The organism is Cupriavidus sp. 96C5-1 (assembly GCF_057798855.1).
Genome location: NZ_JBYOJU010000023.1, coordinates 1 through 115,343, shown reverse-complemented (window position 1 = coordinate 115,343; position 115,343 = coordinate 1). Strand labels below are relative to the sequence as shown.

83 protein-coding genes and 1 tRNA gene (1 of these 84 running past the window's edge) are annotated in these 115,343 nt (G+C 68.0%); 37 read left to right on the top strand and 47 right to left on the bottom strand.

Annotated features, from left to right (window positions below; translation table 11 throughout):
* The 16 genes from AC3FOF_RS23670 to AC3FOF_RS23595 form a co-directional block, all read right to left on the bottom strand.
* On the bottom strand, positions 1–11,270 hold the 5' portion of the coding sequence (locus AC3FOF_RS23670) for a filamentous hemagglutinin family protein (RefSeq protein ID WP_488727935.1). The gene continues 2,284 nt to the left of window position 1, outside the view; the window shows 11,270 of its 13,554 coding nt (coding positions 1–11,270); its start codon is at positions 11,268–11,270; its stop codon lies off the left edge, out of view.
* 207 nt (positions 11,271–11,477) lie between these two features.
* Entirely contained in the window at positions 11,478–11,606 is a 129-nt protein-coding gene (locus AC3FOF_RS23665) for a hypothetical protein (RefSeq protein WP_276269155.1), read from the bottom strand.
* A gap of 6 nt (positions 11,607–11,612) precedes the next feature.
* Complete coding sequence (locus AC3FOF_RS23660) at positions 11,613–12,605, bottom strand: FecR family protein (protein ID WP_488727934.1); 993 nt, start codon at positions 12,603–12,605, stop codon at positions 11,613–11,615.
* A gap of 88 nt (positions 12,606–12,693) precedes the next feature.
* Entirely contained in the window at positions 12,694–13,215 is a 522-nt protein-coding gene (locus tag AC3FOF_RS23655; RefSeq protein WP_488727933.1) for an RNA polymerase sigma factor, read from the bottom strand.
* Positions 13,216–13,932 carry a secretin and TonB N-terminal domain-containing protein gene (locus AC3FOF_RS23650; RefSeq protein ID WP_488727932.1) on the bottom strand — a complete coding sequence of 239 codons (717 nt, stop codon included), beginning with the start codon at positions 13,930–13,932 and terminating at the stop codon, positions 13,216–13,218.
* 154 nt (positions 13,933–14,086) lie between these two features.
* Positions 14,087–15,586, bottom strand: a complete 1,500-nt coding sequence (locus AC3FOF_RS23645; RefSeq protein ID WP_276266583.1) for a trypsin-like peptidase domain-containing protein — start codon at positions 15,584–15,586, stop codon at positions 14,087–14,089.
* A gap of 227 nt (positions 15,587–15,813) precedes the next feature.
* On the bottom strand, positions 15,814–16,338 hold the full coding sequence (locus AC3FOF_RS23640; RefSeq protein ID WP_488727931.1) for a YbaB/EbfC family DNA-binding protein: 525 nt from the start codon (positions 16,336–16,338) through the stop codon (positions 15,814–15,816).
* A gap of 139 nt (positions 16,339–16,477) precedes the next feature.
* Positions 16,478–16,981: a YbjN domain-containing protein gene (locus AC3FOF_RS23635; RefSeq protein ID WP_017225344.1), complete on the bottom strand. Its 504-nt coding sequence runs from the start codon at positions 16,979–16,981 to the stop codon at positions 16,478–16,480.
* Positions 16,982–17,060: 79 nt separating this feature from the next.
* Positions 17,061–17,615 carry a YbjN domain-containing protein gene (locus AC3FOF_RS23630; protein ID WP_488727930.1) on the bottom strand — a complete coding sequence of 185 codons (555 nt, stop codon included), beginning with the start codon at positions 17,613–17,615 and terminating at the stop codon, positions 17,061–17,063.
* 72 nt (positions 17,616–17,687) lie between these two features.
* A complete protein-coding gene (locus AC3FOF_RS23625; RefSeq protein ID WP_488727929.1) occupies positions 17,688–18,626 on the bottom strand; it encodes a peptidylprolyl isomerase in 939 nt (312 codons plus the stop codon).
* A gap of 191 nt (positions 18,627–18,817) precedes the next feature.
* A complete protein-coding gene (locus AC3FOF_RS23620) occupies positions 18,818–19,591 on the bottom strand; it encodes a hypothetical protein (protein ID WP_488727928.1) in 774 nt (257 codons plus the stop codon).
* Between the two features lie 9 nt (positions 19,592–19,600).
* Complete coding sequence (locus AC3FOF_RS23615; RefSeq protein WP_488727927.1) at positions 19,601–21,403, bottom strand: putative porin; 1,803 nt, start codon at positions 21,401–21,403, stop codon at positions 19,601–19,603.
* Positions 21,404–21,458: 55 nt separating this feature from the next.
* Positions 21,459–22,178, bottom strand: coding sequence for an energy transducer TonB (locus AC3FOF_RS23610; protein ID WP_488727926.1), 720 nt, complete (start codon positions 22,176–22,178; stop codon positions 21,459–21,461).
* A 10-nt stretch (positions 22,179–22,188) separates the two neighbouring features.
* Complete coding sequence (locus AC3FOF_RS23605) at positions 22,189–22,599, bottom strand: ExbD/TolR family protein (protein ID WP_017225559.1); 411 nt, start codon at positions 22,597–22,599, stop codon at positions 22,189–22,191.
* Positions 22,600–22,613: 14 nt separating this feature from the next.
* A complete protein-coding gene (locus tag AC3FOF_RS23600) occupies positions 22,614–24,395 on the bottom strand; it encodes a DUF2341 domain-containing protein (protein ID WP_488727925.1) in 1,782 nt (593 codons plus the stop codon).
* 61 nt (positions 24,396–24,456) lie between these two features.
* On the bottom strand, positions 24,457–26,091 hold the full coding sequence (locus tag AC3FOF_RS23595) for a ShlB/FhaC/HecB family hemolysin secretion/activation protein (protein ID WP_035808724.1): 1,635 nt from the start codon (positions 26,089–26,091) through the stop codon (positions 24,457–24,459).
* Positions 26,092–26,479: 388 nt separating this feature from the next.
* Between AC3FOF_RS23595 and AC3FOF_RS23590 the strand changes: the two genes are divergently transcribed.
* Complete coding sequence (locus AC3FOF_RS23590) at positions 26,480–26,866, top strand: hypothetical protein (protein ID WP_017225562.1); 387 nt, start codon at positions 26,480–26,482, stop codon at positions 26,864–26,866.
* A 179-nt stretch (positions 26,867–27,045) separates the two neighbouring features.
* Here AC3FOF_RS23590 and AC3FOF_RS23585 read toward each other — a convergent pair whose 3' ends face one another.
* On the bottom strand, positions 27,046–27,249 hold the full coding sequence (locus tag AC3FOF_RS23585; protein ID WP_488727924.1) for a hypothetical protein: 204 nt from the start codon (positions 27,247–27,249) through the stop codon (positions 27,046–27,048).
* Positions 27,250–28,027: 778 nt separating this feature from the next.
* Here AC3FOF_RS23585 and AC3FOF_RS23580 point away from each other — a divergent pair.
* The 4 genes from AC3FOF_RS23580 (at position 28,028) to AC3FOF_RS23565 (ending at position 32,069) form a co-directional block, all read left to right on the top strand.
* Complete coding sequence (locus AC3FOF_RS23580; protein WP_276266656.1) at positions 28,028–29,086, top strand: AbrB family transcriptional regulator; 1,059 nt, start codon at positions 28,028–28,030, stop codon at positions 29,084–29,086.
* A 40-nt stretch (positions 29,087–29,126) separates the two neighbouring features.
* Positions 29,127–29,543 carry a PaaI family thioesterase gene (locus AC3FOF_RS23575; RefSeq protein WP_276266655.1) on the top strand — a complete coding sequence of 139 codons (417 nt, stop codon included), beginning with the start codon at positions 29,127–29,129 and terminating at the stop codon, positions 29,541–29,543.
* A gap of 31 nt (positions 29,544–29,574) precedes the next feature.
* Positions 29,575–30,519, top strand: coding sequence for a patatin-like phospholipase family protein (locus AC3FOF_RS23570; RefSeq protein WP_488727923.1), 945 nt, complete (start codon positions 29,575–29,577; stop codon positions 30,517–30,519).
* An 83-nt stretch (positions 30,520–30,602) separates the two neighbouring features.
* Positions 30,603–32,069 (top strand): dihydrolipoyl dehydrogenase family protein, encoded by a 1,467-nt coding sequence (locus tag AC3FOF_RS23565; protein ID WP_488727922.1) that lies wholly within the window; start codon positions 30,603–30,605, stop codon positions 32,067–32,069.
* Between the two features lie 9 nt (positions 32,070–32,078).
* Here AC3FOF_RS23565 and AC3FOF_RS23560 read toward each other — a convergent pair whose 3' ends face one another.
* From AC3FOF_RS23560 to AC3FOF_RS23540, 5 genes are all read right to left on the bottom strand, one after another.
* Positions 32,079–32,960, bottom strand: coding sequence for a ChaN family lipoprotein (locus AC3FOF_RS23560; RefSeq protein WP_276266657.1), 882 nt, complete (start codon positions 32,958–32,960; stop codon positions 32,079–32,081).
* A gap of 89 nt (positions 32,961–33,049) precedes the next feature.
* Positions 33,050–33,370 carry a DUF2149 domain-containing protein gene (locus AC3FOF_RS23555; protein WP_017225148.1) on the bottom strand — a complete coding sequence of 107 codons (321 nt, stop codon included), beginning with the start codon at positions 33,368–33,370 and terminating at the stop codon, positions 33,050–33,052.
* Complete coding sequence (locus AC3FOF_RS23550) at positions 33,367–33,876, bottom strand: MotA/TolQ/ExbB proton channel family protein (protein WP_035807707.1); 510 nt, start codon at positions 33,874–33,876, stop codon at positions 33,367–33,369. Before AC3FOF_RS23550 ends, AC3FOF_RS23555 begins: the two co-directional genes overlap by 4 nt.
* A 6-nt stretch (positions 33,877–33,882) precedes the next feature.
* Positions 33,883–37,935: a cobaltochelatase subunit CobN gene (gene cobN / locus AC3FOF_RS23545; RefSeq protein WP_488727921.1), complete on the bottom strand. Its 4,053-nt coding sequence runs from the start codon at positions 37,933–37,935 to the stop codon at positions 33,883–33,885.
* A gap of 18 nt (positions 37,936–37,953) precedes the next feature.
* Positions 37,954–40,146 (bottom strand): TonB-dependent hemoglobin/transferrin/lactoferrin family receptor, encoded by a 2,193-nt coding sequence (locus tag AC3FOF_RS23540; protein ID WP_488727920.1) that lies wholly within the window; start codon positions 40,144–40,146, stop codon positions 37,954–37,956.
* 495 nt (positions 40,147–40,641) lie between these two features.
* Between AC3FOF_RS23540 and AC3FOF_RS23535 the strand changes: the two genes are divergently transcribed.
* Positions 40,642–42,159, top strand: coding sequence for a S41 family peptidase (locus AC3FOF_RS23535; RefSeq protein ID WP_276269418.1), 1,518 nt, complete (start codon positions 40,642–40,644; stop codon positions 42,157–42,159).
* Positions 42,160–42,293: 134 nt separating this feature from the next.
* Here the strand turns inward: AC3FOF_RS23535 and AC3FOF_RS23530 are convergent, their stop codons facing one another.
* From AC3FOF_RS23530 to AC3FOF_RS23515, 4 genes are all read right to left on the bottom strand, one after another.
* A complete protein-coding gene (locus tag AC3FOF_RS23530; RefSeq protein WP_488727919.1) occupies positions 42,294–45,497 on the bottom strand; it encodes an efflux RND transporter permease subunit in 3,204 nt (1,067 codons plus the stop codon).
* 29 nt (positions 45,498–45,526) lie between these two features.
* A complete protein-coding gene (locus AC3FOF_RS23525; protein WP_488727918.1) occupies positions 45,527–46,777 on the bottom strand; it encodes an efflux RND transporter periplasmic adaptor subunit in 1,251 nt (416 codons plus the stop codon).
* Between the two features lie 197 nt (positions 46,778–46,974).
* Positions 46,975–47,604: an MOSC domain-containing protein gene (locus AC3FOF_RS23520; RefSeq protein ID WP_488727917.1), complete on the bottom strand. Its 630-nt coding sequence runs from the start codon at positions 47,602–47,604 to the stop codon at positions 46,975–46,977.
* Positions 47,605–47,734: 130 nt separating this feature from the next.
* Positions 47,735–48,904, bottom strand: a complete 1,170-nt coding sequence (locus AC3FOF_RS23515) for an MFS transporter (protein ID WP_276265784.1) — start codon at positions 48,902–48,904, stop codon at positions 47,735–47,737.
* 185 nt (positions 48,905–49,089) lie between these two features.
* Between AC3FOF_RS23515 and AC3FOF_RS23510 the strand changes: the two genes are divergently transcribed.
* The gene (locus tag AC3FOF_RS23510; protein ID WP_017229760.1) at positions 49,090–49,482 is read left to right on the top strand and encodes a GtrA family protein; all 393 of its coding nucleotides are present in this window, start codon (positions 49,090–49,092) and stop codon (positions 49,480–49,482) included.
* Positions 49,483–49,516: 34 nt separating this feature from the next.
* On the opposite strand, the gene AC3FOF_RS23505 is transcribed toward AC3FOF_RS23510, so the two are convergent.
* A complete protein-coding gene (locus AC3FOF_RS23505) occupies positions 49,517–50,530 on the bottom strand; it encodes a D-2-hydroxyacid dehydrogenase family protein (RefSeq protein WP_017229761.1) in 1,014 nt (337 codons plus the stop codon).
* Between the two features lie 570 nt (positions 50,531–51,100).
* On the opposite strand from AC3FOF_RS23505, the gene AC3FOF_RS23500 reads away from it, so the two are divergent.
* Complete coding sequence (locus AC3FOF_RS23500) at positions 51,101–52,957, top strand: phosphoenolpyruvate carboxykinase (GTP) (protein WP_017229762.1); 1,857 nt, start codon at positions 51,101–51,103, stop codon at positions 52,955–52,957.
* Between the two features lie 143 nt (positions 52,958–53,100).
* Here the strand turns inward: AC3FOF_RS23500 and AC3FOF_RS23495 are convergent, their stop codons facing one another.
* Together AC3FOF_RS23495 and AC3FOF_RS23490 are read right to left on the bottom strand one after the other, a co-directional pair.
* Complete coding sequence (locus tag AC3FOF_RS23495) at positions 53,101–53,766, bottom strand: response regulator (protein WP_276264453.1); 666 nt, start codon at positions 53,764–53,766, stop codon at positions 53,101–53,103.
* Positions 53,763–55,208: a cache domain-containing protein gene (locus AC3FOF_RS23490; protein ID WP_488727916.1), complete on the bottom strand. Its 1,446-nt coding sequence runs from the start codon at positions 55,206–55,208 to the stop codon at positions 53,763–53,765. The genes AC3FOF_RS23495 and AC3FOF_RS23490 overlap by 4 nt, the downstream gene beginning before the upstream one ends.
* Before the next feature lie 414 nt (positions 55,209–55,622).
* Between AC3FOF_RS23490 and AC3FOF_RS23485 the strand changes: the two genes are divergently transcribed.
* The 3 genes from AC3FOF_RS23485 to AC3FOF_RS23475 all read left to right on the top strand — a co-directional run bounded on the left by AC3FOF_RS23485 (position 55,623) and on the right by AC3FOF_RS23475 (position 58,560).
* Positions 55,623–57,695, top strand: coding sequence for a carbon starvation CstA family protein (locus AC3FOF_RS23485; protein WP_017225452.1), 2,073 nt, complete (start codon positions 55,623–55,625; stop codon positions 57,693–57,695).
* A 43-nt stretch (positions 57,696–57,738) separates the two neighbouring features.
* The gene (locus AC3FOF_RS23480) at positions 57,739–57,933 is read left to right on the top strand and encodes a YbdD/YjiX family protein (protein WP_017225451.1); all 195 of its coding nucleotides are present in this window, start codon (positions 57,739–57,741) and stop codon (positions 57,931–57,933) included.
* A 159-nt stretch (positions 57,934–58,092) separates the two neighbouring features.
* On the top strand, positions 58,093–58,560 hold the full coding sequence (locus tag AC3FOF_RS23475) for a hypothetical protein (protein WP_276264451.1): 468 nt from the start codon (positions 58,093–58,095) through the stop codon (positions 58,558–58,560).
* Positions 58,561–58,981: 421 nt separating this feature from the next.
* Here the strand turns inward: AC3FOF_RS23475 and AC3FOF_RS23470 are convergent, their stop codons facing one another.
* Positions 58,982–59,290, bottom strand: coding sequence for a hypothetical protein (locus AC3FOF_RS23470; RefSeq protein ID WP_017225401.1), 309 nt, complete (start codon positions 59,288–59,290; stop codon positions 58,982–58,984).
* Positions 59,291–59,478: 188 nt separating this feature from the next.
* Here AC3FOF_RS23470 and AC3FOF_RS23465 point away from each other — a divergent pair, with 188 nt between their 5' ends.
* A complete protein-coding gene (locus AC3FOF_RS23465) occupies positions 59,479–60,384 on the top strand; it encodes a LysR family transcriptional regulator (protein ID WP_276264450.1) in 906 nt (301 codons plus the stop codon).
* A gap of 43 nt (positions 60,385–60,427) precedes the next feature.
* On the opposite strand, the gene AC3FOF_RS23460 is transcribed toward AC3FOF_RS23465, so the two are convergent.
* The 4 genes from AC3FOF_RS23460 to AC3FOF_RS23445 all read right to left on the bottom strand — a co-directional run bounded on the left by AC3FOF_RS23460 (position 60,428) and on the right by AC3FOF_RS23445 (position 66,137).
* Positions 60,428–63,130, bottom strand: a complete 2,703-nt coding sequence (locus tag AC3FOF_RS23460) for a DNA topoisomerase III (protein WP_488727915.1) — start codon at positions 63,128–63,130, stop codon at positions 60,428–60,430.
* A 204-nt stretch (positions 63,131–63,334) separates the two neighbouring features.
* Positions 63,335–63,739 (bottom strand): thioredoxin family protein, encoded by a 405-nt coding sequence (locus tag AC3FOF_RS23455; RefSeq protein ID WP_017225404.1) that lies wholly within the window; start codon positions 63,737–63,739, stop codon positions 63,335–63,337.
* A 95-nt stretch (positions 63,740–63,834) separates the two neighbouring features.
* The gene (gene dprA / locus AC3FOF_RS23450; RefSeq protein WP_488727914.1) at positions 63,835–64,968 is read right to left on the bottom strand and encodes a DNA-processing protein DprA; all 1,134 of its coding nucleotides are present in this window, start codon (positions 64,966–64,968) and stop codon (positions 63,835–63,837) included.
* The gene (locus tag AC3FOF_RS23445) at positions 64,965–66,137 is read right to left on the bottom strand and encodes a LysM peptidoglycan-binding domain-containing protein (RefSeq protein ID WP_488727913.1); all 1,173 of its coding nucleotides are present in this window, start codon (positions 66,135–66,137) and stop codon (positions 64,965–64,967) included. The genes dprA and AC3FOF_RS23445 overlap by 4 nt, the downstream gene beginning before the upstream one ends.
* A gap of 160 nt (positions 66,138–66,297) precedes the next feature.
* Here AC3FOF_RS23445 and def point away from each other — a divergent pair, with 160 nt between their 5' ends.
* The 10 genes from def (at position 66,298) to AC3FOF_RS23395 (ending at position 77,167) form a co-directional block, all read left to right on the top strand.
* Complete coding sequence (gene def, locus AC3FOF_RS23440; RefSeq protein ID WP_035819274.1) at positions 66,298–66,813, top strand: peptide deformylase; 516 nt, start codon at positions 66,298–66,300, stop codon at positions 66,811–66,813.
* Positions 66,814–66,946: 133 nt separating this feature from the next.
* Entirely contained in the window at positions 66,947–67,960 is a 1,014-nt protein-coding gene (fmt, locus tag AC3FOF_RS23435; protein WP_488727912.1) for a methionyl-tRNA formyltransferase, read from the top strand.
* 63 nt (positions 67,961–68,023) lie between these two features.
* Positions 68,024–68,665 (top strand): LysE family translocator, encoded by a 642-nt coding sequence (locus AC3FOF_RS23430; protein ID WP_488727911.1) that lies wholly within the window; start codon positions 68,024–68,026, stop codon positions 68,663–68,665.
* Between the two features lie 159 nt (positions 68,666–68,824).
* Positions 68,825–69,685, top strand: a complete 861-nt coding sequence (htpX, locus tag AC3FOF_RS23425; protein ID WP_017224344.1) for a zinc metalloprotease HtpX — start codon at positions 68,825–68,827, stop codon at positions 69,683–69,685.
* A gap of 203 nt (positions 69,686–69,888) precedes the next feature.
* A complete protein-coding gene (gene rsmB, locus AC3FOF_RS23420; RefSeq protein WP_276265656.1) occupies positions 69,889–71,241 on the top strand; it encodes a 16S rRNA (cytosine(967)-C(5))-methyltransferase RsmB in 1,353 nt (450 codons plus the stop codon).
* A 19-nt stretch (positions 71,242–71,260) separates the two neighbouring features.
* Positions 71,261–72,106 (top strand): DUF4390 domain-containing protein, encoded by an 846-nt coding sequence (locus AC3FOF_RS23415; RefSeq protein ID WP_488727910.1) that lies wholly within the window; start codon positions 71,261–71,263, stop codon positions 72,104–72,106.
* The gene (locus AC3FOF_RS23410; RefSeq protein ID WP_488727909.1) at positions 72,103–74,568 is read left to right on the top strand and encodes a sensor histidine kinase; all 2,466 of its coding nucleotides are present in this window, start codon (positions 72,103–72,105) and stop codon (positions 74,566–74,568) included. Before AC3FOF_RS23415 ends, AC3FOF_RS23410 begins: the two co-directional genes overlap by 4 nt.
* Before the next feature lie 53 nt (positions 74,569–74,621).
* Positions 74,622–75,326, top strand: a complete 705-nt coding sequence (locus AC3FOF_RS23405) for a response regulator (RefSeq protein WP_276269297.1) — start codon at positions 74,622–74,624, stop codon at positions 75,324–75,326.
* 60 nt (positions 75,327–75,386) lie between these two features.
* A tRNA-Phe gene (locus tag AC3FOF_RS23400) sits at positions 75,387–75,462 on the top strand.
* A gap of 895 nt (positions 75,463–76,357) precedes the next feature.
* A complete protein-coding gene (locus AC3FOF_RS23395; protein ID WP_488727908.1) occupies positions 76,358–77,167 on the top strand; it encodes an aquaporin in 810 nt (269 codons plus the stop codon).
* Here the strand turns inward: AC3FOF_RS23395 and AC3FOF_RS23390 are convergent.
* The gene (locus AC3FOF_RS23390) at positions 77,151–78,926 is read right to left on the bottom strand and encodes a carbohydrate porin (protein ID WP_488727907.1); all 1,776 of its coding nucleotides are present in this window, start codon (positions 78,924–78,926) and stop codon (positions 77,151–77,153) included. The genes AC3FOF_RS23395 and AC3FOF_RS23390 overlap by 17 nt on opposite strands.
* A gap of 476 nt (positions 78,927–79,402) precedes the next feature.
* On the opposite strand from AC3FOF_RS23390, the gene AC3FOF_RS23385 reads away from it, so the two are divergent.
* Positions 79,403–80,536 (top strand): TRAP transporter substrate-binding protein, encoded by a 1,134-nt coding sequence (locus tag AC3FOF_RS23385; protein ID WP_017230718.1) that lies wholly within the window; start codon positions 79,403–79,405, stop codon positions 80,534–80,536.
* Positions 80,537–80,639: 103 nt separating this feature from the next.
* The gene (rarD, locus tag AC3FOF_RS23380) at positions 80,640–81,530 is read left to right on the top strand and encodes an EamA family transporter RarD (protein ID WP_488727906.1); all 891 of its coding nucleotides are present in this window, start codon (positions 80,640–80,642) and stop codon (positions 81,528–81,530) included.
* 335 nt (positions 81,531–81,865) lie between these two features.
* Here rarD and AC3FOF_RS23375 read toward each other — a convergent pair whose 3' ends face one another.
* The 4 genes from AC3FOF_RS23375 to AC3FOF_RS23360 all read right to left on the bottom strand — a co-directional run bounded on the left by AC3FOF_RS23375 (position 81,866) and on the right by AC3FOF_RS23360 (position 85,348).
* Positions 81,866–82,849, bottom strand: coding sequence for a 2-dehydropantoate 2-reductase (locus tag AC3FOF_RS23375; RefSeq protein WP_488727905.1), 984 nt, complete (start codon positions 82,847–82,849; stop codon positions 81,866–81,868).
* Between the two features lie 61 nt (positions 82,850–82,910).
* Positions 82,911–83,669: a class II aldolase/adducin family protein gene (locus AC3FOF_RS23370; RefSeq protein ID WP_276265817.1), complete on the bottom strand. Its 759-nt coding sequence runs from the start codon at positions 83,667–83,669 to the stop codon at positions 82,911–82,913.
* A 181-nt stretch (positions 83,670–83,850) separates the two neighbouring features.
* Positions 83,851–84,831, bottom strand: coding sequence for a DUF2272 domain-containing protein (locus AC3FOF_RS23365; protein WP_276265818.1), 981 nt, complete (start codon positions 84,829–84,831; stop codon positions 83,851–83,853).
* Positions 84,832–85,069: 238 nt separating this feature from the next.
* Positions 85,070–85,348 (bottom strand): HU family DNA-binding protein, encoded by a 279-nt coding sequence (locus tag AC3FOF_RS23360; protein ID WP_017227089.1) that lies wholly within the window; start codon positions 85,346–85,348, stop codon positions 85,070–85,072.
* Positions 85,349–86,791: 1,443 nt separating this feature from the next.
* Here AC3FOF_RS23360 and AC3FOF_RS23355 point away from each other — a divergent pair.
* Positions 86,792–87,313 carry an SET domain-containing protein gene (locus AC3FOF_RS23355; protein WP_035811915.1) on the top strand — a complete coding sequence of 174 codons (522 nt, stop codon included), beginning with the start codon at positions 86,792–86,794 and terminating at the stop codon, positions 87,311–87,313.
* 46 nt (positions 87,314–87,359) lie between these two features.
* Here the strand turns inward: AC3FOF_RS23355 and AC3FOF_RS23350 are convergent, their stop codons facing one another.
* The 4 genes from AC3FOF_RS23350 to phhA all read right to left on the bottom strand — a co-directional run bounded on the left by AC3FOF_RS23350 (position 87,360) and on the right by phhA (position 91,323).
* Complete coding sequence (locus AC3FOF_RS23350; protein ID WP_488727904.1) at positions 87,360–88,988, bottom strand: sensor histidine kinase; 1,629 nt, start codon at positions 88,986–88,988, stop codon at positions 87,360–87,362.
* Between the two features lie 24 nt (positions 88,989–89,012).
* Positions 89,013–89,717, bottom strand: coding sequence for a response regulator transcription factor (locus AC3FOF_RS23345; protein ID WP_035865653.1), 705 nt, complete (start codon positions 89,715–89,717; stop codon positions 89,013–89,015).
* 151 nt (positions 89,718–89,868) lie between these two features.
* The gene (locus tag AC3FOF_RS23340) at positions 89,869–90,186 is read right to left on the bottom strand and encodes a 4a-hydroxytetrahydrobiopterin dehydratase (protein WP_017225857.1); all 318 of its coding nucleotides are present in this window, start codon (positions 90,184–90,186) and stop codon (positions 89,869–89,871) included.
* Positions 90,187–90,378: 192 nt separating this feature from the next.
* Positions 90,379–91,323: a phenylalanine 4-monooxygenase gene (gene phhA / locus AC3FOF_RS23335; protein ID WP_276265820.1), complete on the bottom strand. Its 945-nt coding sequence runs from the start codon at positions 91,321–91,323 to the stop codon at positions 90,379–90,381.
* Between the two features lie 211 nt (positions 91,324–91,534).
* Here phhA and AC3FOF_RS23330 point away from each other — a divergent pair, with 211 nt between their 5' ends.
* From AC3FOF_RS23330 to pbpC, 4 genes are all read left to right on the top strand, one after another.
* Entirely contained in the window at positions 91,535–92,008 is a 474-nt protein-coding gene (locus tag AC3FOF_RS23330) for an Lrp/AsnC family transcriptional regulator (protein ID WP_017224496.1), read from the top strand.
* An 87-nt stretch (positions 92,009–92,095) separates the two neighbouring features.
* The gene (locus AC3FOF_RS23325; RefSeq protein ID WP_488727903.1) at positions 92,096–98,194 is read left to right on the top strand and encodes an alpha-2-macroglobulin family protein; all 6,099 of its coding nucleotides are present in this window, start codon (positions 92,096–92,098) and stop codon (positions 98,192–98,194) included.
* A complete protein-coding gene (locus AC3FOF_RS23320) occupies positions 98,191–98,892 on the top strand; it encodes a lysoplasmalogenase (RefSeq protein ID WP_017224339.1) in 702 nt (233 codons plus the stop codon). Before AC3FOF_RS23325 ends, AC3FOF_RS23320 begins: the two co-directional genes overlap by 4 nt.
* Positions 98,889–101,123 carry a penicillin-binding protein 1C gene (pbpC, locus tag AC3FOF_RS23315; RefSeq protein WP_488727902.1) on the top strand — a complete coding sequence of 745 codons (2,235 nt, stop codon included), beginning with the start codon at positions 98,889–98,891 and terminating at the stop codon, positions 101,121–101,123. The genes AC3FOF_RS23320 and pbpC overlap by 4 nt, the downstream gene beginning before the upstream one ends.
* Here the strand turns inward: pbpC and AC3FOF_RS23310 are convergent.
* Together AC3FOF_RS23310 and AC3FOF_RS23305 are read right to left on the bottom strand one after the other, a co-directional pair.
* Positions 101,120–102,052: a LysR family transcriptional regulator gene (locus AC3FOF_RS23310; protein WP_488727901.1), complete on the bottom strand. Its 933-nt coding sequence runs from the start codon at positions 102,050–102,052 to the stop codon at positions 101,120–101,122. The genes pbpC and AC3FOF_RS23310 overlap by 4 nt on opposite strands.
* A gap of 70 nt (positions 102,053–102,122) precedes the next feature.
* Complete coding sequence (locus AC3FOF_RS23305; RefSeq protein WP_488727900.1) at positions 102,123–103,628, bottom strand: MFS transporter; 1,506 nt, start codon at positions 103,626–103,628, stop codon at positions 102,123–102,125.
* Between the two features lie 219 nt (positions 103,629–103,847).
* Between AC3FOF_RS23305 and AC3FOF_RS23300 the strand changes: the two genes are divergently transcribed.
* From AC3FOF_RS23300 to AC3FOF_RS23285, 4 genes are all read left to right on the top strand, one after another.
* Positions 103,848–104,738 carry a LysR family transcriptional regulator gene (locus AC3FOF_RS23300; RefSeq protein WP_488727899.1) on the top strand — a complete coding sequence of 297 codons (891 nt, stop codon included), beginning with the start codon at positions 103,848–103,850 and terminating at the stop codon, positions 104,736–104,738.
* 126 nt (positions 104,739–104,864) lie between these two features.
* Positions 104,865–105,869, top strand: coding sequence for an aldo/keto reductase (locus tag AC3FOF_RS23295; RefSeq protein WP_017226436.1), 1,005 nt, complete (start codon positions 104,865–104,867; stop codon positions 105,867–105,869).
* 292 nt (positions 105,870–106,161) lie between these two features.
* Entirely contained in the window at positions 106,162–107,133 is a 972-nt protein-coding gene (locus tag AC3FOF_RS23290; RefSeq protein WP_276265826.1) for a delta(1)-pyrroline-2-carboxylate reductase family protein, read from the top strand.
* A gap of 283 nt (positions 107,134–107,416) precedes the next feature.
* Positions 107,417–108,145, top strand: coding sequence for an OmpW/AlkL family protein (locus tag AC3FOF_RS23285; RefSeq protein ID WP_017230008.1), 729 nt, complete (start codon positions 107,417–107,419; stop codon positions 108,143–108,145).
* Positions 108,146–108,199: 54 nt separating this feature from the next.
* On the opposite strand, the gene AC3FOF_RS23280 is transcribed toward AC3FOF_RS23285, so the two are convergent.
* Positions 108,200–108,400, bottom strand: a complete 201-nt coding sequence (locus AC3FOF_RS23280; RefSeq protein ID WP_017230007.1) for a heavy-metal-associated domain-containing protein — start codon at positions 108,398–108,400, stop codon at positions 108,200–108,202.
* A gap of 290 nt (positions 108,401–108,690) precedes the next feature.
* On the opposite strand from AC3FOF_RS23280, the gene AC3FOF_RS23275 reads away from it, so the two are divergent.
* From AC3FOF_RS23275 to AC3FOF_RS23265, 3 genes are all read left to right on the top strand, one after another.
* The gene (locus AC3FOF_RS23275) at positions 108,691–111,150 is read left to right on the top strand and encodes a heavy metal translocating P-type ATPase (RefSeq protein WP_488727898.1); all 2,460 of its coding nucleotides are present in this window, start codon (positions 108,691–108,693) and stop codon (positions 111,148–111,150) included.
* Positions 111,147–111,647 carry a Cu(I)-responsive transcriptional regulator gene (gene cueR / locus AC3FOF_RS23270; protein WP_488727897.1) on the top strand — a complete coding sequence of 167 codons (501 nt, stop codon included), beginning with the start codon at positions 111,147–111,149 and terminating at the stop codon, positions 111,645–111,647. The genes AC3FOF_RS23275 and cueR overlap by 4 nt, the downstream gene beginning before the upstream one ends.
* Before the next feature lie 61 nt (positions 111,648–111,708).
* Positions 111,709–112,677: an alpha/beta hydrolase gene (locus AC3FOF_RS23265; RefSeq protein WP_488727896.1), complete on the top strand. Its 969-nt coding sequence runs from the start codon at positions 111,709–111,711 to the stop codon at positions 112,675–112,677.
* A 16-nt stretch (positions 112,678–112,693) separates the two neighbouring features.
* Here the strand turns inward: AC3FOF_RS23265 and AC3FOF_RS23260 are convergent, their stop codons facing one another.
* Positions 112,694–113,572, bottom strand: a complete 879-nt coding sequence (locus AC3FOF_RS23260) for a LysR family transcriptional regulator (protein WP_276268371.1) — start codon at positions 113,570–113,572, stop codon at positions 112,694–112,696.
* A gap of 278 nt (positions 113,573–113,850) precedes the next feature.
* Between AC3FOF_RS23260 and AC3FOF_RS23255 the strand changes: the two genes are divergently transcribed.
* Positions 113,851–115,343, top strand: a 1,493-nt coding sequence (locus tag AC3FOF_RS23255; RefSeq protein WP_488727961.1) for a CoA-acylating methylmalonate-semialdehyde dehydrogenase, incomplete at its 3' end; no start/stop codon positions are given.

Genomic DNA, 115,343 nt, shown 5'->3' with positions numbered 1-115,343 from the left:
AATGCAGTGGGATCGGCGCCCGACTGCGTGACCGCGTAGCCGCCGGCATAGATCGAATCGGCCGCCAGCAGTTCCAGCTGGCCGGCGCCGGCATGCGCATACTGCGTGCCCACCGGCGACGGCGCCAGCATCAGCCCGATGATGGACTGCATCGGCTTGTTGCTGGAATCCAGGCTGCCTTGGCTGGAATTGCCATAGTAGAAACTGCCGCTGGCCGCTACCGCGCGCAGCACCGACGGCATCAGGAAGCGGCCATCGGTTGCGGACTGGTTGAGGCGGTTGCGCGCATCCGTCCATGCATTGGATGGCGTCAGGTTGCCGCCCGCGCTGAACAGGTCGATGGCCGTGGCCGGCGTCCACAGCGAGAACCAGCTCCAGCCGCCGCCGCCGTAGTTGACGCCATTGGCGGTAAAAGGCGTGCCGTTGCTGAACAGCGCCACGCGTCCCGGATCGCCCACGCCGCCCAACACCAGGTCGCCGCGCGCATCGATGCGCACGCCGGCATCGCCCGGCACCAGCGTTGGGCCGCCGCCAGCGATCGACGAGGTCGCCTTGTACACGTCATAGGCACGCGACTCTTCAGGGTCGGCACTGTCGAAGCGCAGCTCGATGCCCCCCACCGCACCGGTTTGCATGCGCAGCGCGCCGCGCAGGTTGACAAAGGTGCTGTTGAGCTCGCCGCGGCTGCCCCGGAAGGCGGTCAGCGGCGTGATCTCGCCGCTACCGCTGGGAAAGGAGCGCACTTCCGCGACGGGATTCAGGCCACCGCCGATGCGGATATCCAGGTCACCGCCGCCGGTCAGCGTCAGTTGCTTGCCGTCCGCCGACACCCTGCCCGTGCTGGCCACGGCCAGATTCAGCCCCTGGCTGCGCGATACGGCGCTGCCTGCCGCATCCATGCGCGACGCCAGCATGCCGGCGTCGCCACCGGCTTCGAACACCAGATTGCCTCCGCCCAGCGTACCGATGCCGGTGAAACCGACCAGGAACGGCGCGGAAGCGAACAGGTCTTCGCCCTGGCCCCCGGTCACATAAGTGCCGAAGTTGACCCACCAGGCGGTGGGCACGCCCTCGTTGCCCGCCACCGCGCTGCCCGTGCCCTGGCGCCACAGCCAGTTGCCCACCGCGCTATTGTCGTTGTGCACGCGCAGGTAACCGAGCGCGTCCTTGCGGCGGCCGGAGCTGCTGCCGATGAGATCGCCCTTCACGTCGCCCTGGGCCCGCAGCAGCACGTTGCCGCCATGCTCGGGATACCAGGCGCGGTACAGACTCTGGGCGCCGCCATCGATGAAGGGCGTGAATGCCGTCCAGTCCGCGCCCAGCAAGGTGCCGTCCTCGCCCTTGGCACGCGGCAGGTTGTAGGCGGCACCCGCCCGCGCGGACTGGGTACCGGCGGTGTAGACCCCGAACGGCGAAGTCATGGTGAAATCGCCGCCGGAGATCAGGTCCAGGTCGCCGGTGCCGGTGCGCAGCACGCTGAACAGTTGCTGGCGTGCCGGCTGCATCTCCGTCCTGTACTCCGCAGGGGTGCCTGGCTTGACCTGGACGACCAGGATGCCCAGGCCCCAGTTGTTGATGTCCTTGACGGCGTCCTCGCCGCCCCACTCGTCCAGGTTGACGGGCGTGCCCGGTGCGTTGCCGGTCTGGGTCAGGGAATCCCCCGCCCACACATATTCCCCCGGCAAGCCCGTGCCCGGGATCACGGCATTGACCGATACCAGTCCGTAGTGCGTGTCCGCAAGCAGCATGCCGGCATGCCTGCTGCGCGTCTGCAAGGCCCGCGAATCCGCAGCCGCGGTGTCCGCGCCGCTCACCAGCCGCGTCGACCATGACTGCGAGCCTTCGGCCAGCATCGGGGCCAGCGCCCAGTTGCGGCCCTGGTTGCCGCTCGCATCCGCTGGACGCAACGACACCGTCATCGCATCCTCGGGCAGTTTCACCACCGTTTCGCTGGGGATCACGGCGCCCTTGGGCAGCTTGAGCGCGCTCGCCAGGTAGACGCCCTGGTTGTCCGAGGCATCGTTGCCGGCGAACGGCAGCGGCACCCCGGCGGGCCACATCATGGCAGCCGCGCCGATCGCCGCGGGCAGGCGGGTGCCGGCATCGAGCTGCATGCCGCTGGCCAGGGTCACGTCCTGCGACAGTACCGTGCCCGCCGCATGGATCACGTTGCCGGCCGCGTCGCGCACGGCGCCGCCCAGCACGCTGCCCGCCGGCAGCACCAGGTTCGAGGTCAGCGTGGTACGCGCCGCCAGCAAGGTGCCGGCCCTGATCGTCATCGCCTTGAGCGGCACGGCGTAGTTGAGCGTGCGGCCGGACTGGAAGAAAGTGTCTTCGGCCAGCGTGACCATCCCGCCGTGCGGAATCACCACGTCGCCGCCCCAGGGGACGCGGCCCTTGACCAGCACCCAGCCCTGGTCGTCCGGCGTGACCGGCAGCGCCGAGGCGTCGAAACCATCGGTCAGGCTGCCGTAAATGTTCAGGTTGCCACCCGCGCGCACCACCAGCGTGCCGGGTTCGCCGGAGCCGTAGATGCCGGTCTGCGGGGTGTGCGGATTGACGCTGGCGTAGCGATAGCGCGACAGGTCGATATCGCCGTCGATATGCAGGTCGCCGTCCGGCGTGGCGCTGACGATCTCCACGCCGGGGCGCAGGTGGAAGGCGTCCGTATAGCCGCGCAGGCCGGCGAGCTTGCGATTCATCAGGTCGGCGTTGGCCAGCGCGTTGTCCATGAAGACCAGGCTCTGCGCGTGCCTGGCATCCAGGTAGGCCTGGTTGATGACCTGGTAAGGACGGCCATCGGCCGCCGGGTCGGTACCCCAGGCCGCGTCCTTGTATGACCAGAAGCCGTTGACCGCGATGGACCTGGCGCCGTCGATGCGCAGCGCGCCGCTGGCGTCGATGTCGATATCGTTGCCGGTCGCGCCGCCCAGTCGCGGGACGTTCAGGTCGACCGTGCCGAGCGACTGCGCCGTGGTGCCGGTGCCTGCGCGCAGGTCCATGCGCGCGCCGCTCTCCAGCGTCAGCCGGCCCGTGCCGGCATTGATCTCGATGGTGGCGCGGTTGGGCGCCTCGATGACCTGGCCGTAGCTGTCGACGCGCAGCACCGTGCCGTGGGCATCGAGTACCGCGCCCTTGGCGATGGTCACGCCATGGCGCCCCGCCAGGCGGATGCTGCCGACCTGCTCGCCGCTGGCGTCGATGGTGCCGGCCACGGTGAGCCTGCCGCCGTCCACCGACACGCTGACCTCGCGGGCCTTGATCTCGTCGCCCACGGTCAGGTCGCCCTGCTTGAGCTGGAAACTGCGGATGCCCGAGAGCTTGCCGTCGTTGAGGCGCTGGTTGAGGCCGGCGAAATCGGCAATGTGCTGGCCGCGGATGTCGGCGCCACCGGCCGCGAACGGCACCAGGGTGCCGCCGGCATCGTAGTGCCCGCTGCTGCCGCCCGCGATGCCGCCGCGCAGGTCGATGGTGCCCGCGCCCTCGCCCAGCGCAAGGGCGGTGAGCTTGCCGGCGCGGTTTTCCCTGGCCGAGAGGTCTATGCGGGAGCCGGCCGACTGGCGTACATCGCCGGCTCGGCTCTCCAGCACCACGTCGCCGCCCCAGCTGTACTTGCTGACATCGTAGAAATCGAGCTTGCGGCCGGCCAGGTCGAGTTGCGCCCCATCGCCCAGCAGCACGTCGCGCTCGGCCGACAGGGTGAGCTTGCCGCTGGGCAGGATCACGGCGCTGTCGACCGTCACGCCGCGGCCATTGAGTGCGATCTCCGCACCCAGCGCCTCGGCCAGGGCCTTGCCCGACAGGCTCGGCGCGGCCGCGCCGGCGGGCGCTGTCAGGCGGATGTCGCCACCGGCGGTGATCTTGTTCACCGATCCGGCATGACCGGTCAGCAGCGGCGTGTTGAGATCGAGGTTGCCGCCGCCATACGCATAGCCCTTGATGCCGTCATCCCAGGCACCTTGCGACTGGTAGACAGCCAGCGTGCCCTTCTGGTTGGCCGTGATGCGCTCGCTGGCGTTCAGCTCGACCTGGCCGAATCCCAGCACCAGGCGATCCATGCTGTGGATGGTGTCCGGGCGGCTGCCCGGGCCAAAGCCGAACTCGATCTGCTTCGCGTCGACCCGCAGGTGTCCGCTGCCGGTGCCGGCGCCGCCGGTTGCCACCAGGCCTGGCGCGTCGATCGAGCCGTTCCACACCAGGATGTCGGTATGGATACGCGCCAGCGCGTCCGCGTTGCCATAGCCGTAGATGGCCGGCGTGCCCAGCACCAGCCGTTCCAGCGACGACTTGCCGGTGGCCGGGTCGATGGTGGACAGCTCGACCGTATCGTAGAAGCGCAGCGCGTCGCGCGCGGCCAGCACCAGGTTCTCCAGCGCCGGCGCGCCGGCACTGGTGTCGCCCCGCAGGAGCCGGTCCAGGATGCCCTGGTTGAGCGTCAGGCCCGCCGGCAGCGCGTTGCGCGCGGCGAGCGCCGTCAGCGTGGCTTCGCTGCCCGCATTGATGCCGCCGACCGACAACACCAGGTTGCGCGTGCCATAGCGTGCCGCGTCGCGCAGATTGAAGCTCTGGTCGGTGGCAGCAGCGATGGTGCCTTCGGAATAAAGCTGCGTGGTGCCGCCGCAGGCAGCGCCCGGGCTGCAGGCGCCGATGTCGATGCGGCCCGCGCCTTGCGAGGCATCGGTGCTGTGGCCCGGCGCCAGCATGTCCAGCCGGCCGTTGGACACCGCCAGCACGCTGACGACGCCCGGCTCGTAGACATAGCCGTTGGTGGAATCCCAGGCGGCCTTGCCCTGCCCCAGCGTGTTGATGCTGGCGCCTTGCTCGACGATAATGCCGCCCGCCTTGGCATTGGTCACCAGGAACACCTCGGGCGCCTTCAGCACTGCGCCCTGGCGCAGGAAGATGTTCTGGGCGCCGCGATCGAAGGTGGCGATATTGGCGCGCTGCCTGCTGCCGTAGTAGTCGGTGTAGCGCGCCGCAGGCAGGCCGCCGATGCCGATGCGCGAGGCACCGATGGCATTGATATCCGCCGCGTACAGCGAGATGCCACTGAAGCCAGGCGTCGCCACCGCCCCGGTGGCCAGGATTTCGTAGTTGACGCCGTACCCGCCCATCATCAGCGCGCTGCCGCCGTAGCCGTCCCCGGCCGGCGCATACAAGGTGCGGCCGGCGAAATGCAGGGCAGGCCCATCGCCAAGCGCGCCCGGCACGACGGGCAGCGCGAAGTTGAAGCGCAGCGCCTTGGCGTCGCGCTCCAGCAATGCGCGCGGCACGCCTTCGCGCAGCGCCTGGGCCAGTGCGAACTCGGCATAACTCGTTTCGTTGTACTGGGAATACGTGCGCAGAACATCGGCAGGCGTCAGGAAAACCTGGGTGGGCACCGCACTCTGGATAGCGGTATTGGCGATACCCAGCTGCGCGGCGGTGGCATAAGAGCCGTTGCGCATCGCCGTGGTGCTGCCTGCCGGCATCGCGCCCTTGGCCAAGCCGTTGAGTTCGACGCGAAACGCGCCGGGCAGCAGCGCAAAGGTCGAAGGCAGCAGCGTGTAGGTGCCGGCGGGCAGACCGGGCACGCCGGCGCCCACGGTGATCTGGCGGCCGACGACCGGATCGCTGGCGCCCTTCTCGGCCACGACCGGTGCATAGCCGGCCTGCACGCCGGGTACGATCGCATACACCGGATTGCTCGACAGGCCCGGCAGGACGAAGCCGCCCTGGGCGCCAACCTGCACCAGCGGATTCATGCGCGCATCCGCGGAACCGCCGCGGCCGGCCAGGAATGCCGCGCCGGTCAACGTGCCGCCACCGGTCATGTCCAGCAGCGCGCCTTGCCGCACGTCCACCGCATGGCCGGCCAGCGTGATGGCCGGGCCGTTGCCCACGCCGTCGAACGCCACGTCCTTGCCGTCATGCAGGTAGCTCAGCCCGTCGAGCGAGCCGCCATAGGGCACGACCAGACCGTTGGCACTGACGGAAGTCACGCTGCCCGGCAGGAGGTTGACCTGCCCGGTCACGGCGCCGTCGACTGTGGACCCCACTTCGATGGCGCCCATCGGCGCCCGCAGCACGCCGCCCTGATTGATGGTCGGGGCGGCCAGGCTGAGCCGGCCGAAGACCGAGTACGGCATCGCCGGCAGCGCATCGCCCACGCGCTCGATATCCAGGTGGCGCGCCGGATCGAACTCGCGCCGGATGATGCCGTACTGGTCCGTATAGTTGCGCTGGCCGACCATCACCGTGCCGCTGTCGCCCAGGCCCGGATAGATCTGCGCGGCCGCCAGCGTGAGGTTGCCAGGCGCGGACAGCGCCGCCGCGCGATACATGCGGATGTCGCCGCTGCTGCGCAAGGCCATCTCGTCGAAGGCGTTGCGCACGACCATCAGCGGCTGGTCCGCGTTGAGCTTGATGGGACCGCGCACGCCGATGCTGACCGCCCCGGCAATGTCCAGCAGATCGGCCTTGACGCTTAGCGCGGAACCCTGCGTCACCAGCGGAACCGTCGCGGCGAACGAAACCGGGTTGGGCATGATGTGATTGTCGAGCCCTTGGCGGGTCGTGCCGCCCAGGCGGACATAGGGCGCGGCCAGGCTGACCTGGCTGCCGGCGGCGGCATGTTCCGACAGCGCGAGGGCGCTGGCGGTCAGGCGCAGGCTCTGCTCCAGGGCCAGGTTCACATTGCCGTCGAAGGAGATCACCCCGTTGGCGAGCAGCGCCACGTTGCCGAAGCCACCAGTCCCGATGCGGTCCACGCCGATACGCGCGCTGCCATACACCAGGGCCGCGTCGCGGTCGCCGGGCCGCAGTCCGGCAGCCAGGCCGCTCTCGCCCTGGGCTTGCGCCAGCACCAGTTCGCGCGCCGCGCGCACCGCGTCTTCGACGCTGGGGCTCTTCTGGGAGATCTTGTCCACCATCCCATAGTTCGGGCTCTCCAGGTTCAGCGCCAGCGTACCGCCAGCGGCGCCCCGGCCGCCGGCCGCCGCACGCAGGCCGCCATCCAGGAACAGGCCGCGATAGGAACTTAGCGCGATGACGCCGCCGTCGCTCGCCACCGGCGTGGCGCCCAGGCCGGGCAGGTCGAGCAAGGCCGAGGCACCGGACGCATCCAGCCGCGCGCCGGGGCGCACGACGACGAAGGCGTCCGCCGCGTCGACCTGGGTGGCATCGAGGCTGTGGCGCGCGCCGACCTCGATGGTGCCGCCGCGGCCGACGTTGCCGTACACATGGCCACGCGCATCGACGGCAGTGGCGGCGCGGCCCGCTGCATCGAGCACGGCCCCGTTGCCGATCCAGATCGACATGGCGCTGGCGGCGCCACTGGGCCGGCCTGCGCTGTCGCCCGTGCCCAGCGCTCCGGGCAGCACGGCGATATTGCCGCCCCAGGCGTTGATGCTGCCGTCGATCGTGATCTGGCCATTGCCCTGCAGGGTCACCGCACGGCCGGGATCGACCGAGACGGTTGCATCCTGGCCAATGACCAGCGGCGCCTGGCTGAAGACGGACCCGGCCGCCAGCGCGATGTCGGCCCCCCCGCGCTGCGTCAGCTGCGCCTTGACCGGATCCTCCTGCCAGAGCGGCGGCAGCCAGCGATCCAGCGCTTGCGCCGGGTCGGCACCGGTAGCCACGGTGTGTCCCGCGGGGGCGTCGAAGCGCAGTACCGGCATCGACACATCGACCGTGACGCCCCTGGCCACCTGCACGCCCTGCTGGCTGCCCACGGCGTAGCGCGAGAAGCCGCTCTGGAACAGTTCGGTGCCGATCACCAGCAGCGGCTTGACCGCCACCGCATCCGGCAGCTTGGTGCCGGCCAGCAGCCTGGCGCCTTCGGCCAGCACCACGTCCTTCGGCAACGGCATGCCGGCTCTCAGCGTCGTATTGAAATCCGCCACCGGGATGCCCTTGGGGAATATGGCGGCGGGGACCACGTAGCCCGGCGCCAGATCGCCCACGCTGCCTACCAGCACGGTGCCGGCGGGAACCACGTTGCCGTTGGCCCAGTAGCGGCCCGTATCATCGATGACGGCAAAGTTGTAGGTCGTGCCGAACGGCACCAGCCACGCCCCCTGCAGCTTGACCGAACGCGCGGCGCTGAACTGCGGATTGCCCGCCATTGCCTCGCCGGGCAAGACGGTGTCGGCGGAAAAGGTGAAATCGCTGGCAAGCACTGTCCCGGCGCGCAGGGTGACGGTCTGGGCCAGGGTCAGGTTGACCGCCACCGACTGGCCCGCCGGCAACACGCCGCTGTCGGCCAGCAAGCCGCCGCCGATGGCGACGCCAACGCCGGTGTCGATGGTCAGCGTGCCGCCGCCCTTGACGCCATAAGCGCGCAACTCGCCATCCATGCGCAGGCTGCCGGAACCCTTGCTGTCAGTGTCGTTCTGGTTGGACAGCAGGGTGATATTGCCGCCCCGCCCGCCCTGGAGCTTGTTGCCAGACAGCAAGGCGGCGCCCGAGGACACATCCAGTACGCTGCCCGCGCCGAGGGACACGTCGCCGCTGCTGCTGATCTTGACGGTGCCGCCGTTGATATAGGGCAGCCCGCTGATATCGGCGGGATCCTGCTTGAGGTTGGACCACAGGCCACGCGCATCCAGCATGACGCCCTGCCCGACCGAGACGCCGGGGGTATAGCCCTTGGCCGGTATCGCGGCCACCGGCACGTCCAGCCACGTGCCGCCGGCGCTGCCGGTGTACTGGTTGACCATATTGCCGAGCGCGATGCTGCCGCCCCGCGCAGCAAGATCCGCCTTCACATCCACCTGCGTGGCGTGCAGTGCGATATCGCCGCCCGCCGCCACGCGCGCATCGGCGCTGACGTCGATACCGTCGCTGGCGTAGACCTTCAAGGCGCCCAGGCCGAGCCCGTTGAGCCAGCCGGCATCCAGGCGCACCTTGCCCTTGCGTTCATCCGGCAGTGCATCGGTCAGGGCCAGGCCATCGGCAATGCCTTGCACGATGCCGATGTCGACCTGTTTCGCCATGGCCTGCGGGCTGTCGCGCAGCATGCCGGTCTTGCTGTCATAGACCGGCACGGCCTGGCCGACGATCAATTGCCCGGCGCGCGGCGCGGCATTCTGCGATTGCCTGTAGCCGTCAAGGCCATTGTCGCGCGCATCGCGCTGGCGTTCGCCCTGGAACACGGTGGTGTCGATATTGCCTTCCAGCACAGCCGAGCGCGTGGCGACGATCATCCGGCCGGCATCGCGCCCGACCGTGTAACCGTTCTCCAGCCGCGAGCCTGGTGCGATCAGCGGGCTGTAGAAATACTCGGTGGTGTTCTTGCCCCAGCGCGCATGCGTGTCCTCGAAGCCGCGATACAGCCCGGTGTAGAGGTTGTCGGCGGGCGCGGTCGCCAGGTTGTACAGGCGGCCGTCCGCCCCCCTGAGCCAGGTCTGCCTGATGCTGCCGCTCTGCACGTTCAGCGAGCCGCCGGAGATGTTGATGCCCGAACCGTTCTGCGTGACCAGTTCGCCGCCGCTGAAACCGACGGTGCCGCCCTGCGCGGCCCATTCGCCGATGCCGTGGCCAGCGGTGCTGAGATAGCCGCTCACTTCCAGCAGGCCGCCGCCCGTGTACATGCGCTCGGTGGCGTAGCCATTGGTGCCTGCCGCAACGCGCACCAGGGTGCGGCGGTCGATCCAGATATTGGCATTGTTGAGCAGCTTGCTGTCGCGGTTGAGCGGCGCGTCCCGCTGCTCGTTGCCCTGCACGTTGATCATGACGTTGTTGGATTCCATCGCCACGCTGACGCCCACGGCGCCGGCCACGTCGATCGCGGCGCGGTCCGCCATGCGGGTGCGGCGCGCGGCGTCGACCATCACCTGGCCGCCGGTGGCGAGCGTCATGGAGTCGGACTGGAAGTCCACGTCGCCGCTGGAATCGATCTTCACCAGGGACTGGTCGCGCCGGTTGTAGGCGGTGCCGTCGCTGAGCCTGCCGGAGTCCTTGATCAGCGTGTCGCGCTGCGCATCCAGCGCGGTGGCGTTGCTATCGTCGAGCAGGATGGCGCTGACACTGCCGGGCGACAAGGTCACCCGGCTGTCGGCATCGCCAACGGCTTTCAGGTGCAGCGTGCCGCGCGTGTTGACCGAGGTGCTGGACAGGATGACGCCGCCCTGCTCCACCTTGCGGCCGACCAGTGTGATATCGCCGGTGGCGGCCTGGATCAGGCCGCTGTTGCTGACCTGGCCGGCCAGGCTGTTGGCGTTGCGTTGCGCGACGACTTCGTTGCCGCGCGTGCTCGAGTCCTGGTTGGCGTCGGTGCCCACGCCCTTGCGGATGATGAAGCTGTCGCCGGCCGCCAGCGTGGTCTGGCCGCTGGGGGTGCTGATGCTGCCGCGGTTATGCGCTTCCCGGCCCGCCAGCAGGACGTAGCCGCCGCCTTCCGTGACCGATTGCGGCTTGCGGGTCTCGATGCGCGCGCCGGGCTGGACGATCACGTCGCCGGTAGCATTGCCGCTGGCGGCGCTGCTCCCGCTCACCACGAGGTCATTGGCAAAGGTCGGCACGTAGCCGGCGCCCAGCGCATCGCTGTAGATGCCCTTGCGGAACTGCGAATCGGTCATGCCGGCAGCGGCGGCCACCAGGTTGCGCGTGTCGATCTGGCTGCTGCCCGTGAACACGATGCCGTTGCGGTTGACGATCATCACCGTGCCGTCGGCCTTGATCTGGCCCTGGATCCGGCTGGGGCGCGCCTGCGGGTCATTGACGCGGTTGAGCACCGCCCAGTTGGACTGCTGATCGAACCGCACGGTGGTGTTCTTGCCGACGTTGAAGGTCTCCCAGTTCAGGATGGCCTTGTCGGCGGTCTGCTCGATGGACACCACCGTCCTGCCGTCGGCCACCTTCTGCCCGGTCTCCTTGTTCAGCGGCCTGGCGTTGAGCCAGCCCGCGGTGAGGCTGTTGGTGTCGACCTTCAGGCCGCCTTCGGCCAGGCCATCCGGCACGGACGGATCGTTCTGCGCGGCCTGGCGCGCCGCCGCCTGCGCGGCCTGCATGGCGGCAATGCCGCGCGCGGCCACATTCAGGTTGTCGAGAGAGCGCTGCAGTTGTTCATTGGCGCGCTGCTGCTGCGCCAGCGGATTGGTCAGCGAGGCGGCCGGCTGGCCGTTGGGCAGCCGGCCGGTGGCCGCCGCCGTGTCCTGCATCATATTCTTCTGGGCCATCCAGGCCCGGCTGAAGGCCTGTTGCGCATGCGCGCCTTCCATGGCCCCGCCCGCCGCCACCAGCAATGCAATCGCCTGGGCCAGGGGCCTGAGCGTGAGTGCCGACATGCCGAATCGCTGTCTCTGTCGCGTTGGCATTGTCTTGTAGTGAAAGCGCTTATTCATAGTGGCCTTAATCCCCGTCAAGCTGATTCAGCGGCTCCGGCGCACTCGCAACACTTCAGCGAACCGGCCCTGCGTTCATGTCCATCGACGGCAGCCGCCGTCGATGCTCCTGGGACCTAGACCGTTGGGCGCGGTGGAATCGGCAAGCTTTTATTTGAAGATTTCGTGACAAGGAATGGCGACGCGAGCAGCGGCTGCATGGCGCAGCAAAAACGCCGTGCGAAGACGGCGTTTGAGGGAGGCGAATGCAAGGCAAGCCATGCCGGTGCCGACGTCCATGCTTGATCAGCTGAGCAGCACGATACCGCCTGGCAACGACCGCACCTCGAGCCCCAGCGAGCGCTGCATCTGCAGGATCGCCTTGTCGAGCGACCGGATCTGGAAGCGGCCGGTCACATGCCTGGCCGCCACCTGCTTGTCCAGCAGCACCACCCTGCCCGGACGATAGCGATTGATCTCCTCGACGACCTGCCACAACGGCGCTTCGCTGAAGCGCAGATAGCCTTGGCGCCATGCCGGCATTCCCATCGCATCGACGCTCACGACAGGCCCGAGGGATTGGCTGTCGTAGCTCAGTTGCTGCCTGCCATTCAGGATCGCGGTGCCCGCGGCATGCGTCACCTGCACCTGGCCCTCGATGCAGGTCACGCACGCACCCGCCGGCGTCACCCGCACCTCGAAGCGTGCGTTCTGCGTCAGCGCGCGCCCGGGTCCGGCAACCACCGCGAAGGGACGGGGCGCGTCCATCGTATCGATGGCGGCCTCGCCCGCGATCAGGTCGATGCCCTGCACGCTGCCCTGGCCGGAACGCACGGCGATGCTGGTGCGGGTATTCAGCTCCACGGTCACGTCCTGCGCCAGCGCCAGCCGGCGCTGCTCGCCCGTCGTCGTCCGGTAGTCCGCGCGCAGTTCGCCAACCGAAGGCCACAGGCCCAGCGGCGGATGAACGAATGCCACCGCCGCCGCCGCCGTGGCACACAAGGCGCCCCCCAGGAACGCGCGCCGCCCCCGGATCGGCGCGCGTGCGCGCTGGGCGCCGGCGGCGCGCGAAGCGCCCGGGTTGCGCGCCATCGCCAGCTCGCCGGCCTGGCCCAGTTGCTCCCAGCCGCGCTGCGCCGAGGCAAGGGCTGCCTTGTGTGCCGGGTCTGCCTGGCACCAGCGCCTGAGCGCCACGCCATCGGCGTGCGTCATCTCGCCCGCCGCGATGCGCCGCACCCAGGCCAGTGCCTGCCGCTCGACCGCGTCCAGCGCCCGTTCCCGTTGTAGCGGATGAATCATCGTTCGTATCATGGGGTCAAGCGAGCCACCGCCGCAGGTTGCCTGTAGACATGGACAAGACGGTTGAGAAGCCGTGGATCGGCATGTTTTATTTCATCCGTGCCCGGGGCATGTGGGCCATGCAGTACTCATGCGCCCGCTTGAGTTCGAGCCCGATCAGGCGCGGCGACACGCCGAAGCGGACCGCCGCCTCCTGGTTGGACAGATCATCCACCCGCACCGCCAGGAAGATGGCCCGCCGCCTCGGCGGCATGCTCTCGATGAGGCGGGCAACGGCTTCGACCTCGTCGCGCGCAGCCACCGTCTGCGCCGGCCCCGGCGCCGGGTCGACGAGCTCGGCCATCAGGGTCTCCATCTCCTCGGCGCTCATGTAGCGGCGGTCCCGCTGCAGGCGGTCCAGCGCCAGGTTGGTGGCCATGCGCATCAGGTAGGCGGCGGGACTCTTGACCGGCTCGGCCTGCTCGTTGCGCTCCTCCAGGTGCACCCAGGTATCGTGCAACGCATCGCTGGCCAGTTCGGCCGAGCCCAGGCGCCACGTCAGGCGCCGCTTCAAGTCCTGGTAGCGATGGGCGAGCAGGTCTCGCAATGCCGATCGGCTGGATTCGCTCATTTATCGGTTCGCCTGCCGGCCGCAGGGAAGCCTGCACGCATCGGTCTGCCCCGCCCCGGCCGCACAGCGCACGGGCTTGACCAGAAGCACGAAAGCCCTGGCCGGTTCGCTGGGGGGCTGGCCTAGATCGACGCGCTCCACGGTTTCCACAATGGCGGCGTCGCGTGCCTTGTTGCCGGTCGTGTCCAGGAGCCGGGCCTCCTGCACGTGGCCGGAAGGCGCCAGTTGCACATGGAGCGCGAGACGGTAATCCCCGAGTGCCAGGGACTTGCGCTCGCACAGCGCCTGGTAGACCCGCGACTGCACCAGGCCATCGTACTGCCGTGGCATCGCGGGGATGGCGGGGGCTGCTGCCGGATGCGAGCCCTGCGGCGCTGGCACCAGCACGAAGGCGTCGGCGGCGGCGGCCCGCACATTCAGACCCGTGCCTTCCAGCAGCCGGCGCAGCGCGGCCTCCGGGCTGAAGCTGCCGTGCACGGCGGTCGAGGTGCGGCCGTCCGCGAGTTCGGAAGGAAAGAAGACGGACAGGTTGGTCTGCGCGTCATATTGGGCCAAGGCTTGCTTCAGGGGCTGCGACGGCAGGTCGAACGTGATCTCTGCCGCCTGCCGTGTATCCGCCTGTTGCGCGAGGATTTGCCGGCAGGCAAGGCACAGGGCCAGGACCGCCATATAGCCGACCAGTGCGCGCGCACCGGTGGATGCGACCAAGCTTGCCATAGCGATCAGATGAGCTGTTTGTCGAGGAGTTCATGCCAGGCCGGACGGGTTGCCCGGTCGCATGCGTGGCTGCATGCCGGGCCACATCCTAGGCAGCCAATATGACGTCGCCATGAAGCCTGTACGCCATCGAAGTCAAAGACAGCGGCTTGGCTCACTCCTCCTGTCCTTCGCCGCGCAAGGCCCGCACCTCGATCGGGATAAACAGCCGCGCCGCGCCGCGCTGAACCAGCAAGGCCACCGCGCCGTCCGCGGCGCCCACCTCTTCGGCCAACCCTTCCACGCTATCGACCGGCTGGCCGTTGAGTGCGAGGATCACGTCGCCCGCGGCCACGCCCGCGCGCAATGCGGCCGCGTTGACGCGCTGCACCAGCAAGCCGCCGTCTATACGCAGCGCCTGCCGCTCTCGCGGCAACAGCGGCCTGACGATCATGCCCAGCGGCGCGGGCCCGGGCTGCGCCGCCTGCGCTATGCGGGGCGCGTCGAAGCGCTCCGGCGCCACCGCCAGCACCACCGGCGCGCGCTCCCGCCAGAGCCTGAACGGCACGGCCACGCCGGGCGGCAGATCGGCAATGAAGATGAGCGCATCGGCGGACTGCTCCACCTCGCGCCCCGCAACCTGCAGGATGACATCGCCCGCCTTCACGCCCGCCCGGTCGGCCGCGCCGCCGGGCTGGACATAGCTCACCAGCGCACCCGCCGGCCGGGGCAGGCGAAAGGAGGCGGCCAGGGCCTGGCTGACCTCCTGCACCGCCACGCCAATGCGTCCCCGCGTCACGGCGCCCTTGTGCTGCAGCTGTTCCTTGATGCGCATCGCCACATCGATCGGAATGGCGAACGACAGGCCCTGGTAGCCGCCGCTGCGGCTGTAGATGCGCGAGTTGACGCCGATCACCTCCCCCCGCAGGTTGAACAGCGGGCCGCCGGAGTTGCCGGGGTTGACCGGCACATCGGTCTGCAGGAATGGCATGTATTCGGCGCCCGGCAGCACCCGTCCCTTGGCGCTGACGATGCCGGCCGAGACCGAATTGCTGAAGCCGAAGGGCGACCCGATGGCGAGCGCCCAGTTGCCCACCTCGACACTGGCTGGATCGCCAATCTTCACTGTCGGCAGGCCGGTGGCGTCGATCTTGAGCAGGGCTACGTCGGCAACGGTATCGAGGCCGATCAGCCGCGCCTTGAACTCCCGCCGGTCGGTCAGCTTCACGCTGATCTGCGTGCCGCGCGCAACCACGTGCGCGTTGGTGAGGATAAAACCGTCGTCGCTGAGGATGAAGCCCGATCCCAGGCTGGTCTCATCGACATTGTCCTGGCCCGGCGCCATGCCGCGCAGCGGATCGGCATACAGGCGTGCGGGCGGCGCCTCGCGCGCCACGCCGATGTTCACCACGGCCGGCCCGTTCTCCCGGACCAGCCGGGAAAAATCGGGCGCCGCCCGCCACGATGCCGCCGCCTGCAGCGGCGCGCATCCGGCGGTGCCCGTCGCCAGCGAGAACAGCAGCGCGGTCGAGGCGATGGCCAGCAGGCAGCGGGCGAACCGGCTGCGGCTGGCGCGAGCGGGATTGTCCGCCGCGTCGGCCACCCGCCCGACACGGCCGCTCACGGCGAGCCACACGGGATTCGCCTGCCGGCCTGGATCCATCGGGGATTGCATCAGAATTCCTGCCTTTCCTCATTGCGCGTGCGGTCACGACATGCCGCAACGCCGTCCTGGATAGACGGAAGTCGCCTGCCGGGCCTGTCGATTGTCACGAAAAGTTCATGCGCGCGCCGCCGGGCATGCGAACAGGTTGCACGGGCAGGAAACCGCTGCGGCAAGCCCGTGCCTGCGCTGGCGCCAGCCGATGGCCCTCCACGGCGGCCGGCGGCAGCGCCACCGCGTCAACCGGCCACCGGGAATTCCAGCGCAAGTTCCAGCACGATCGGCTGGCGCATGTCCGGCGGGGGCGGCTCGGACAACGGCCGCATCGCCAGCAACGCACGCAGGTCGGCATCGGCCTGCGGATCGCCCAGCGAGGCAAACTCTACCCGCTCCACGCGGCCGGTCGGGGCGAACCAGACGCGCATCGTCAACGGCGGCGGCGGGTACTGGTGCGAAGCATGCAGCATGCGGTCCTGCATCCAGCCCTGCAAGCGCAGTACCGTCTCGTCGGTCTGGTCGCCCAGCCGCGCCTGGAACTGCGTGCTGGCCAGTTGGGCATAGCGGATCCAGTGCTGCGGGACCGGCTGCGCGGGCGTCTGCGTGGCGGCCTGGGCGGATGCCGGAGTGGCCGGCGATACTGCCGCCGTCAGCCCCAGGCCCGCCGCGCCAAGCGCCTTGAGCAGGCCACGCCAGCCGCGCCGGATGGCGGCACGCTGGCCGGCCAGGGTCAGGGACTGCGGGATGGATTCGGTTGGGGAGGGCATCGGGAGTCTTTTCTGTCGTCGTGATAGTAAGACGGAGTTCGTCGGGCCTGCGTGCGGTTTGTCACGGAAGCTTCATGCACCGCGCCGGGTGGGCGGCCTGTGCCGGGACACATCGCTACCCGGCCGATGCGCCGATGCGTCAGTGCAGCAGTTCGGCGCCGGCCGGCACCGCGCTCACGCACCGGGCCGACCTGACGATGAAGTCCAGCAGGTCCTGCACCGCCCGCTCCCAGCGCTCGATGGCGTTCAGGACGAAGCCTGGCGTCACGCCGCCCGCCAGGCTGATATCCATCTCCAGCATCAGGATGCCGTGCGCTTCGTACAGGCGCGTAAAGCGCCGGGTGCGATTCCAGTGGGCGATGCTCGCCGCGGGAACCACGCCGTCGGCGGGCAGGCCGGCGCAAAAACTGTAGTCGCGGTAGCGGTTCTCCCAGCCGGGGAACCGCTCGTCCCCCCGGATCGCGACTTCCGACCCGAGCTTTGCCACAAGGGCGCCGTTGCCGGCCACGCCGTCGATCCTGACCATGGGATAGCCGAAGTCATGCAGCATCCGCGCCAGCTCCACCGGCGACATATCGGTAATGAGAAGGGGCTCGTCATCCGGCGAGCCCATGCTCCAGCGCGGCTCAAGGTGGTCGCTCATGCGCTTGCTTTCCACTTCCAACGTTCGTCAGGTCACGCGCCCGGGGAAACGCCGTGCGCGTACGGCCGGCATCGAGGCTTCATGCGGTGGCGGCCGCCACCCCGGCTTCGGCATCCGCCTGCGTTGCGGCAGCGTCCTGCGCCGCGACAACTTCCGTTTCTGCCGGCGTTTCGGCAGCGGCAGGCTGGAAATTGCGCAGGTGAAGGAAGAACTGCCCCATCATCTGCGTCCATAGTTGCATCGCCACCGTGAGATAGTCGGGGCCCACGCCGCCGGATACCACCACGTCCATCTCCAGTACGAGGAATTCGCCATGCTGCGCGACGCGGGCAAAGCGCTTGCCACGGTGCCAATCGCCGAGAACGGCTTCCGGCACCGATCCGCCTTGCACCCGCAGCGGGCAGCTCAGCGTGAAATCCAGGTATGCGTCCGGCGCGATGGCATTGCCCCAGAGTACCTGGTAGCCAACGCCGTGGCTGGCGCTGTGCAGACGCACTACGCCATCCTGCTCGATGAGCGTGACAGCGCAGCCGGCCGCCTTGATGGCGCCGGAGACCTGGTCAGGCGTGACTGCCATCAGCAGCACCGGCTTTGCGTCTGCTGCGGTGTCGATGGGGGTTGCGATTGTGTTCATGGAAATTCCTGAGAGGAGAAAGCTTGCGCTAGGTTGCGTCGACGGCGCGGCGTTCGCCGCGCCGGAGCCGGTTCAGTTCGTTTTCTGCAGCACCGCGTCCAGTGCGGCGGTGTCGATATTCACGGAGGCCGCCGGGCCGAGATTGGCAAGATAGGCCTGCACGAGTTGCTGCTGGCGCTGCTGGCGCATCGCCGTCAGCAACTGCGGCTTGATCTCGTCCAGGGTGGCGGTGCGGCCGGCCTGCGAGTCCAGCAGCTTCACCACGTGAAAGCCCGCCGCCGATTGCACCGGCTCGCTCACCTGGCCAGCCTTGAGTCTGGCCACCACGTCGCGTACCTCGGGCAGCATCTGCGCCAGCGGCAGCGTGCCGACTTCCCCGCCACGCTCCGCGCCGCGCGGATCCTGCGATCTGGTTTTGGCAAGCGCGGCAAAATCGCCCTGCCGCGCCTGCGCTGCCAGCTTGCGCGCTTCGTCGCGAACCTTGGCGATGGCGGCGGCATCCGTACCCTGGGCAGCCAGGAAGATCTGCGCAACCCGGTAAGTCGCCGGCACCTGGAAGTTCGCCTTGCCTTCTTCGTAGGCCGCCTTGACCTCGGCCTCGGACGGATAGCCGGCAGGCACCTGGGTGACCGACTCCAGGTAGGTGGAGGAGACGATGCGGGCGGTGACTTCACGCACAGCGGCATCGACGCGCGCCTTGATCTCCGGCCGCTCCGCCCAGCCCTTGCCCTGGGCCTCGCGCAGCAACGCTTCGGCGGCCAGGCGCTGGCGCAGCCAGTTCTCGATGCCCGCGCGGTTGCTCCTGGCCGCGGCCCGCTCGGCCTCCGGCAAGCCTTGCAGCAAGCGCTCGACCTCTTCCTGGCCAACCGTGACCGCCCCGAGGCGCGCCACCACCGGGCCCGCTGCGGCCGGCTCCGCCGCCTGCACCGGCGCCGCGCTCAGCCATGAAGCCAACAGGATGCCGATGGCCGTGCGTGCGGGCGACACCATCGAGCGGACGCTCAAGTTCATTCGTTTCATCTGTATCAATACCCTGTCTTCGCGGAGCACGGGTGAATGCCGGCGGGCATCGGCGCAATCGCCCGGCCCGCGCAAAGCGCCCCGCTCCTGATTACAACCCAGCAACATGACAAAACACTCGCGCCCTAGCAACAAAAGGCTGGGCGACAACGCTGTGTATGGCCAATTGCCGGCGCTACGGCTCATGGGCGCGGCGCCTCCGCGGCGCCGCCAGCCGCCTGCGCGTCGGCCGGCGTGGCCGCTGCCGGGGCGGCCTGGGCCGCGCCGGCAGCGGTGAAGCGCCCTTCGTAGAGTTTGTCGCCATAGGCCTGCGCGATCTGCTCGAACTTGACGCGGCTCTGCGCGGCGAAGGGCTGGCGGGCAATCATCACCGTGCCGACATCCACCGTCTCATAGGCGCGCAGGATCTCCTGCCCGACCGCGTACAACTGCGCATTCTTGGCTTCGCACTGGGCCATCGCCCCTTGCTGCGCCTTGGTCTCGAGGGCCAGCCGCTGACGTTCGGCTTCCGCCGCGCGCGCCAGCTTCAGCAACTCGTCGTAGGCATTGCGGTATTGGGCGATCTGCGTGCCCGCCTTTTCCACTACCGCCTGGGCCTGTACCTGCGCCTGCTGATTCCTGTCGCTCAGCTTCTCGCGTTCCTGGCGTTCGGCGGCCAGTTGCGCGCGGGCGCGCTCGAGGTCTTTCCTGAGCGCTTCCGCGTCGGCCCCCGACGGCGCTGCGCCGGCATGCGGACCGCCTGCCTTGAGGATGGCCAGTTCGTTCTGCGCCTGCTGCAACTGCGTCGTCGTCACGCGCAACTGGGCGCGCAGGCGCTCTTCCATGGACTGGGCCTGCTGGGCATGGCCCGGCGCCGCGGCCATCGCGAGCATGGCGCACAGCGCCAGCGGCCGCCAGCCCTTGGCCGCGCGGGAAGGCGTGGCCTGGGCGGCGACGTGGAGGAATGATGTGGACACGGGATCCTCCTAGAAGCGCGTATTGATCTCGACCTGCAGGATGTCGATCGCCAGCGGCGGCCCGAAGACCTCCTTGGTCGACGTCCAGCGGCCGGTGACCCAGGTGTTCTTGTCGATGGCGTACGAGCCGCTCACGTAATAGCCGCGCGCATTGGTGCCGCCCAGGTGGAAGGTCGGGTCGTTGTAGGCATCCGGCATCGCGTCTGGCTCGATGCGCTTGTAGCCGGCCAGCACGTTCCAGTCGCCGCGGGCCGAAGGGCTGGGCTTGCCGAGCGTGGCCTGGAACATATAGGCATTGCCGCCGCTCTTGAAATCCGCGCGGGTGGTGCCGCCGCTGCCGCCGAAGTTGTTGACGATGCCGCCGTTGGCACGCGTGAACATGCCGTTCTCGTCGTAGGCCAGGTTGCGGACGTAGTTGGCGTCCAGGCGCAGGCCGTACCTGCCGGCCACCTTGGTTTCCCAGCGCATGTTCAGGTCAAGCAACTGGAACTTGGAGGCCAGCCCCACGAACTGCGGTTGCGGCGTGCCTGCCGGATCCAGCGGATTGAGCGCGATATTGCGCAACAGCATCAGCGTGTTGCCCTTTTGCATGAAGGCCGGGCGCGACCAGTCCGTGCTGCAGCCGTCGGCGCCCGCATAGAGGGCGCAAGGCTGGGACAGCCTGCCGCTGACGTTCCTGAAGTCGTAGTACGCCACCGCGCCGCGCAGGCGATTGTCGCTGTTGACCTTCCATTCCGCGCCGGCCTGTGCGCCCAGCAGCCACTTCTTCTCGCTGCCCATCTTGTTCTGGCTGCGGCTGGGGAAGCTGTCCGACGAATACTCGAGCGGCACCAGGCCAAGCGTGCCGAACAAGGTCACGTCCCGCTGCGGCAGCGCCTTTTCGAACTGCGCCGCCAGGCCATCGAAATTCAGGTCGTTGGAGAACAGCAGGTCGGAGGACACGAAGGGATTGCCGAAGCGGCCGCCGGTGATGTTGACCCACTCGGCAGGCTTGTACGACAGCCAGCCCTGGTCGAGCCAGACATTCTTCTTGGCCAGGCCGCCGCCGAGCGTCTGATTGGTCGATACCGGGCTGTCGTCGTTGCCGGTTGCCAGCCGCACGCCGGCGTGCGTGCTGTCGGAGATATCGGCGAGGATGCCGACCCGGGCACGGGCGCGCAGTATGTTGGGACGGTTCTGGCGGGTATTGAGCAGCGGTGGCAGCGAGAGGTTGGTGTTGGGGTTGACGTCGAAGCCGCTGCCCTGGTTGATCGCCGCCCAATCGATGGCGATATCGCTGTTGCCGCCGGAGAAGAAGCGCGATTCGTTGCGCACGCGGATATCGCCTTCGACGTGGATGCGCTTGGTCCATTCCGGCGTCTCGTTGGGCGCTGCCCAGCCCTCCGCTTTTGCCTGGGCCATGACCTGCCCTTTCACCTCGTCGCGGATCTCGTCGCGTACGGTCTCCGAGATATAGGGCACGCGCACGTCGCCCGGCTCCGGGCGAAGTCCGCCGGCGGCTGGCGCCGCTGCCAGCCGCTGCGCCTGCTGTGCGGCCATCGCCTCGGTCTGCGCCTGGGCCAGCAGCGCCTCGCCGGCGTCCTTGTTGAGGGCGCCGCTCTGGATCAGGCTGCGGATCAGCCTGACCATCGAGCTTTCGGCGGGAGCCGTGCTTTGTGCGTGGCCGGCGGCGCTCGCGCCCAGCAAGGCGATCGCCATGGCGGCGGCCAGGATCTGGGTCTTTCTTGCCGGCGCCGGTTGCTGGGAAGCGCGGCCCGCCGGCCATGCTGCGCCACGACCCGAATGGCGCTGAGGGATTGCTGGATGGTTCATCGTCTGTTCAGGAGTTTTTTATGGAATGGAATGGGGCATCAGCCATCAGGCATCGTCAGGGACGGCGCCCCTTGATCGACATCCGCATCGGGAAGCGCAGCGAAGCCGGCGGCCGCTCGTCGGCGCGGAAATCGCGCACCATGGCCAGTACGGCCTCGTCGGTCTGCGCGTTCCCGGTGCTGCGCACCAGTTGCGCGCGAGCCGCCCTGCCGTCGGCATCCAGCCAGAGTTCGATACGGATGTCTTCGAAGGCCAGCTGCCGGGTACGCGGATCCCGCGCGAACGCCTGCTGCAGCGCATTCGAGACGTAGCCTGAGTAAGAGCGGCTGCCCAGGCCACCGCCGCCACCGGTCATGCCGCCGCCGCGCCCGGCCTGGATGCCGAAGGCGTCCGTGCCGGCCTGTGCGGCGCCGTCGATGGTGACCGGGTCTCCCAGGTCCTTCGACGGGCTCGGCGGCGCATCGTCCTTCGGGGCTTCGAGCGGTTCGGCCGGCTTGGGCTCGGGTTCGGTCACCTCGGGCTTCACCTTTTCCGGCTCGGGCTCGGGCAGCTTCTCGGGTTCCGGCGGCGGGGGCGGCGGCGGCGGCAGCACCAGCATCGGGGTGGCGGCCACCTCTCGCCTGGTGCTGGCCGTATCGGACAGCAGGTGCCAGACAAAGCCCGCCAGCCCGGCAAGCACCAGCACGCCGATGGCCAGCCCGCCCCAGCGGCGCCACAGCGCGCGGGCGCGCTGTCCGGGGCCGCCCGGCGGTGGCGTTGGATCGTGACGTTTCACGCGACTCTCCTCACGCCGGCTTGCCGGTAACCAGGCCGATCTGGTTCAGGTCGATCCGCCTGAGCAAATCCAGCACTTCCACCACCTTGGCGTACTGCACGGCGGCGTCGCCGCGCACGATCACGGGAAAATCGGGCGTGAGGGCTTTCTCCGTGCGCAGGCGCTCCTCCAGCTCCGGCAGCGTCACAGGATAGGCATCGAGAAACACCTGCCCCGCGTTGTCGATCGTGATGGCCTTGGTCTTGGGCTTCTCCAGCGCGACGGACGCGCTGGCCTTGGGCAGGTCCACCTTGATGCCCGGGATGCTGGCATTGCTGGTGAGGATGAAGATCACCAGCACCACCAGCAGCACATCGACGAAGGGCGTGATGTTGATGCCGCCGGTGCGCTTCCTGGCGCCGAACTTGGCTGCGTTTGCCATGGTCGCTCGCCCCTTCAAGCCCGGTGCAGGGCAACGGGCGTACGGCGCCCCTCGCCCTGCTCTTCGGCCAGGCGCGTGGCGAATTCGTCGACGAACACCGCCATATCGGCGCCGATCGAATCCGCGCGCGAGGCCAGCCAGTTGTAGCCGAACAGCGCGGGAATCGCGACACCCAGGCCCGCGGCGGTACACAGCAGGGCCGCGGCCATGCCCGGCGCCACCGAGTTGATGTCCACCGCGCCGGCCATGGCCGCGACGACGAACACCAGCATGATCCCGATCACCGTGCCGAACAGGCCTACATAAGGCGCGCCTTCGATGGTCGTCGACAGCCAGTTCATGCGTCGCGCCATGCGTTCGGTCTCGCGCACCATCACGCCATCCATGGCCGCGCGGATCGCGCTGATGGTGGCGTCGGACACGGCATTGAGGTCGTAGCCCATCTGGTGGCGCCGGTGCATTTCCTCGATCGCCATTTCATACAGGCGCCACAGCGACGAGTTGGCCTTCACCTCTTCCGGGACCGTATTGCCCTTGGCGATCTGGTCCAGCGGCGCGCCGGAGGCCTTGCGGAAATGTCCCATGAATGCGGCATTGGCCCGCGAGATGGCGCCGTAGCTGCGGCCCTTGCTGATCATGATGGCCCAGGAGATCGCCATCATGATGCCGAGCAGGCCCACCACGATCCAGGCGTCAAGCGGCATGGCGGCCAGGATGAAACCGAAATGGCTCTTGCCGGCCTGCTGCTCGTCCGCGCCGAACACCGCCAGCCGCGATTCCGCGCCTTGCGACACGGCGTCCGCGAGGATCAGCGCATCCGGGCGGGCAACCTTGGACAGGCGCACTTCATCGATGGCGCCCGTGAACGGGGCCAGCGCGGCGGCATCCGTGCCGGCCGCGGTGTCGGCGCCCAAGGAGGCCGGCGTGTTCAAGGCCGGCAAACCCACCGCGAGCGAGGCGGCAGGACGACCGCCGACATAGAGCGCCACGCTCTTGCCATCGGACTTGAGCGCCAGGTGCGACCACTGGCCGGCCTGGACCGGCTGGCCGGGATTGCTGCGCTGGCCGTTGACCCGGACGAAAGGCACGCCCTGGTCGATGCCGATGACCAGTTCGCCCGCGCCATCGCGGCGGGCGTAGACGACTTGCTGCGGCCCGAGTTTCTCGGGGCGGACCCATGCGGAAAACCCGAACGGCGCCCCGGCGGCCAGCGCCAGCGACGGCGAGGCAGGCAGCACCAGCGGCGCGCCGCCAAGCTGCGCACCCTTGCCGATGACCGTGCCGTCGATGCTCACCACGGCGGTCTGGCTATGGTTGCCGTAGGCCGTGGTGTCGCGCGCCGGCACGCTGCCCTCGGCGAAGTGATAGACCAGCGTGTAGTCCGGGTCGAAGGTGCGCTGGCCATTGCCCGATGCCGGCGCCTTGGGGTTGCCGTAGTACATCCACAGCTTCTGCGGGCCGGCCGCCGAGACAGCAGGCACATCGACCCAGATCAGCGCGATGCCCAGCAGCGGATCGAACTGTTCGATCTGGTGGTTGAGCACCGTCTTGTCGTCGCCGGCGACGAAGCGCAGGTCCGCCCCGGTCTCGCTGACGCCTTCGAAACTGAAATTTCCGGTATGCAGGCGCAGCAGCACCGGCGTGCGGCCGGCGTCGCCGCCGATCGCGCCGCCCTTGGGGCCGGCGTCGATGGTGACAGGCTTGCGGTAAGCCCAGTCGGGCTGCCACCAGGCATGGGCCAGGTCCGGCAATAGCGTGCTCAACAGCGTAAGCACGAGCAAAAGAATGCGTCGCATGACAGAGGTTCTCCGTAAGCTCTTATGAAATGAAGTAAGGGGTTGGCATCGGGCGCGCCGGTCAGTAGCTGGCGGTGACACTGAAATTCACCCGCGGGTCGCCGCGCCCGGTGCGCGGCCCGGCCTTGAGCGGATAGCCCAGGTCCAGCCGGCCGGTGATCTTCTGGCCGAGGCGGAACGTGGTACCCAGGCCCACGGAGGCCAGCGAGAACTGGCTTTTCTGCTCCGGCAGCGGATCCCGCAACCGCACCTGTCCGCCGTCGGCGAACAGGTAGGCACGCCAGTTCTCCACGACGGCGCTGAAGAAGGTCAGCGGCGGCGTGCGCAGCTCGACCGAGCCGACCACGCCGTAGTCGCCCGTGGTCTCGGCCGCCAGGTAACCCCGCACCGAGTTCATGCCGCCGGCCGCGATCTGCTCGTTCGATACCAGCGGGGAATCGGTGATCTGGCCCGCCAGGCGCCAGCCGAGCTGGGCGTTGCCCGGGAGGTTGTACGAGCCATTGGTATCGGCCTTCAGCACCATGAAGCTGGGCGAGGCCTTGAAGCGCTTGTAGTCGAACTGCGCCGCGCTGCTGCCGTAGCCGAGGAAGCTGCGCGTACCCGCCACCAGCGACAGGTTCAGGCCGTATTGCCCCTGCTCGGTCTGCCCGAAGGCCGAGTACCCCAGCGTGATCGGCGCGTACTTGAGCGGCACCGTATCGCCGGCGCTGCCCAGCCGCGTGACTTCTTCGTTGTCCTTGAAGTCCACGCCCAGGCTGAATGCATGCCACCAGGCGCCGGTATTGGGAACGGTGTAGGTGCCTTTCAGCCCCACCGAGTGGCCCTTGCCCAGCACGTTGGTGCCCCCGACCGTCGCGACATTGCTGTCCGACACGTAGCCGGAAGCCTCCACCCCCCAGTTGGTCCCGCGGATGGGCGCCACGTACGAGCCGGACCAGACCTGGGTCTGCTTCAGGTCCTGCGGGGCGCCGAAGAAGCTGACGGACGCGCTGTGTCCCAGCTGCCAGAGATTGTCGTGACCGAGCGAGGCGGTGGCCCGCAGTTGCGAGGTGTCGGCGCTGTAGTCGTTGTTCAGGCCAACGCTGGCACGCCACGGGCTGCTGTCATCGACCTTGAGGTCGACATCCATGGTGCCGGCCATCGCGCCCTGCTTGACCAGCGGCATCACCTGCCGGTTCGCGCCACGGTTCAGCGCCGTGAGTTCGGTCTGCGCCTGGTTGAAATCCGGCACCACGCCCTCGGCCAGCGCCGGCACCTGCTCGCGCACCTCCAGCGGCGAGTTGTACTGCGCGCCAACCACGCGCACGCGCCCCACCCTGGTCTCGCTCACCTGCAGGAACACGACGCCACCATGCGCCTGCTGCTCGGGCAGATCGACGTACACCGACTGGAAACCCTTCGCCTGATAGGCCGCGAGCAGGGCATCGCGTGCGCCCTCGATATCCTTTATCGTGCGGCCCGGCCCTAGATAAGGCTTTACCGCACGCTCGATGGAACGCGCGTCCAGCACCGTATTGCCGCGCACGATGTATTCATTGATATCGACGCGGCGTTCCGCGTCGGGCTGCACGCTGGGCGCCGGCGGCTCCACCGCCGCCGCACCCTGCGCCATGGCGGTTCCCTGCACCCCTAGCCCCAGCACGGCCAGGCATACCGCCCTCCAGCACGGAGACGGATCTTTCTTCTTGTCATGCATGTGTTTACTCAGTTTTCCCCGCGAAGCAATCGCCGTCGTTTCCCTTGCGCCGGCGCCTCGAACCAATGGCAAGCCGTTGCAAGCCGTTGGTGGCATGAGGTCGCATCCGATAGCTGGACACGATGTGGTCATCGTTTCAGCGCTGCGTACGAAGGGTTAGACGAACGGCATGCGCGGAGACTGTCGTTTGTCACAAATTGTTCATGGGGGGCACGCCTCAGGCCGGCGATGCAGTGCCGGGCCGTACCCCGGAAGGAGGGATTGACCACCCTGGCAAGGGGCGGAAAGCCGCATTGAATCGAAAGACCTGTGTGAGTCCGGCGGTCGGCGCTACACTGCAGCCATCCCGCCTGCACCCGCCCGGCGGCAAACGATGAGGGAGTACAGAATGCGAAGCAGGCTGGCAGTTGCCCTGATTACCGTGGTTGCCGTGGGCGGCCTTGGCGCGGCGCCTTCCCCATCCGCGGCGGAGCCATCCCAGCCCGCGGCTGAAACCGCGGCAGGCTGCGTGGAAGTCGAGGTCAATGGCGTGCGGGCCCCGTCGTTTCCCTGCCTGACGCAGAAACTGCGTCCCCGGGCACAGCCGGCCGAAGGGCCCTCGGCGCAGCAGCTTGCCTCCGAAAAGATCGCGCAGCGGCCCGGCAACCAGCTGGGGCTCTTCAACTATTCGGCGACCAGCCAGCGTATGGGCAATACGTTTGGCACTAGCGTGCTGCCGCAGCGGCCGTCAGTGCCGACGGCCGGTCCGGCTGTCATTCCGCGGTCGCAGCCTTAGTGGCTGTGTATTTGGTTTTCAGTGGGACCTCTTGCTGTTGTAGGGACCTGATGATGGTCTGCAGGGCCTAAAGGCGGTGTGGTGTCGGGCTCTTGGGCTTGGGTGGGTTGGGACAGGTCTGCAGGGCCTAAAGGCGGAGTGGTGTCGGGCTCTTGGGCACATGGAGGTGTCACTTTTCTTTACTCGTAAAGAAAAGTAACCAAAAGAAAGCGATCCTTGCAGGAGGCTGGGTTATCGGGCTCGGTGGCTTTGCGGATTCGTGGTGGGCGCGTCAGTCCTGCCTGACTGCTGGCGCTACCGGCACGAACGGCATTGCCGCTGTGAATGACGGTGGTTTCATTGTATGACCCCTGAGTGGCGATCTCGCTTGCCCATTCAAGCATCTGCCGTTACCAGTTTATATGGCCACTCGAACACGAACGGCACTGGTTTCGTCGTGGGCGCGGTGGCTCCAGATTTGGGATATTCGCCTCAAGCGGGGCCACCGCGCCCACGACGAAACCAGCAAGGATCGGGAGGCAGTGGCCATGCGAACCGGTAACGGCAGATGCGTCAACCACCACGGGCCAGTGCCATCAGGGGCGCTATACTGAAACCAGCGCCATCCGCATTGGCAATGCCGTTCGCGCCGGTAGCGCCAGCAGTTCATTAGAACCGCCGCGCCCACCACGAATCCGCAAAGCCCCTGAGCCCGACAAGCCAGCCCCCCTGCAAGGGGTCGCTTTCTTTTGGTTACTTTTCTTTACGAGTAAAGAAAAGTGACACCTCCATGTGCCCAAGAGCCTGACGCCACTCCGCCTTCAGGCCCTGCAGACTTGTCTCAACCTACCCAAGCCCATAAGCCTGACGCCACTCCGCCTTCAGGCCCTGCAGCCCTGAATCATGCCCATAAAACTGGCCAATCGCTATCAAGAATAGAAGCTTCAATCCTGGCTCTCCCACAAACTTGAGCTTGGGTTAGTCGATCTGAAGCTTCCAGAACAGATTATGAAACACATAAGGGTTGAGGAAGGGGAGCAAACCAACAGTCGCATGCGTTATACAGTCTGAGGCCCTGCCCTCCAGAGGTGCCGGGCCTTTGCCGTTGCTGCGCCATGGCACCGGCGCCTTTGTCTCTACATTGCACTCCATCATAAGAACACCACGCCAGGCCGCTGCAACATGTCTTCTCTCATTCACCGCTGGCGTCCGGTCCTGCTGACGCTGCTGCTCGGCCTGTCGGCCGCACTGCTTTGCTCGCTGCTGCACACACCGCTGCCGTGGATGATCGGCCCGCTGCTGTCGGTAGCCATCGCGCGCATGCGCGGCGCCGACCTGCGCGCGCCGACGCAGGCGCGCAACGCCGGCCAGTGGGCCATCGGCACCGCGCTCGGGCTCTACTTCACGCCCGACGTGGTGGCGCGGCTGGTGGAGTTCCTGCCGTATATCGTCGCCGGCTCGCTGTTTGCGCTGGTGCTGGGCTGCGGCGGCGCGTTCATGCTGCGCAGGAGCACCGGCGTGGCATTCAAGACCGCGTACTTCTCGACCGCCATCGGCGGTGCCTCGGAGATGGCCAACCTGGCCGAGCGCAACGGTGCGCGCATCGACCAGGTGGCCGCCGCGCATTCGCTGCGCGTGCTGATGGTGGTGGTGGCAGTGCCCGCGCTGTTCCAGTACGGCGGCATCCACGGCCTGGACCCGTATATTCCGGGGCCGCGCACGGTGGACTACTTCTGGCTGCCCGCGCTGATCGCGATCACCGTCAGCGTGGCGCTGGCGGCCAGGCGCGTCAACCTGCCCAATCCCTTCGTGATCGGCACGCTGCTGGCGGCGGCCGCGCTGACCGCCTCGGGCATCGAGCTGTCGGCCATCCCCACCTGGATGAGCCGCGCCGGCCAGTTGCTGATCGGCGTCTCGCTGGGCGCGCGTTTCTCGCGCGACTTCCTCCACACCGCGCCACGCTTCCTCGGCGGCGTGGCGCTGTACACGCTGGCGGCGCTGGTGCTCTCCGCGCTGTTCGGCTGGGCCCTGTCGGCCATGTCGGGCGTGCATCCGGCCACCGCCATCCTGGGCACCACGCCCGGCGGCATCGCCGAGATGTGCATCACGGCCAAGGTGCTGGAGCTCGGCGTGCCGCTGGTGACAGCCTTCCATGTGATCCGGATGGCCTTCGTGGTGCTGTGCACCGGCCCCCTGTATCATTGGCTCAAACATCGCGCCGCGCCGGAGGAGATCGAATAGCAACCTGGCCCGGCCCCACCCCAGGACAAACGGGAGTGCCATGCCGGAATCCAACCTGACGCTTGCCGATATCGACGGCACCTTGCAGCACGTATTGGCGCCATGGGTGCGCCAGCTCGGCCTGCGGGCCGAGCGCGTCGATGCGCAGAGCGTAACGCTGCGCCTGCCTTTCGACGAATCATTTCGCCATGCGGGTGGCGTGGTGTGCGGCCAGGTGCTGATGTCCGCGGCCGACACCGCCATGATCGTGGCGATTGCCAGCGCGCTGGGCGGCTTCCGGCCCATGACCACGGTCACGCTGACCACCAATTTCATGCGCCCGGTGATCGAGGGCGACATCCTGGTGCGCGCCAATGTGCTGCGGCTGGGCAAGACCGTGGTGTTCGGCGAGATCGAGCTGACCGGCGCCGACGGCAAGCTGGCCGTGCAGGCCACCACCACCTACGCGCTGCTGTGAGCCACGCCATCCCTTGCATGAGTCACGCAGCATGAGTTCCCTTGTCATCCAGCCCGCCGCCGCGGCCGTGGCACCTGCCGCACACGCCGCGGCCGCCTCGCCGTTCGACCAGGTGGTATTTGCCGGTGGCGGCAACCGCTGCTGGTGGCAGGCTGGCTGGTGGGACACGGTGGCGCCGGAGCTGGGCTTGCGCCCGCGCGTGATCGCCGGCATTTCCGCCGGCGCCGCCACGGCCTGCATGATCCATGCGCACGATTCCCGCCAGGTGATGGCGTACTACCAGCAGGTGCTCGCCGGCAACCGCCGCAATGCCTACTGGGGCAATCTGCTGAGCCGGCAGCGCGTGTTCCCGCATTACGGCATCTACCGCACCGCCTTGCTCAACATCTTTGGCGAAGGCCGCCTGGCGCAACTGCAGACAGCGCCGGAGATCCGCATCGGCGTGGCGCACATCCCGCGCTGGAGCGGCCCGCGGCTGGCGGTGATGGCCGGCCTGGTGGCCTACAACATCGAGAAGCACTGGCTCAAGACGCTGCACCCGCGGCTTGGCCGCAAGCTCGGCTTCCATCCGGAGTTCGTGCGCGCGCAGGACTGCGCGTCGCCCGAACAACTGGCCGACCTGTTGCTGCAATCGGCCTCGACCCCGCCCTTTACGCCGGTGCTGCGGCGCAATGGACGGCCGGTGCTGGATGGCGGCATGGTCGACAACGTGCCGGTCGATGCGCTCGACGCAACGCCCGGCGACGTCCTGGTGCTGGTGACGCGGCTGTATCCGCGCCCGCGCCGCTTCGTATTGCGGCACGGCGCCCAGCGCCGGCTCTACCTGCAACCTTCGCAACGGGTACCGATCTCGAGCTGGGACTACACCCAGCCCGGCGCGATGATCGGTGCCTACGATCTCGGCCGGCGCGACGGGGAAACCTTCTTGCGTGAATGGCCGTCTGTCCTGAAGACGGAGCTTGGCACCGCCGCGTAGCGTCCAACCAACGCGCCGGCCGTCCTCGCGGCTCCGTCATCGCGATGTGCAACGCGGCCCTCGCGCCGCCACAGGAGGCATTGATGACGAAACGCCAGGCAAGACCCACGACCGAGCGCCAGAGCGCCCGCAGGGCGACCACCGAACAGGCGGTCGAGCAGGTCCCGCGCCGCGGCCGGCGCAAGCCCGGCCCGCAGCGCGAAGCCGACTTCGTGGTGATCGGCGCGGGCTCGGGCGGCGTCGCCGCGGCGCGGCGGGCGGCGGTGCTCGGCGCGCGCGTGGTGCTGGTCGAACGCGGCGAGATCGGCGGCACCTGCGTCAACCGCGGCTGCGTCCCCAAGAAGATGCTCTCGTATGGCGCCGGCCTGGCGGCCATCCTGTCGGGCTGCCTGTCCCACACCGGCGGCAAGGAAGACTGGAGCGACGCCATCGTGCGCGTCAATGCCGAGATGGCGCGGCTGCAGGTGGCCTACACCCACCGCCTGCAGGAAGCCGGCGTGGAACTGCTGCGCGGCGACGCCACGGTGATCGCGCCGGACCAGGTGCAGGTGGGCGCCCAGGCCATCCGCGCGAAGCGCATCCTGGTTGCCACCGGCGCCCGCCCGCGTGCCCTGCCGGTGCCGGGCGGCGAGCTGGCCTGCAGCTCCGACGACATCTTCACCTGGCAAAGCCTGCCGGCCTCCCTGGTGGTGATCGGGGGTGGCTACGTGGCGGTGGAGCAAGCCTCGATCCTGTCGCGCTACGGCGTCAAGGTGGAGATGCTGGTGCGCGAAGACCGCCTGCTCGCGCGCTTCGATCATGAGATCGCGCACGCCCTGGCGGAGGCACTCGCCGCCAAGGGCGTGCGGCTGCATTTCAATACCGAAGTGACGCTGCTGAACCAGGCCAACGGCGCCATCGACGTGTGCTACCGGCAGCAGGACGCCGCCGGCAATGGCGAGGACCGTATCCGCACGGTGCGCGCGCAGGCGGCGCTGGCCGCGATCGGACGCGCACCGCATTGGGAAGGGCTCGGCCTGGAAACGCTCGGCGTGCAAAAAGCGGAGAAGGGCGGCATCCGCGTGGACCGTTCCTTCCGCAGCAGGGTGCGCTCGATCCACGCCATCGGCGATGCCATCGACGGCCTGCACCTGACGCCGGTCGCCACCGCGCAGGGCCGGTGGCTGGCGGACCGCCTGTTCGGCCGCCGCGGCGACCGCGCGGATTTCGACCTGGTGCCCACCGCCGTGTTCTGCGAGCCGGCCATCGGCAGCGTGGGCCTGACCGAAGCCGCGGCCATCGCCGCGGCCGGCAAGCCGGAGCGCATCGAGACCGTGGTGCGCCGCTTCGTCTCGCTGGAAACCCGCTTCGCCGGCGGCGAGCAGGCCTCGATGGTGAAACTGGTGGTGAATGCGCGCAGCGGCCGCGTGCTGGGCGCGCACATGATGGACAATGCCGCGCCGGAGATCGTGCAGGCCCTCGCCGTGGCGCTGCGGCTGGGCGTGAAGCTGTCGCACCTGCAAACCACGGTGCAGCTCCATCCCACCGTGGCCGAGGAACTGTTCGGCTAGGCGCGCGGCTCAGGCCGGCGCGGACATGGCGCCCGGCCTGGCACCCACGCAGGGATCGGGCCGCTTGTGCTCGGGCACCAGCACCACGCGATCGTAGGCGCCGATCTCGTGGCCGCTGGCCTGCTCCAGGTAGCCAACGCTGTAGATCAGGCCGGCATCCGCGCCAAGCCAGCGCGGCGCGCCCACGTCGCGCCGCACGTGGCCGTTGCCGGCGATCAGCACCACGCCGCGGTCCTCGAAGGGCCGCATCGCCGCCGCCATCACCGCGTCGCGCGCGGCTTGCGCATCGAGCATGCCCGGCAGCATGGCCTTGGGGAACTGGCCGCAATGACCGCGATCGAGCACCGCGGTCTGCTCCGTCACCACGTCTTCGGGCAGCGGCGCGGCCAGGCCAAGGCGCTTGCGCTCGGCCGCGTCGAAGACGCCGTCGAGACCGCTACGCACGATCCGGCCCGCATCCTCGCGCGAGAGGTTGGCCGCCACCAGCGGCAGGTCGTAGCGCAGGGCCAGCGCCACCAGCGGCTTGTAAAGCTCCCACTGCCAGCCCTTGCCGCCGGCCTGCTCGACTACGTAGGCGGCGTCGCCGGGCCGCTCGCGCCGCGCGCGATCGATATCGGCCTGCCGTTCGCGGTCGAACTGCTCCATCGCGATGGCCGGCCGCCAGCCGGCTTCGAGCGCGCTGGAGAGCGCGAGCAGGCGCCGTTTCTGGCCGTCGGCGTTATCGTGCACCTCGCCCAGCAGCACATAGCTCTTGCCGGTGAACTGGTGCGCGACATCGCCCGCCACGGCGGCCGGCGGCGTGCCCGCGCAGCCCGCGAGGGCGGCAAGGAAGGCGGTTGCGAGCACCAGGCCGGCGGCGCGGCTGATGGCAAGGCGTGGGCGAGTCTGCATGGCGAGGGTAATCCTGGTTGCTGCGGTTCTTTGTCCGTGGTCCGCGGCAATGCCGCGGACCTGGCTATTATTGCGCAGTTGTTGCGCCGTTACCGGGCAATTGCGGCTTCCGGCACATAGACCATCGAGCCGTCCTGCAGGCGATACGCCACGCCGGCCTTGGTGCCGTCGCCGCTGCCCACCTGTCCGCTGGCCTGGTAGCGCACGACCTTCTCGCCCTGTTTCGAGACGATTTCCATATTGGGCTTGCCAGGATTGGTGATGACGGTGACATCCGCGTGCGTGAACGGATTCATCGGGTTCTGCGCGATCGCCACCAGCAACGCGGCGATCACCACCAGGAACACATCGATCAGGTTGACCACCGACAGGATGGGATCGTCGGCTTCGCTTTCTTCCAGGAACTTCATGCGCCGGCCTCCCACTGCGGCTGGTGCCGGCCCAGCCACACCAGTTCCTCGGCCAGCCAGCGGCGCCGTACATTGACCACCCAGAAGGTGATGCTGGCCGCGATCAGCGCGAGGATCACCGCGGAGAAGGCGATGGTGAGGTTCTCGCCCACGTTGGCGAGGTTGCCGCCCGACAGGCCCTTCAGCGCGGGGCCCATCGGGATCATGGTGGCCACCAGCCCGAGCATGGGCGCCACCCGCGTGGCGATGCGCGGCCACTCCAGCAGGCGGTGCGCGGCCACGTCCAGCGTGTCCGGATCCTTGACGCGGTGGCGCAGCGCGTACGCCACCAGCACATAGCCCCGCCCGCTATCGATGGTGTTGCGGCGGCGCTGCCAGCCTTGCATGGCGAATTCGCCGAGCGCCCAGAAGGCATAGAGGAAGAGCAGGCCGATCAGGGCCAGCGTCGGGTACAGGAACAGCTGGCCGACGTCGTACATCAGGGTTTCAAGCAGGGTAGGGGTCATGATGGCTCAGTGGGTTTTTGTCCGTTGCGGGAAGAAGGGCGCAGCGCCGGCGCGGCGGCGCGCGCTGATGGCGCCACCGAGCACGGCCCCGGCCAGCGCAATGCCGGCGGCGAGCCAGGACAGTACCGGCACCAGCGCCGCGGCGGGCGGCTTGCGCTGCACCAGCTGCATGCCTTGCACCGGCATGGTTTGCGATGGCGGGGCCGGCTTCGGTTCCGGCCTGGGTGCGGCTTGCGGCGGCGTTCCCGCGCTTGGCGACGGCGGCGGCGCCGCGGCCTTTGGCGCGCCCGCCGGCGGCGCGGCGGGCGCTTGCGTGCCATAGCCCGCGGCACCGGATACCGCGGCCTGCTGTTGCACGTAGCGCTTGAAGCTGCGGTTGCCGCTGCGGATATCGTGCCGCTGCGACAGCGCCTGCCAGCGTTCGGCCAGCGTCTTCAGCAGCGCCGGATCGGCCTTCCAGTAGCCTTTGCGCGCCGCTTCCAGCATGCGCTCGATCACCTGCGCCTGGGCCTGCGGCGCGTTCTTCTCGAACCATTCGTCGAGACCGAGCTGGTGCTTGTCCTTGACGTAGACCTCGGCGAACTCGGTCCACTGGTCGTCGCGCACGATCTCCGGCGCAACCGCGGTCCAGCCCCAGAAATTGTTGACGGTGTCGAGCACATTGAGCGCGCCGCCATAGCCTTCGGCCTTCATGCCTTCGATCCAGCCGGGATGGAAATAGCGCGTGCGCAGCTCGGTGGCGAGGAACGACGCGGCCGTCTCGGTGCGCGCGTTGTTCGCATCGCGCAGGTTGGAGATCAGCAGCTCCGGCGCCTTGCCCGTCAGGTGGCGCACCGCCAGGCCGATGCCGCCGAGATACTGGAAGGGATCGTCTGTGGTCAGCATGCCGTAGAGGTTGGAGCTGCGCGCCAGCAGCGCGCCTTGCACGCCCTTGAGGTTCTCGGCGTAGAGGTTGAGCTGCGGCAGCTTTTCGCCCCAGCTCTTCTCGTCGGGCCCATAGCCGTACTGCATGCGCGCGAGGTAAAGGCCGGCGAGCCTGGCATCCGCCTGCTTGCCGCTGCCGAAGCTGTCGCTGGCGAGCGTGGCATCGTTGAGACCGGTGCCGTAGTTGCCGGATTCGCTGGCGAAGATGCGCGTCAGCGCCAGCGATTCGATGCGCTCCGGGCTCATGTCCGATTCCCTGATTTGCGCCAGCCGCGCGCGCACCGCGCGCGTGCCCGCGGCCACGGCGTTGTCGGGTTCGGGCTGCGCGGCGGCCAGCCTGACCGCTTCGGCCAGCCACTTGATCAGGTTGGGGAAGTGATCGCGGTACAGGCCGGTGGCTGACAGCACCACGTCCACGCGCGGGCGCTTGAGCTCGGCGGCGGGAATCGCTTCCACGCCGGCCACGCGGCCGCCGCTGTCCCATGTCGGACGGATGCCCATGGCGGCCAGCGCCTGCGCCTCCAGCATGCCCTGGTGGCGCATGGTCTCCACGCTCCACAGCGAGAAGGCCAGCTTGGCGGGCCATTTGCCGTGGCGCTTGCGCCAGTCGGCAATCATGGCTTCCGTCGCCGCCTGCCCGGCCTGCCATGCCTCGCGGCTGGGCACCTTGGAAGGATCGAAGCCATAGAGGTTGCGCCCGGTCGGCAGCGCGTCGGGATTGCGCACCGGATCGCCGCCGGTGCCGGCCAGCACGTAGCGGCCGGCCAGCGCGGCGAGCACGGCCTCGCTCTCGGGTGTAGCGTCAAGGCTGGCGTAGAGCGCGCGGGCGCGCTGCATGTCCTCGCGCTGCCCGGGGTCGGCGAGCCCGTCGAGCGGCGCGCCGTCGATCACGTAGCGCCGCAGCATGGCGTAGGGCGCGGATTGCGCAAGCTGCCTGTAGTCGAGCGCGAACAGTTCCTCCGGCTCGTCGGGAAACACGCGCTTCAACCAGGGCTGGCCGAGCATGGCCATCACCGTGTACAAGCGCAGCGCCGGCTCCTGCGACTGGCCGAACGTATGCAGTCCGTATGGCTGCAACGCGCCGGCAAGTTCATGCAGATGCGTGTGCAAGGCATCCAGGTATTGCGTGAACTGCGCGCTCGCGCGCGCCTGCGGCCAGCCCATGTCGTCGAGCAGGTGCATGCGCGCGCTGCGCCCGAGGATATCGTCGCGCAGGGCGTCCTTCACCGCGCCGTCGTCCTGCTGCAGGTAGCTGTGCAACTGGTCGTGCAGCGCCGACAGATCGCTGTGCAGGCCCGCCGGCTTGAACGGCGGCGTCTGGTGGCTGACGATGGTGGCGCGGCCACGGCGCCTGGCCTGCAGCGCTTCGCCGACGTCGTCGACGATGTAGGGATAGATCACCGGCACACTGCCGAGCACGAGGTAAGGCTGGTCGGTCACGGACAGGCCGCGCTCCTTGCCGGGCGTCCATTCCTGCGTGCCGTGCGTGCCGTAGTGCACCAGCGCCTCGCGCCCTTCGCGCGCCCACAGGTAGGCCGCCATGTAGAAATGATTGAGCGGCGTGCTGGTGGAGTGATAGAGCGCCTTCTCGGCGGCTTCGTCGCGCTCGCCGCGCGGCGGCACCGGCATCAATGCCACGTTGCCGAGCTGCAGGCGCGGAATGGCGAAGCCGGCCACGCCATTGCGCCGGATCGACATCGGCGAGGCTTCCGGCTCGCCCCAGCGTGCGCTGACCTCGGCGCGGAACGCGGCCGGCTGCGCGTCGTACCAGCGGCGGTATTGCGCCATCGGCATCCACGCCGCGCGATCCGCATCGAGCATGGGGCCAAGCTGCCCGCCGCGATAGAAGGGCGCGAGCAACGCGCCCAGCTCGCGCTGCAGCGTGAGCTCGTCGGCGGCCTCGGTGCGATAGCCCGCCGCGTGCAGCGCGGCCAGCGTGGACGACAGGCTGCGCGGCAGGTTGAGGAAGGATGCCGACAGGTTCTTCTCCCCGGCCGGATAGTTGTAGAACAGGATCGCCACGCGCTTGCCGGCGTTCGGCGTGCGCTGCAGGCGCGTGAGCGCCAGCGCCTTGTCGGCCACGGCGTCGAGCTGCGCCGGCAGGCTGACGATGCTGCCATCCTTATGCGACGTGGCGGCGGCCAGCATCGGGTCGCTGACACCGGCAAGTTCGGGTTGCACCAGGTAGAAGGGCGTATCGGTCAGGCTGATGCCATGCGGATCGCGCTCCCAGTCCTGCGCGTCTCCCTTGCGGTAAGGCATGACCTGCAGCACCGGAATGCCTAGCGTTTCGAACTCCGCCTTGCGGCCCGCCGCATTGAGCATGATCTGGCCGTTGATGAGCATGTCGACGATGCGCTTGCCGCCGGGCGCGGCCATGCGCAGCACGCCGTCCGCATCCATCACCGGGCTGTAGAAGGCCAGCGCACGCGCGCCGCGTGCCTCGATGCGCGCGATCAGGTCGTCGATGAAGGCGCTGTCCAGGCCGGACACGTAAGCCTGATGGATGGCGACGCCGATCACTGGCGCGCCGGCGAAGCCGGAAGCCTTGAGCGCTTCGTCCGGCGAGACGGTCACCACGCTGGCGAGACGCGGATGGTAATAGGCCGCCTTCGGAAACACTACCGGCGCGGGAATGCCATTGTCCGCGCGCAGCCTGAACTGCTGCGCGGCCAGCGTGCGCATCATGGCGTCGAAGTTGGCGCGGCCGCCGTTGACGTAGTACGCATGCAGCCTGGCGCCGAGCGCCTGATCGAGGCCATGCGCCTCGAAGCGGTCGGTGGCGAGCAGCAGGCGCGGCACGCGCGCGCTGGTCCATTGCGGCCCGAGCCTGGCCAGCATCTCGGTGACGATGTGGTCGCGCGGCGCGTCCAGGATCAGCAGCGCGGCGCCGTCGATGAACGGCGCCACGTCCTGCGCGCGCATGCGTTCGAGATAGCGCGCGTCCAGCGTCATGCCGTGCGCGCGCGCCATCGCCCGCAGCGGCTCGAACTTGCCGGCGGGCACCGGCGAGGTGGTCAGCACGGCAATCTTCGGCTCGGCCCGGGCTTGCTGCATGCCGAGCGCGAACAAGGCGAGCCACAGCAGGCACAGCGCGCGGATCAACCGCGTCTTTGTCTTGTGTTGTGGGGACATGGTCGGATTCGCCTCCGCTCAGAACGACAGCTTCACGCTGGCGGCAAAAGTACGTCCGGGCTGCGTATGGAAATCCAGGCCGGGCTCGCTGGCGGCCACGCTGCCCTGGCGCACATCGCCCCACAGCCAGTACTTCTTGTCGAACACGTTGTTCACCGACAGCACCAGGCTGGCGTAGCGGTTGAAGCGCCACCAGCCTTGCAGGTCGACCACACCGTAGCCACCCGGCTTGAAGTAGGTGAAGGTGCTGTCATCGGTACGCGTCACGGCGCGCGCGCCGCGCCAGCGCAGGCTCGCGCCCTGGCCCTGGCTGCTGCTGCCGCGCTCCCACGTCAGCGCGGCGCTGGCGCGCAGCGGCGAGACGCTGTTGATGGGCTGGCCGGTCTGCTCGTTGTTGCCGTGCGCGTAGGCCACCGCGCTGTCGACGCGCCACTGCGGCAGGAAGCGGTAGCTGCCGCGCCATTCGGCGCCGTAGATGCGCACGCTGCTCTGGTTGCGGTATTGGTAGGTCGCACGCAGGCCGGCAAGGCAGTTGGGATCGGACGGGCAATTCAGCGCGACTTGCTCGATGAAGTCCTTGTAGCGGTTGTCGAAGACCGCGACGCTGGTCTGCACGCGTTCATCCGTGTAGCGCGCGCCGATTTCGAACGAGCGGCTCTTTTCCGGGTTCAGGTCGCCATTGGGCGCGGCGCCGTAGCCCTGGATGGTGTTGCGGAAGCTGCCATTGACTTCCTGGTAGTTGGGCGCGCGGTAGCCGAATACGTACTGGGCCCACAGGTTGACGCGCTCGGTGGCTTGCCACAGCGCGGAGAGCTTGGGCGACAGCGCTGAATCGCGCTTGGAGATGGCCGGCTTGGCTGCCACGCTGTTGTAGAGCTTGTCGTCGTCCGGGCCGAGCACGTAGTGGTCGAAGCGCAGGCCTGGCGTGAGCGTGAAGCGCCCGCCGGCGAACTGCAGTTCATCCTGCACGAAGATGCCGGTCTGGCGCGTTTCGCCCTTGGGAAAATCGTGGATCGGGAAGTTGTCGCCGGCCAGCGATTTCGACACCACGCCGGTGGTGCGGTTGTAGGTGGTGCCGTCGCGCATCTCGCGGGTCTGCGTGCGCAGGAAATCCACACCGGTAATGAGCCGGTGACCGAGCCAGCCCGTGGTGAACGCCTTGTCGGCCTGCAGGTTGAAGCCGGTCTGCTGCTGGCGGAAGCCGAACAGCAGGTTCACGTCGCACAGGCTGCTGCCGCGCGTGGAGCCCGAGCAACCGGCGCTGGTGTTGCTGCGCACCTGGTTGGTCACGGTGTTGGATTCGCTCTCCTGGTAGAACACCGCCGCGCCCAGGCGATCGACGATATGGCTGGCCGGCTTCCATTCGTAGTCCAGGCTGACGCGGTTGCGCGACAGGTCCTCGGTGCCGCTGGCGGAAGTCACGCGCGGCAGCGCGGTGGACAGGCGGCGGATGTCGGTAAACGTATCGTTGTCGCGATGCTCGTAGGTCAGCCTGAGGCGATGGCCCACGGCAGGGTCCAGCACGATCTTGCCAAGCCACGCATTGGTCTCGCTGTTCTGTGGATTGGCCTTGGTGCGGCCGGTGGATGTAGAGTCGTCGCCGCCCATGCTTTCCAGCTCATGCCCCTTGCGGTGGGCGTACATGAACAGGCCCTTGATGGTCTCGTTGCCGCCCGCCACGCCCGCGCTCTGGCCGAAGCTGCGGTCGATGCCGTTCCACGACAAGCCCGCTTCGCCGCCCACCGCGCGGCCGCGCATGATGTCCTCGGGGTCCTTGGTGACATACGACACCACGCCGCCGATGGCATCCGAGCCGTACAGGCTGGAGGCCGGCCCGCGCAGCGCTTCAACCCGCTTGAGAAAGGAGAACTCGGGCGCGTCGCGGGTGGCGCTGGACAGGTTGGAAGGGCCGCCGCCGTTGTAGTAGTCGGGCAGGCGCACGCCGTCGACCATCAGCAGCACGCGGTTGCCCTCGATGCCGCGGATATTGATGCTGCCGGCGCCAAAGCGGCGCCGGTCGCGCGGCACGTCGATATCGGGTTCATCGGCGAACAGGCCGGCCTCGTCGACCGGCTGGGCGCGCTCGATACGGCTCGCATCGATGGCGGTGATGGTGGAGGCGACGGCATCGGCGCGCTCCTCAGTGCGGGTGGCGGTGACCACCACCTCGCTCAAGCGGCGGGCCGGATCGGCATCGGCGTCGGCAGCCATGGCAGGACCGCCAAGGGTGGCGCAGATGGCGATGGGCGTGACTCGGACAGAGGCGCGCAAGCGCGCAGACAGCGGCGTTTCATGGATTTTCCCCCAAAGAAAACGAAACGCTGGCTGGCGGACACCGGGTTGGAACGGCTGGCTGGCGTAGTGTGGTGCAGACGCAAGGAGCGCCTGATTTATTTGAGAATAAGAATTATTCTCAACTTTGAGCAGAAAGTAAAGCCCCCTCGGGGAAGGAGCGTATGGGGCGCCGACGAACGGTAGTCACTCGCCGGAAGCCGCCGTCGCCCCTGACCGACGCCCCCGCCCGTTTCCGGGCCACCCCAGCCGCTCGCTACCATCGGCGCAACGCAGAAAATCGCCACTCACTTTGGGAAACTTCTGCTTGTTCGTGACCGTTTGGCTTTCTACAAATAATGACACCACCAAAAGGCGAGAGGTGTTGCAAAGGCACGACCAACAGGAATCCGCCACAGTGAAAGGAGTTTGTTAATGGTCCGCCCGCTTGTGATTCTGCTGTCGTCCTTTTTTTGGGTCTTGTCGTGTCACGCAGACACGGCGACGAATCTTGGAGCCCAAAAGAAGGATCACTCTTCCACGGACATCAACTGGAGCAAGAGCGCCGTTCAAGACATCACGCGCGCGCACGAAATCATCGGGGAGGGACATCCTGGCGTTCTGGACCCGACGGATCACGGCTTTCAACAGTGGTTTAAGCAGGGGTACGACGAAGCGATAGCGCTCGCCCTCCGTGCGGATTCAGAGGGCAAGGCGTTGGCCGCGTTACGCTTCTACATCACGGGCTATAGGGATGGACATCTGGTTGTATGGAAGGAAGGCCAAGTCAGTGAGTCCCCTCGCTGGGCGGGATGGATCGTGCAACGCCGCAATGGCAAGTACCGCGTTGCGGCCCGGGCCCCGGACTGGCCCGTCGACGTGCCCGAAGTGGGCGACGAACTGCTTTCCTGCGATGGCCAGCGCATTGACGATTTGCTGGTGGAAAAAGTCGCTCCATTCGTGGATAGACGCGTGGGCCTGGAGGGCTCGCTGTCTCGTCTTGCGCTGCATCTGACCAGTGAGCCGCACTACGAAACGCTGTGGGAGCCTTTGCGGTTGAAGCACTGCGAGGTTCGATCCTCTTCAGGGAAAATTCGCCAGTTCTTGCTGAAGTGGCAGCCCTTCACGGAGGCGTTTCAAGCGATGACTAGGCCGGCGATGCCACGCCAGGGTATCAAGCAACTACGGCAGGGCATCCACTGGATTCATGCTACGGATTTCACCTTGTCGAGTAGCAAAGACATCGCATCGTTCGAAAGACTGATGAACAAGGTCCGGGGCCTGGGAGAAGCCGATGCCGTGGTGCTTGACATACGAGGCAATAACGGCGGAAGAACGTTGGTAGGCTACCAAGTCCTGTCGGCGCTATTCAAGGATGCCATAAAGCGGACACCCTCATCCGAACAAGTAGAGTCCAAGGCGTACTGGCGCGTTTCTGCGACCGCCCGCGAAGCGCTTGAGGCACACAAGACGGAGCTCACTCAGACGGAAGGCCCGGCAAGCCTGACTTACAGACTCCTGGACACCCTCCTGTCCCGCATGAATGAAGCCGCATCGCTCGGCCAGACGTTCATCGAGCAAATGGATGTGCCGCTGGATGAACTGGCTGAGCCTGGCCGTCCCTTTGCCGGCAAGCTTGTACTGGTCGCGGGCTCGAACTGCGCGAGCGCTTGCCTGGACTTTGTGGACATGGTGTTAAGCATTCCCGGAGCGGTTCACGTTGGGAGCGTGACCAGCGCGGATACGCGATATTCGGACATAGCGGACGTATCGCTTCCAAGCACGGCGAAAATGTGGATTCCACTCAAGGTTTGGAGGAACCGTAACCGCGGAGACAATGAGCCTTATGTGCCGAAGTTCACCTTCGACGGCGATCTCAACGATACAGCGGCTGTTCAGGCATGGGTTGTGAACAGCATATTGCCAGCCGTCAAGAATGTGTCAATCAAGTGAATTCGTATCTGCAAACGGCTGCAGATTTGCTGTTTGCCAGTAGCGCGCATCGCCATTGCACATCGACCAGGAACGATTGCCATTGCGCGGGGAATACTTGGGCTCCGCTTGGCGGGCCCAAGTAAGAAAAAAACTTAGTGCTGCTGCGCCGGCTCCCCGCCCACCAGCGCCGGCAAACGATTGCCTTCGGCGTCGATCTGCAGCGGGCCGGTGCCCGAGAAGCGATCCAGCGCCAGGTAGATCACCGGCGTGATGAACAGCGTGATCACCTGCGAGAACAGCAGGCCGCCCACCACCGCCAGGCCCAGCGGCTGGCGCAGCTCGGCGCCCGCGCCCAGGCCCAGGGCCAGCGGCAGCGCCCCCATCACGGCGGCGAAGGTGGTCATCATGATCGGGCGGAAGCGCAGCAGGCAGGCCTGCCGGATCGCGCGCGCGGGGTCCATGCCCTGCTCGCGCTGCGCCGCCAGCGCGAAGTCGATCATCATGATGGCGTTCTTCTTGACGATGCCGATCAGCATCAGCACGCCGATGGTGGCGATCAGCGACAGCTCCACGTTGAAGATGAACAGCGTGAGCAGCGCGCCGACGGCCGCCGACGGCAAACCCGCCAGGATGGTGAGCGGGTGGATATAGCTTTCGTACAGCACGCCCAGCAGCGTGTAGATCACCGCGATGGCTGCCACCAGCAGCAGCACCTGGGTCGCCTGCGACGACTGGAACACCGCCGCGTCGCCACCCCAGCTGGTGAAGATCGAGGTCGGCATGGCGACCTCCTGCTTGTAGGCGTCGATCCTGGACGAGGCATCGCCCAGCGCCGCGCCCGGCGCCAGGTTGAACGACACCGTGACCGAAGGCAGCTGGCCCTGGTGGTTCACGGCGATCGGGCCAACCCGGCGCTCGGTGGTGGCGAAGGCCGAGAGCGGCACCATCTGCCCGGTCTTGCTGCGCACGTAGATCTTGGAGAACGCGGTCTCGTCGGCGCGGTCGATATCGGCGGCCTGCAGGATCACGTAGTAATTGTCGATCGGCGTGTAGATGGTGGAGACCTGCCGCTCGCCAAAGGCGGAATACAGCGCCTGGCGCACGTCCTGGATCTGCACGCCGAGCGCGTTGGCCTTGTCGCGGTCGATGGAGAGCTGCGCCTCCAGGCCCGACTGCTGCGAATCGCTGGTGACGTCGCGGAACAGGGGGTCGGCGCGCATCCTGACCATCAGCTTGTCGGAGTATTCCTGCAACTGGCCGGGCTTCACGCTTTGCAGCGTGTACTGGTAGCGGCTCTTGCTCTGGCGGCCGCCCAGGCGCAGGTTCTGCACCGGCGAGAAGTAGACCGCCAGGCCGGCGACGCCGGCGACGTCGCGGCGCAGCGATTCCACCACCTTGGCCATGCGGGGCCGCTCGCCGAGCGGCTTGAGCTCCACGAACATGCGGCCGGTGTTGATGGCAGGGGAGGGGCCGCCGCCAATCGACACCACGATGCTCTTCACCGCGGGATTCTTGCGCATGCGCTCGGCGGCATTGCGCAGGCGGTCGGCCATGGCGTCGAAGGAAATATCCTGCGGGCCTTCGGCGTTGACCTGGATCTGGCCGATGTCTTCTTCCGGGAAGAAGCCCTTGGGAATGGTCGCGAACAGCACGGCGGTCAGCACGAAGGTCAGGCCGGCCACCGCCAACACCGACTTGCGGTGCGCCAGGCACCAGTCGAGCCCGCGCGCGTAGCGGTGCAGGGTGAACTCGAACAGGTTCTCGAACCACTGGGTGGAACGCAGGCCGATGGTCTGCTTCTGCGCGATCGCCGGCGCATGGCTCGCGCCGGCGTGATCGCCATAGGCGTGCTGCGACTCGTCGATCGGCACGTTCTCGGCCGACAGGAAGCGCGCGCACAGCATCGGGATCAGCGTCAGCGACACCACCGCCGAGACCAGGATGGACAGCGACACCACCGCGGCGAACTCATGGAACAGCAGGCCGATCACGCCCGGCATGAAGAAGATGGGGATGAACACCGCCACCAGCGAGATCGAGATCGAGAGGATGGTGAAACCCATCTCGCGCGAGCCGGCCAGCGCGGCCTTGAGCGGAGGCACGCCTTCCTCGATGTGGCGCACGATGTTTTCCAGCATCACGATGGCATCGTCCACCACCAGGCCCACGGCGAGCGTGATGGCCAGCAGCGAGACGTTGTCCAGGCTGTAGCCGAAGGCCTTCATCAGCGCCACCGTGCCGATCAGCGAGATCGGCAGCGACACGGTCGGGATCAGCGTGGCGGCGGCGCGGCGCAGGAACAGGAAGATCACCATCACCACCAGCCCGACGGTCAGGGCCAGCGTGAACTGCACGTCGTGGATGGATTCGCGGATCGACTGCGAGCGGTCGTTGACCACGTTCACATTGACCGAGTCCGGCATCTGCTGGATCAGGCGCGGCAGCGCCTTCTTGATGGCGTCCACCACCGCCACCGTGTTGGCATCGGGCTGGCGCAGCACGGCCAGCACGATGGAGCGCTCGTTGTTGAGCCAGCTGCCGGTCTTGATGGTCTCGACGCTGTCCTCCACCTCGGCGACGTCCGACAGGCGCACCAGCGCGCCGCTGGGCTGGCTGGCCACGATGATGTTGCGGAAGGCATCGGCGCTGGCGAGCTGCCGGTTGGCCTGGATGGTCAGCGTCTGGCGCGCGCCGTCGAGCGTGCCCACCGGCGTGTTGGCGTTGGCGCGGTTCAGCGCGGTGGCCAGCTCGTCTAGCGTGAGGCCGCGCGCGGCGAGGGCGTCCGGGTGGGCGCGCACGCGCACGGCGAAGCGCTTCTGCCCGAACACCTGCACCTGCGCCACGCCCGGCAGCGTGGCCAGGCTGGGCGAGATCAGGTTGTCGCCGAAGGCGTTGAGCTCGGCCAGGCTCATGGCCGGCGAATTGATCGCCAGCAGCAGCACCGGCGCATCGGCCGGATTGACCTTGCGGTACGACGGCGGCACCGTCATCTCGATCGGCAGCGCGCGCTGGGCGCGGAACAGCGCCGCCTGGACGTCCACGGCCGCGGCGTCGATGTCGCGGTCGTTGTTGAACTCGATGGTGATGCTGGAATTGCCGAGCGTGTTCGACGAGCTGATCACCGACACGCCGGGAATGGTGGCGAACTGCTTTTCCAGCTGGGTCGCTACCGAGGCGGCCATGGTCTCGGGGCTGGCGCCGGGCAGCGTGGCGGTGACCTGGATCACCGGCGAATTGAACGACGGCAGCGCCGCGATGGGGATGGTGGGATACAGCGCGATGCCGGTGACGATTACCGCCAGGCACAGCAGTATCGTCATCACCGGACGGCGAATACAGAGCTCGGACAGGTTCATGGTGTCAGTGTGGTGTCAGTGCCCTGGGCTCAATGCTTGCCGTTGGCGGCGACGGCGGCGGCGCTGGCGGCATCCGCCTTGCCGGCGCCCGCGGCGGGCGCCACCTCGCGCACCAGGCTGCCCGCGCGCAGGTTCTGCGTCCCCTCTACCACCACGCGCGTGCCCGGCGGCACACCCTCGATCACGGCGGCGCCGGCGGTCGAGACCCGTACCGTCACCGGCATCGGCTTGACGCGGCTGTCGGCCTGCACGGCGTAGACGAAGCGCCCCTCGGGACCGGTCACCACCGCCTGCGGCGGCACCGAGAGCGCGCCCTTCAGGGTCTGCACCACGGCCTCCACGTTGGCATAGGTACCGGGCCACAGGCGCTGCTCTTCATTGTCGAACTGCGCCTTGATGCGAATGCTGCCGTACTGCGGGTCCACCGTATTGTCGACAAAGCTGATCTTGCCGGTCACCGGCGTCTTGCTGCCGTCGTTGGGCAGCGCGGTCACCGTCACCGGGCCGGCGCGCAGTGCCTCGCGCAGCGCCGCCAGCTGCCGCTCGGGCAGGGTGAAGGTAACGGCAATCGGCTGCACCTGGGCAATGGTGACCATCGGCAGGGTGCTGGTGGGCGTCACCAGCGAGCCGGGGAACATATTGATCACCCCGGTACGCCCGCCGATGGTAGCGCGGATGGCGCCGTAGCTGACCGCCACGCGGCTGGCCTCGATGGCGGCCTGGTCGGCGCGGATGGTGGCTTCGAAGCCGTCCTGCTTGGCCTGGGCAGTGTCCACCGCGCTCTTGGAGATGAAGTTGCGCTCCAGCAGCTCGTTGCTGCGCGCCAGCGTGCGGCGCGCATCGCGCAGATCGGCCTGGTCGCGCATCAACTGGGCCTGCGCCTTGGCGAGATTGGCCTCGTCCATGCGGGTATCGAGCGTAAAGAGCAGATCGCCCGGCTTGACGGTCTGTCCCTCCTTGATATGGACCGCCCTGACCGTGCTCGACACCTGCGGGCGCACTTCCACCGTAGCCAGCGCGCTCACCGTGCCATTGGCGGTGACCCGCAGCGGGATGTCTCCCTGCTGCACCACGGCAGTGCTCACCACCACCACCGGCGCCGCCTTGGGCGCGGGCCTGGGCGCCAGCCAGGCACGCCAGCCAAGCCACCCGCCCACGGCCAGCGCCGCCAGGATCGCGCCGGTCAACCATGGCGAAACACGCCCCTTGCCGGTCCCCGTGGCCGGACTCCACTTACCGTCGACAAAGCCCTTGGCCTGGTCGATCCCGTTCGTTTTCATGTGTGGACTCTCTTACAGTGCGCGCACGAAGCACCCGCTCCCCGGCGGCCCGGTTTCTGGGAACCGGTGCCGCGCCGCGACAAACTGCTACTAGTACAGGATCAAGCGCTCAGGCCGCTAGTGCCGGCCCCATGTCTGGCATTACAAAGTATTACAGCACGGGGATATTGCCTGCTTGTATCGCGAGCCAAACATTATCAGAAAAGCACGCTCTGGCGTCCATTGCGGCGCCGGGCGTTGATGCTTTCCATCGACACTTCGCGCGGTCCCGGCGTGACGCGTACCGCGGCGCCGGCCTGGAGCTCGCCCGGCGTCTCCACGCTCAGGTAGATGCCGGAATAGCCGCTTTGCACCATATCCCTGACCGCATGACGGTAACCCATCGCGGCATTGAACTTGTAGCAGGGCTGGCGGGGAGACTCCACCTTCAGCACCACCTCGCCGATCAGCAGCCGGTCGCCGATCCATAGGCCGGTCTCAAGCAGGCCTTCCAGGGTCAGGTTCTCGCCCATGGCGCCGAAGGAGAGCGGCTTGTCGGCGTCGGGCAGGCGCGCTTCGCGGCGCCGTTCGTTCCACCAGGCATAGTGCTCGGCCGGGTAGGCGTAGACCGCCTTGTCCAGGCCGCCATGCACGCTCAGGTCGGCCTGCTCGTCGCCGGCCACGCCGAGCGGGCGCACCTGCACCGCAAGCGGATGCAGCAGGGTGCTGAGCGGATGCTTGCGGATGCCCGACATCACTACCGCTTCGGTTCCCACGGCCGCCACGAACAGCGGCACGGCCTTGCCCGTACTGATGGCAAGCAGGCGTACACCCGTGGATTCGCTCATGCTCCCCCCTTTCGATGCCTTTGATTATTGTTTGCCTTGCATCTTAACGCGGCGCGTGGGCGGGCCGGGCCGCCCCGCGCGCGCCGCATGTGCGGCGCCGTACGCCCTGGAGGCGGACTCCGAAACGGACTCAGGCCTGTTGCGGGGGCGCTTCGCGCCGGCGGCAGCCCAGCGCACGCGCGCGCTGCGATACCGCCAGCGCCAGCAGCATCAGCGCCGCGGCGCCCCAGTGCAGCGTATCGGCGCCGGCGGTGGCGTAGATCGCCGCGCCCCCCATGGCGCCCAGGGCCTGCCCGAGGTAGATGGAGGAGGAGTTGAGCGAGATCGACACCGCCGCGCGCTCCGGCGCCAGCGCCACCAGCCGCGCCTGCTGCGCACTGTTGGTGGCAAAGCCGCCCACGCCCCACAGCATGAAGACCAGCACCAGCGCGACCGGTCCCAGGGCCGCCAGCGGCCACAGCAGCATGGCGGCAAGCGAGGTGAGCATGGCGAACTGCACGATGCGCGAAGGCGTGACCCGGTCCATGCGCGAAGCCGCCAGCACGTTGCCGCCGACACCGCAGGCGCCATAAGCCAGGAACATCAGGCTCAGTTCGCCGCCGCTGATGCCGTGCACATCGCGCAGCAGTGGGGCGATATAGGTAAACAGGGTGAACATGCCGGCCGACTGGATCATGGTGGTGGCCACCACCAGCACGATCGGCGTATGCCGCAGCACCGCGCTCCAGGCCGCCCGCCCCACCGGCTCGACATACAGCCGCGGCGGCAGCGCCCGCCATACTGCCAGCGCCGCGCCCAGCGCCATCACGCCGACCAGCCCCATGCTGAAGCGCCAGCCCAGCGTGCTGGCAATCCAGGTACCCATCGGCACGCCCACCACGCTGGCCACGCTCCAGCCGAGGAACACGAAGCTGATGGCACGCCCGCGGGTCTGGGCATTGACCAGCAGCGGCAGGGTGGCTGCGGCTTGCGGCGTATAGATGGCCGCCCCGATCGCGGTCAGGAAGCGGATCGCCATCAGGCTGGCGAAGTTCGGCGCGAATGCCGCCGCCAGGTGCATCGCGGCATAGACCAGCAGGGAGCCCGCCAGCAGCAGCCGGCGGTCGATGCGCGAGCCGAGCGTGGCGAACAATGGCGCGCCCACGCAGGTGGCCAGCGCAAAGACGGAGATCAACTGTCCGGCGGCGCCTGCGCCAAGCTGGAAGTTGCCGGCAATGTCGTTCAACATGCCGGTAACGATCATCGCGCCGGTGCCGATGACGAAATTGCCAAGACACAGCGTCAAGAGCCTGGGATCCATGGCGGCCGGCGCAAGAGCGGGAGGAAGACGGTGGAAAGACGAAAAGCGCGGCCGGAAGGCCGCGCGGAATCCCCCGAGTGTAGCGGGTTTGCCTGGTTCGCGTTGACGGTAGGGCACTTGCGAGAAAGCCACCGGCGGCGGCAGGCCGCCGTCCACGCGCCGGCCAGCGAGCCGGCGGCCACCCCATGATTCGCCGGCAACTGGCGACATTCGCCCTGGCCGGCGCTAGCGGGTTTGCCGTCGACAGCGTCGTGCTGTACTGCGCGCTTGCGCTCGGTGCAGGCCATTACGCCGGACGCCTGCTGTCCTTCCTGGCCGCGGTCTTCGTGACCTGGCGCATCAATCGGCGCCTTACATTCCCGACCCGGCCGGGAGAATCGGCCTGGCATGAGTGGTGGCGCTACCTGGCGGCCATGTCGGCTGGCGGCGCGATCAACCTGGCCGCCTACAGCATCGCGATCCCGCACCTGCCCGCCGCCGCCTGGGCACCGCTGCTGGCCGTCGCCTTCGGCACGGGCTGCGGCCTGGTGTTCAACTTCCTCGCCGCCAAATTCTGGGTATTCCGCGGCAAGCCCTGATTGCTTGCCGCGCGCCCGCCGCAGGGGCCAGTGCCTAGCGCGACAGCGCCGGGGTCAGCGCCTTGGGATTGGCGATGCTGTCATGCTTGCCGGACAGCACGTCGAGGATGTTCTGGAAGGCAATGCGGAAGTACATCTCGTAGCTTTCGCGTTCCACGTAGCCCAGGTGTGGCGTGCAGATGCAGTTTTCCATGCGCAGCAGGGCGTGGCCCTGCAGGATGGGTTCGGACTCGAACACGTCGACCGCCGCCATGCCGGGACGGCCGCGGTTGAGCGCGGTCAGCAGGGCGTTCTCCTCGACCAGCTCGGCACGGCTGGTGTTGACGAACAGCGCGGTCGGCTTCATGCGGGTGAGATCGGCCAGCTTGACCAGCCCGCGGGTCTCGTCGGCCAGGCGCAGGTGCAGCGTCAGCACATCGCTCTCGGCAAACAATTGCTCCTGCGAGCCGGCCACGGCCAGGCCGTCCTCACGCGCGCTCTTCTGCGAATTCTCACGCCCCCACACCAGCACGTTCATGCCGAAGGCACGGCCGTAGCCCGCCAGCAGCCTGCCGATCTTGCCGTAGCCCCAGATGCCCAGGGTCTGGCCTCGCAGCACCTGGCCCAGCCCGAAGTTGGGCGGCATGGTGGTGGACTTGAGGCCGGACTGCTGCCAGGCGCCGTGCTTGAGGCTGGCCACATACTGGGGAATGCGGCGCTGCGCCGCCATGATCAGGGCCCAGGTCAGTTCGGCCGGCGCCACCGGCGAGCCTGCGCCTTCCAGCACCGCCACGCCGCGCTCGGTACAGGCGTCGAGGTCCACATGCCCACCCACGCGGCCGGTCTGGCTGATGATCTTGAGCTTGGGCAGTTTTTCCAGAAGTTGACGGGTAATGCGGGAACGTTCACGGATCAGCACCACCGCTTCCACGTCCGACAGGCGCGCGGCCAGCTGGCCGACACCCTTGACTGTGTTGTTGAACACCTTGACATCGTGGCCGTCGAGCAGGCTGAAACACGTCAGTTTGCGTACGGCATCCTGATAATCGTCGAGTACGGCAATCTTCATCGGAAACTCTAGTTTGGCTAATGTAAGGTGTGCGCGGCCACAGAGCAGCGCGCCCATCAACGGTATAGTTTTTTTTACCTGCCGCGCAACACCGCACTGGGTGGGATACGCAGCGGGAACAATCGGGCGCCACGCTGAAAGTGCGGCACCAGACATGTGAAGGAGGCGGTGCGGCCAGGCCACAATCTTGCACGGACATTGCTGCGGAGCAAAAAACAGCGGCGTGCGGCGGTGGTATCCTTGCCGGTTCCGATGCCGTCCGGGATTGTCGGTCGAGCCCTGCTCCCATGACCCGGACCGTCTCGGACAAAGCCTGCCCGGCCCGCCAAAGGCGCAGCGCCACTGTAGCGCAGCCGCGGGGCCTGTCGCGACTTTTTGCGCAGTACCGGTCGCAGCGGAGTTGTAACGGGATGTGTCGATCCTGGCCCGAGCCGCCCCACGCGGCGCCAGTGCGGAACCCTTGGCGCCGCGCCGGGGTCTGCTCTGGAAATGGGGCCGCCGCCGGCCATTTCCCGCTACGGCAGCCAGCCAGGCTTTGCAGGAATTCTTTCTACGCTTTGGAGTTGCAGTATGAACCACCCCACCATGCAGGGCACGCCCGCACTCAACGTTCCGGCCTGGGTCAAGCACCAGAAGCTGATCGGCTGGGTCGCCGAGTTCGCCGCCCTTGCCAAGCCCGACAATATCTACTGGTGCGACGGCTCGCAGGAAGAGTACGACCGCCTGTGCGAGCAAATGGTCGCCGCCGGCACCATGAAGCGCCTCAACCCGGCCAAGCGCAAGAACTCGTTCCTGGCGCTGTCCGATCCGTCCGACGTGGCACGTGTCGAAGACCGCACCTTCATCTGCTCGCAGAAGAAGGAAGACGCCGGTCCCACCAATAACTGGACCGCCCCGGCGGAAATGCGCCAGACGCTGTCCGGCCTGTTCGACGGCTGCATGCGCGGCCGCACCCTGTACGTGGTGCCGTTCTCGATGGGCCCGCTGGGTTCGCCGATCGCCCATATCGGCGTGGAACTGTCCGATTCGCCCTATGTTGCCGTCAATATGCGCATCATGACCCGCATGGGCCGTGCCGTGTTCGACGTGCTCGGCACCGACGGCGAGTTCGTGCCCTGCGTGCATACCGTGGGCAAACCCCTGGCCGCCGGCGAGAAAGACGTGCCGTGGCCGTGCAACCCCACCAAGTACATCGTCCATTTCCCGGAAACCCGCGAGATCTGGTCCTACGGCTCGGGCTACGGCGGCAATGCACTGCTCGGCAAGAAGTGTTTCGCACTGCGTATCGCATCCACCATGGGCCGCGATGAAGGCTGGCTGGCCGAGCACATGCTGATCCTGGGCGTGACCTCGCCCGAGGGCAAGAAATACCATGTGGCTGCCGCCTTCCCGTCCGCCTGCGGCAAGACCAACTTCGCCATGCTGATCCCGCCCAAGGGCTTCGAAGGCTGGAAGGTCACCACCATCGGCGACGATATCGCCTGGATCAAGCCGGGCCAGGACGGCCGCCTGTACGCCATCAATCCGGAAGCCGGCTATTTCGGCGTGGCCCCGGGCACCAGCGAGAAGACCAACTTCAACGCGATGGCCACCCTCAAGGAAAACGTCATCTTCACCAATGTGGCGCTGACCGACGACGGCGACGTGTGGTGGGAAGGCATGAGCAAGGAAGCCCCGGCCCACCTGATCGACTGGCAAGGCAAGGACTGGACGCCGGCCATCGCCAAGGAAACCGGCGCCAAGGCCGCCCACCCGAACGCCCGCTTCACCGCGCCGGCCGTGCAGTGCCCGTCGATCGACGATAACTGGGACAACCCGGCCGGCGTCGCCATCGATGCCTTCATCTTCGGCGGCCGCCGCTCCACCACGGTGCCGCTGGTGACCGAGGCCCGCAACTGGACCGAAGGCGTCTACATGGCCGCCACCATGGGCTCGGAAACCACCGCCGCCGCTGCCGGCCAGCAAGGCGTGGTGCGCCGCGACCCGTTCGCCATGCTGCCGTTCTGCGGCTACAACATGAGCGACTACTTCGGCCACTGGCTGGCGCTGGGCAAGAAGCTCGAAGCCGCCGGCGCCAAGCTGCCCAGGATCTATTGCGTCAACTGGTTCCGCAAGGACGCGGACGGCAACTTCGTGTGGCCGGGCTTCGGCGAGAACATGCGCGTGATGTCGTGGATGATCGACCGCGTCGAGGGCCGTGGCCAGGGTACCGACCACGTGTTCGGCACCTCGCCGGGCTACGGCGACCTGAACTGGGCAGGCCTGGACTTCACCCAGCAGCAGTTCGAGCAAGTCACCTCGATCGACCACGCCGCCTGGCAGCAGGAGCTGAAACTGCATGACGAGCTGTTCACGCAGCTCAAGCACAACCTGCCGCAAGCCCTGGTGGAAGCCAAGGAAGCGCTGGCCAAGCGCCTGGCCAGTTGAGCAGCTGAGTGGCTCGTAGCCGGGCCGCAAGGCCCGGCTACCCGCTCATGTTGAACGAGCCCCCGGAAACGGGGGCTTTTTCATTGGCGCGGCCGTGCCCGCTCAGCAGGAAAGAATGCAAAAAAAGGGCACGCCGGCACCAATCAAGCACCAATCGGGCCGCCGTCGCCGCCCCCATGTTCCACCGCATACTTCACCAGTTCGGCCCGGCCTTCGATGCCGAGCTTGCGCCGCAGGTTGAGCCGGTGGGTCTCGATGGTGCGCACCGATAGCCCCAGCGCTGCGGCGATGTCCTTGTTGGCCTGGCCGCGGCCGATGCAGTTCAGGATATCGCGCTCGCGCGGGGTCAGCGCATCGAGCGGACCGGCGGCCGGCGTCTGTTCGGCCATGCTGCGGGCGATGCGCGCACTGTAGAAGACGCGGCCGGCCAGCACCGCGGCAATGGCCGCCATCAGCTCGTCGGCAGGCGCATCCTTGAGCACATAGCCCCGAGCCCCGGCACGGATCGCCTGGCGCACGTACTCGAGGTTGTCGTGCATCGATACCATCAGCACGGCCAGTTCGGGGTAGTCCTCGTGCAGCGCGGCGGCCAGCGCTATGCCGCCCATGCCGCGCATGGCGATATCGGTGATGACCAGGTCCGGCATGCAGTCGTGGCCGGCCCGGGATAACCAGGCCAGTGCGGCCTCGCCGTCGTCGGCTTCTCCCACCACCGTGAGTTCGGGCTGCAGGCCCAGGCGCATGCGCATGCCGTCGCGCACCAGCGCGTGGTCGTCGATCAGCAGGACACGGGCGGGGGCTTGGGTCATGATTCTGTGCTTCCTGAGGCGTCCCGGCGGGGCGCGGGTTGGGCGGCGATCGTGGTAGCTGGGTCTGGCAAGGCGGCGCCGGCGCGCACGGCCGGCACCGCGGCGCTCAGGCGGGTCGCGCCCGGCTCCGAGACGATGTCGAACTCGCCGCCCAGCGCGGCGACGCGTTCGCGCAGGTTGCGCAGGCCGATGCCGCGCCGGGGATCGTGCTGCATGCGCGCCACGTCGAAGCCGGCGCCATCGTCCTGCACCGTCAGCCGGGTGGCATCGGCGTCGAACGCCAGCACCAGGGTGACCTGGTTTGCATGGGCATGACGCTCCACATTTGTCAGCGCCTCCTGGGCAATCCGGAATAGCGCGGTGGCCTGCTCGTCGGCCAGTTCGCGCGGTGTGCCGGTGCGCGATACCGTAATCCGCAGGCCGCTGCCTTCCTGCATCTCGCGGGCAAGGTGCTCGAGCGCGGCAAACAGGCCGAGATCGTCGAGCAGGGCGGGGCGCAGGTTGCGCGCCACCCGGCGCACTTCGTTGAATACCGTGTCCAGCCGGACCAGCGCCATGCCCAGCACGGGCGCGACCGATGCGCCCTCCGGCGGCGGCGCCAGGCGCAGGCGGTTGGCGGCGGTCTCCAGCAGCAGCTTGACCGACACCAGCAACTGGCTGATGCCGTCATGCAGCTCGCGCGACAGGCGCGCGCGCTCCTCTTCCTGCGACTGCACCACGCGCTGCGCCAGCTGCCGCAGCTTGGCATCGGCCTCGCGGTGCTCGCTCACATTGAGGGCGAGGCCGCTGGCCGCGACCAGCAGGATGCTGATCGCCGCGATCACGCCGATCCACGCCATGGTTTCGCGGATGTCGGTCTCGGCCCGCGCATCGAGCCGGCGCAGGGTGCGCTCGACGTCGTCGAGGTAGATGCCGGTCCCCAGCATCCAGTTCCATTCCGGCACGGCCACCACGTAGCCCAGCTTGGGGGCCACTTGCTGCGAGGAAGGCTTCTTCCACATATAGCGCACCGAACCGCCGCCCGCGCGGGCCGCGGCAATCAGCCGCTGGATGGTAAGCGCGCCCTGCGGGTCGCGCAGGCTCCACAGATCCTGCCCCACCAGTTCGGGCTGGCGCGGGTGCATCAGGTTGCGGCCTTGCAGGTCGTAGAGGAAGAAGTAGCCGTCCTGGCCATAGTCGAGCCGCGCCAGCGCCTGCATCGCGGCGTCCCGGGTGGCGGCGTCGGCGCGGCCCGAACGCACCATCGGCGCGATCGCGCTCTGCGCCAGTTCCACGTAGTGGCGCAACTCGGTTTCCTTGCTTTGCAGGTAGGCCGCCTCGACCAGGACGCGTTCATGCCGCGCCAGCTCGGTGGCCTGGTAGCGCACGGTCAGCGCGATGCCGAACATGGCCAGCGCAAGCGGCGCAACGGCCAGCAGCAGGATCTTCTGACGGAGTTTCATCAAAACGGGAGCGGACACGGGATACACACGGGGTAAACACGGATGACGCGCAGGCGGCATGCGATCGTCGATCTACGTAATACCACGCAGACCCGCTGCGTAGTTCCGCGCTTGTGCCGAAAGGAGCAGGTGTCAATACTACACGCCGGACGCGGTGGCGCTGCTCATGCGGTGTATTGCATGCGTCCTGCGCAGTGCGTGCGGCCAGCCTCGTCTATGCTGGGCGCATGCCCGCCTGCGACGACCAGATCCGGATCTTGCGAGACATGCCGGGCGCCGGCGAAAGACCGGGCAGGAGACAAGCACACCCCGCCCCCTTCGTCCGCCGCCCTCCGGGGACACCTGGCGTGTCCCCCTTGCTTGCCGGCCCTGCCGCCGCTGGCTTCCTAAAAATGGTCTGAGGAGACCCTTATCATGAATCGCATCGGGCAACACCTGGTGTGGCTGGCCGTCGCCATCCTTGGCGCCTTCGCCTTTGCCACCGTTGCACTGTCGCGCGGCGAAGCCGTCAGTGCCTTGTGGATCGTGGTCGCCGCGGTCTGTATCTATCTGATCGCCTACCGCTACTACAGCAAGTTCATCGCCGACAAGGTGATGCAGCTGGATCCCAGGCGCATGACGCCGGCCTGGCGCCACAACGACGGCCTGGACTACGTGCCGACCAACAAGGCGGTGCTGTTCGGCCACCACTTCGCCGCCATCGCCGGCGCCGGCCCCCTGGTGGGCCCTGTGCTCGCCGCGCAGATGGGCTATATGCCCGGCATGCTGTGGATCCTGGCCGGCGTGGTGTTTGCCGGCGCGGTGCAGGACTTCATGATCCTGTTTATCTCCACCCGCCGCGACGGCCGCTCGCTGGGCGACCTGATCAAGTCCGAGATGGGCACGGTGCCCGGCATGATCGCGCTGTTCGGCTGCTTCATGATCATGATCATCATCCTGGCGGTGCTGGCCCTGATCGTGGTGAAGGCGCTGGCCGGCTCGCCCTGGGGCACCTTCACGGTGGCGGTGACGATTCCCATCGCCATCTTCATGGGCCTGTACACCCGCTACATCCGTCCGGGCCGCATCGGCGAGGTGTCGGTGATCGGTTTCGTGCTGCTGATGCTCGCCATCATCGGCGGCCAGTATGTGCACGAGAGCGCCGTGCTGGCGCCGCTGTTCACCTATGACGGCAAGGCGCTGACGTGGATGCTGATCATCTACGGCTTTATCGCCGCCGTGCTGCCGGTATGGCTGCTGCTGGCCCCGCGCGACTATCTCTCCACTTTCCTCAAGATCGGCACCATCATCGCGCTGGCCATCGGCATCGTGATCGTGGCGCCGCAGTTGAAGATGCCGGCCTTCACGCAGTTCGCCCAGGGCGGCGGGCCGGTGTGGTCGGGCAACCTGTTCCCCTTCCTCTTCATCACCATCGCCTGCGGCTCGGTGTCGGGCTTCCACGCGCTGATCTCGTCGGGCACCACGCCCAAGCTGCTGGAAAATGAATCGCATATGCGATTCATCGGCTACGGTGCGATGCTGGCCGAATCCTTCGTCGCCATCATGGCGCTGGTGGCCGCTTCGGTGATCGAGCCGGGCGTGTACTTCGCCATGAACAGCCCGGCGGCGGTGATCGGCACTTCGCCGGAATCCGTGGCGCAGGTGGTATCGGGCTGGGGCTTCGTGATCACGCCGGACGTGCTGATCCAGACCGCCAAGGATGTCGGCGAGAACACCATCATCTCGCGCGCCGGCGGCGCGCCTACGCTGGCGGTGGGCATTGCCCACATCCTGCACCAGGTGGTGGGCGGCCAGGCCATGATGGCGTTCTGGTATCACTTCGCCATCCTGTTCGAGGCGCTGTTCATCCTCACCGCGGTGGACGCGGGCACCCGTGCCGGCCGCTTCATGCTGCAGGACCTGCTGGGCAGCTTCGTGCCCGCCTTCCGGCGCACCGATTCGCTGCCGGCCAACCTGATCGCCACCGCGCTGTGCGTGGCGGCCTGGGGCTACTTCCTGTACCAGGGCGTGGTCGACCCGCTGGGCGGCATCAACACGCTGTGGCCGCTGTTCGGCATCTCCAACCAGATGCTGGCCGCCGTGGCGCTGGTGCTCGGCACCTGCGTGCTGGTCAAGATGAAGCGCGGCCAGTACGCCTGGGTCACGCTGCTGCCCACGGTGTGGCTGCTGATCTGCACGCTGACCGCCGGCTGGCAGAAGCTGTTCGACGGCGACCCCAAGGTCAGCTTCCTGACCCATGCGCGCAGGTTCAGCGACGCCATCGCCCAGGGCAAGGTGCTGGCCCCGGCCAAGTCGATGGAGCAGATGCAACGCATCGTCTTCAACGATTACCTGGATGCCGGCCTGTGCGCGCTGTTCATGTTCGTGGTGCTGTCGATCGTGTTCTACGGCTTCAAGACCGCGATGCAGGCGCGCGCGGTGAACCGCCCGACCGACCGCGAAACGCCGTTCGAACCGATGCCCGCATCGGCCTCGGCGCAGCATTGAGTCCGCGCAGGCAATCCCGGCATCCGCAAACAGGAGAACCATCATGCTCGAGCAACTTGGATCCATGGGGCGCTATCTGGGCCAGTCCCTGCGCCTGATGGTGGGTTTGCCGGACTACCAGACCTATGTGGCGCACATGGAAAGCACCCACCCCGACCGCGCCCCCATGACGTACGAGGAATTCTTCCGCGAACGGCAGGAGGCGCGCTACGGAGGGGGGCAGGGCAAGTGCTGCTGAACCCAGCGTGACGCGTGCGCGATACGGCCGGCGGGCCGCCTGCAAAGGCGGCCCGCTTTGCGTTTCCGCAACAGTTACAGTGCCTTACACGTCGTTACAGCAAGTCCGCGGCGACCTCTCTACACTTGCGTCATCGTTGCTAATCCAAGGAATAAGAACATGGCTCGCCACACCGTTCGCAGTTTCACCCTGGCCATCGCCCTGGCGGCATCCGCGCTGCCGGTGTTCGCGGGCGATATGAACAATGCCCTCGGCGGCGCACTGGGCGGTGTCGCCGGCGCGGCAGTGGGCGGCGCACTCGGCGGCTCGACCGGCGCCGTGATCGGCGGCGCGGTTGGCGGCGGCGCCGGCGGCGCGGTCACCTCCAATCGCCGCGAGCGCACCGGCGCCATCGTCGGCGGCGCGCTGGGCGGCGGTGCCGGCACGGCGGCAGGCAATGCCATGGGCGGCCGCACCGGCGGCCTGCTGGGCGCTGCCGTCGGTGGCGGCGCGGGTGCCGCGCTGGGCGGCAATGTCTCGCGCAGCAACTCCTATGCGGAAGAACGCGGCCGCGGCTACCGTGACGACCGCTACTACCGCAGCGGCTACAAGCGCAAGCACGGCCGGGGTCACCGCCACGACGACTGATCTGCCGGCGGGGCTATCTTCCCCGCGTGCAGGTAGCCGGCACGCAGTGCCGGCAATACGGAAAAACGGGCCATTCGTGGCCCGTTTTTCTATTGCCGCGGCGCCCGGCGCCTCACGCTTCAGGCAAGGCGGCGAGGCAGCCAGGCAGCCAGGCACTGGATGTCATTCTGAGCGTATCATGCATCACCTGCCTGGCAGGCTTGGGCCGGACCCGCGCAGCCGCGGGAAAGGCACGGGCAGGGGCATCGGATAAAACAAGACGGCGCGCAAAAACAAACATGCCCGTACCGGCAGGGTACGGGCATGTCCTCCAATGAGTACGGAGAGAGAGTTTGCACTCTCCCCCCGCCGGCCTGTGGAGATCAGCCGAAAACGGCGAAATCGCCACAACAAGGCGATTCCTGCCGACGGGGAGCCTGGCTTACAGGGCCGAGGCGCCGTCGGTGAATACGTCGAACTTGCCGGCCTTGGCGCCGTCGGTGTACGGGTCGAACTTGCCAGCCTTGGCGCCGTCCGTGAACGGGTCGAACTTGCCGGCACGGGCACCGTCGGTGAAGCTGTCGAACTTGCCGGCCTTGCCGCCGTTGCTGTAGACCGAGGTCTGGGTGGCGCGGGCGCCATCGGTGTAGGGGTCGAACTTGCCGGTCTTGGCGAAGGCGGGCGCGGCCGACAGGGCGGCGGCGAGCGTGGCGGCAGCGGCGATCAGGGCGTAACGTTGGGTTTTCATCATCAATCCTTTCCACAGGCGGGACGCCTAGTCTTCTCAGCAGCCTTCGCTGCAATGCGGCATCCGATGGCTTCATATTAGGCATTTCCCTCATATGAATAAATATTGCCTCAGACAATGATTAGTTGTAGTTTCAACAACAAACAACCCGCTTTCCGTAAAAATTCGCGGACAAGACTGGAGACTATGTCATGGACCGGCTGCAATCGATGCGTGTCTTTTCCAAAGTGGTTGAGCTGGGCAGCTTCGCACGTGCAGCGCAGCAATTGGAAATGTCCAACGCGGTCGTGACGCGCTACGTGGCCGACCTGGAAAGCCACCTGGGTACGCGGCTGCTCAACCGCACCACCCGCAGCCTGTCGCTGACCGATGCCGGCGAGACCTACCTGCAGCGCTGCCAGCAGATACTGGAGGATGTGGAGGAGGCGGAGTCCGTGGTGACGGCGCGCAGCCAGTCGCTCTCCGGCACCTTGCGGCTGGTCACGCCGGTCATGTTCGGCCTGCATCTGCTGCCGGCCGCGCTGGCGCATTTCCAGTCCATGTATCCCGACGTGGTGTTCGACGTGCTGTTATCGGACCGCATCGTCGATATCGTGGAGGAGGGGCGCGACGTGGGCGTGGTGTTGTCGGACCTGGGGCTGGGTTCGCACCTGGTGGCGCGCCCGCTGATCTCGGCCGAGATCATCCTGTGCGCCTCGCCTGGCTACCTGCGCCAGCATCCGCCGCTGCGCCACGCGCACGAGCTGACCAACCATCGCTGCATCGCGATGCGGATTCCCACGGCGGAGCATGAATGGACGCTGTCGGGCCCGGAGGGCGAGGTGACGGTGCCGATCCGGCCCGGCCTGCTGTGCAGCAATGCCGAGCTGGCACACCAGGCGGCGCTGGCCGACATGGGGGTGGCGATGCTGTCGTCCTACCTGGCACGGCCCAATATCGAGGCAGGGCGGCTGATGCACATCCTGCCACAGTACCAGCTGCCGAAGCGCGATATCAGCGTGGTCTATCCCAGCCGCAAGTTCCTGCCGACCAAGGTGCGCGCCTTTATCGACTTCCTGCTGGAAGAGGGTCTTGCGCGCGGCAAAGAGGAGGAATAAGGGGTAGCGCGGGGAACCGGCCGGACGCCGGCCCCGCGGCACCTTACTCCTCGGCGTCCGCCGTTGCTTCGCCGCCGGCGCGGGACTTGCCCGTGGCGGTCTTGGCCGCGGTTTTGGCCGGCGCCTTCTTGGCCGCCGGTGTCTTCTTGGCCGCGGCCGCCTTCCTGGCCGGCGCCTTGGCGGCGGCCTTGCCCGCCTTTTCAGCAGCCTGCTCGTCCTCGCCGCCAGTCTTGGCCGACGCGGTCTTGGCCGCGGCGCCCTTGGCGGCCGTCTTGGCCCCTGCCTTGGGCTCGCGCGCCTCGAACTCGAAGCCGATCTTGCCGTCCGGCTGCTTGACCAGGAAGGCCTTGAAGTTGCGGCCGGTGCGCGACGACTTGAAGCCGGTCAGCAGGTCGGTGCGGCCCGCGTCCAGCAGCTTGCCGATCTGCTCGCGCGAGATTTCCTGCTGCAGGATGATCTTGCCGGTGGTGAAGTCGCAGGTCTTGGGACTGGCCACCGAGTTCTCGCACACGTATTTCATGCCGTGCTCGAACACCGCGCCGCTGCACTTGGGACAGGTGCCAACCGGCTCCTGGCCACTGAAATCGACCGGCTCGCCGTCGTTGTCGTCGTCGTTCTGGCCGAAGTCGAACTCCATCTTGTAATGGCCTTCGTCGTCCTTGCCCAGCTTCAGGATGGCGGCGAAGGGCCGGCCCATCTTGCTACGGAAGCCTTGCAGCGGACCGATTTCCTTCTTCAGCAGCAGTTCTTCGACCTCATCGATCTCGAACTGGCGGCCGCCCGGGATCTTGCTGATCGAGAACTCGCAGCCGGTGCAGGCAAAGCGGCGGTAGTTCTCCTTGACCTGGCTGCCGCATTGCGGGCACGGCGTAGCCAGCGTGGCGTACTCGCCCGGGATGGTGTCGCTGTCGTATTCCTTGGCGCGCTTGACGATCTGCTGCGTCATCTGCGCGATCTCGCGCATGAATTCGTCCCGCTTCAAACCGCCGCGCTCGATCTGCGACAGCTTGTGCTCCCATTCGCCGGTCAGTTCGGCCTGGGTCAGTTCCTGCACGCCCAGGCCGCGCAGCAGCGTCATCAGCTGGAAGGCCTTGGCGGTCGGGATCAGTTCCCGCCCTTCGCGCACCAGGTATTTTTCGGCCAGCAGGCCTTCGATGATGGCAGCGCGCGTGGCCGGAGTGCCGAGGCCCTTGCCGGCCATGGCCTCGCGCAGCGCGTCGTCGTCCACCAGCTTGCCGGCGCCTTCCATGGCGGACAGCAGCGTGGCTTCGTTGTAGCGTGCGGGCGGCTTGGTGGTCAGGCCGACGCTGTCGACCTTGTCGACCTTGACACGTTCGTCCTTGGCCACCGCCACCAGGTTGGCGTCGTCGCCCTGGGCTTCGCGGCCGTAGACCACCAGCCAGCCCGGGTTGACCAGGACCTTGCCCTCGGTCTTGAAATGATGGCCGGCCACCTCGGTGATGCGGGTGGTGACCTGGAACTCCGCCGCCGGGAAGAACACCGCCAGGAAGCGGCGCACCACCAGGTCATACAGCTTCTGCTCCGGCTCCGACAGGTTCTTCGGGGCCTGAAGCGTCGGGATGATAGCGAAGTGATCGCTGATCTTGCTGTTGTCGAAGATCTTCTTGTTCGGCTTGATCCACCCGCTGGACAGGACCTTCTTGGCGTGCGGCAGGTAGTTGGGCGAGCTGTCGGCCAGCATGTCCATGGTCTGCCTGACCGTGTCCAGATAGTCCTCGGGCAGCGCGCGGGCGTCGGTACGCGGGTAGGTCAGCACCTTGTGCTTTTCGTACAGCGCCTGGGCCAGGCCGAGCGTGTTCTTGGCCGAGAAGCCGAAGCGCGAGTTGGCCTCGCGCTGCAGCGTGGTCAGGTCGAACAGCGCCGGCGACTGCTGCGTCGACGGCTTGGACTCTTCGGTGACGGTGCCGGTCTTGTCGCGGCAGGCCACCACGATGCTCTTGGCCTCGGCCTCGCTCCACAGGCGCGACTCGCGCGCTTCGGGATCGAACTCGTTCTTCTTGAACTTGGGGTCGAACCAGCGGCCTTCGTAGAGGCCGGCGGCGGCGATGAACTCGGCGCGCACTTCCCAGTAGTCGCGCGGGACGAACTTCTTGATCTTCTCTTCGCGCTCCACCACGATCGACAGGGTCGGGGTCTGCACCCGGCCCACGGTGGTCAGGAAGAAGCCGCCGCCCTTGCTGTTGAAGGCGGTCATGGCGCGGGTGCCGTTGATGCCCACCAGCCAGTCGGCCTCGGAGCGGCAGCGCGCGGCGTCGGCCAGCGGCAGCATGTCAGCGTCGTCGCGCAGGCGGGCAAAGCCGTCGCGGATCGCCTGCGGCGTCATCGACTGCAGCCACAGGCGCTGCACCGGCTGCTTGGCCTTGGCCTGTTGCTGGATCAGGCGGAAGATCAGTTCGCCCTCGCGCCCCGCGTCGCAGGCGTTCACCAGGCCGGTGACGTCCTTGCGCTTGATCAGGCGGTTGAGCACCTTGAGGCGCGACTCGGTCTTGGCGATCGGGCGCAGATCGAAATGCGGGGGGATCACCGGCAGGTTGGCGAAGCTCCACTTGCCGCGTTTTACTTCGTACTCGTCCGGGGCGGCGATTTCAACCAGGTGGCCGACGGCCGACGAAAGTACGAATTCGTCACTCTCGAAGTATTCGTCGTGCTTGGTAAAGCCCCCGAGGGCACGGGCGATATCGGCCGCAACCGATGGCTTTTCCGCGATGATGAGGGCTTTTGACATTGGATCGGGTCCTTGCTGGCCGCACTCCGGCGGCCTGCGAATTATTGCCACTAAAGGCTCTGCACTATATGTAGACGGCGAGCTCGGGGCTTTGAGGCGCCAATAATAAGCGCGGTTCCAACGGCGGTGCAAGCTAGCCGATCGCCGCGCGGATGTCAAACGGGCCGTGAAGGCTCGGCGGTCACCCCGGCCAGCGCTCGCTGCTCAGGTGCCGCTGGCGCCATGCGCCAGCCATTGATGCACGTCCGGCACCTCAGCGCCAGGCGTCGCCGGCATCGACACGCCGCGCGCAAGCATACGCTCGAGCACCTCGATGTGCGGCAACAGCGTGCCATAGAACTGCGGCGCTCCGCCGGCCGCCGGCTGCACCAGCACCGTCGGGAAATTGTCGATATCGAGATCGCCCAGCTGGTCGGCATGGGTTTCGACATCGATCCACACGAAGCAATCGCCCGGAAAACGCGCCGCCAGTGCGGTGAATGCCTTCAAGTAGGCGCCGCAGGTGCCGCACCACGCCGCGCACAGGCAGGCCACCAGGCGGCCTTGCGGACGCGCTGCCAGCGCCTGGGCGATCGCGCCCGGGTCCTGCTCCGGAAAGTAAACGGTCATGATGGCGTAAACATGAGCCTTTTCAGGCACGGGAAATCGTTTGATTGTAGCGGGTGGCAAAAAATCCGTGCTTCGGCGCCCTGCCGCCACCAGGGTCAGCCGAGCCGGCGATAGACATTGCCTGGCAGGCGCTCCACCGTCCCCGACAGCTCCAGCGCCAGCAAGGCGGCCGCCACCCGCTCGGGCGGCAGGGCGGTGCGGGCGCACAGCGCATCGAGCGTGACCGGGTCGTGGGTCAGCGCCTGGCCGAGGAGGTCGTCCAGGGCCGGCATCGGCGCCGCCCTGGCCGGCCGGGCGGCATCGCCCTCCATGCCCAGCTCCTCCAGGACGTCCTGCGCTGTTTCCACCAGCTTGGCGCCCTGGCGAATCAGCAGGTGGCAGCCCCGGGACGTGGGCGCATGGATCGAGCCGGGAATGGCATAGACATCGCGCCCCAGCTCGGCAGCCAGCCGCGCCGTGATCAGCGATCCCGAGCGCGGTGCCGCCTCCACCACCAGCACGCCGCGCGCCAGCGCCGCGATGATGCGGTTGCGTTGCGGGAAATGATGGCTGCGGCCGGGCGCGCCGAGCGGAAACTCGCTGACGATGGCGCCACGGGCGGCGATGCGATGGGCCAGCTCGCGATGGCGGGCAGGGTAGACCAGGTCGGCGCCGGTGCCGATCACCGCCACGGTGCCGCCGATGCCGTCCAGCGCGCCGTCGTGGGCGGCGCCATCGATGCCCAGCGCGAGCCCCGACACCACCGTCAGCCCCGCGTCGGACAGCGCGCGGGCCATGCGGCGCGCGTCTTCCACTCCCTGCACGGTGGCGCCGCGCGCGCCGACCATGGCCACCGCCGGCCCGCCAAGCGCTTCCAGCCGCCCTTTGACATACAGCATCAAGGGCGGGTCGGACAGGTCAAGCAAGGGGCGGGGATAGGCCGCATCGGCCAGCGTCAGCAGATGGTTGCCGGGCTCGGCAACCCAGGCCACGGTGCGGTCGACCAGCGCCATGGTGGCGGCGTCGGGCGGCGCCAGCAGGGCGCGCGCATGCTTCTCGGGGATGACGGCTGCCAGCGCGCCGACGCTTTGCGCCAGCAATTGCTGCGGCAGGCCGAAGATGGCGAGCAACTGCCGCACGTGACCTGCGCCAAAGCCGCGTGGCTGCGTCAGGCGCAGCCACGCCGCGATCTCGGCGGCGTCGCGCGTGGTCGCCGCCGCATCGGGGCCGGTTGCCGTGCGCCCGGTCAACGGGGCGAGGTGACGCGGTCGCCGACCTCGATCGCGTTCGAGGCGTCGGTGACCAGGGCGTAGGCCACGCCGGGGAACACCCGGAACACGAAGGCCAGGCCGTAGCGCTCATCAGGCAGCAGGACGGCGCGATTGCCATCGGTACGGTCCGGCACCACCTGGCCGGCGCGGGACAGCGCCAGCACGTGGCCGGGCTCCAGGCCCGCGGCGGTGCCGATGTTCAGCACCACCACCTGCTTGGCGCCGCCAAACTGGACGCCGCCATAGACCGCCGCGATACGGCCGTCGATGGCCACGTCGGGGGCGCGCGGCACATAGCGCACCGGCTCGCGGGCGGGCTGGGGCAGCAGCAGGGTGCCGGCGGCCATTTCCTGGTGGGCCTGGGTCACCTTGACGGTAGTCACGGCGTCAAAGCCCTCGGGAGGCCGCGACACCCGGACGTTGCCCTGGTACTCGGCCTCATAGCCCAGCACCCGGCCGCTGACCGGGTCCTTGACCGGCCTGACCGGCTTGAAAGCCTGCCAGTCGCTGCCGACCACGGCATCGGTCGGCGCTATGCCGCGCACATAGGCGGAATCGCCCATCGCAAGGTAGACCCGCGACTCGGGCAGGGCGACAATGCGCGCGGAGGTCTCCAGCGTGCCCTGGTCCACCACCAGCGGGCGGATCAGGAAGGGCTCGATATCCTTGGCGGAGATGCTGGCGATGGCGCCGCCCGGGCCGCCCTCGGAGCGCACCGCCGGCGTCAGGCGGACCGTGCCGCCGGCGTCGGGGGAGGTGGAGAGCCAGGCACGCCCGTCGCGCTGGATCAGGTACAGTACCTGGCCGGGATAAATCAGGTGAGGATTGCGGATCTGCTGCTGGTTCATGCCCCAGAGTTCAGGCCAGCGCCAGGGCTGGCGCAGGAAGCGGCCGGAAATGCCCCAGAGCGTATCGCCCCCGCGCACCACATACTGCGAGGGCGCGTCGGTGGCCAGGTCGGTGGCGGGGATGCCTTGCTGCGCGGTAACGCCGGCCCGGGCCCGCTGGGCGGGCGTGACGGCGAGGTCGGCGGCATGGACTGGCGCCCCCGTGGCGGCAGTGATGCCAGCCGCACACAATATCCAACGGGCGAACGCGTGCGGCCTGCGGCCCGGCACCGCCTGGTGTTCTTTGGTAAGATCGCGCATTTTCTCGAACCGGCTGGCAGAACAGCCGGATTGACCCTGGAGAGCGCGCCTGCTGCGGCGCGCCTTGAATTTTTGTACTTGCGCCCCGATTCTGCATGTAAACACCCGTTGCCGCAACGCGGGCCACATGTGTGAGCAGGAGGCGTTGCGCCCCAGCATCATGGCCAAACTCGACATCATTACCTACCCCGATCCCCGCCTGCATACCGTGGCAAAACCGGTTGCCGTGGTGGACGACCGCATCCGCAAGCTGGTGGAGGACATGGCCGAGACCATGTACGAAGCCCCCGGCATCGGCCTGGCCGCCACCCAGGTGGACGTGCACGAGCAGGTGGTGGTGATCGATATCTCCGAAACCCGCGACGAACTGCGCGTGTTCATCAACCCGGAAATCGTCTGGGCCAGCGATACCCGCAAGGTCGGGGAAGAGGGCTGCCTGTCGGTGCCCGAAGTCTACGACCGTGTCGAGCGCCCGGACCACGTGCGCGTGCGCGCCCTCAACGAGAAGGGCGAGACCTTCGAGCTCGAGGCCGACGAACTGCTGGCGGTCTGCATCCAGCACGAGATAGACCACCTCAGGGGCAAGGTCTTCGTCGAATACCTGTCGCCGCTCAAGCTCCAGCGCATCAAGGCCAAGCTGACCAAGCTGCACAAGCGCGAGCGCAGCCGCATGTAGCCCCGCGAGCCTCAGCCGGCGGCCGCGCGCCGGTATGAGCCCGCCACCGGGTCTGCTATCGTATTGCCTTCCCGATGAATCAAGTTACCGGCCGCTGATGCGGCCGGTGCCGCTTTATATGCCGGAGCGCGCCATGTCCCAAGCCGCAAACCCATCCCAAGCGCTGCGCGTTGCCTTTGCCGGCACGCCTGAATTCGCCCGCGTGGCGCTCCAGGCCATCCATGAGGCCGGTTTCCCGGTGGTGGCGGTGCTCAGCCAGCCCGACCGCCCGGCCGGCCGCGGCATGCAGCTGCAGGCCAGCCCGGTCAAGCAGTACGCGCTGGAGCACGGCCTCGCGCCCGTACTGCAGCCGCGCTCGCTGCGCCGCAACGGCAAATACCCCGAAGAAGCCGGCGCCGCCGTCGATACGCTCGCGCAGCTTGCCCCGGACGTGATGGTGGTGGCCGCCTACGGGCTGATCCTGCCGGCCGAGGTGCTGGAACTGCCACAGTATGGCTGCCTCAACATCCATGCCTCGCTGCTGCCGCGCTGGCGCGGCGCGGCACCCATCCACCGCGCCATCGAGGCCGGCGATACGCAGACCGGCATCACGCTGATGCAGATGGACGAAGGCCTGGATACCGGCGCGATGATCCAGGGCGAGGCGGTGCCGATCGGTCCCGGGGACACCACGGCCACCCTGCAGGACACCCTCGCCGCGCTGGGTGGCCGCATGGTAGTGGACGCGCTGCGCAGGCTTGCCGCCGGCCAGCCCCTGACCGCCACGCCGCAACCCGCCGAAGGCATCACCTATGCCGGGAAGATCGGCAAGGACGAGGCGCCGCTGGACCTGCGCCGCCCTGCTGCGGCGCTGGCCAGCCAGGTACGCGCCTTCAATCCCTTCCCAGGCGCCACCCTGCAGATCGGCCAGACCGTCATCAAATGCTGGCAGGCCCAGCCCCTGGCAACCACGGCCGGCCAGCCGCAGGTGCCGGGTACGGTGCTGGCGGCGGACGCCGACGGCGTGGTGATTGCCTGCGGCGACGGTGCGCTGCGGGTGACGGAACTGCAGAAGCCGGGCGGCCGCCGCCTGCCGGCCCAGCCGTTCCTGCAGGGCATGCCCCTGCCTCCCGGCACCCGCTGCGCGCTGCCGGAAGGCGAGGCATAATCCGCCTGCGCGCCGCCTTGGCGCCCGTTTTGCGCCCATGCCACCCGCACGCGAGGAATCCCCATGCTCGGCATCGTTGACCTGCCGCTGTTCATCGGCGCGGTATTCCTCCTCAATGTGACGCCAGGCCCGGACACGGCCTATATCGTCGGGCGCAGCATCGCGCAGGGCAGGGCGGCCGGCGTGGTCTCGGCGCTGGGCGTCAGTGCCGGCTGCTGCGTGCACTCGCTGGCCACGGCCTTCGGCCTGACGGCGCTGCTGGCGGCGTCGGCCTCCGCCTTCACCGTCATCAAGTTCGCCGGCGCCGCCTATCTGGTCTGGCTCGGGCTGCGCCTGCTGTGGAAGCGGCCCGGCCCGGCCGGATCTGGCGCCGCCGGCGCCGGACAAGCCGACGCGCGCGGCCTGCGGGCCTTGTTCATGCAGGGTTTCCTCACCAATGTGCTGAACCCCAAGGTGATCCTGTTCTTCGTTTCCTTCTTCCCGCAGTTCGTCGACCGGCACGCCGCACACCAGGCCCTGGCCTTCCTGGCGCTGGGCGGCATCATGGTGTGCATGTCCACGCTGTGGAGCACGCTGGTGGCCTGGGCCGCCGGCACCATGACGCGCAAGGTCGGGCAGGCCCCGCGCCTGAAGTGCTGGCTGGATCGCATGGTCGGCACGGCCTTTATCGGGCTGGGCGCGCGCCTGGCGCTGGCCCAGCGATAGGCACGCCTGGCACGCCTCCTGGCTGCCATTTTTTTAGGCAGCCCACCGTTGAATTTCCGCCTCGGGGTACCATCTAAACATCACCGCGGCGCGCTTCCCGGGCGCGGCCAGCCCGGCCACCCGGCGCGCGCGAGGATGATTTTTTCGGAGATCACTGCAATGTTCAACTGGGTCAAGACCTTCATGCTGATGGCGGCCATCACGGCGCTGTTCATCGTCATCGGCGGCATGATCGGTGGCCGCAGCGGCATGATGTTCGCGCTGGTGATGGCGCTGGGCATGAATTTCTTCTCGTACTGGTTCTCGGACAAGATGGTCCTGCGCATGTACAACGCGCAGGAGGTGGACGCCGCCACGGCGCCGCAGTTCTACGGCATGGTGCAGGAGCTGGCGCAGCGCGCCCAGCTGCCGATGCCGCGCGTGTACCTGATCAACGAAGACGCGCCCAATGCCTTCGCCACCGGGCGCGATCCCGAGCATGCGGCGGTCGCGGCCACCACCGGCATCCTGCGCGTGCTGTCGGAGCGCGAGCTGCGCGGCGTGATGGCGCACGAGCTGGCCCATGTGCAGCATCGCGACATCCTGATCTCGACCATCGCAGCCACCATGGCCGGCGCCATCGCCGCGCTGGCCAACTTCGCCATGTTCTTCGGCGGGCGCGACGAGAACGGCAACCGCAGCAACCCGATCGCCAGCATCGCGGTAGCGATCCTGGCCCCTCTGGCGGCCTCGCTGATCCAGATGGCCATCTCTCGCGCGCGCGAATTCGAGGCCGACCGTGGCGGTGCCACCATCAGCGGCGATCCGCAGGCGCTGGCCATGGCGCTCGACAAGATCCACCGCTATGCCCAGGGCATTCCGTTCCCGACCGCGGAAGCGCACCCGGCGACCGCGCAGATGATGATCATGAACCCGCTCTCGGGCAGCGGCATCGCCAACCTGTTCTCGACCCACCCCGCCACCGAGGAACGGATCGCGCGGCTGATGCAGATGGCCCAGACCGGCACCTACCCGCTCTAGTAGCCTGAGGCCCGCTGCAACCCCGGCCCGCGGGACGCAAAAAAGCCGGCTCCGGGCGCATACAGGGTAAACTGCCCGCCGTGCTTCCCCGGAAGCGGCGGGCAGTGCTTTTTTTGCGGTCCCGCCCTGGCCTTGCCGCCAGTCCCCGCCGCTCGCGGCTTGCCCTTTGCCACCCGGTCTTACCGCCTCACCGCCTCACAGTCATGCGCCTGCCACACGAATCACTTGCCTTCCAGATGCTCGCCGCCGCGGCCGCCGTACGCGGGGTCAACGAAGGCAGTGCGCTGCCGCTGGCCATCGACAACGCCGCCGCGCAGTACCGCCTCGACCGCGTGCGCGATGCCGCCACGCGCGGCGCCCTGCAGGACCTGGCCTACCGCACCATGCGCCAGTTCGGCACGGCGCGTGCGCTGGTCACCAAGCTGGTGACGCGGCCGCCCGGTGCGCTGGTGGATTCACTGCTGGCGGTGGCGCTGGCATTGCTGGTCGAAGACGAGCAGGGCGAGGGCGGCTATACCGAGTTCACGGTGGTGGACCAGGCCGTGAGCGCGGCCGCCTCCGAGCCCAAGACGGCGCACGCGCGCGGCCTGGTGAATGCCGTGCTGCGCCGTTTCCTGCGTGAGCGCAAGGCGCTGCTGGCCGAGGTGCGCCAGGACGACGAGGCACGCTGGAACCTGCCCGCATGGTGGCTGGACGCGCTGCGCAAGGCTTACCCGGACCAATGGACCGCACTGGCCGAAAGCGCCGGCGTGCGCCCGCCGATGACCCTGCGCGTCAACACCGCGCGGGTCTCGGTCAGCGAATACCTCACGCGGGTGGCCAACGCCGGCATGGCCGGCGTGGCCATCGGCCCGCAGGCGGTGCGGCTGGTGCGCGCCTTTCCCGTGTCGCAGATCCCCGGCTTTGCCGAAGGCGATGTCTCGGTGCAGGACGCCGGCGCGCAGCTGGCCGCGCCGCTGCTGGACCTGGCCGACGGCCTGCGCGTGCTCGATGCCTGCGCCGCGCCCGGCGGCAAGACCGGCCACATCCTGGAGCTGGCCAAGGCCGACGTGACCGCGCTCGAGAGCGATGCCCAGCGCGCCACGCGCATCGACGAAAACCTTGCACGGCTGGGCCAGCAAGCCACCGTGGTGGTGGGCGACGCGAGCCGCCCGCAGGACTGGTGGGACGGCAAGCCATACGACCGCATCCTGGCCGACGTGCCATGCTCCGCCTCGGGCATCGTGCGCCGCCACCCCGATATCCGCTGGCTGCGCCGCGAGGTGGACATCCCCCGCCTGGTCACCGAGCAACGGCGCATCGTGTCGCAACTCTGGAACCTGCTCAAGCCGGGCGGCATCCTGGTCTATGTCACCTGTTCTATTTTCCCAACGGAGGGGGAAGAGCAGGCGCGCTGGTTTGGTGCACAGCTAACAGATGCGATACGATTGCAGGCGCCCGGCCAGATGCTGCCCGGCAGTAAAGACCAGGTGACTGGCGGCGGAAGTGCCAGCAACGACGGCCTGCCCGCCGACCACGACGGCTTCTTCTACGCCCGCTTCCAGAAACGACCCTGACCGATCCCAATCGATCCCGATGCCGAGCCCGCTTTGCTTGTCCGTCCTTCGTGTCCCTGGCGACAGTGCATGCGCGTCCCCGGCGGCAGGCGGGGCAATAGCCGGCCCTGTGCGCGGCGTGCGCGCATGGCTGGCGCGCTGGTGGCTCGCGGCCACGCTCATGCTCGGCGTGCTGATGGCGTTGACGATGCCGCCGGGAACGGCGCGCGCCGAAGGCATTGAAGTCAACGATGCCCGCATCGAGTACCAGGACGGCGGTTTCGACCTGGCCGCCAGCTTCGATTTCGAATTGCCGCCGCCGCTGGAAGATGCGCTCAACAAGGGCATCTCGCTCTATTTTGTGGTCGACTTCCAGCTTACCCGGCCACGCTGGTACTGGTTCGACGAAAAGCCGGTCAACGCCAGCCGCAGCGTGCGGCTGTCCTACCATCCGCTCACGCGCCAGTACCGCGTTTCCACCGGCGGCCTGCAGCTGCCGTTCATGCGCCTGAAGGGCGCGCTGCAATTCATCCAGCGCGTGCGCGGGTGGCGCGTATTCGATCGCAATATGGTCAAGCCGGGCGAGACCTACCTGGCCGAAGCCCGCATGCGGCTGGACCTGACGCAGTTGCCCAAGCCGTTCCAGATCAACGCCGTCAACACGCGCGAATGGAACCTCGCATCGGAATGGCGCCGCTTTAATTTCACCGTGCCCACCGAGTTCCCGCCATCCGCGCCGCCGCCTCAGGTGGTGCCGGTACCGGCACCGGCGTCCGCCGCGTCCGCGGCGGTGGCCGGCGAAACGCGCGCGCTACCCTTCGCGCACACGGTGTCGACCGTGCTCTCGCCCACCACCCTGGTGCAGCCGGCCGCGAGCCAGCCATGACCCCCGGCAACTTGTGGGACAGTCGTTTCCGGCGCGTGCTCTATCGCGTCGTGGCAGGCATCATCGTGTTCCTGGCGCTGGTGCTGGTGGCCTTGCTCGCCGGCGCCTCGGCCAACACGGAATTCTTCGACCGCTATTTCACGCTGCTGTTCAAGATCAACCTGGTGATCGGCGTGCTGCTGGTGCTGATCATCAGTGCGCTGGCGGTGAGCCTGTGGCTGCGCTACCGGCGCGGCAAGTTCGGGACGCGGCTGATGACCAAGCTCGCCGTGTTCTTCGGCGTGGTGGGCGTGCTGCCGGGCGTCCTGATCTACCTGGTGTCGCTGCAGTTCGTCTCGCGCAGCATCGAGTCATGGTTCGACGTGCGGGTGGAAACCGCGCTCGAGGCCGGCCTCAATCTTGGCCGCTCGACCATCGACACCGCGCTGTCGGACCTGCAGGGCAAGGCGCGGCTGATGGCCGACCAGCTCAATAGCGCGTCCAACGTGGCCACCTCGCTGCAGCTCAACCGGCTGCGCGAGCAATATGGCGTGCAGGAAGCCGCGATCTTCACCGGCAGCGGCCGCGTGATCGCCACCGCCTCGAGCAACTATGCCTCGCTGGTGCCCGACCTGCCATCCGGCGTGCTGGCCGAGCAGGCGCGGCTCGCGGGCGGCTATGCGGCAGTGGAGGGCGGCACCGATCCCGCCGTCGACGGCCACCGCCAGCCCGAAAGCGCCGACGGCAGCCACCTGTACCGGCTGCGCGTCATCGTGCCGCTTGGCCCCGCGCCCGCCGCGCAGAGCGAAGCGCAATCGCCCGCCGAAAGCGTCGGCAAGCCAGCCTCGAAGGCACCGCTCAACGCGGCCAGCCGCTGGGCTGGCTCGGGTCTGTCGGTGGAACGCCGCCCGGAGGACGCGGCGTCGTCCGGCTTCGGGCTGATGGGCGAGACGGTGCGCGAAGAGCGCTATCTGCAGGTCGTGCACCCGGTGCCCGCGGCGCTGGCGCGCAATGCCGACGAAGTGCAGCGCGCCTACCAGGAATACCAGGAGAAGGCGCTGGGCCGCACCGGCCTGCGCAAGATGTATATCGGCACGCTGACGCTGACGCTGTTCCTCGCGGTGTTTATCGCCGTGATGCTGGCGCTGCTGCTCGGCGGGCAGCTGGCGCGGCCGCTGCTGATGCTGTTGCAGGGGACCAAGGAAGTGGCCGAGGGCGATCTCTCGCCCAAGCGCGAGCTCAAGAGCCGCGACGAGCTCGGCATGCTGACCCAGCAGTTCAACATGATGACGCGGCAGTTGTCCGAGGCACGCATCGCGGTGGAGCAGAACCGCAGCGCGCTGGAGAAATCGACGGCCTACCTCGAGAGCGTGCTGCAGAATCTCACTGCCGGCGTCTTCGTGTTCGACCGCCGCTTCGTGCTGATCACCGCCAACCCGGGCGCTGAGCGTATTTTCCGCCAGCCCTTCGCCAGCGAGCTGGGGGAGCCCATCGACAACATCCCGGTGCTCGGCACCTTCGGCGATATCGTGCGGCAGGCCTTCTCGGAGCAGAGCACCAGTGAAATGCTGGGCGGCGCGCAGCACTGGCAAAAGCAGATCGAGCTGCCTCAGGGCGACGAGGAACAAGCGCTCACGCTGCTGGTGCGCGGCGCGCGCCTGCCGGGCGGGCGCGGCGACGAACAAGGCGAACCCGGCTATGTGATCGTGTTCGACGATATCTCGGATGTGATTTCCGCTCAACGCTCGGTGGCCTGGGGGGAAGTGGCGCGGCGCCTCGCGCACGAGATCAAGAACCCGCTGACCCCGATCCAGCTCTCGGCCGAGCGGCTGCAGATGAAGCTCTCGCCAAAACTGGAAGGACTGGATGCCGATGTGCTCAAGCGCGGCGCCACCACCATCGTCAACCAGGTGCAGGCCATGAAGCGCATGGTCGACGACTTCCGCGACTATGCGCGCACGCCGCCAGCGATGTTGCAGTCACTGCAGATCAACGCCCTGGTGGCGGAAGTGCTGCACCTCTACGGGATCGACGACACCGGGCCCCACGAGCATGCCGTGATCCATCCGTCGCTGGCCGCCACCCTGCCCGAGATCAAGGGTGATCCGACCCAGCTGCGCCAGGTGATTCACAACCTGCTGCAGAACGCGCAGGATGCGGTGGCGGACAACGTGACGGCCGCTAGGGCGGCGCCCCATATCGCTCTGCACACCGAGACTGTAGAATACAAAGATTCTGCCGGCGAAGACCGGCAGGCTGTCAAGCTCACCATTGCGGATAACGGTCCCGGTTTCGCCCCGCGCATCCTCAGTCGCGCGTTCGAACCCTATGTGACCACCAAGGCCAAGGGAACCGGCCTCGGTCTCGCGATGGTGAAGAAGATCATTGACGAACACGGCGCACGCATCGAGTTGCGCAATCGCATGGAGGGCTCCGAAATCATCGGGGCGCAGATCTCCATCCTGTTCGTTAAACTGGCATAGTCATTGTTGCGGCCCCGAACCCGGTCAGCCGCGGTGGGGTCAAGAGGGGAAGTATGGCAACCATCCTCGTAGTCGACGACGAAATGGGTATCCGGGAGTTGCTCTCGGAAATCCTCAGCGACGAAGGCCATGTGGTCGAAGTGGCAGAAAACGCGCAGAAGGCGCGCGAGTATCGTGCCGGCAATACGCCGGACCTGGTGCTGCTTGACATCTGGATGCCCGATACCGATGGCGTCACGCTGCTCAAGGAGTGGTCGGCCCAGGGCCTGCTCTCCATGCCCGTCATCATGATGTCGGGGCACGCCACCATCGATACCGCGGTGGAGGCGACCAAGATCGGCGCGCTCAATTTCCTCGAGAAGCCGATTGCCCTGCAGAAACTGCTGTCCGCCGTCGAACAGGGCCTGGCGCGCGGCATCGAGCGCCCGCGCGCAGGGGCGGCGGCCGGCGCGGCGCTGCCCGCTGGCGGCAATAGCGAGGGCACGGCGGCGGCGGCCGCGGAAACCGCGGCCGAAGCGGCCAACGGCAACCCGCAACGGCTGCCCGAAGCCGAGATGCATTTCTCCTTCGACATGCCGCTGCGCGAAGCACGCGACCTGTTCGAGCGCGCCTACTTCGAATACCACCTGCTGCGCGAGCACGGCAGCATGACCCGCGTCGCCGAGAAAACCGGCCTCGAACGCACCCATCTGTACCGCAAGCTCAAGCAGCTCGGCGTGGAACTCAGCCGCAACAAGCCGGAGCCCACGGAGCAGTAAAACGGCGGCGCACAAAGCGCTTGACGCGGTCAAAATGCGCTGCTATGATTTCGCTTCTTTGGCCCGGTAGCTCAGTCGGTAGAGCAGAGGATTGAAAATCCTTGTGTCGGCGGTTCGATTCCGTCCCAGGCCACCAGCATTGCGAAAGAGCCCAGGATCTGAAAAGGTCTTGGGCTTTTTTCATTGCGTTGGCGTAGGGCGATAAAGCGCCGGGCCGGATATCAGGCCATTCACGCACGCATCGGCGCATCATGCCAGGGCAATCGGTACATCTGCTGCCGATGGTCCACGACACCATCCGGTTTCCACATCAGCAATGCCAGCACGCAGCACAGGCCATCCGCTGTCCGTGAAAGCCTCCCCTGCAATCTCAGTCCCCGTATGGCACCAAGGCCCGGGCAATGGGCCAATGTGGTTGCGCCGATGGCCATGCCGAGAGCATCGAGTTGGGCTAGCTCACTGGCCAGATGGGCACCAGTTCGACGATCGGCTCATGCCTGCCTGCATGCGGCGAGAAGCCGTACGGATTGCTTCGGGCGAGCAGAAGCAACCGGTGTGAGTAACACGCATGAGGGCCCCTGGAATCAAGCCGCGAGGGCAGCATTCCGCCTTGGTTGATGTCACGTTCCCACGCCCGGCCGCACCGCTGCTTCAATGACCGTTCCGTTGTTCTCCACCTCATGGGGACCCATCAAACCGGACCGCCACACGACACCAAAAACGCCCTTGCGTTGTCGCTGCCCACCGCCTAATGTTCAGGCACAAAATCGTCCATCCGCCCCTCCGCCAGTGCCATCGCGCCTGCGATTATCGGCATTGCGTCAATTACCCCCCGAATCCGACTTTCGCATCTGGTCCTGACCTCCGATTTCGTCATGCCGAGCCGCGTATCCAGGCAATCCACATAGCGATCCAGCAAAACACGCCGCGCATTCGGTACCCCAGGTTCATTCAATACTAGCCACGCGTGCATTGACGCTGGACGGCGAAAAACGGAACACTGCGCGCTCCCGCCTGCCACTGCAAACCCAATGCGCGCGCCTTCCTCCGCTGTCACGACCGACCCTGTCCGCTCTGCCGAACCGCATGGCCCAAGCGTACCCGCGCCTGCGATCACGCTCGCCAGGCGCCTGGTCGCCGAGGGGCTGGGCACAGCGCTGCTGGTAGCGGTGGTGGTGGGCTCGGGCATTCGCGCGCAGCAACTGGCGGGCGGCAATACCGCGCTGGCATTGCTGGCGAATTCGCTGGCCACCGGGGGCGGGCTGATCGCGCTGCTGCTCGCGCTGGGGCCGATCTCGGGCGGGCATCTCAACCCGGTGGTCACGCTCTCGGCCATGTTGCGCGGGGCACTGCCAGCGCGCGATGCCTGGCGCTATGCGCTGGTGCAGACCGGCGGCGCCATCGCGGGAACCGCGTGCGCGCATGCGATGTTTGGCGAGCCGATGCTGGCGTGGTCGGCGCAAAGCCGCACCGGGGCGTCGATGTGGTGGAGCGAGTTCGTGGCCACCTTCGGGCTGATCGGCGTGGCGATCGGCACCGGGCGCAGCCGGCCCGGCCTGGTTCCGTTTGCGGTGGCGGCCTATATCGTGGCAGGCTACTGGTTCACCGCGTCGACGTCCTTCGCCAACCCTGCCTTGACCCTGGCTTGCGCGTTCACGGCGACCTTTACCGGCATCCGCGCGATCGATGTGCCGGGCTTCGTGCTGGCGCAGATGGCAGGCGGGCTGAGCGCCACGCTGGTGTTCCACTGGCTGCTGCGCGGGCCGGCAGCGCTGCCGGCGCAGGCGCAAACGGCGCGCAAACCGGCGTGGCCGGCGGCGGCGCCTACCAGCGCCGATTGAGCTGTACGCCGAAGATGGAGCCGGAGGTCTGGGAAGCCCAGGTATCGACAGGCGTGGCAAAGGCGATGCCATCCACGTCGTTGGCCCGGCTGTAGGTGTAGAAGGCCCGCAGGTTGGCATTGCCGGCCGCCTTGCCAAGCGTGATGGTAGGCGCGATGGTGAACGCGGTGCGTTGGCCGCTGGCGCCGAAGCCGGAGGAAATCTGGTCGTGCGCCACCTCGAAGCTCAGCTTGAACTGGTCGCTGGCGATATAGGCCGGACGCACGCGCGTGGCCACCCATTGCAACGTGCCCACCGACGAGCGGTCGAACTGCATGCTGGACTCGACCGCGCCTGCCAGCCCCAGGCCCGAAGGCTTCTTCCATTCCATCGACTCGGCCACGCGGATGCGTGACAGGGCGGGCCCCATGCCGGTGTAGCCGGTCAGGGCATTGCGGCTGCCTTCGCCATACTGCATGCCGAAGCGGTTGATGCCGGCGAGCACGTCCTTCTGCTCGTGCATGGCCGATACCCACCACGCGCTGCCGGTCTGCTGGACCAGCGGCTGCGCTTCCACCCGTGTATAGCCGAGCTGCACCGAACCCTTGTCGTTGGTGGAGATGGGCGCGGTGCGCAGCGAGTGGTAGCTGGGCAGGTTGGCGCCATCGAGGTCATTGCGCGCGGTGTACTGGTAGTTGAGCGCGATGTCGCCAAAGCGCGCATTGTCCACGCCGAAGCGCATCGCCGGCGAGGTGGGCGGCAACAATCCCGACGACATCAGGAAGGACGAGTTCTCGCGCCGGCCGGCCCACATGGTGGCCCCGTCCAGCACCGACAGGCCGCTGACCGCGGTATAGATCTGGGGCAGCAGGGCATAGGGATCGACCGCGGCGGGACGGCCGTTGACCGATGTGGCATCGGTGCCCTTGGCCTGCGCCACCAATTGCACCTGGCCACCGCCGTCGAGCGCGAACAGCGATTCATTGAGCTTGACCTCGCCGGAGCTGCGGCAGGCCAGCCCGCCGCCGATGCCGGTGGACAGCGTACCGCCGCCAGCGCAGGCGCGCATGGTGGTGGTGCGGTCCTCATAGGCGGCGCGCCCGCTGTAGCTGAGCCGCCAGACCTGATCGCCGGCGGGATCGTCGGCCGGCAGCTGCGAGACCAGCGCGAATTCCTCGCTGGCAGGTGCCTCGGCGCCATTGCCATCGGCTGGCGGCGGTGTTTCAGCCACGAACTGGCCAAGGCGCTTGGGGAACAACACCAGCGGGGGCGGGGCCGGGGCCACGGGTTCGGGGGGCAGGGCGGGCTCGGGCGGTCCGGCCAGCTCAAGGCCATCGTCGCTCAAGCCGGCATTTGCCCAGGTAGCTGGCGGGGGCGGCGCCGGCAACGTCGAGCCAGCGGCATCGCCTGGCTTTGCTTCTTGCTGGGTGCCAGGCCCCGCCGGGGCGGCGGCAACGGGACTGGCGGTATCCGCGGCACTGCCGCCGCCGGGCGCGGCGGCAGGCTCTCCAGCGGTAGCGGGCACGGTTCCACCCGTACGATCACCGCTTGCGCCGCGCGATGCCGCGCTGCCCGACTGCTCGCTTGCAATCAGGGCCGCCAGCGGATCGGCTGCGGCCTGGGGCGCGGGGGCGGCCTGGATGCCAAATGCGGCAAGGTCCTGCGCGTCTGCTGTCTGCGCGCACGCATTCCATCCCCAGGCGGCCAGCACGGCAATGGCCAGGCACCGGGAATGAAAGGCCGGCGGACGGCCGGCAGCGGGCAAAACAGCAAACAACATAGGACAGGACCAGTACGGCGTGATTTTTTAACAGTCGCCCGATTGGACAGCAAGCAGGGTTACAAAATCCGCAACAGTGCGTCCTTCTCACCATATGGAAAGCCGCGCTTCTCTCGCCGGCAGCCTGCTCGGACGAGCTTGCGGCCAGGAATCAGGTGAAGGGAAAACCCCCGAGAACCCCCTTTTTCCTAGCGAAAACCCGGACTTTCACGACCCCCCGTGACGAAAGGGCCACCGCTATAATCGTCTGGCCAGTCCGACGGGTACGGACCGGCCCCCGAGCCTGTTATGAAAGCATGCCAGCATACGCCGCGCTGTATGACACGCCGTATGGCATGCCTTCGTAACAGGCTCATTGTTGCGCGGCCGCCGTACCCCGGCTTCCTGCGCGTCACGGCACGGAACCGGATGCCCACGCATGACGTGAGCGCGCCTGATCCTGATGCCGCGCTAAAAATCGATAACGAGGAGAAGGTATGGAACGTCGTTCCTTTCTGTTGAAGGCATCGGCCGTGGCCGCCACCGGGGCGCTGGCTGCGTGCGGCAAGGAAGAAAAGGCCGCGGCGCCCGCCGCCGCCGGTGCCAGCGCACCGGCCGTGATCGGCAGCAACCCGGCCGTGGAATGGCGCCTGGCTTCCAGCTTCCCGAAATCGCTCGACACCATCTACGGCGGTGCCGAACTGCTGTCGGCCCGGGTCAAGGAACTGACCGACGGCAAGTTCAACATCAAGGTCTTCGCCGCCGGCGAAATCGTGCCGGGCCTGCAGGTGCTGGACGCGGTGCAGAACAACACCGTGCAGATCGGCCATACCGCCGGCTACTACTACTTCGGCAAGAACCCGACACTCTGCTTCGACACCACCATCCCCTTCGGCCTGACCGCGCGCCAGCAGAACGCCTGGATGTTGCAGGGCAACGGCATGAAGCTGATGCGCGAGTTCTTCAAGGAATACAACGTCGTCAATTTCCTGGGCGGCAACACCAATGCGCAGATGGGCGGCTGGTTCCGCAAGGAAATCAAGACGGTCGCCGACCTGCAGGGCCTGAAGTACCGTATCGCCGGTTTTGCCGGCGTGGTGCTGGCGCGCCTGGGCGTGGTGCCCCAGCAGATCGCCGGCGGCGACATCTACCCCGCGCTGGAGAAAGGCACCATCGACGCGGCGGAATGGGTTGGCCCCTACGATGACGAGAAGCTCGGCTTCTACAAGGTTGCCCCGTACTACTATTACCCGGGCTGGTGGGAAGGCAGCGCGCAGCTGTCCTTCTACTCGTCGGCCACCGAGTACGAAAAGCTGCCAGCGCTGTACAAGCGCGCACTGGAAACGGCGACCATCGAAGTCCACACCACCATGATGGCCAAGTACGACGCGGTGAATCCGCAAGCGCTGGCCCGCCTGCTGGAAAACGGCGTGAAGCTGCGTCCGTTCTCCAAGGAGATCATGGAAGCCTGCTTCAAGGCCACCCAGGACGCCTACGCCGAGGAAACCGCCAAGAATCCGTCGTTCAAGAAAATCTACGACGACTGGCGCGTGTTCCGCAACAACGAGGCCGCGTGGTTCAACGTGGCCGAGCAGGCGTTCTCGCAGTTCAGCTTCGCGCGCAAGCTGTAAGCGCGGCGCCGCCGATCCCGAGGCGGCGTACCGCGGCCGCAAGCCCGTGCCCAGCACGGGCTTTTTTACGCCGGTAGAATCGCCCGATTCCTTGGGACTTCATATGCAAACCGGCATCATCTACGCGCTGCTCGCTTACATCATCTGGGGCTTGCTGCCGCTCTATATCAAATCCCTGCACGGCATCGCGCCGATGGAGATCCTGCTGCACCGGATGGTGTGGTCGCTGGTGTTCCTGGGCCTGGTGCTCACCTGGCGGCGGCACTGGGGCTGGCTGCGCGGGGTCGGGTCCAACCCGCGCCTGCTGGCGGGCTTTGCCGCCAGCGCGCTGCTGCTGAGCGGCAACTGGTTCCTCTACATCTGGTCGGTCTCGAACGGACGGGTGGTGGATGCGAGCCTGGGATATTTCATCAATCCGCTGTTCAATGTGCTGCTGGGCGTGCTCTTCCTGCACGAGCGGCTGCGCCCCGGCCAGTGGGCCTCGATCGCCCTGGCGGCGGCGGGGGTGATCTGGCTGACCGTGGCTGCCGGCCAGCTGCCGTGGATCGCGCTGGCGCTGGCCGGCACCTTCGGCGGCTATGGGCTGCTGCGCAAGACCGCGACGCTGGGCGCGCTTGAAGGCCTGTCGCTCGAGACCATGCTGCTGTTCCCGCTGGCGGCGAGCGCCCTGGTTTACCTGTTCGCGACCGGCCAGGCCGACTTCAGCCACGCCAGCGGCGGCGTGCAGGTGCTGGCCTTGCTGGCCGGCCCGGTCACCGCTGTGCCCTTGCTGCTGTTCGCCGCGGGCGCGCGCCGCCTGCCGCTTTCCTTGCTCGGGCTGCTGCAATACACCGGCCCGACGCTGCAGCTACTGCTGGGCGTGTGGCTATGGAACGAACCGTTTCCGGCCAGCAAGCAGGCAGGCTTCGCGTTGATCTGGCTATCGCTGGCCATCTACGCGATGGAAGGCATCTGGGCCGGGCGCCGGCGGGCTGGGGCGGTGCTGCAGCGTTAGGAAGCGGAAGAGCAACCTGGGCACTGAACAAGGCTGTCACTCCCTCTCCCACAAGTGGGAGAGGGGAGACCACCTGCGCAGACCCAGATCCGTCAGCTGCGCGCCATCAATCAGATGAATTAATTTACCTAGACATATCAAGAAAAATTTATCTGGCAAATATTTATAGCGGTTTGCATAGCATGTGCTCTGCGGACCTGGTCATGTCGGTTGATGAGATCACCCATCTTTAATTCATTCCATTTATCCATCAAGCAAGCTCAAAACGATCTTGATCGATAGCAAGAATAAAACCAGGCGCCTCTGGATACCGCCTTCAGCCCGTCCCTACCACCTCAGTAAAGCCCACGTACCTGCGCATGCAGCCTTACCAGGCCAAGCAGCGCGTCGATATTCGGCGTGGCGATACCGACATGCTGGCCAATTTCCCGCACCGACGCCACCAGCGCGTCGATCTCCAGTGGGCGCCCAGCCTCGGCATCCTGCAGCATCGAAGTCTTGAAGGCCCCCAGCTTGCGCGTCACCTGGCTGCGCTCTTCACCGCTTTGGGCGATCGGGCAGCCGATGGCGGCGCCGATGTGGCCGGCTTCCGCCATCACCGCCAGGCAGAAGCGGTTGACCAGGGGATCGTCAAGGATGCGGTCGCAGGTGGCGCCGGTCAGTACCGAGACCGGGTTCATCGTCATATTGCCCCACAGCTTGAACCAGATTTCCTGCTGGATCGCGGCGCTGCGCTCGACTTCCAGGCCACCGCTCTCCAGCAGGCTGGCCACCGCCTCCACCTTGCCGGCCGCCTTGCCCGCCGCACCGCCCGCCGCGCCCAGGATCAGGCGCGCGCCAAACCCGTGCCGCACCGTGGCCGGTGCGGGCGTGGAGGCGGTCAGGTGCACCACGCAGCCGATGACCTGCCCGGCCGGGATGGCCAGCGCGATAGCGCCCTCCGGATCCACGGTCCGCAGCGACAGCCCCGCATGCGGGCCCGGCCGCTCGAAAAACCACCATGGCACGCCGTTCATCGCGGTCACCACCACCGTTTCGGGGCCGATCAGCGGCCCGATGGTTTGCGCCAGCGGCGGCAATGCCGGCGCCTTGACCGCCAGGATCACCACATCCTGCGCGCCCAGGGCCGCGGGATCGCTTTCCGCGCGGACCCGGAAGGTCTCGGTGCGCCCGCCCTCGATCAGCGTCAGGCCCTGCTCGCGCAGGGTGGACAGGGTCTGGCCGCGCGCGAGCACGTTGGGCGCCTGGCCGGAACGGGCCAGCCTCGCGCCGATAAAGCCGCCGACGGCGCCTGCGCCGACGATGCAAAGAGAAGTCATGGCTGCCTTGCCTGAGGTTGCGGGGGAACCCAAATATATTTACACGAAGAATCAAGCATGATTAATCCCGATACGAAACATCGATTCCGTCGATTTCCCGGGTCAGTGCCGCGAACACGTCCTCGCCCGCGCCGAACTTGGGATTGAACTGCAGCGAGTCGCGCGTGCACTTGCGCTGGATCTCCTCGGGCACCGGCAGCGCGGCACCCATGGACAGCGTGGCCAGCTGGATCTCGCAGGCGCGGTTGAGCAGCCAGAGCGTGGAAAAGGTGCGGGCGATGCTGTCGCCCCAGGCCAGCAGACCGTGGTTGCGCAGGATCACGGCAGGCTTGTCGCCGATATTGCGCACCAGGCGGGGCCCTTCGTCGCCGTGCACGGTGATGCCTTCGAAAGGATGGTAGGCCACTTTGTCGAATAGCTGGGCCGCATAGAAGTTGCTCATCGACAAACCCTGCGCCGAGCAGGCCACCGCCATGCCGGCCGTGGTGTGGGTATGCATCACGCAATGCGCGCCCGGGATACCGGCGTGGATGGCCGCATGCACCACAAAGCCGGCCGGATTGACGGGCCAGCGGCTCTCGCCGACCACCTCGCCGGCCAGGTCGATCTTCACCAGGTTGGAAGCGGTGACCTCCGCATAGCGCAGGCCGAAGGGATTGATCAGGAAATGCGGCGAGCCGCCGCCAGCCTCGGGCGGCAGGCGCAGCGTGATGTGGTTGTAGATCAGCTCGGTCCAGCCCAGCCGGTCGAAGATGCGGTAGCAGGCGGCTAGCTTGACGCGCGCCTCCCATTCCGCCGGGTGACAGTTTGCGACAGCCATGCAGGTCTCCTCTGCGTTTGGCGCGGCGCCGGTGCGCGCGCGTTTGCGGTGCTGTTCGGGTGGGATCGGGCCGCGCGGGAACCGCTAGCCGCGGTGGCGGCCCGATTTATTACCATGTTAATGATTTTACGGGACGGGTCAAGCCGGGGTTATCGCCGGGGCCGCTGGTTCCGCAATGCCGCTAAGGCAAGGTGTTGCGCATGATCAGCAGCCACGGCATATGCGAGTTGGTTACGCCGTCGATCATGCCGGAGTCTCCCAGTTCGATCAGCTCCATCGAGACCGATTGCTGGACATTGCCGCCAATGGCCTTCACCAGGCGCGCCGCGGGATCCACCTCGACCACGATGTCGCAATGCATGGGTGTGGTCCCGAAACCGATCTCGTCCGGGCTGACGAGGTACTTGTCGCGCCCGCGCGCGGCGCAGATGACATCGCCCGGGCGCGGCATGGCGGGCACCGGTTCGATACGGAAGGCCGGCGCCGGCAGGATGCCGTCGCGCGCGTCCACCACGTACATGGAGTGCGAATCGCCGGTCAGGAACTGGCGGTCGTCCAGGCCAGCCTTGCGCATCACCCAGGAAATGAAGACCGCGGACCAGGCCCAGTTGCCCTGGGTGATCTGGCGGCAGCTGACCGGCTTGCCGACGATGCCCCAGTAGCGCTGGGCCAGCTTGCAGCCTTGCGGGGTGGCCTCCATGCCGGTGCCATCCGGGAACCGCAGGCAATTGGTCTCGCTGCCGGTGTCGTCCTGGCTGTCGGCTGCGCGGTCGGTCGAATCGGCGGGCTCGATGTTGCCGGCGGCCTCGGTATCCGCCACGGGCATGCCCGGCAGGACCGGCGGCGGCAGGGGGCTGTCGGTCACGCAGGCGGTGTCGTCACGGCCCAGGCGCACGGTCTGGCCACCCCAGCGCTGCCACTCCTGCCAGGCGATCTCGACAATGCGCTGGCGCGGCGTGGCGCCGGGTGTCGTTACCGGCCGTTCGCTGTCGGGCAAGGGGGTGGCCTGCGGCCGTGCCGGCGGCGATGGCGTGGTGCAGCCCGAGAGCAGCGCGAGGGCCGTCAGCAGGCTCAGGCCAAGCAGGCGCGCCTGTGGAAAATTTTGTGGGAAACGTTGTGAATAAAGCTGTGGAAATCTGCCTGACGGCGATCGAGGATGCATGAGAGACCCACTGGGCAGGACGCCCTGGACCCTTGTATTTACTGAGGGAAGGCGCCGATAGGGCACTATCTTACCGGGCTTGCGGGGGGTACTGCATATACCGCGGGGGGACAGGATAACCGGGGGGCCGGCATTGTGGATAACGCCCCCCGCCTGGCGCTCACCTGCGCCATCTGGCGACTGGCGGCGGCACGGCGGGGTTGATCCGGCGGGGCTGGCGCGGGGCCGCCCGCGAGACTTACTGGTTCACTGCGTCCTTGAACTTCTGGCCAGCCTTGAACTTGACGGTCTTGGCGGCTTCGACCTTGATTTCTTCGCCGGTACGCGGGTTGCGCGCCATGCGCTCGCCGCGCTCGCCCTGGCTGAACGTGCCAAAGCCGATCAGGCTCAGGGTGTCGCCCTTGGCCACGGCGTCCATGATGGCGCCCAGCGTCACGTTCAGCGCTTGTTCTGCCTTAGCCTTGGTCAGGCCGTCCACGCCGGCCGCGATGGCGTCGATCAGTTCGGTTTTCGTCATGCTTCACTCCGTGTCGAGTTGATAAAACAAGGACGCCTGGCTGGGCCGGCACGCTGGGCACCGGCGTCGGCAAAGGCGCCGCGGGCCACATCATACCGTGTCGGGCCGCGCTGGCTTGGAACAGATTGTTACAGCGCCCGCCCGCCAGCCCGCGCCGGCTGGGGCTTTGCCGGGATTCTGAGAGCCATCGGACACCTCTGCGGGCGCCTGGATGCCCCTCTGGCGATCGAACGGCTCGGGGTGTGCCATGGGACATCCCGCCATGAAAAACGGCTCCAGGGGCTTCCTGGCCGTTCTCAGAGGTATTGCCGGCCGAGCGGCAGGACCGGGGGCAGACAACGTGCCGCTGCGCCCCAAGTCTTCCATGACCACCGGAATCCGTCCCTTTTGGTCTACATGCCTTGCCTGCGTGTTGTCAGCCGCTATGCGCGCCGCGTTTGCCTTTCCGCCCTTGCAGCGGCGTATACGCGGCGTAGCGCAGCCACGACCCGTTGAGCGCCTTTAAACGTCACATGAACTATTGTGCATTGGCCGCGATGCCCGGCGCGGATCTGTTTGCCGGGTATTCGCGGGATGCATGCCTTGTTTGCGGCGTATACGCCGAGCGGTGCGCGGAGGCAAACATGGATCCTTGCAGTGGCGTATACGGGCGGGACGTATACCGCAGGCACCGCCAAGCCGTGGTGCGTATACGTCGAAACCCTGGATTCTTGCCGGCGCATTGGCGCGTTCGCTTGCTTCCGAACAGCCGACAAATCCCAGGAGTAAAAAAATCTTGCCTGGCGGCAGGTTTACGGCCGTTTATTTTCTTTCCCCGGGATGACTTGCCGATAGCAGGACGCAGTCCTTCGGTTTACTTCTTTCTTTCATGTATACAGATAGTAGTAGTAGGTAAACGGCGTGCTTTTCTGTGGATAACTGGATTAATTCCTTATAAATCAACGTGTTGCAGAGCGTGTAAGTGGTGGGGCCCGGTGTTGGCCGCCGTGGATGACTAGCCCTTGTCGGCGACGGTGCCGGAAACAACCCTCCGAGTTATGCCTGATCCGTCCCCATGCCAACCCCAGGCAGCCCACATGAATCGCGTGTCCTTATCCACAGAAGCGGGCTGGGTTATCCACATCGGGCGCGGGTCCGGCGGCGGTATACGCGGCAGGCACGGCGCTTTCCTGGCGTCGTATACGTGCGCCCGTATACGTGTCTGGCGACGGCGCGTGAACTACCCGGGCGCTGCGCGTATACGGAAATTTGCCAGGCAAGGGGATGCCGGCGGCAAAGTGGGCAGGTATCATCGCCAGCGCGCAGCCACGCGGGGTGGCGGGCCAGCGGATCAATACGGGGTGGCATATGGCGGAACAGGTGAAGCGAGAGGAAGCGAAGCAGGACAGCGGGGAAGCGAAGAATGTGAAGGACGTCACTGGCGCTGGGAGCGGGAACGCCGGAATGGCGGAGAAGGCGGAGCCGGAGAAGCGCGCCAAGGGCAAGAAGGACGGCAAGCGCAAGACCGCTTCCGACCGTGTCGAGGTGCGCCGTTCGGGCGTGCACGGCAAAGGCGTCTATGCCATCGCCCCGATTGCCGAAGGCGAGCGCATCATCGAATACAAGGGCGAGCATATTTCGTGGAAAGAGGCGCTCAAGCGCCATCCGCACGATCCCGCCGATCCCAACCATACCTTCTATTTCAGCCTGGAAGACGGCGACGTGATCGACGCCAAGTTCGGCGGCAACCGCGCGCGCTGGATCAACCATGCCTGCGACCCCAATTGCGAGGCGCGCGAGAAGAAGGGGCGCGTGTTCATCCACGCGCTGCGCGATATCGCCGGCGGCGAGGAACTGTTCTACGACTACGGGCTGGTGATCGACGCGCGCTACACCAAGAAGCTCAAGAAGGAATTCGAGTGCCGCTGCGGCAGCCCGCATTGCCGCGGGACCATGCTGGCGCCGAAGGAAAAGAAGGGCAGGTAAGACCTCGCGGGGGGGCGCGGATTCAGGGTCCCCGCCTGGCCTGGCTTCAGGCGGTGCCTGCCGCCTCGCACGGGATGCGGATCACGAACCGCATCCCGCGTGTCTCGCCCTCCGGCCCGGAGGGCGGCACATCCTCGATACGGATGGTGCCGTGATGCAGGCCGATGATTTCGTGCACGATGGCCAGACCAAGGCCCGCGCCGGCAGGCGTCTGCGCATTGGGGCCCGGTGCCTGGTCGCCACGGAAGAAGCGCTTGAAGACTTCTTCGCGACGCGCAACGGGGATACCCGGCCCGTTATCTTCCACCATCACCACCGCCATGCCGCGGTGACCGAGCGCCTCGCCGCCGGCACGCACCGTGATGTGCCCGCCGGCCGGCACATATTTCACCGCATTGTCGATCAGGTTGCTGAGCGCCTCGCGCAGCAACAGGCGGTTGCCGCGTATCACCGACGGCGCGGCCCCGGTGAAGGTGGGGCCGGGCAGGGTCTCGAAGCCCAGGTCGATCTGGCGCGCCAGCGCCTGGGGCACCCACTCGGCGCCGGTCTCGAAGGCCAGCGTGGCCAGGTCGAAATGCTCGATGGGCCCGAGCCGCTCCAGCGATAGTCCCGGCTCGGCGCGCGCCAGCGACAGCAGCTGGTTGGACAGTCGCACCGCGCGGTCGGCCGCCGATTGCAACTCGCGCAGCGCGTGGTCTGTCACCGCGGGATCGTCGGACAGCACAGCACGGTCGGCGTGCAGCTTGACCGCGGTGAGGGGCGTGCGCAACTGGTGCGCGGCGTCGGCAATGAACTTGCGCTGCGCGTCGAGCGCGTCGCGCAGCCTGGCCAGCAGCGCATTGAGCGCGCGGATCAGCGGCTCCACTTCGGCCGGCACCTGCGTTTCGTCGAGCGGTGCCAGCGAGCGCGCGGTCTGGCGGTTGAGCTTGTCGGTCAGGATCTGCAGCGGCACCAGCTCCTCCTTGAGCACGTGCGACAGAATCAGGCTGCCGACCACCAGCAGCAGGATCAGCGGCACCGAGACCGACAGCAGGATCTCGTTGGCGGCGGTCTCGCGCCGGTCCAGCAGCTCGGCCACCTCGATCACGATGGGCCCGCGCGGGGTGCGCCCGGCCTCGCTGGTGGCCAGTTCGTCCGAAGCCGGGCTGGGCAGGTTGACCGGCAGGCGCACCGCGCGCACCTGGCGTCCGCTGAACCAGGCGTAGAACAACCGCGCGTCATGCAGCGAGGTCTGCCCGGTGCCGTAGCCCAGCCACGTATCCATGCCGCCGATCAGTCCGTCCGGGCCATGGATGCGCCAGTAGATGCGGTCGGTGCCTTCGGCCTCGACCAGCGTCTGGGCGATCATCGGGATGTCCTGCTCGAGCCGCGGGCCGGCGATGCGGATCTGCTGGGCGATATTGTTGGCCACGCCGTACAGGGCGCGGTCGAATACCTGGGTGGTGTAGTGGGCGGCCAGCCAGTAGGACAGCGAGCCGCTGGTCAGCACCAGCGCGAACAGCGGCGTGGCGAGCGCGCGCAGCAGATGCACGCGCAGGCTTTGCGTGGAAGCGGCGCGCGGCGGTTGCGCGGCGGTCTGCGCCGCGGCAGCGGCCGTGGCGGTCTTGGCGGGCGCGCCGCCGGCTGCGCCGGTCAGGGCCTTGCGGGGTTGGGGAGGACGTGAACGCAGCCACATGGCGGGCTTGCCGGATGCGCGGGGTCAGGTGCCGGCGCGGATCTGCAGCAGGTAACCGAAGCCGCGCACGGTGACGATCTCCACGTCGCTTTCTTCCAGCTTCTTGCGCACGCGGTGCACATAGACCTCGATGGCGGTGTCGCCGACCGTGTCGCCGCCTTCGCCGGCGGGATGCGCGAAGGTGGCGAGGTGGTCCTGCAGCTGCGCCTTGCTGACCACGCGGCCCTGGCGCTGCAGCAGCAGCTCCAGCACGGCGAATTCGCGCGGCGAGAGTTCCAGCGGCTTGCCGTCGATAAACATGCGGCGGTCGTTGCCCGACAGGCGCAGCCGGCCCAGGCGCACATCGCGCTCGGGCGCGGCCTCGCCGTGCTGGCTGCGCCGCAGCAGGACGCGCACCCGCGCTTCCAGCTCGGGCAGGGCGAAGGGCTTGACCAGGTAATCGTCGGCGCCGGCGTTCAGGCCGGAGAGCTTGTCTTCGAGCTCGTCGCGCGCGGTGAGGATGATGACCGGCGTGGTGCGGTTGCGGGCGCGGTAGCGCGCCAGCAGAGTCATGCCGTCGATGCCGGGCAGGCCCAGGTCGAGGATCACCAGGTCATGCTGTTCGCGCAGCAGGTGCTCGGTGGCGTAGACGCCGTCGTGCACCACGCGCACCTGATGGCCGGCCTGGGATAAGCCGGCTTCGACGCCACTGGCAATCTGGCGGTCGTCCTCGATCAGAAGGATACGCATGGGAGCAGGGAGGAAAGCTGGAAAGGGAACAGGAAAGTGACAAACGGTCAGCCACTGATTGTACAGCCCAGGACTCCCTCCGTGCTTTCGCCTTGCCTTCAGTTGCATACAACTCGTAGGCAGGGCGCCTGCCGTGCGCCCGATGGTGCACTCAGGCCTTGGCCAGCGAAGCGGCTGCGCGCTCGATAAAGCCGGCCAGGTCGATATCGCGCCGGGTCAGGCCGTTGGCGTCATGGGTGGACAGGGTGATGTCGACCCGGTTGTAGACGTTGAACCACTCGGGGTGGTGATCGGCTTTTTCCGCGGCAAGCGCCACGCGCGCCATGAAGGCGAAGGCGGCGTTGAAGTCGGCGAAGGTGAAGCGCTTGTGGATGGCGTCGCGGTCTGCGACGGCTTCCCAGCCGGGCAGGGCCGCCAGCAGCGGCGCACGTTCTTCAGCGGAAAGGGGGACGAGGGGCGCAGGGGACATGATGGGCTCGATGGTTGAAATGGTAAGAGACAAGGAGGGAGGCCGGCCCGCCCGTCCAGCCTTCGGCGCCGGTGCGGCCAGGGCGCCGCGGGGGCCGGAGCGGGCATGCCGCCATTGTTTCACAAAGCTTGCGCGCCGGCGCCCGCCCGCCGGTGGCGCGCGAGGCGGCCGGGACGGGGCCCGGGTTCGGGATCAGACGTCGTCGCTGTCGGCCCAGCCTTCGCGGTTGCCGCGATTGAGCACCAGGTCGGCGGCGGCCACGTCGCCCGCGCCCAGCGTGGGCTGTGCGCGCAGTTCGTCATAGAGCGGCGCGAAATCGGGGCGGGTGGCGTCGAACAGCTGGTCGAAGCTGTCGATCACGAAGTAGGTTTTCTGGAAGGTGTCGATGCGGTAGCGCGTGCGCATGATGCGCCGCACATCGAAGCCGATGCGGTTGGGGCTGGCCGAATCCAGGCTGTAGACCGATTCGCCCTGGCTCGACAGGATGCCCGCGCCGTAGATGCGCAGGCCTTCCGGCGTGCGGATCAGGCCGAACTCCACGGTGTACCAGTACAGCCGCGCCAGCATGTCGAGCGCGCCCAGCGAGGCAGCCTTGAGCCCGCCTTTGCCGTAGGCTTCCATATAGTTGGCAAAGACCGGGTTGATCAGCAGGGGCACGTGGCCGAATACGTCGTGGAAGCAGTCCGGCTCCTGCAGGTAGTCGAGCTGCTCGGGCTTGCGCATCCACCAGCTGGCGGGAAAGCGCCGGTTGGCCAGGTGCTCGAAGAACACCGCGTCCGGCACCAGGCCGGGCACCGCCACCACCTGCCAGCCGGTGGCGCGCATCAGGGTTTCGTTGAGCTGGGCGAAGCTGGGCACGCGCTCCTTGTCCATCCCGAGCGTGGACAGGCCCTGCAGGAATTCGTTGCAGACGCGGCCGCGCAGCATCGAGGCCTGGCGCTCATACAGCTTGCGCCACACTGCGTGGTCGGTCTCGGTATAGCGTTCCAGCGGCTGCTCGATGGTGAAATCGGCGCGCAGATCCTGGCCGGACAAGAGTCCGGCGTCGAATTGTTCCTTGAGCTTGTCGGTCAGCGTGCCGGCAAAGCTTGCCTGGGCGTTGCCTGCCTGACGGGGGGCGGTAGCCGTTGCGTCCATGCTTTATCTCCTGCAGATTTACCGCACAGTTTAGCTAGGAGGTGACGCAGATGGCCCGCAAAAACGGCTTGCATTCGTCGTGCAATGCACGTAACACGCAGAAATTTGATATTGTTTGCGGAAAACACGCGAGGGTGCGCTGCCGGTGGCAAACGGCGGCCGCCCATGCATGACAAGAACAGGACAAGCACAGATCCAAGGCGACCCGACCATGCTCAATCTCGACCCATTCGACCTCGCGCTGCTGGCGGCCTTGCAGACCGACGGCCGCTCCACCCACCAGCAACTGGCCGAGCGCATCCATCTGTCTCCCAGCCAGATCGGCCGGCGGCTGGCGCGGCTGGAAGCCGACGGCGTCATCACCGGCTATCGCGTGGTGCTGTCGCCGCCGGCGCTCGGGCTCGGCGTGCTGGTCTTCACCAGCGTCAAGCTGGCCCACCATGGCGACACCATCGTGGAACGCTTCCGCGAAGATATCCTGTTGCTGGAGGAAGTGCAGGAATGCTATTCGGTGGCGGGCGAGGCCGACTACCTGCTGCGCATCATGGTGGCCGACCTGCCCACGCTGGCTGAATTCACCATGAAGAAGCTGATGCGCGTGCCGGGCGTGGAGAGCGTGCGTTCCAATATCGTGCTGACCGCGCTCAAGCGCGACGGACCCCTGCCGCTGTCGCATTTGCGATAGCGGGCACGCGTCTGCCCGGTGGGCGGGCTTGCGCTTGACATGCGCCCATGTCACCCTCGCCGGATGCCACAGACCGGAGGGAGCAGGATGACGCAGATCGTCGCTCGGATTGACCAGCGTGCGAAAGGTAGTGCTAGCAGCAATCGTGGGAATGGGGAAAGCCGTGGGCGCCGGTGGGCCGCCGCAGCCTGTCTGCCGGCGTTGCTTGCTGCGGTGGTGACAGCGGCGATGGCGCTGCCGGGCCTGGCCCGGGCGGCGCAGATCGTCCGCCTCTCGCCGGAGGGCGAGGTCTCGCGCGTACGGCAGGTGGCGATCCGGTTCGACGAGGCGATGGTGCCGCTTGGCGATCTGCAGGCGAGTCCGCCCGCCACGGTGTCCTGCAGCGGCACGGCGATCGATGGCCAGGCGCGCTGGATCGATGCGAAGAACTGGGCGTTCGATTTTGCGCGTGACCTGCCGCCCGGCGTCAAATGCGCGGTGCGCATCGTCGCCGGCCTGAAGAGCGAGGCGGGCAAAGCCTATGCCGGCAAGCCGGAATACCGCTTCGAGACCGGTGGCCCCACGGTGGTCTCGGCGCGTCCCGGCGGTGGCGAGATCGAGGAAGACCAGGTCTTCGCGCTGCGCTTCAATGGCCCGGCCAGCGCCGACTCCGTGCGCGCCGCGGCGTGGTGCCAGGCGCAGGGCCTGGGCGAGCGCATCCCGGTGCGCCTGCTGGGCGGCAAGGAACGCGACGCCGTGCTGGGCGCGCTGCACTGGAAGCTCAAGGCCGGCGAGGCCGACACCGTGCACCTGCTGGCCTGCCAGCAGCGCCTGCCTTCCGGCGCGCGCATGCAACTGGTGCTGGGCAGCGGCATCGCCACCCCCTCCGGCGTGGCCACGCGCGACGAACGGCGCTTCGACTACACCGTGCGCGAGCCTTTCACCGCCAGCTTCACCTGCGAGCGCGAGCGTGCGCAGTCGCCCTGCACGCCGTTGCGTCCGCTCTCGCTGTCGTTCTCGGCACCGATCTCGCGCAGGGATGCCGAGCATATCCTGCTCAACACCTCAAAGGGGCCGCGTGCGCCGCGGTTCGAGCCTGGCGCCGGGCGCGATGCGCCGGTCAGCAGTGTCACTTTCGCACCGCCGTTCGAGGAGAAGACCGAATTCACGCTGTCGGTGCCCGCGGGGCTGAAGGACGACAGCGGCCGCGCCTTGTCCAATGCCGACCTGTTTCCGCTCAAGCTCAGTACCGCGGCGATGCCGCCGCTGGCCAAATTCTCCGCTGCGCCGTTCGGCGTGCTCGAGCGCTTTGGCGAACTGCCCAAGGGCAAGTCGCCGGCCGACTATCCCGCGCTGCTGCCGGTGACGCTGCGCAATGTCGAGGCCGACCTGCCCGCGCAAGGCGTGCGGGCGCAGGCCGGTACGGTACGCCGGCTCAAGGTGGACGACGATGGCGCGGTGCTGCGCTGGTACGGACTGGTGCGGCGCCTGCATGAGAGCAGCTGGACCCGGGGCGAACTCGATGCCATTCTTGCGGGCCGCTCGCCATCGGCGGTCAGCAACCCGCGCAACGCGCCCGCCATCGAGACCCGCACGGTTTCCCTGCTGGATGGCGTGGCTGGCGTGCGCAAGCTCGCCGTCCCGCAACTGGCGGAGCCGGACGGCAAGGCGCCGCGCCCCTTCGAGGTGGTGGGCATTCCCTTGCCCGAAGCGGGCTTCCATGTGGTGGAGATCGCTTCGCCGATGCTCGGCGCGGCGCTGCTCGGCAAGGCCGCGCCCATGTATGTGCGCACCGCCGCGCTGGTGACCAATCTCGGCGTGCATTTCAAGCTCGGGCGCGGGCCCGGCAAGCTGAGCGCGCTGGCCTGGGTCACCACGCTCGACGATGGCAAGCCGGTGGCCAATGCCGCGGTGGCGCTGCGCGATTGCAGCGGCAAGCTGCTGGCCTCGGGACGCACCGACGCCGCCGGGCTGGCCAGTTTCGGCGGCCTGGACGATGCGCGCGAGCGCAATTGCGACGACAACGGCCTGTCCGGCTATTTCGTTTCCGCGCGCATCGCGGCCGACCATCCGCAGGCGCGCGGCCAGGCCGACATGGCCTTCGTCATGTCCGGCTGGAACCAGGGCATCGAGAGCTGGCGCTTCAATGTGCCCACCGACACCAGCGCGGTGCCCGACGTGCGCGTGCACACCATCTTCGACCGCAGCCTGCTGCGTGTCGGCGAGACGGTGTCGATGAAACACCTGATCCGCACCGAGTCCGCGCACGGCTTCGCGCTGCCGGCGGCCGGCGAGCCCTTGCCGGAGAAGCTGGTCATCCGCCACGAAGGCAGCGGCCAGACCTACGAGCAGCCGGTGCAGTGGCGCACCACCGCCACCGGAGGGCGCAGCGCGGAGAGCAGTTTCGCGATTCCGCCGGCGGCCAGGCTTGGCGTCTACTCGGTGTCGCTCAGCGATGCGAAGGAGCGCGTGTTCGATAGCGGCAGTTTCCGCGTCGAGGCTTTTCGCTTGCCGGTGCTGGCGGGTACGCTGAAGGCCGGCAGCGGTGGCGCGCTGGTGGCCCCGGGCGAGGTGCCGCTCAATCTCGAAGTGCATTACGTGTCGGGTGGCGGCGCGGCAGGCCTGCCGGTGCAGGTGTCGGCGCTGCTGCGCGACAAGTTCGTGCGCTTCGCGGATTACGACGGCTATTCCTTCACGCCGCCGCGCGCGCCCGGCAAGGACAGCAGCGGCGACGAGGACGAGAGCGAGGAGGGCGCCCCCGCCCGCGACGAGGCGCAGAAGCTGGTTGCGGACAAGCTGCCGCTCAAGCTGGACAAGAACGGCGGCGGCACGCTGACGCTCAAGAACATGCCGAGGCTGGATGCGCCCAAGGACCTGGTGGTGGAGTCCGGCTTTGCGGACCCCAACGGCGAGATCCAGACGCTGCGCCAGACCGTGCCGCTGTGGCCGGCGGGCGTGGTCGCCGGCATCCGTACCGAGAGCTGGGTGTCGGTCAAGCAGAAGCTCGTGGTGCACGGGCTGGCGCTCGATCCGCAGGGCCGGCCGCAGGCCAATGTGCCGATCGCCGTGCGCGCCCAGTTGCGCACCACCACCTCGGTGCGCAAGCGCGTGGTGGGCGGTTTCTATCGCTACGACAATCGCAGCCAGAGCAAGGATCTGGGCAGCGTGTGCGAGGGCCATACCGATGCGCAGGGCCGCATGCAATGCGAAGTGTCGCTGGCCGAAGCGGGGCAGGTGGAGCTGGTGGCGCAAGCCAGGGACAACACCGGGCGGGTTTCGCAGGCGGGTACCACGGTGTGGGTGACGCGCCAGGGAGAACTCTGGTTCGGCGGCGAGAACAATGACCGGATCGACCTGTTGCCGGAGAAGAAGGCGTATGCCCCGGGCGAGACCGCGGTGTTCCAGGTGCGCATGCCGTTCCGCCATGCCACCGCGCTGGTGGCGGTGGAGCGCGAGGGCGTGCTGGAAACCAGCGTGGTGGAACTCAACGGGCGCGATCCCACCGTGCGGGTCAAGGTCAGGCCGGAGTGGGGGCCCAATGTCTACGTCTCGGTGCTGGCCTTGCGCGGACGTTTGCGCGAAGTCCCGTGGTATTCCTTCTTCACCTGGGGCTGGCGCCAGCCGGGCGAGTGGTGGCAGGCGTTCCGCAGCGAGGGCCGCGAGTACGCCGCGCCCAGCGCGCTGGTGGATCTGTCCAAGCCCGCCTTCCGCCTCGGGCTGGCGGAGATCCGCGTCGGCAACGAAGGCTACCGGCTCGATGTGAAGGTGACACCCGACAAGCCCAGCTACCCGGTGCGCGGCAAGGCGCAGGTGACGGTGCAGGTGACGCTGCCCGACGGCAAGCCCGCCGCCAACGGGGAAGTCGCGCTGGCAGCGGTGGACGAAGCGCTGCTGGAGCTGATGCCCAATACCAGCTGGGACCTCCTTGACGCGATGCTGCGACGGCGCAGCTATGGCGTGGAAACCGCCACGGCCCAGATGGAAATCATCGGACGGCGCCACTACGGACGCAAGGCGGTGGCAGCAGGCGGCGGCGGCGGCAAGAGCCCGACGCGCGAGCTGTTCGATACCTTGCTGCTGTGGAACCCGCGCGTGCAGCTCGACGGCGAGGGGCGGGCCACGCTGACGGTGCCGCTCAACGATGCGCTGACGCGTTTTCGCGTCGTCGCCGTGGCCGACCTGGGCGTGGGCCGATTCGGCAACGGCAGCGCCACCATCGTCGCCACGCAGGACCTGCAGCTGATCTCGGGCCTGCCGCCGCTGGTGCGCGAGGAGGACCGTTACCGGGCCATGTTCTCCTTGCGCAATACCACCCAGCGGGCAATGACGGTGCGGGCCGTGGCGCGCGCGACGCCGCCGGGGCAGGGGGCACAGCCGCAGGCGTTGCCGGCGCAGACGGTGGAGATTCCCGCCGGCGAATCGCGCGAGCTCGGCTGGGACGTGAGCGCGCCCCTGCTGCCGGCCGGATCCGCGGTGCAGGATGGCGCGGTGCAATGGGAGGTGGACGCGGCCGAAGCCGCCAGGGCGAGCGGCGGCACCGGCGCCGCGCCTGGCGCAAGCGACCGCATCAGGCTCTCGCAGCAACTGGTGGCGGCGGTGCCGCTCACCGTGCAGCAGGCCACGCTGGCGCAGCTGGCGCCGAACCTGTCGGTGCCGGTGCGTGCCCCCCAGGGCGCGCTCACCGATGCCGTGGGGCAGACGCGCGGCGGCCTGCAGGTCAACCTGCAGGCTTCGCTGGCTGGGGGCATGCCGGGCGTGCGCGAGTGGTTCCGCAACTATCCGTTCTCGTGCCTGGAGCAGCGTGCCTCGCGCGCGGTGGGGCTGGGCGACGCGGCGCAGTGGAATGCGCTGACGGCGCAACTGCCCGGCTATCTCGACAAGGATGGGCTGGCTTCGTACTTCCCGCTGCAGAACGATGCGGAGAGCGGCAGCGAAGTGCTGACCGCCTACCTGCTGGCCTTGTCCGACGAGGCCGTGCGCGCGGGCCTGCCGCTGCGCCTGCCCGACGAAGCGCGCGCGAGCATGGAACGCGGGCTGGCCGCCTTCGTCGAAGGCCGCATCAAGCGCAACCGCTGGGCGCCCACGCAAGACCTGGAAGTGCGCAAGCTGGCCGCGCTCGAAGCGCTCTCGCGCAGCGGGCACGCGCAGGCGCGCATGCTCGGCTCGATCCAGATCCTGCCGGCGCAGTGGCCTACCTCGGCGCTGCTCGACTGGATCGCCTTGCTGTCGCGCGTGCAGGATATCCCGCAGCGCGACGAGTGGCTGGCGCAGGCGCAGCAGATACTGCGCGCGCGGCTGACGGTGCAGGGCACGCGGCTGGCGTTCTCCACCGAGCGCGACGACAACTGGTGGTGGCTGATGAGCGGCGGCGATCTCAACGCCGCGCGCCTGCTGTCGCTGTCGCTCGACCTGCCGGGCTGGAAAGACGAAAGCGCACAGCTTGCCACCGGACTGCTTGGCCGCCAGATGCGTGGCGCGTGGGGCACCACCACGGCCAACGCCTGGGGCGCGCTGGCGGTCGCGCGCTTTGCGCAGGCCTTCGAGAAAACCCCGGTGGCGGGCGCGACGCGCGTGACGCTGGAGGGCGTGCCCGAGGCTGCGCGCGGCTTCGACTGGGCGCGCGCCGCCAAGGTCGATGGCGTGGCCGGCGGCAGCGTGAGCCTGCCGTGGCCGCGCGCGGGTGCTGCCGCCAGCCTGCGCGCCGACCATGAAGGCGCCGGCAAACCCTGGGCCACGGTGCGGGCGCTGGCGGCGGTGCCGCTGGCCGCGCCGCTCTCGGCGGGCTATCGCATCACGCGCAGCGTGAGCGCGCTGGAGCAGGCGGTGCCCGGCAAATGGTCGCGCGGCGACAGTTATCGCGTGAAGCTGCAGATCGACGCGCAGGCCGACATGACGTGGGTGGTGGTGAGCGATCCGGTGCCTGCCGGCGCCACCATCCTCGGCAGCGGCCTCGGCCGCGATTCGGAAATCGCCACGCGCGGGGAGCAGCGCAAAGGTGCATGGCCCGCTTTCACCGAGCGCACGCAGCAGGCATTCCGCGAGTATTACGCTTACATGCCGCGCGGCAGCGCCACGGTGGAATACACCGTGCGCCTGAACAACGCCGGCGAGTTCGCCCTGCCGCCTACGCGGGTGGAGGCGATGTACGCGCCGGACGTCTTCGGCGCACTGCCCAATGCCAGACTGACCGTAGGAGCACGCCCTTGAGCTGGCTTGCAATGATGATGCCCGCGCGGGTGCGCGAGTGGTGGCTGGCCGGTTCCCTGGCCGGCCTGGTTTATGGCGGCCTGCTGGTCATGGTCGCGATGGATTCGGCGCCCGGCGCGCCGCTTAACGGGCAGATCGCCTTCCAGCCGTTGTGGAAGACCGCGATGGCCCTGCTGCTGGCGCGTGCGGCGCGCTTCCATCCGGCGCGCCGCGAGCGGTACTGGCTGATGGCCGCGCTGCTGTTCTCCGCGCTGGGCGATTTCCTGCTGGCGCTGCCTTGGCTGTCCTTCTCCTTCATCGGTGGGCTAGGGGCGTTCCTGCTGGCGCACTTCGCCTACCTTGGCCTGTTCGTGCCGATGGCAGGCGACTGCCGCCCACATCGCCTGGTCGGCTGCGGCGTGGTGGTGGGCGCGGCCGGTGTCATGCTCGGGCGCTTCTGGCCCAACCTGGGCGCGCTGTCGGTGCCGGTCTCGATCTACGTGCTGGCGCTGGCGGCAATGGCCTGCGCCGCGCTGTTGGCCAGGCTGCCTACGCCGCTGGCGGCAATCGGCGCGCTGTCCTTTGCGGTTTCCGACGCGCTGCTTGGCAGCGCGCGCTTCCTGGTGCCCTTCGATAGCTTCGCGCTCGGCATCTGGTGGACCTATGCCGCGGCGCAGGTGCTGCTGGTGGCTGGCGTGGTGGCCAGGCCCGACCAATGAGACGGTGCCCGCGTGCCGTGCGTGCCGCTTTCCTGTCGCTCTGGGCGGCGAGTGCCTGCGCGCATGCGCTGCCGTCGTTCGACAGCGTGCGCGCAGGCTGGCGCAGTGCCGACGTGGTGGTGCTCGACCGCCACGGCGATCCGCTGTCCCGCGTGCGCGACGATTTCCGTGCGCGTCGCGGCGACTGGGTCACGCTGGCAGAGATCTCGCCGGCGGTGCGCACGGCAATCGTGCTGTCCGAGGACCGGCGCTTCTACGCCCACAGCGGCGTGGACTGGCAGGGCGTGGCCGCGGCGGCCTGGGCCAACCTGTGGAACACCCGCACGCGTGGTGCTTCCACGCTCACCATGCAGCTCGCAGGCCTGCTGGACGACGACCTGCGGCGCGCCGGCGGCGGGCGCAGCGTGAGCCAGAAGATGGCCCAGGCGGTGCGCGCCGCCGCGCTCGAGCGCGGCTGGAGCAAGGACCAGATCCTCGAAGCCTATCTCAACCTGGTGCCGTTTCGCGGCGAGCTGGTGGGATTGTCCGCGCTGTCGCAGGCGCTGTTCGGCAAATACCCCAGTGGTCTCGACGCACGCGAGGCAGCGCTCGCGGTGGCGCTGGTACGTGCGCCCAACGCAGGCGCGCAGCAGGTGGCTCAGCGCGCCTGCGGCATCCTGCGCGAACAGCAAGCGCCGAAGGCATGCGAAGGCCTGGATGGTTTTGCGCAGCTTGCCTTGCTGCGCGGTGGCGGCAGCGCATCCATGTCGTCCGCGCAAGCGTCAAGCCTGGCGCCGAACCTGGCCCCGCATCTGGCACGCATGCTGGTCGCGCAGGCCCGTGCGGCCGGCACGGTGCCGCCGGCCATCGCATCCACCCTCGATGCCGGCCTGCAGCGTACCGCCGCGGCCAGCCTGGACCGGCACCTGCGCGAGCTCGCCGGGCGCAATGTGGAGGACGGCGCGGTGGTGGTGATCGACAACGCCAGCGGCGACGTGCTGGCTTATGTGGGCTCGTCGGGCGCGCTGTCCGCCGCCGCGCAGGTGGATCATGCGGCGGCGCCGCGCCAGGCCGGCTCCACGCTCAAGCCGTTTCTCTATGAGCAGGCGCTGGAGGCGCGGCGGCTGACCACGGCCTCGCTGCTCGATGACCGGCCGGTCAACCTGCCCACGGGCGGCGGTGGCGGGCTCTACGTGCCGCAGAACTACGACCGGCAATACGCGGGCTGGGTCAGCATGCGCGCGGCGCTGGCGTCGTCGCTGAATGTGCCCGCGGTGCGCACGCTGGTGATGGTGACGCCCCATCGCTTTCACCAACGCCTCACCGCGCTCGGGCTGCCGCTGGCGCAGGCCGGGGACTACTACGGCTACAGCCTGGCGCTGGGCAGCGCCGATGTGCCGCTGCTGGCGCTCGCCAATGCGTATCGCGCGTTCGCCAACGGCGGGCGTTACGCGCCGGTGCGGCTGCGCGTGGATGCGCCGGCGGTGCCGGCGCGCGCGGTCATGTCGCCCGCCGCGAGCTACCTGATTGCCGACGTGCTATCCGACCGCCACGCGCGAGCGCGCACCTTTGGTCTCGACAGCCCGCTCACCACGCGCTTCTGGAGCGCGGTCAAGACCGGTACTTCCAAGGACATGCGCGACAACTGGTGCGTGGGCTGGTCGCAGCGCTACACGGTGGGCGTGTGGGTGGGCAATGCCAGCGGCGCGAGCATGCACGAGGTGTCCGGCGTCTCCGGCGCGGCGCCCGTATGGCACGAAGTCATGGAGGCATTGCACCGCACAGTGCCGAGCCTGGCGCCCGCCATGCCCGCCGGGGTGGAGCGCGTGCCTTTGCGTTTTGCCAACGATCTGGAACCGGCGCGCGAGGAAGTGTTCCTTGCCGGCACCGCGATGCGCGTGGTCAACGTGGCCAGTGCGGACAGCGCGCGCGCTGCCGCGCGGGCCGGCACGCAAGCCGGCGCGCTTTCCATCGCCAGTCCCGCCGACGGCACCGTGTTCGCGCTCGATCCCGATATCCCGCCGGCGGCGCAGCGCGTGTGGTTCCATGCCGAAGGCGTGAGCGGACAGACCGCGCAGCGCGTGCGCTGGCGCATCGATGGCAAGCCGCTCGGGCGCGGCGGGCAGGTGGCGTGGCTGCCCTGGCCGGGCCGGCACCAGGTGGAGCTGCTGGATGCGGGCGGAAAGGTGGTGGACCGCATCGGCATCGAAGTGCGCGGCGCGGTGGCGCGGACAGCTGCGCAGCGCGGCTAGGCTGGCGTGCCGGCGAGCGGCGCGCGTGCCTTGAGGAAATCGACGAATACGCGCAGCTTGGGCGGCATCAGCAGGCGGCCGGGGTAGTACAGATGGAAGCCGTCGAAGGGCGGCGACCACGCGTCCAGCACCGTCACCAGCTGGCCCGAGGCGAGCGCCGCGCGCAGATGCGTCTCGAACTCATAGATCAGCCCGAGCCCGGCGAGCGCGGCCTGGTGCAGCAATGCTTTGTCGTTGGCGATCAGGGCGACGCCGGTATCCACGGTGAACTGGCGCGCGGCATGCACGAACTCCCAGCGGTAGACCTTGCCCGTGGGGCCGAAGCGATAGTGCAGGCAGGCATGCGCATGCAGGTCGCGCGGCTGCGTTGGCTTGCCGTGCCGCGCAAAGTAGTCCGGCGTGCCCGCCACCACCATGCGCATCGGGCCGGTGACGGGGATCGCCACCATATCGCGCTGCAGCGACTCGCCCAGGCGCAGGCCCGCATCGAAGCCCTCGGCGATCAGGTCGACAAAGCGGTCGTCGGTGGTGACGTCGACGCAGATCGACGGATAGGCGCGCATGAAATCGACCAGCACCGGCTGCAGCGCGGCCGCCGCCGCCGAGTAGGACGTGGTGATGCGCAGCGTGCCGGCCGGCATGTCGCGCTGCTGGCGGGTGTCGTCGGCGGCGGCGCCGATCTCGGCCAGCGCGGGCTCCACGCGCGCCAGCAGCGCGGCGCCGGCCTCGGACAGCCCGACGCGGCGCGTGGTCCGCTGCAGCAGGCGCACGCCCAGGCGTTGCTCCAGCTGGCGGATGGTCTGGGAGATGGCCGACGGGCTCACCGCCAGCGCGGCGGCGGCGGCGGTGAAGCTGCCCAGGCGCGCCACGCGGACGAAGGCGGCCATGGCGGGCAGCAGGTCGGGATCGAGGGAGGCGTCGGGTTTCATGGTGCGGCGAGATTAGCATGCGGCGCGCTTGCACGATGGTGTCTTCCTGCGATGCGCCGCCCTCCGTCCGCTACGTGCCGCTGGCGGCCTTCGGCGCGGACCCGGCAAGATGCGGCAGGCGCGCGTGGCTGAGGAAGCCGAACACCATGCCGGCCGAGAGCACGGTGATCGCCGCCAGGATGTACAGCAGGCTCCGGAAGGCCTCGCCATAGCCTTGCACCAGTGCCTGGCGGCCCAGTTGCGGCAGCAGGGACATGGCTTGCGACAGGTTGCCCATGGCGAGGCGGTGCGCAGCCTGCGGCAGCAGGGTGGAGGCATCCGCCGCGAGCATGGGGTGCAGCCTGGATTGCGCCAGCGCCGCGAGCAGCGCGCCGACGATGGCCAGGGCGATGCCTTCTCCCGCGACGCGCGTGGTGCTGAAGATACCGGTGGCCATGCCGGCGCGTTCCTTGGGCACCACGCTGACCGCCAGGCCGTCCATCAGCCCCCAGGGCAGGCTGATGCCGAAGCCGATCGTCAGCATGGGCAGCACCATCCAGGCGGGGGGCTGGCCGGGCGCGCATTGCGCCAGCCACGACAGGCCGCCGGCGCAGATCAGCAAGCCCAGCCCGGAGATCAGCCCCGCCGACAGCCAGCGCGTCAGCATGCCGGCCAGCAGCGGTACCACCAGCATCGGCGCGGAAAGCGCAATCATCATGCGGCCCGCTTCCATCGCGCTGTAGCCCTCTATACCGATCAGGCGGATGGGCAGCAGCACTTGCAGCACGACATAGGAATAGGCCGGCGCGGCCGCGAGGAACTGCACGCCGACAAAACGCGGATAGCGGAACAGGGACAGGTCGAGCATGGGTGCGCGCACGCGCTGCTCGATGACGACGAACGCCACCAGCAGCACCGCCGAGCCACTCAGCAGCAGGACGACCGGCAGGCTGCCCCAACCGCTGTCGGGCGCGCTCAGCACGGCATAGGTGAACAAGGCCAGCGCCCCGGTAAAGGTGGCGGCGCCGGGCCAGTCGAGGCCCACGGCGGCGGGGTCGCGCGACTCGCGCATGCAGCGCGCGCCGAACCCCAGCGCGCATGTGGCGATGAGAGCGACGCTGAGAAAGACCGAGCGCCATCCGGCTTGCTGGATCAGGGCCCCGGCAAGCACCGGGCCGAAGGCCAGGCCGACGCCGAAGCTCGTCCCCAGCAGGCTGAAGGCGCGGGTGGCCGCCCGTCCCTCGAACTCCTGCGCCAGCGCCGCCACGCCGCCCGAGAACGCGGCGGCGCCCGCCATGCCCTGCGCGGCGCGCAGCACATCGACCCAGGCGAGGTCGGGCGCCGCCATCAGCGCAAGCGAGGTGAGGGCGAAGCCGGCGACGCCGGCGAGAAAGATGCGCTTGCGCCCGAAGCGGTCCGCCAGCGCGCCGGCGGCCATCAGGCAGCTGCCGAAGCACAGCATGAAGGCATTGGTGACCCAGCTCAACGCGATGGGGCTGCCGCCGAGGCTGCCGGCAATCGCCGGCAAGGCCACCGCCGGGCCGGTGAAGCTGAGCGGCATCGCCAGCGCCGCGAGGCAGACGGCGCCGAGGGTCATCGCTTTCTGCGCCGGAGTGTGTGCAGATGTGTCAGGTGTATGCATGGTGAGTTCATGTCGGAAGGCAGGACAGGGCGCGTTCGGCGTGCCATACGGCGTCGCCGTCGGTGAGTGCCCGTGACGCCCCTTCTGGAAAGTGGACTGATGATAGGATGGCTTTAATACGGCTTAAAGCCCCCAGCTTTCCGCTCTTAACGGACAAAAACTCCCTAATCGACCATGGATAGTCTTAGCGGCCTGTACGCTTTCGTGCGCGCGGCGGAGTCCCACAGCTTCGTCGCGGCGGGACGGCTGCTCGGCGTCTCGCCATCGGCCATCGGCAAGAGCGTGATGCGGCTCGAGGCCCGGCTCGGCATCCGGCTGTTCCACCGCAGCACGCGCCAGATCCGGCTGACGGACGAGGGCACGCTGTTCTTCGAGCGTTGCCGGCGCATCCTGGAGGAGATCGACGACGCCGAGCTGGAACTGTCGCGGCTGCAGGAGGCGCCGCGCGGCCGCCTGCGCATCAGCGTCCCGGCGATCGGCTATCGCCTCGTGCTGCCCGACCTGGCGGCGTTCTCCGCGGCCTATCCCGAGATCGAGTTCGACCTGGATTTCAGCGACCGTATCGTCGACGTGGTGGAGGAGGGCTTCGACATGGTGATCCGCAGCGGCGAGCTGACGGATTCCCGGCTGATGGCCAGGCGGCTGCGGCCCTTCCGTTTCGTGCTATGCGCTGCGCCGGGCTATTTCGCGCGCCGCGGGATGCCGCGGCGGCCGCGGGACCTGGAGCAGCACGCCTGCCTGCGCTATCGTTTTCCCTCCAGCGGCAAGCTGCAGGACTGGGTGTTGACGAAGGAGGCGGGCGGCGCCGAACCGCGGCTGCCGGCAGCCTTCACCCTGAACAGCATTGAAGGCGTGCTGGCCGCCGCGACAAGTGGCCTGGGCATTGCCTACGTGCCGGATTTCGTCGCGCGGGACGCGTTGCGCGAGCAGCGCCTGCAAACCGCGCTGGACCGGTACAACGTGGTGGAGGGCACCTTCTGGATGCTGTGGCCATCGAACCGCCACATGCTGCCGAAGCTGCGGGTGCTGGTGGACTTCCTGTCGCGGCGGGAGAACGCGGCCTGATGGCGGCGGCGCCCGGCCGGACCAGGCGATTGTGAAGCCCTGCTTCATGAAGCATGCGCGCCAGCGGGCTGTTTCGCCGCGCCTGTACTGGCGATACTGCGGGGGTTCCAAATCAAGGGAGTCAGCATGACCGTACTACGCAAGCTGGGGCGGCACGGCCCGCAGGTATTCCCCATCGGCCTGGGCTGCATGGGCATGAGCGAGTTCTACGGCGCCCACGATGACGCCGAATCCATTCGCACGATTCATCACGCGCTGGATCGTGGCATCAATTTTATCGATACGGCAGATATCTACGGCCCGCACACCAATGAGCGCCTGGTCGGGCGCGCCATCGCGGACCGGCGTGACGGCGTAGTGCTTGCCACCAAGTTCGGCATCGTGCGCGACGCCGCCAACCCGGTGGCGCGTGGCGTCGACGGCCGGCCCGAGTACGTGCGGGCCAGTTGCGATGCCAGCCTGCAGCGGCTTGGCGTGGATCATATCGACCTGTATTACCAGCACCGTGTCGACCCGCAGGTGCCGATCGAGGAAACCGTGGGGGCGATGGCGGAACTGGTCAAGGCGGGCAAGGTGCGCTGGCTGGGCTTGTCGGAGGCCGGCGCGGATACCGTCGAGCGGGCGCATCGGGTGCATCCCATCAGCGCGCTGCAGAGCGAGTATTCGCTGTGGACGCGCGACGTGGACGAGGGCGGCGGGCACAGCATCCTTGCCACCTGCCGCCGGCTCGGCATTGCGCTGGTGCCCTACAGCCCGCTGGGCCGGGGTTTTCTCACCGGCGCCATCCGCAGCCCTGCCGATTTTGCCGAGGACGACTACCGCCGCGCCAGTCCGCGGTTCATGGGCGAGAACTTCGCGCGCAACCTGGCGCTGGTCGACAAGGTGCAGGCGCTGGCGCGCGACAAGGGCTGCAGCCCGGCGCAGCTGGCGCTGGCCTGGGTGCTGGCGCGCGGCGAGCAGGTGGTGCCGATTCCCGGCACGCGCCAGGTGCGCAATCTCGACGATAACCTTGGCGCGCTCGACGTGGTGCTGGACGCTGCCGACATGGCGGCCATCGATGCCGTGTTTCCGGCCGACGCGGCGGCGGGTACGCGGTATCCGGAGCAGATGATGGGGCTGCTGGCGCGTTGAGGGGGAGTGCTGGAGGTGATGTTTTTGTTGGGTTGTACCCGGGGTGGGTTGTGGGGGCTACCGGGAGACCTGACTGCAATTGCGACTGCAACTCCAACCCCAACTCCAACTGCTTGAACGTCAACGTCGACAGCACACCTCCCCTTCGGGGAGGCGCTCCATACGGGGAGCAATATCGCCACGGCTCGCTTCGCCTCGCGTGACGGGTGGCCCGCTCGCGGGCCGCCCATCAGTCTTGCCGGGCGGGATCGCCGATAATTCCGCATCGCGAATCGCTTCCGGAGTCATCGCCTTGTCCCTTGCCCTGCTCGACGCCGCCCAGACCGCGGCACGCCTGCCGTATCCCGCGCTGGCCCGCGCCATTGCCGGCATGCTGGCCGAACTGCGCGCCGGCACCGCCATGGCGCCGCCGCGCATTGCCCTGCCGGTGGGCGATGCCGCCGGTGGCGAAGGCACGCTGCTGGTGATGCCGGCGCGCAACCGCGATCTGGTGATGACCAAGAACATCACCGTGCATCCCGGTAACCCGCGGCGCGGCCTGCCCAATATCCTGGGCGAGGTGGTGGTGGCCGACGCCCATACCGGGCAGCGGCTGGCGCTGCTGGATGGCCCTACCGTGACGGGGCGGCGCACCGCCGCGGTGTCGCTGCTCGCGGCCCAGACCTTCGCGCCGCAGCCGGATGGCGAGTTGCTGATCATCGGCGCCGGCGTGCAGGCCCAGACCCATCTCGAAGCGTTCATTGCGGGCCTGGCGCCGCGCCGCGTATGGCTGCATTCGCGCACCGCCGCCAAGGCCGAGGCGCTGGCCGCGCAGGCGCGCACGCTCGGTACCGAGGCGCAGACGGTGGACGATGCGCGCACCGTGCTGCCGCGCGTATCGATGGTGGTCACCGTGACCTCCAGCCTGTTTCCGGTGCTGCCGGATCTCGATAGCGGTCTGTGGCGCGACGATCATTTCATTGCCGCGGTGGGCGCTTTCCGCCCCGAGATGTGCGAGTTGCCGCCGGCGCTGTGCCAGGCGGCTTCCGCGCATGGCCGCTTGCTGGCCGATACCCTGTTCGGCATCGAGGAGGAGGCGGGCGACCTGCTGCAGGCTGGCATCGATTGGGCCACCGTGCAGCCCTTCGAACACGCCATCCTCCGCGCGGCGGAGCTGCGCGCGCGGCGCGGCAGCCCGCTGGTGTTCAAGAGCGTTGGCTACGCCTTGTGGGACCTGGCGGCCTGCGTGCTGGCGAGCGCGCATCCGGGGTCCGTGGCGGCGTGAGCGGCGGCGCTCCGGCGGCTGCGGATCCTGAACGCGACGAGCACGTCAGGCAATACCCGTGTGCCAGGTAGGTGTTTGCCGCCGAGTGGGCTTCGCCGCCATTGGGCGTCGCATATCCGTTACAGTTTTGGCGCCGATTTGACGTAAAACCCCCGGTTTTTTAATGGTTAACCCGTGCTTTAGGGGAGGCCTTCTAGTAAAGGCTCTCGTGTTTGAAACAGGGGCGACACACCAAGCCGGATAATGCTTGCCTCAAGGACGAGAGTTGAAAGGAGTAGGAGGCATGACCAATAAAAAGATTCTGGTGGCCAGCGTTGCCATGCTGATTGCCGGCACCGCGCAAGCGCAAAGCGCGGGCAGCAATATCATCAGCCTGGGCTGGTTCCGCGTGATGCCGACCAGCTCGGCCGATCCCCTGGTCCTCGATAGCATCAACGGTTTTCCCCTGGGGCAGACCCAGACCGGTACCGGTGCCAAGATCAAATCGGCGGATACGCTCGGCATCGCCTTCACCCACTTCTTCACCGACAATATCTCGGGTGAAATCGTCGGTGGCATTCCGCCACAACACGATGTGGAGGGCACGGGTACCTACAGCAAATATGGCACGCTGGGCAATGTGAGGCAGTGGAGCCCCGCGGCACTGGTGAAGTACCACTTCCTGGAAGCGAAGTCCAAGTTCCGTCCCTATGTGGGCATCGGCGTGAACTACACCTGGTTCACCGGCGAGACCATCACCAACCAGACCTTCGTGAAGTCCCAGTTCGGGCCGAATGCAACGATGACGGCCAGCGCCAAGAGCTCGTGGAATCCGGTGTTCAATATCGGCGCCAACTACGCCGTGACCGACAACTGGTTTATTGGCCTGTCGGTTTCCTACCTGCCGCTGTCCAGCACCGCAACCCTCACCACGCACAACGCCGGGGCGTTGGGCAACCAGACCATCGTGTCGCACACCAAGATCAAGATCGATCCGGTGGTGACCTTCCTGAACGTGGGCTACCGCTTCTGAGTTTCCGCTTTGCCAAAGCGCAAAACGGGCGCCTTCGCGGCGCCCGTTTTGTCCTTAAGCGGCGCTCTTGACAGGGTAGCCGGCCGCTTCGATGGCCTCGCGCAGCGCATCGTTGCTGGCGGCGGCTTCCACCGTGACCGCCTGCGCGGCGATATCCGCCGACACCCTGGCGGCCGGATCGAGCGCCTGCACGGCGCGGGTGATGGCGCCCACGCAGTGGCCGCAAGACATGCCTTCAACCTGGAACTGGATCATAGGGAATCTCCTGTTGGTGCAAAGAAAAGGGTCAAAAGGGTCAAAAGGGTCAAGATCAAGGAACGCATCCGGTTGCCCGGAAAGCGTACCTGCCGCTGCGCTGTCCGGGCCGGACTGGCATCTGCCCTGAAGTCTGCACCTTCCCACGATGGGAAGCACAAGGTTTTTTTACCTGTCCGCGGCAGTTTTGCAGGTGACGGATACGTTTCTTGCAGCCAGGCTTGACCTTCCCAACATGGTAAGGTCCATGATGTGCTCATCGTCACTGTGGATTCCCGTCCCCCCAGGCCATGCCAGCAAATTCCCAACTCCTTCCCATACCCGGCGCCGCGGCAGTCGCGCCGGTTTCCGAATGGCGGCTACCCATCGGCGGCATGACCTGCGCCTCTTGCGTGCGGCGCGTCGAGACCGCGCTGGGCAAGGTGCCCGGCGTGCGCCAGGTCGCCGTCAACCTTGCCACCGAGGAAGCCACGCTGCAGGCCGACAGCGCCGCGGTGTTGCCGGCCGCGGCCGAGGCCGTCAAGGCCGCCGGTTACGAAGTGCCGCGCCAGGCCATTGCCTTGTCCATCAGCGACATGACGTGCGCGTCCTGCGTGGCCCGCGTGGAGCGGGCCTTGAAGGCCGTGCCCGGGGTGGTCGATGCGCAGGTCAACCTGGCCACCGAGCAGGCGGAGGTGACCGTCATGCGCGGCGCCGTGGATGCCGATGCACTGGCGGCCGCGGTCGCGCGTGCCGGCTATGGCGCAGTGCCGGTGAGCGGCGACCTGCCCGCGGGCGCGGCGGCTGGCGAAGGATTCTGGTCGGGGCCGTGGCCGGTGGCAATCTCGGCGGCATTGTCGCTGCCGCTGGTGGCGCCCATGGCGGCGGCGTGGTTCGGCGTGCACTGGATGCTGCCGGCCTGGGTGCAATGGCTGCTGGCCACGCCGGTGCAGTTTGTGTTCGGCTGGCGTTTCTATAAGGCGGGCTGGAAAGCGGTGCGTGCCGGTGCGGGCAATATGGATCTGCTGGTCGCGCTCGGTACCTCGGCGGCTTACGGTTTGTCGTTGTGGCTGATGTGGCGTGGCGGCGAGGGCATGCCGCACCTGTATTTCGAAAGCGCGGCGGTGGTGATCACGCTGGTGCGCCTGGGCAAGTGGCTGGAGACGCGCGCCAAGCGCCAGACCGCCGATGCCATCCGTGCGCTGGCCGCGCTGCGCCCCGACAGCGCGCTGGTGCGTCGCGCTGACGGCGAGATTACGGTGCCGCTTGGCGCCGTGCGCGTGGGCGACGAGATCGTGGTGCTGCCGGGCGCACGCGTGCCGGTGGACGCCGAGGTGATCGAGGGCAGCAGCCATGCCGATGAGTCGATGCTGACCGGCGAAAGCCTGCCGGTGCCCAAGGAGCCCGGCGCGCGCCTGACCGGCGGCGCTATCAATTACGAAGGCCGGCTGGTGGCGCGCACCGTGGCGGTGGGCGCGGAAACGGTGCTGGCGCGCATCATCCGCATGGTCGAGCATGCGCAGGCCGCCAAGGCGCCGATCCAGCGCATGGTCGACCGCGTCAGCGCGGTGTTCGTGCCGGTGGTGCTGGGCATTGCGCTGGCGACGCTGCTGGGCTGGGGCGTGTTCGGCGGCGGCTGGGAAACCGCGCTGCTCAATGCGGTGGCGGTGCTGGTGATTGCGTGCCCATGCGCGCTTGGCCTGGCGACGCCGACCGCGATCATGGCCGGCACCGGCGCGGGCGCGCGCGCAGGCATCCTGATCAAGGACGCCGAGGCGCTGGAACTGGCCCACCGCGTCAAGGTGGTGGCCTTCGACAAGACCGGCACGCTCACGGTAGGCAAGCCGGAGGTGGTGGCGCTGGCGGTACCCGCCGACGCGGGCGCGGGTGCGCAAGAACGCTTGCTGTCACAGCTTGCCGCGCTGCAGGCCGGCAGCGAGCATCCGCTGGCGCATGCCGTGCTGGCGGCGGCACGTGCGCGCGGCATCGCGGCGCCGGTGGCCAGCGACGTGCGCGCGCTGCCGGGCATGGGCCTGGCCGGCAAGGTGGATGGCGTGGCCCTGCAGTTGGGCAGCGAGCGCCTGCGCGCCGCGCTGGGCGCAGCGGCGGGTACGCTCGAAGCGCAGGCGCAAGCGCTGCAGGAACAGGGCCGCACGGTGTCCTGGCTGATCGAGACGCAGGTGCAGGGGCTGCCCCGTGTGCTGGGCCTGGTCGCCTTCGGCGATGCGATCAAGCCCGGCGCGCGTAGCGCGATCGAACGGCTGCGCGGCGCTGGCGTGCGCACGGTCATGCTCTCCGGCGATAACCGTGGCGCGGCGGCACGCGTGGCCGAGGCGCTGGGACTGGACGAAGTGCAGGCGGAAGTGCTGCCGGCCGACAAGGCCGAGCGCGTGCTCGCGCTCAAGGCCGGCGGAACCGTGGTGGCGATGGTGGGCGACGGCATCAACGATGCGCCGGCGCTGGCCGCTGCCGATGTCGGCATTGCCATGTCGACCGGCACCGACGTGGCCATGCATGCCGCCGGCATCACGCTGATGCGCGGGGACCCGGCGCTGGTGGCCGATGCGCTGGCGATCTCGCACCGCACCGTGCGCAAGATCCGGGAGAACCTGTTCTGGGCCTTCTTCTACAATGTGATCGGCATCCCGCTGGCGGCGGCCGGCCTGCTCAACCCGGTGGTGGCCGGCGCGGCCATGGCGTTCTCCAGCGTGAGCGTGGTGGGCAATGCACTGCTGCTGCGGCGCTGGCGCCCGGCTGGGGGGAGAGCATGAATATCGGCGAAGCGGCGCAGGCTTCCGGCGTCACCGCAAAGATGATCCGGCACTACGAGGCGATCGGCCTGCTGGCGGCGCCACCGCGCAGCGAGGGCGGCTACCGCCGCTACGACGAGCGCGCGGTGCACACCTTGCGCTTCGTGCGGCGTGCCCGTAATCTCGGGTTCTCGCTGGACGAGATACGCGATTTGCTGTCGCTGTGGCACGACCGCGCGCGGGCCAGCGCCGACGTCAAGGCGCTTACCCTGCGCCACGTGGCGGATCTCGAACAGCGCATCGCCGAGCTCGCCGCCATGCGCGACACGCTGCGCCTGCTGGCCGAGGCCTGCAGCGGCGACGCGCGGCCCGATTGCCCGATCCTTGCGGATATGGCGCGGGCCGGGCCGGGCGAGGACGGCGGCGGGAGCGCGGAGGCGGATCGTGGCGCGCGTGGCAGCGTGACGCCGGCCTGCGATCGTTGCCCCCGTGAAGAGGACGGCGCGGCGGCCACTTAGCCGCGCTGTGCCGGCGCGAGGGAAGCGCGGCCGTAGCGGAACAGATATGGAGACCAATCGCATGGATCGACCGAGCACCGCTGCACCCGCCGCTGCACCCCCCGGCCTCGCCGGCGACAGTGCTGGCGAGGCCGGGGGCACCGGCGCGGCAGCGCCCGCGCGGCCCATCGTTCCCAGCGAAAGCCGCCAGCGCATGCGCGACGGCACGGAGCTGTTGCTGCGTACCTGGCAACCCGATCCCGAAGCCTTTCCCGAAACCACCGGCTCGCTGCTGCTGGTGCATGGCCTGGCGGAACATTGCGGCCGCTACCAGCACGTGGCCGAGCTGCTATGCGGCCTGGGCCTGCGCGTGCGCGCCTACGACCAGCGCGGCCACGGCGCCAGCGGCGGCCGGCGCATGGCGGCCGAACATCCGGATATCTTTGTCGACGATCTCACCGAGATCCATGATGCCGCCGTGAGCCAGTGGAAGGAGCTGCCGTTCCTGCTGGGCCACAGCATGGGCGGCCTGGTGGCGGCGCGCTTCGCCACCGCGCGGGTGCGCCCGATCCGCGCGCTGGTGCTGTCTTCGCCGGCGCTGGCCTTGCGGCTGTCCGGCCCGATGCTGGCACTGCACCGCACGCTGCTGGCGCTGGCGCCGCGCCTGCGCGTACCCAACCCGATCGATGCGCGCTATCTGTCGCACGATACCGCCGTGGTGGCGCGCTATCGCGCCGATCCGCTGGTGCAGGGCACCATCAGCGCCGGCGTGCTGGAGAGCTTCGTGCGCGGCATGGCGCAGGCACGAACCGATGCGCCGCTGCTGGAAGCGCCCACGCTGATGCTGGTGGCCGGCGACGATCGCATCGTCGACCCGGCCGGCAGCCGCCGATTTGCCGCGGATGCGCCGAAGGACCTGTGCGAAATGGTCTGGTTCGGCCATGGCTACCACGAGATCTTCAACGAGGCGGAGCCGCTGCGCAGCGAAGTCTTCGCGGCCCTGACGGGCTGGTTGCGCAGCCATCTGCAGCCGGTGCCGGACGCGCGCTGAAGCGCTGGCCTGGGCCCTACGAGCGGAACACCGACTCGGCGATGCCGAACACGGCGGCGATCACCGGATCGTCGCGCCGCGCGGCCAGGGCCACCAGCGTGAGTTCGGTCTGCACCGACATGCCTTCCACCACGACCAGTCCATGCGCGTGCGACTCGCTGAGCGCAATCGCGTCGCGCACCAGCGACAGGCCCACGCCCGAGCGCACCAGGTCGAGCATCGACGCTTCCTGATCCACTTGCGCGACCTTGTTCGGCACCGCGCCCGCGGCGGCGAAGCGCGCCGACAGCAGGCGGTTGTGCGCGGATTCGGGCGGGGTCCAGATCCACGGCAGGGCGGCAAGCTGGGCCCAGGAGCGAGACGCCACGCGATCCTTCCATCCCTTCGGCGCGACCACGTAGTAGGAGAACGGCGTCAGCGTCAGCGCGCAGTACGAGGCGTCGGGCGCGGGCCCCAGGTAGAAGCCCACATCCAGCGCCCCGCTGCGCACTTGCTGCAGGACCCATCCCGACATGCCGTGGCGCAGTTCCGTGCGGATCTGCGGATAGCGCTCGACCAGCCGGTGCAGCATGACGCCAAGCCGCGTGAATTCCGGGTCGAGGATGGTGCCGATGGCGAGCTTCCCGCGCACGGTCTGGTGCATGGCGCTGACCGTATGCTGCAGATCGCCCACGCCGGCGAGGATGCGCTCGGCCAGCGGCAGCAGCGCGGCGCCGTCGGCGGTCAGTGTCAGGCCGCTCGCGGTACGCGCGAAGAGCGCGATCCGCCATGACGATTGCAGCGCTTTGAGCTGCAGGCTGACGGCCGGCTGCGTCAGGTGCAGGCGTTGCGCGGCGCGGGTGAGGTTGCCCTCGCGCGCGACCGTGACGAAGGCGCGCAGGTGATGAAGGTCCATGAGGCGGGGGCGGATAGGCGAGGCGAAGGCGGGCGCTGGCCGGCGCGCAGCGCGAATGCCGCGCCGCAATATTTTGCGTGGCTTATATTGTGTTTGACGATAAATCATTGGACGGGCGAGTGCAACTGCGCCACGCTTGCCGTCATCGCTGCCTGCATCCGGTTGGCCGGAGCGGCAAGACAAGGATCCGGGCGGCCCGGGCCGAACTTTTTCCGGCACCGTCCGTCATTACCAGACGCAAAGACAGAAGGAGCTTTATCGTGGCAGAGACGCTTGCGCTGACGGAAATCGCGCACTACATCGGCGGCACCGTGCGCGCCGCTTCGTCGGACCGCTTTGCCGACGTCTTCAACCCGGGCACCGGCGCCGTGGCCGGGCGTGTGGCGCTGGGTTCGGCGCAGGACGTGGACGCCGCGGTGGCCGCCGCGCACGCGGCCTTCCCGGCCTGGTCCGAGACCGCGCCGCTCAAGCGCGCGCGCATCCTGTTCAAGTTCAAGGAACTGCTCGACCGCCACCACGACGACCTCGCCGCGCTGATCACGCGCGAGCACGGCAAGGTGTTCTCGGACGCCAAGGGTGAGGTCACGCGCGGCATCGAGGTGGCGGAATTCGCCTGCGGCATTCCCAACCTGCTCAAGACCGATTTCACCGACAACATCGGCGGCGGCATCGACAACTGGAACCTGCGCCAGCCGCTGGGCGTGGTGGCCGGCATCACGCCGTTCAACTTTCCGGTGATGGTGCCGATGTGGATGTTCCCGGTGGCGCTGGCCTGCGGCAACACCTTCGTGCTCAAGCCGTCCGAGCGCGATCCTTCGCCCTCGCTGCTGATCGCCGACCTGCTCAAGCAGGCCGGCCTGCCCGACGGCGTGTTCAACGTGGTGCAGGGCGGCAAGGAAGCCGTGGACGCGCTGCTGGCGCACCGGGACGTGCAGGCGCTGTCCTTCGTCGGCTCCACGCCGATCGCCGAGTACATCTATGCCGAGGGCACCCGGCACGGCAAGCGCGTGCAGGCGCTGGGCGGCGCCAAGAACCACCTGGTGGTGATGCCCGACGCGGATCTCGACCAGGCGGTGGACGCGCTGATCGGCGCGGCCTACGGCTCGGCGGGCGAGCGCTGCATGGCGATCTCGGTGGCGGTGGCGGTGGGCGAGGTGGCCGACCGGCTGGTGCCGCGCCTGGCCGCACGGGCGCAGGCGCTGAAGATCCGCAACGGCATGGAGGCCGATGCCGAGATGGGCCCGCTGGTGACCGCCGCGCACAAGGCCAAGGTGGAAGGCTATATCGCCAAGGGGGTGGAAGAGGGCGCGCAGCTGGTGACGGATGGCCGGGGCCACAAGGTGGATGGGCATGAAGGCGGCTTCTACGTCGGCGGCACGCTGTTCGACCACGTCACGCCGGACATGACGATCTACAAGGAAGAGATCTTCGGCCCGGTGCTGTCGGTGGTGCGCGTGCACGATGTTGCCGAGGCGGTGGACCTGATCAACGCGCACGAGTACGGCAACGGCGTATCGTGCTACACCAGCGACGGCGGCGTGGCGCGCGCGTTCTCGCGGCAGATCCAGGTGGGGATGGTCGGCATCAACGTGCCGATCCCGGTGCCGATGGCGTGGCATTCGTTCGGCGGCTGGAAGCGCTCGCTGTTCGGCGATCACCACGCCTACGGCGAGGAGGGCATCCGCTTCTACACGCGCTACAAGAGCATCATGCAGCGCTGGCCGGACAGCATCGGCAAGGGCGCGGAGTTCACCATGCCGGTGGCGAAGTA

Excerpts from the sequence above, each read along its gene's own strand:
- AC3FOF_RS23665 (WP_276269155.1), bottom strand. The coding sequence starts at position 11,606 with ATGGACGTCGGCACCGGCATGGCTTGCCTTGCATTCGCCTCCCTCAAA.
- AC3FOF_RS23660 (WP_488727934.1), bottom strand. The coding sequence starts at position 12,605 with ATGATTCATCCGCTACAACGGGAACGGGCGCTGGACGCGGTCGAGCGG.
- AC3FOF_RS23655 (WP_488727933.1), bottom strand. The coding sequence starts at position 13,215 with ATGAGCGAATCCAGCCGATCGGCATTGCGAGACCTGCTCGCCCATCGC.
- AC3FOF_RS23650 (WP_488727932.1), bottom strand. The coding sequence starts at position 13,932 with ATGGCAAGCTTGGTCGCATCCACCGGTGCGCGCGCACTGGTCGGCTAT.
- AC3FOF_RS23645 (WP_276266583.1), bottom strand. The coding sequence starts at position 15,586 with ATGCAATCCCCGATGGATCCAGGCCGGCAGGCGAATCCCGTGTGGCTC.
- AC3FOF_RS23640 (WP_488727931.1), bottom strand. The coding sequence starts at position 16,338 with ATGCCCTCCCCAACCGAATCCATCCCGCAGTCCCTGACCCTGGCCGGC.
- AC3FOF_RS23635 (WP_017225344.1), bottom strand. The coding sequence starts at position 16,981 with ATGAGCGACCACCTTGAGCCGCGCTGGAGCATGGGCTCGCCGGATGAC.
- AC3FOF_RS23630 (WP_488727930.1), bottom strand. The coding sequence starts at position 17,615 with ATGAACACAATCGCAACCCCCATCGACACCGCAGCAGACGCAAAGCCG.
- AC3FOF_RS23625 (WP_488727929.1), bottom strand. The coding sequence starts at position 18,626 with ATGAACTTGAGCGTCCGCTCGATGGTGTCGCCCGCACGCACGGCCATC.
- AC3FOF_RS23615 (WP_488727927.1), bottom strand. The coding sequence starts at position 21,403 with ATGAACCATCCAGCAATCCCTCAGCGCCATTCGGGTCGTGGCGCAGCA.
- AC3FOF_RS23605 (WP_017225559.1), bottom strand. The coding sequence starts at position 22,599 with ATGGCAAACGCAGCCAAGTTCGGCGCCAGGAAGCGCACCGGCGGCATC.
- AC3FOF_RS23600 (WP_488727925.1), bottom strand. The coding sequence starts at position 24,395 with ATGCGACGCATTCTTTTGCTCGTGCTTACGCTGTTGAGCACGCTATTG.
- AC3FOF_RS23595 (WP_035808724.1), bottom strand. The coding sequence starts at position 26,091 with ATGCATGACAAGAAGAAAGATCCGTCTCCGTGCTGGAGGGCGGTATGC.
- AC3FOF_RS23590 (WP_017225562.1), top strand. The coding sequence starts at position 26,480 with ATGCGAAGCAGGCTGGCAGTTGCCCTGATTACCGTGGTTGCCGTGGGC.
- AC3FOF_RS23585 (WP_488727924.1), bottom strand. The coding sequence starts at position 27,249 with ATGCTTGAATGGGCAAGCGAGATCGCCACTCAGGGGTCATACAATGAA.
- AC3FOF_RS23580 (WP_276266656.1), top strand. The coding sequence starts at position 28,028 with ATGTCTTCTCTCATTCACCGCTGGCGTCCGGTCCTGCTGACGCTGCTG.
- AC3FOF_RS23575 (WP_276266655.1), top strand. The coding sequence starts at position 29,127 with ATGCCGGAATCCAACCTGACGCTTGCCGATATCGACGGCACCTTGCAG.
- AC3FOF_RS23570 (WP_488727923.1), top strand. The coding sequence starts at position 29,575 with ATGAGTTCCCTTGTCATCCAGCCCGCCGCCGCGGCCGTGGCACCTGCC.
- AC3FOF_RS23565 (WP_488727922.1), top strand. The coding sequence starts at position 30,603 with ATGACGAAACGCCAGGCAAGACCCACGACCGAGCGCCAGAGCGCCCGC.
- AC3FOF_RS23560 (WP_276266657.1), bottom strand. The coding sequence starts at position 32,960 with ATGCAGACTCGCCCACGCCTTGCCATCAGCCGCGCCGCCGGCCTGGTG.
- AC3FOF_RS23555 (WP_017225148.1), bottom strand. The coding sequence starts at position 33,370 with ATGAAGTTCCTGGAAGAAAGCGAAGCCGACGATCCCATCCTGTCGGTG.
- AC3FOF_RS23550 (WP_035807707.1), bottom strand. The coding sequence starts at position 33,876 with ATGACCCCTACCCTGCTTGAAACCCTGATGTACGACGTCGGCCAGCTG.
- cobN (WP_488727921.1), bottom strand. The coding sequence starts at position 37,935 with ATGTCCCCACAACACAAGACAAAGACGCGGTTGATCCGCGCGCTGTGC.
- AC3FOF_RS23540 (WP_488727920.1), bottom strand. The coding sequence starts at position 40,146 with ATGGCTGCCGACGCCGATGCCGATCCGGCCCGCCGCTTGAGCGAGGTG.
- AC3FOF_RS23535 (WP_276269418.1), top strand. The coding sequence starts at position 40,642 with ATGGTCCGCCCGCTTGTGATTCTGCTGTCGTCCTTTTTTTGGGTCTTG.
- AC3FOF_RS23530 (WP_488727919.1), bottom strand. The coding sequence starts at position 45,497 with ATGAACCTGTCCGAGCTCTGTATTCGCCGTCCGGTGATGACGATACTG.
- AC3FOF_RS23525 (WP_488727918.1), bottom strand. The coding sequence starts at position 46,777 with ATGAAAACGAACGGGATCGACCAGGCCAAGGGCTTTGTCGACGGTAAG.
- AC3FOF_RS23520 (WP_488727917.1), bottom strand. The coding sequence starts at position 47,604 with ATGAGCGAATCCACGGGTGTACGCCTGCTTGCCATCAGTACGGGCAAG.
- AC3FOF_RS23515 (WP_276265784.1), bottom strand. The coding sequence starts at position 48,904 with ATGGATCCCAGGCTCTTGACGCTGTGTCTTGGCAATTTCGTCATCGGC.
- AC3FOF_RS23510 (WP_017229760.1), top strand. The coding sequence starts at position 49,090 with ATGATTCGCCGGCAACTGGCGACATTCGCCCTGGCCGGCGCTAGCGGG.
- AC3FOF_RS23505 (WP_017229761.1), bottom strand. The coding sequence starts at position 50,530 with ATGAAGATTGCCGTACTCGACGATTATCAGGATGCCGTACGCAAACTG.
- AC3FOF_RS23500 (WP_017229762.1), top strand. The coding sequence starts at position 51,101 with ATGAACCACCCCACCATGCAGGGCACGCCCGCACTCAACGTTCCGGCC.
- AC3FOF_RS23495 (WP_276264453.1), bottom strand. The coding sequence starts at position 53,766 with ATGACCCAAGCCCCCGCCCGTGTCCTGCTGATCGACGACCACGCGCTG.
- AC3FOF_RS23490 (WP_488727916.1), bottom strand. The coding sequence starts at position 55,208 with ATGAAACTCCGTCAGAAGATCCTGCTGCTGGCCGTTGCGCCGCTTGCG.
- AC3FOF_RS23485 (WP_017225452.1), top strand. The coding sequence starts at position 55,623 with ATGAATCGCATCGGGCAACACCTGGTGTGGCTGGCCGTCGCCATCCTT.
- AC3FOF_RS23480 (WP_017225451.1), top strand. The coding sequence starts at position 57,739 with ATGCTCGAGCAACTTGGATCCATGGGGCGCTATCTGGGCCAGTCCCTG.
- AC3FOF_RS23475 (WP_276264451.1), top strand. The coding sequence starts at position 58,093 with ATGGCTCGCCACACCGTTCGCAGTTTCACCCTGGCCATCGCCCTGGCG.
- AC3FOF_RS23470 (WP_017225401.1), bottom strand. The coding sequence starts at position 59,290 with ATGATGAAAACCCAACGTTACGCCCTGATCGCCGCTGCCGCCACGCTC.
- AC3FOF_RS23465 (WP_276264450.1), top strand. The coding sequence starts at position 59,479 with ATGGACCGGCTGCAATCGATGCGTGTCTTTTCCAAAGTGGTTGAGCTG.
- AC3FOF_RS23460 (WP_488727915.1), bottom strand. The coding sequence starts at position 63,130 with ATGTCAAAAGCCCTCATCATCGCGGAAAAGCCATCGGTTGCGGCCGAT.
- AC3FOF_RS23455 (WP_017225404.1), bottom strand. The coding sequence starts at position 63,739 with ATGACCGTTTACTTTCCGGAGCAGGACCCGGGCGCGATCGCCCAGGCG.
- AC3FOF_RS23445 (WP_488727913.1), bottom strand. The coding sequence starts at position 66,137 with ATGCGCGATCTTACCAAAGAACACCAGGCGGTGCCGGGCCGCAGGCCG.
- def (WP_035819274.1), top strand. The coding sequence starts at position 66,298 with ATGGCCAAACTCGACATCATTACCTACCCCGATCCCCGCCTGCATACC.
- fmt (WP_488727912.1), top strand. The coding sequence starts at position 66,947 with ATGTCCCAAGCCGCAAACCCATCCCAAGCGCTGCGCGTTGCCTTTGCC.
- AC3FOF_RS23430 (WP_488727911.1), top strand. The coding sequence starts at position 68,024 with ATGCTCGGCATCGTTGACCTGCCGCTGTTCATCGGCGCGGTATTCCTC.
- htpX (WP_017224344.1), top strand. The coding sequence starts at position 68,825 with ATGTTCAACTGGGTCAAGACCTTCATGCTGATGGCGGCCATCACGGCG.
- rsmB (WP_276265656.1), top strand. The coding sequence starts at position 69,889 with ATGCGCCTGCCACACGAATCACTTGCCTTCCAGATGCTCGCCGCCGCG.
- AC3FOF_RS23415 (WP_488727910.1), top strand. The coding sequence starts at position 71,261 with ATGCCGAGCCCGCTTTGCTTGTCCGTCCTTCGTGTCCCTGGCGACAGT.
- AC3FOF_RS23410 (WP_488727909.1), top strand. The coding sequence starts at position 72,103 with ATGACCCCCGGCAACTTGTGGGACAGTCGTTTCCGGCGCGTGCTCTAT.
- AC3FOF_RS23405 (WP_276269297.1), top strand. The coding sequence starts at position 74,622 with ATGGCAACCATCCTCGTAGTCGACGACGAAATGGGTATCCGGGAGTTG.
- AC3FOF_RS23395 (WP_488727908.1), top strand. The coding sequence starts at position 76,358 with ATGCGCGCGCCTTCCTCCGCTGTCACGACCGACCCTGTCCGCTCTGCC.
- AC3FOF_RS23390 (WP_488727907.1), bottom strand. The coding sequence starts at position 78,926 with ATGTTGTTTGCTGTTTTGCCCGCTGCCGGCCGTCCGCCGGCCTTTCAT.
- AC3FOF_RS23385 (WP_017230718.1), top strand. The coding sequence starts at position 79,403 with ATGGAACGTCGTTCCTTTCTGTTGAAGGCATCGGCCGTGGCCGCCACC.
- rarD (WP_488727906.1), top strand. The coding sequence starts at position 80,640 with ATGCAAACCGGCATCATCTACGCGCTGCTCGCTTACATCATCTGGGGC.
- AC3FOF_RS23375 (WP_488727905.1), bottom strand. The coding sequence starts at position 82,849 with ATGACTTCTCTTTGCATCGTCGGCGCAGGCGCCGTCGGCGGCTTTATC.
- AC3FOF_RS23370 (WP_276265817.1), bottom strand. The coding sequence starts at position 83,669 with ATGGCTGTCGCAAACTGTCACCCGGCGGAATGGGAGGCGCGCGTCAAG.
- AC3FOF_RS23365 (WP_276265818.1), bottom strand. The coding sequence starts at position 84,831 with ATGCATCCTCGATCGCCGTCAGGCAGATTTCCACAGCTTTATTCACAA.
- AC3FOF_RS23360 (WP_017227089.1), bottom strand. The coding sequence starts at position 85,348 with ATGACGAAAACCGAACTGATCGACGCCATCGCGGCCGGCGTGGACGGC.
- AC3FOF_RS23355 (WP_035811915.1), top strand. The coding sequence starts at position 86,792 with ATGGCGGAGAAGGCGGAGCCGGAGAAGCGCGCCAAGGGCAAGAAGGAC.
- AC3FOF_RS23350 (WP_488727904.1), bottom strand. The coding sequence starts at position 88,988 with ATGTGGCTGCGTTCACGTCCTCCCCAACCCCGCAAGGCCCTGACCGGC.
- AC3FOF_RS23345 (WP_035865653.1), bottom strand. The coding sequence starts at position 89,717 with ATGCGTATCCTTCTGATCGAGGACGACCGCCAGATTGCCAGTGGCGTC.
- AC3FOF_RS23340 (WP_017225857.1), bottom strand. The coding sequence starts at position 90,186 with ATGTCCCCTGCGCCCCTCGTCCCCCTTTCCGCTGAAGAACGTGCGCCG.
- phhA (WP_276265820.1), bottom strand. The coding sequence starts at position 91,323 with ATGGACGCAACGGCTACCGCCCCCCGTCAGGCAGGCAACGCCCAGGCA.
- AC3FOF_RS23330 (WP_017224496.1), top strand. The coding sequence starts at position 91,535 with ATGCTCAATCTCGACCCATTCGACCTCGCGCTGCTGGCGGCCTTGCAG.
- AC3FOF_RS23325 (WP_488727903.1), top strand. The coding sequence starts at position 92,096 with ATGACGCAGATCGTCGCTCGGATTGACCAGCGTGCGAAAGGTAGTGCT.
- pbpC (WP_488727902.1), top strand. The coding sequence starts at position 98,889 with ATGAGACGGTGCCCGCGTGCCGTGCGTGCCGCTTTCCTGTCGCTCTGG.
- AC3FOF_RS23310 (WP_488727901.1), bottom strand. The coding sequence starts at position 102,052 with ATGAAACCCGACGCCTCCCTCGATCCCGACCTGCTGCCCGCCATGGCC.
- AC3FOF_RS23305 (WP_488727900.1), bottom strand. The coding sequence starts at position 103,628 with ATGACCCTCGGCGCCGTCTGCCTCGCGGCGCTGGCGATGCCGCTCAGC.
- AC3FOF_RS23300 (WP_488727899.1), top strand. The coding sequence starts at position 103,848 with ATGGATAGTCTTAGCGGCCTGTACGCTTTCGTGCGCGCGGCGGAGTCC.
- AC3FOF_RS23295 (WP_017226436.1), top strand. The coding sequence starts at position 104,865 with ATGACCGTACTACGCAAGCTGGGGCGGCACGGCCCGCAGGTATTCCCC.
- AC3FOF_RS23285 (WP_017230008.1), top strand. The coding sequence starts at position 107,417 with ATGACCAATAAAAAGATTCTGGTGGCCAGCGTTGCCATGCTGATTGCC.
- AC3FOF_RS23280 (WP_017230007.1), bottom strand. The coding sequence starts at position 108,400 with ATGATCCAGTTCCAGGTTGAAGGCATGTCTTGCGGCCACTGCGTGGGC.
- AC3FOF_RS23275 (WP_488727898.1), top strand. The coding sequence starts at position 108,691 with ATGCCAGCAAATTCCCAACTCCTTCCCATACCCGGCGCCGCGGCAGTC.
- cueR (WP_488727897.1), top strand. The coding sequence starts at position 111,147 with ATGAATATCGGCGAAGCGGCGCAGGCTTCCGGCGTCACCGCAAAGATG.
- AC3FOF_RS23265 (WP_488727896.1), top strand. The coding sequence starts at position 111,709 with ATGGATCGACCGAGCACCGCTGCACCCGCCGCTGCACCCCCCGGCCTC.
- AC3FOF_RS23260 (WP_276268371.1), bottom strand. The coding sequence starts at position 113,572 with ATGGACCTTCATCACCTGCGCGCCTTCGTCACGGTCGCGCGCGAGGGC.